Here is a 108525-nt window from a genome sequence, read left to right as displayed (position 1 = left end):
CGAGGGGCGTGTTGCCGATCAGTGCGAGCGCGTTCGGCGTGAGGGGGGCGATGGCCATGGCCGCGGAGATAGCCGAGCCTTTACCAAGGCGGCAAGCAGGCTTCTCTAGCAAGGCCAACAGAGCAACTTCGGGGCGGGCCGACAGAACCCGCCCCGAACGCCTTCAGGCGAAGGCCACGCGGACGCGCTGGCGCCGCATCGCACCGCCGACCAGGCCGAAACCGCCGATCATCATCGCCCAGGTCGCGGGCTCGGGCACCGGCGCGGCAGTGCCGTCGAAGCGGACTTCCGACAGGCCGGTCCAGGTCCACTGGTCGCCATAATTGTTGAGGAGGTCGAGCCGGACGTAACGCGCGGCGCCGTCGAGCGAGACACTCTGCGCCGCGGCCGGCTGGCCGGTTGCCCGGGCAAGCGTGCTCGCCGCCACCTGCGCCCAGTTCACGCCATCCGACGACAGCGAGACGGTGATATCCTTCGCACCCCGGTCGAGGCCGAAATCGACATTATACTGCCAGATCGAAGCCGCCGAGAGATCGTAGGAGGCGCCGAGATCGAAGACGAGCCAGGATGGCACGCCGGTCGTGTCGGTGATCCAGGCATGGTTATAGTCGCCATCGTGCAGGCCGCCCGAAAGGCCGCTGCCGTTGATCAGATTCTGGACGTCATAGGTCCACAGCGTGCTCGACGCGGTGACACCGATCGGGGCAATGGTCGCGGCCGAGGCCGGCGCAACCGCAGCGACGGACGCAGCCGCCGCGAGCAAAAAGGCGCGGGTCATGAAGGATCCTTCCGGAATCGCCGGGCGATGGATGCCGCCCGCCGTGACCGGCGCTTAGCCATTGAGCATGGGACTTTTTTTGCGGGGATATGACTCGTTGATGGCATGACGTCATGACGCCGGCCGACAATCCCCGCCCCGTCGGCGCGCAAGGTGCTCGAAGCCGCCTCTATCGGGGCTTTTCTACGCGATCCGGCCGGGCATCCGCGTCCATGCGCCCGGATAGTGCAACGATCCGACGCATCTGCAACAAAACTCCGACTTGACGGAACGCTGCGCTGCGGCGAGAATCGAGCCCGCCATGCAAAAAACCCCCTTGACCCTCGCGGCCGTCTCGCTGGCGGCCCTCATGTCCCTTGCAGCCTGCAATTCGGAACCCGAAACCGTCTCCGGCGGCCCGGCCGATCCGGATGCGGCGAATGTTGCCGCGGCGCCGCCCGTGACGCTGCCGCCGGCGCTGACCGCCAGCCGCACCTATCGCTGCAAGGACAACAGCCTCGCCTATATCGACTTCTTCGCCGACGGCACCTCTGCTGACGTGCGTGCCGAGAAGACCGGCCCGGCCACCCGCCTCACCGCCCCGACCAAGGGCGAGCCCTTCGTCGCGGCCGGCTACAAGCTCACCGGCGACGGCACGACCGTCACGCTCGAGCAGCCCGGCAAGGGCAGCCAGAGCTGCAAGGCCTGATCCACCCCATCTGATCACCAACGGGGCCGGCGGAGCGATCCGCCGGCCCTTTTTCATTCCGGTTTCAACTCAGGCCGATTCCATCGCCGCCATTCTCCGCTCACATTCCTCGATCGAGACATCCTCGACATGGGTGGCCAGCGTCCATTGATGGCCGAAGGGATCGACCAGGGTTCCCGTCCGGTCGCCATAGAATTGGTCGGCAACCGGCCGCTGCACCGTGCCGCCGGCCGTGATCGCCCGATCGAACGCCGCATCGACATCGGGCACATAGATCATCAGGCCCACCGTGGTGCCGCCGCGCGTCTTCGGCCCACGATAATCCATCTCGGGATATTCGTCGGACAGCATCACGAACGAATCGCCGATCTTGATCTCGGCATGGCCGATCCGGTCGCCATGCGGAAACCGCAGGATCTCGGTCGCGCCGAACGCATTCTTGTAGAATTCCAGCGCAGCGGCCGCGCCGTCGATCATCAGATAGGGCGTGACGCTGTGATACCCCTCGGGAATCGGACTCACCATGATTACCTCCCGTATCGGAACATAAAGCGAACATAAACACGATTCCGTCGCGGAGTCGAATCTGAATCGACCGTCCTGCGTGATTCCGGCGACGGGTGGTTCAAACCGCGCGCGATTTGCTCTAGAGGGCGCGCGCATGAGCGCTATCACCCCCCAGATCGTCGCCGAACACGGCCTGTCCCCCGAAGAATATGAGCGCGTCCTCCACGCGCTCGGCCGCGAGCCCAATCTGACGGAGCTCGGCATCTTCTCGGTGATGTGGTCGGAGCACTGCTCCTACAAGTCGAGCCGCATCCACCTGAAGAAGCTGCCGACCGAGGCGCCCTGGGTAATCTGCGGCCCCGGCGAGAATGCCGGCGTCGTCGACATCGGCGACGGCCAGGCCGCCATCTTCAAGATGGAGAGCCACAACCACCCGTCCTACATCGAACCTTATCAGGGCGCGGCGACCGGCGTCGGCGGCATCCTGCGCGACGTGTTCACCATGGGCGCGCGCCCGATCGCCAACATGAACGCGCTGCGCTTCGGCCGGCCGGATCATCCCAAGATGCGCCACCTGATCGCGGGCGTCGTCCACGGCATCGGCGGCTATGGCAATTGCGTCGGCGTGCCCACCGTGGGTGGCGAGGTCAATTTTCACCGCGCCTATGACGGCAACATACTCGTCAACGCGATGACGGTGGGCGTGGCCGAAACCAACAAGATCTTCTATTCGGCGGCTTCGGGCGTCGGCAATCCGATCGTCTATGTCGGCTCCAAGACCGGCCGCGACGGCATCCACGGCGCCACGATGGCGAGCGCGGATTTCGGCGAGGATGCGGACGAGAAGCGCCCGACCGTGCAGGTTGGCGACCCCTTCACCGAAAAGCTGCTGATCGAGGCCTGCCTGGAACTGATGGCGTCCGACGCGATCGTCGCGATCCAGGATATGGGCGCCGCCGGCCTCACCTCCTCCTCGGTCGAAATGGCGTCCAAGGGCGGCGTCGGCCTGCTGCTCGACATGAACAAGGTGCCCCAGCGCGAAGAGGGCATGACGGCCTATGAGATGATGCTGTCGGAAAGCCAGGAGCGGATGCTCATGGTGCTGAAGCCCGGCAAGGAAGCCTTCGCCGAGGCGATCTTCAAGAAGTGGGAACTGGATTTCGCGGTGATCGGCGAAGTCACCGACACTGGCCGCATGGTCCTCGTCCACAATGGCGAAACCGTCTGCGACATTCCGCTGGCACCACTGGCCGACGAAGCCCCGCTCTACGATCGCCCGGCGCTCAGCCGCGAGGATTATCAGGCCTGGGCGAAGATCGCGCCGCTCGGCGACGTGCCGGCATCCTCCGATCTCGGCGCCGATCTGCTGACCTTGATAGCGTCGCCCGACATCGCCTCGCGCCGCTGGATCTGGGAGCAATATGACCACATGGTCGGCGCCGACACAGTGCAGCGCCCCGGCGGCGACGCCGCGGTGGTGCGCGTCCACGGCACCAGCAAGGGCATCGCGATCTCGACCGATTGCACGCCGCGCTACTGCTATGCCGATCCCTATGAAGGCGGCAAGCAGGCGATCGCCGAATGCTATCGCAACCTTTCGGCGGTGGGTTCGCTCCCGCTCGCCGTCACCAACTGCCTCAACTTCGCCAACCCGCAGCGGCCGGAAATCATGGCGCAGTTCACCGGCTGCCTCGACGGCATGGGCGAAGCCTGCCGCGCACTGGCCTTCCCGATCGTCTCGGGCAATGTCTCGCTCTACAACGAAAGCAAGGCGACCGGCGGTGGCTCGGCGATCCTGCCCACCCCCGCAATCGGCGCGATCGGCCTGCTTTCCGACTGGTCCAAGTCGGCCACGATCGCCTTCAAGGCTGAGGGCGAGGCGATCCTGCTGATCGGCTCGACCGCCGGCCATCTCGGCCAGTCGGTCTGGCTGCGCGAAGTCCATGGTCGTGAGGACGGCACCCCGCCCCCGGTCGATCTCGCCAAGGAAAAGGCGGCAGGCGATTTCGTCCGCAAGCTGATCGCCAGCGGCAAGGTTTCGGCGGTCCACGACATTTCGGACGGCGGCCTGCTGGTCGCGGTCGCGGAAATGGCGCTCGCCGGCAGGATCGGCGCGACGCTCGACGGCATCGACAGCGCTGCGGCCGCCTTCGGCGAAGATCAGGGCGTCTATATCGTCACCACCGCCAACCCCGACGCGATCGTCGCGGCCGGCGTGCCGGTGAAGCGGATCGGCACCACCGGCGGCAGCAGCGTCGCCGGCATCACGCTGGACGATCTGCGCACCGCCCACGAAGGCTTCTTCCCGAAGCTGATGGGCGCAGACGCGGCGCTCGCCTGAACGAACTATTGCGGACTGGCGTCGCCTCGGCACGATGGGGGCGACGCCGAGGACCGTCAACGGATTATTCGTTCGTCACCCCGGACGTGTTCCGGGGTCCACCCTGCCGCGCACACTGCCACAGACGCTCGAGCGCCGGCATCGCATCTACAATCTCGCGGTTTCGCTCAGTACCCGCGCACCCCCGAATCCACCCAATTACTGACTGTCGGGACACGCCGACAAAGGGGCCATTGCAGGACACGCCCCCTCCTTCGTCACCCCGGACTTGTTCCGGGGTCCACTGTGCAGCAAACATCGCCTTTGATGATCGAGCGCCAGCCTTGCGTCTACATTCTCATCAGCGGCCTGAACGGAACGCTTTATGTCGGCGTCACCTCCGATCTTCTTCGCCGCATCGTCCAGCATCGAAGGCGTGTTCGACGGCTTCACGAAGCGATATGGCATCAAGACGCTCGTTTATTGGGAATATGCCGGCTCAATGGAAGCCGCGATCCTGCGCGAGAAGCAGATCAAGCGCTGGCGGCGGGACTGGAAACGGAACCTGATCGAACGGGACAACCCCTCATGGAATGATCTGGCTGTAGCGTTCGGGTTGGAACCTCTGGCCGCGTCGCCCGCGTGACGGTGGACCCCGGAACAAGTCCGGGGTGACGAAGAGCGGATATCCCCTCCCCCCGACATTCCCGCCTATCGGGCGTTGATCGACATATCCCCAAACCTGCCGTTCGTTCAGATCCCAATATGCCCGCGCCTCTACCGGTCGCCCCATCGGCCCAAGGCTTTCAATGTAGGACTTTTTCTGTTCTATCCTGACCGATGAAACAGCACGCCCCACGCCATCTGAAGATCACCGCCCGCCCTGCTTCGTCGCCTGGCTGGAACGCCAGTGATGCATGGGGGAGGCGAACGTGTCGCGCCCTTGGCGCGCAAGTGTCGCGCCCCTGGCGCGCTGGTGTCGCGTTGGCGGCGCGTCAGTGTATCCCCGCTGTCGCTTCGTGGGCGCAGTTGGCAGAAAAAGCATGGCAAATACGCCCTGAGCCCTCAACTTCCTCAACTTCGCCGCCGCGGCTCGCGACGCGATTGACTTTGCATCGACGGCCGCGAACCTCCGGTCGGCGTGAGGGAGAGCAGACATGCTGAAGCCCATCGTCCTGGGAACGCTGATCGCCGGCACGCTCGATCTGCTGTCCGCCTTCGTCTTTGCGGGCATGGCGGGGATGGCGCCCGTGCCGGTGCTGCAATTCGTCGCCAGCGGCCCGTTCGGCGATGCGCCGACGGCCACCGCAGGCTGGGCGGTGGTCGGCACGCTGGTTCATTACGGCATCATGGCCTGCATGGTCGCGGCCTATATGCTGGTAGCGCCGCGCATTCCCGCGCTGTTGCGGCATCCCATCCCCGCCGGGCTCGCTTATGGCGTGCTGCTGTGGCTAATCATGTATTGGTTGGTGCGGCCGATGCGCTGGCCGGACATGCCCTTGCCGCACACGCTCTGGGGGATTTCAAATCAGCTTTTCTCGCACTGTATTCTCGTCGGCCTTCCCATCGCGCTGATTGCCGCGCGCCATTTTGGAAGCCATGCGCGAAGAGGGAGTTGAGACGCTATCCTCAACTCCCTCTGCTTCGGTCAGGCCAGCTTGAAGCCCTCACGATTGGCGGAGCTGGTCAGCGTCTTGTTCTTCTCTTCACTGAGCGCCGCATGGAGCTGCGGGAAGATCTGCTCTTCCTCCTCATGGATATGGGCCTCCAGCGTTTCGCGGAATTCCGACACCTGCAGAAGGAAATCGGGTGAATCCTTGGCCATGCTGTCGAGTGTGTAGAGGAACTGCTTCACATAGCCGTGATCGTGGTTGAGCTTGTCGGCATCGGCCTTGTCGCCCCACTCGCGCAGCGCGGGGTAGATCACATTCTCCTCGGTGAAGGCATGTTTGGCGAGCGCGTGTTTGAGCTGCATCAGCAGGAAACCGCGGCGACGGACCTGAACCTCCTCGGTGGCTTCGATCGCGTCGAACAAAGCGAGCGCGGCCCTGTGCTCGGCCTTGATCGCTTCGAACCAGTCACCGGCGAGCGCGCTGGGCGCCTGCACGGCGACCTTGCGGCCGAGATTGGCGAGCAGGCCGGTGGCGAGGCCAGCGGCGGCTACGCCGAACATTGTCGCCGTGTTGGTCCGGCTTCTGCGTTGCGCTGCCGTGCGCGGGGCGCGGGTGGTCGTCTTGGTGGGATGGGTACGAGTCTCCTGTGCCTTGGTGGCCATGTGACGCTCCTGTTCTGCTGGGATGTTGGGAGGAAAAACCATTGGCAAACCGGCATGTTCCGCGGTTGACCGCATCGTCGGCGCGGCACATGGCAGCGGCGATGCAAGCCTTGTCTCCGCGCCTGATCACGCTCGACGGCCTTCGCGGCCTCGCCGTGATGGGCATATTGCTGATGAATATCGCGGGCTTTGCCCTGCCCGACGCCGCGTATTTCAACCCTTTGGCCTATGGCCCCGGCGACCCAGCGGACCTGCTGCTCTGGGTGGGTGAATTCGTTCTGGTCGATGGCAAGATGCGCGCGCTCTTTTCATTGCTGTTCGGCGCCAGCCTGCTGCTGGTGCTGGACCGCGCCCGCGCCGCCGGGGAGGACAGCGAACGCGCCCATTTCCGCCGCATGGGCTGGCTACTGTTCTTCGGCCTCGTGCATTTCTACCTGATCTGGCATGGCGACATATTGGTGCTTTATGCCGTCATCGGCTGTGCCGCCTGGTTCTTCAGCGAGGCTTCCACGCGCAATCTCCTCCGCTGGGGCATCGCGCTGATCGCGCTGCAGGCGGTCATCCACGGCGCAGCCTTTGCCGGCACGCTTGCCGCGGGGCAGGGCAGCGCCGCTTGGCAGGCCGTGCAGGAGGATTTCGGCATCCCGTCCGCCTCCGCCATTGCCAGGGATCTCGCGCTCCACCGCGGCAGCTATGCCGGCCTCGTCTGGCATCGCGTGTCGGAAAGCGGCTTGATGCCGTTTACGCAGATCTTCCTGTTCGGCGCGGAAACGCTCGGCTTCATGCTGCTGGGCATGGCGGGCCTGCGCAGCGGCTTCCTGACCGGCCAGTGGGATCTTGCGCGTTACCGCCGCTGCCTGGCGATTGGCTATGGCATCGGCCTGCCCTTGTCGCTGCTGCTCGCGGGCGCCTGCTGGTGGAGCGGCTTCGATGCCTGGATGATGTTCGCGGCAGCGCTTCCGCTCGGCGTGCCAGCGCGGCCCTTCCTGCTGCTGGGCCATGTCGCACTCGGATTGCTGTGGCTGACCGGCGGCACGTCGTCGCTGCGGCATCGCGTGGCGGCCGCGGGCCGGGCGGCCTTCACCAACTATCTCGGGGCGAGCCTGCTGATGACCGGACTGTTCTACGGCTATGGCGCCGGCCTGTTCGGCAAGGTCGACCGATTCGGGCTGTTGGCGATCGTGGTCGCTATCTGGGCCTTGATGCTCCTCTGGAGTCCATTCTGGCTCGATCGCTGCCGCTATGGCCCGCTTGAGTGGCTCTGGCGCTCGCTCGCCCGGGGCCAAATCCAGTCGATGCGAAAATAGGTTATTGCGAGGCAGTCTCAGTAGCGCTATCAAAGCCTCGATAAGCGGAGAGGCGTTGATGGTCGTTTGCGTTTGCAATGCGATTCGCGAGAAGGATGTCCGGCAGGCGGCGCGCGCGGGGTATGAATCCCCGTGTCAGGCCTATGCCTCGATGGGACGCCGGGCTCGCTGCGGCCAATGCGTGCCATTCGCACGGGAAATCATCGCCTCTGAACGTGCGAGTGCGTAACGGTCGCATGTAAAAAGTGGCGGATTTCCGCCGTTTTTCAGTGATTTCCCAAGTCATTCCGGCTATAATCGCGTCCGTATAGCCGGAGAATTACCATGAAGGGCGACCCCAAGGTCATCGATTATCTGAACGAGGTGCTCAAGAACGAGCTCACCGCGATCAATCAATATTTCCTCCATTACCGCATGCTCGAACATTGGGGCGTCAAGAAGCTCGCCAAGTTCGAATATGAGGAATCGATCGATGAGATGAAGCACGCCGACAAGCTGGCGGAGCGCATTCTCTTCCTCGATGGCCTTCCCAACTTCCAGCTCCTCGGCCGCCTCAAGATCGGCGAAACCGTCGAGGAAATCCTCAAGGCGGATCTCGATCTCGAGAATGAGGCGATCCCGGTGCTGCGCGATGGCATCGCGCATTGCGAAACGGTGCGCGACTTCGTCACCCGCGATCTGCTGCTACACATCCTCGACAGCGAGGAAGAGCATGTCGATTCGCTCGAAACGCAGATGGAGCTGATCGAACGCATGGGCATCCAGAATTACATCCAGCTTCAGTCTGAGCCGGCCGGCGAAAGCTAAGATACCGAACGAGCCCGCCGGCGATCAGTCGTCGCGGGCTCTTCTCCGGGCCGCCAGCAGTTTGTCGATCTTGCGACCGTCCATGTCGACGATCTCGAAGCGCCAACCGTCCTCGACGAAGGATTCGCCCACCGTGGGCAGATGCTTGAGGACGGACAGCGCAAAGCCCGCGGCGGTCGCATAGTCGCGATCCTCCGGCAGGATCAGGCCCAGCCGCTCGGCCACCATATCGGCCGCCGCCGAACCCGATATCAGCCAGCTTCCGTCCTCGCGCTCGAACAGCGGCGGATCGGTCCCCTCTTCCTGATCGGACGCGAAGACGCCGGCGATCGCGGCGAGCAGGTCGGCCGGCGTCACCACGCCTTCGAAATGACCATATTCGTCATGAACCAGCGCCATCGGTACAGGCGCCTCGCGCAATGTCTCCAGCGCGTTCATCGCGTCCATCTGATCGGGCACGATCGGCGCGGCAAGGGTGAGCGCCCGGATGTCGATGGCGCGGCCGTCGAGCAGCGCGGCAACGATGTCGCGCGCCTGCACCACGCCGAAGATCGCGTCGACCGATCCCTCGGCCACAGGCATGCGGCTGTGCGGCATCTCCAGCAGCCGGGCGCGGATCGTATCGGCATCGGCGGTCGCGTCGATCCATTCGATTTCGGTGCGCGGCGTCATCACCTCGCGCACCGGGCGATCGGCCAGCCGCACGACGCCGGAGATGATGGCGCGCTCGCTTTCCTCGATGACGCCCGCGCTTGATGCCTCGGCGACGATCAGATGCAATTCCTCGGCCGTGACATGATTTTCGGATTCGCGATTGAGCCCGATCAGCCGGAAGATGAGCGCGCTCGACTTGTCGAGCAGCCAGACGATCGGCGCGGTGATCCGCGACAGCCAGAGCATCGGCAGCGCGACGATGACCGCAATCGGCTCAGGCGAGCGGAGCGCGAACTGCTTGGGCACCAGCTCACCGATGATCAGCGAGAGATAGGTGGTGACCGCGATGACAAGGCCGAAGCCGATCTCCTCGGCAGCGTCGGCCGGCACGCCCAGCCAGGCGAGGCGTTCGCCCACCGGGCCGCCCAGGCTCGCGCCCGAATAGGCACCTGCGAGGATGCCGATCAGGGTGATACCGATCTGGACGGTCGACAGGAACTTGCCCGGATCCGATGCCAGATCCAGCGCGCAACGCGCCGTCTTGCGTCCGGCCCGCGCCATCGCCTCCAGCCGCGGCTTGCGCGACGAAACGATGGCGAGCTCCGACATCGCGAAGACGCCATTGAGCGCGACCAGCGCAAGGATGATCGCGCAATCGGCCCAAGGGAATGGATGGAGGGGAATATCCGGCGGCATGGCGCAATTTCCCCATAGAACGGAATCTTGCTGGCCCACAACAGTCACATCAGATTAGGTTCAGCACGGAAGCGGAACAAGCGGCCCTAGCTATCGGTTTTGACGATCAGCAACCAAGGGAAAGGGAATTTATGCGGAGCATGACCAAGTTCACGGGCATGAGCCTCGCGCTCGCGGCGCTGATGACAACGGCCTGCACCACCGATCCGGTGACCGGTGAAAAGAAGATGTCGAAGGCCGGCATCGGTGCACTCGGCGGCGCGGCAGTGGGGCTTGGCCTGGGCGCATTGGTCGGCGGCAGCCATAATCGCACCGAGATGATCGTCGGTGCCGGCATCGGCGCCATCGCCGGCGGCGCGATCGGCTCCTACATGGACAAGCAGGAGCGCGAGCTGCGCGAGAAGACCGCCGGCACCGGCGTCGAGGTCAAGCGCGAAGGCGACGAGATCCTGCTCAACATCCCGTCGGGGATCACCTTCGCCACCAACAGCTATGCGATCGAACCCGGGTTCCGCAGCACATTGGATCAGGTCGCGCAGACCTTGGCGAGCTACAACCAGACGTTCGTCGACGTCTATGGCCACACCGATTCGACCGGCAATGATGGGATCAATATCCCGCTGTCGCAGAACCGCGCAAAGTCGGTGGCCGATTATCTGACGACGCGCGGCGTCACCAGCGCCCGCATCGGCACGCAGGGCTTCGGATCGAGCCAGCCGATCGCGTCGAACGCGACTCCGGAAGGCCGCGCGCAGAACCGCCGTGTGGAAATCAAGATCGTCCCGATCAAGACCACCGAGGGCTGAACGACCTCGGCAAAAAGAAGAGGCGCCTGGATCGCATCCGGGCGCCTTTTCCTTTGTCAGCGGCGCTCGGCGAAAAAGCCCCTGAGCATCCGCGCCGCCTCGACCTCGCCGATCCCCGCATAGACTTCCGGACGGTGATGGCAGGTCGGCTGGTTGAAGAACATCGGGCCGTGGGCGACCGCCCCACCCTTGGGATCGGGCGCGGCGTAATACAGCCGGCGGATGCGCGAAAGCGAGATCGCGCCCGCGCACATGGCACAGGGCTCCAGCGTCACCCACAGATCGCAATCGCCGAGCCGTTCATTGCCGATCGTCGCCGCGGCATTGCGGATCGCCACCATTTCGGCATGAGCGGTAGGATCCTTGTCGATCCGCATGGCATTGGCCGATGTCGCTATGATAACGCCATCGCGCACGATCACCGCGCCGACCGGCACCTCGTCGGCCGCCGCGGCGGCACTGGCGAGATCGAGCGCGACGCGCATCGGTTCCGGTAGGGGGAAGGCCATGCCCGCGCTCTAGCGGGCTGTAAGCGCCGGCGCGAGAGGCTTCAGCTTCGCGCGAGGCGCGGTGCAAGGATGGTGGCGAGGGCGTAGATGACGCCCGGCACGAAAAATAGCAGCGTCAGGCCGACGCAAATCCAGAAGGCGGGGGTGATTCCACGATCAAGGAATACCCCCAAGGGCGGGAGGAAGAGTGCCGCGATAGCTGCGACGACCGGCATGGCACCCGCCTCCCGCACGATTATTCGGCCTTCTTCACGTCGACCGTCGGCAGCTTCACCTCTTCCTTGGTGGTGCCGACTTCGACCTTGGGCACCTCGATGCTGGTATTCTTGGTGCCAACCTCGACGTCCGCGGTCTTCACGTCAAACGCAGGCGCCTGCCCGCCCTGGACGGCGACTTCCGGCAATTTGGTCTCCTTCGTCTGGTTGATATCGATCAGGCCAAAAGCAAAGGCGGCAATGATCGCAACAACCGCGACAATGGCGACAATGATTCCACTACGCATTGTGAAATGCTCCTCGTCCGTGTAACGGGACCATAACGAAGCGATGGCGCGAGGGTTGCATAGTCTGCACCTTGAGCTGCCATGGCGGTTGACGAATCTCTCAGCGGCGGTTATCCGCCCGCACTTTCCGGGCAACCGAACACCTAGGACGAAGCATCATGGCGCGCATCTGCGAACTGACCGGCAAGGGCCGGCAGGTGGGACACAATGTTTCCCACGCGAACAACAAGACCAAGCGGACCTTTCTGCCGAACCTGCAGAATGTGACGCTGATCTCGGACGCGCTGGGCGAAGGCGTCAAGCTGCGCGTCTCGACGCATGGCCTGCGTTCGGTCGAGCATGTCGGCGGCCTCGACAACTGGCTGCTCAAGACCAGCGACGACAAGCTGTCGCTGCGCGCTCGTCGCCTGAAGCGCGAAGTCGCGAAGAAGGCAGCGGCCTGATTGCCGCGCGGGCGGCATGCCGCCCGCGACCTTCTCAATCGAGACGGAAACGTAACAGCAGCGTCCGCTGGGCGCTGCTGAAATTGTCGTCGGATGCGATCCAGAGGATCGTCCGGCCCTTTTCCCGCGTCACCGCGACCGCCTCCATATTGTCGACGGTGAGCGGCGGCGCGAGGCGCGCAATCTCCTGGCCCGATACCGACGCGCCGGCGCGGATGCCGTGCGGATCGATGATCGTCACGATCGCCGATGCGCCATCCAGCGGCGTGAAGCGCCGATGCAGCGCGACAAGCCGGCCATCGGGCAAGGCGCAGATGTCGGTGATGACATAACCTGCGGGCGGACGATAATCGAAGCTGGCGGGTTCGCCGCCTTCCACGGGATCGCCTGGAAAGATCAGCGCGCGATAGCTGCCGGGGCCGCCTGAGCCCTCGGCTTCTTCCGAAAAGACCAGGAAGCGGCCGTCATCGAGCCGCACCATCGCCTCCGCCCCGCCATTGCGCGGCCAATCCCCCATGGCCGGCGGCGCGACATGGCCGGTGGCGCGGCGGACAGCCGCATCATAGCGCCAGATCTGGTCCGCATCCTCGAACCCGACCCACAGGCTGCCGTCGGGCCCGCGGATCGACGATTCGCTATCGCGATCGGCGTGGCCAATGCCGGCCTGCGGGCCATCGGGCAGCAGGCCGATAACATGGCCCACCGGCGGGCGCTGGCCGCGTGGCACGATACGGACAAGGCCGCCGCGATCGCTGACGCCCAGCAAACCGTCGCTGTCGACGGTGAGCGAGGAAAGCCCACCGAAGCGGCGATCACTGCTCGTCAGCACCCAGCCGCCCTGGAAGCTGAGCCGGCCGAGCCGGACGCGGGCGGGATCGCGCGGATCGAGCGCGACGGGCGCGGTGCGGATCAGGGCGCTGCCATCGGCGGGAGGCAGCGCCGGTGCGCTCGTCAGCAATCCAGCAAGCAACGCCAATAAGGTCCGCATGGACATGGCCTAACCCAGCCTCGGGCCGTAGCCAAGCTGAACCGCGGCTAACGACCGCGTTCAGGACCAACTCACGCGAATCACTTCATAAGGGCAGCATCGAACAAGCCGATGCGGGGACTGCTCCCGCTCCCGGCGCCGAACGACAAGGGAGAACGATAATGTTCAAGATGATCGCAGGTGCGGCCGTCGCGGCGCTGGCAGCAGCGACGATGGTTCCCGCAGAGGCAGATGCCCGGCCGCGGGGCGACCGCTATCATGATGGCGGCCGTTATTATCAGGGCGGCCAGCGTTATTATCGCGGAGACCGTTATTACGGAAACCGGGGCTATTATAACGGCAATCGCAGCTATTACGGCAACCGCGGCAATTATTACGGAAATCGCGGCTATAATGGCGGCAAGCACTATCGCTACGGCTGCCGCGACAGCGGCACCGGCGGCACCATCATAGGCGCGATCGCGGGTGGCCTGCTGGGCAACGAGGTTGCCAAGAACGGCTATGGCGACGGCACCACCGGCGCAATTCTGGGCGCTGGCGTCGGCGCGCTCGCCGGCCGGGCGATCGACCGGGATTGCTGACTTAGCTTAACCCTCGGGTCGCGTATCGAGGGCGGGCCGGGCCTCCTTAGCGGAGGTCCGGCCCTATTTTATCTGGGACGCGCCTGGTCTCTCAATGGCTTCGACCTCAACGCTGCTGCAGGTCGAAAAGACCGGCGAGCTGTTCGACCATCGTGCCGCCCAATTGCTCGGCGTCCATGATTGTCACCGCGCGGGCATAATAGCGCGTCACATCATGGCCAATGCCGATCGCCACCAGTTCGACGGGCGAGCGATTCTCGATCCAGGCGATCACCTGGCGGAGGTGCTTTTCGAGATAGGAGCCGCTGTTCACCGACAGCGTCGAATCATCGACCGGGGCGCCGTCCGAGATCACCATCAGGATCTTGCGCTCCTCGACCCGGCCGATCATCCGGTTGTGCGCCCACATCAGCGCCTCGCCGTCGATATTCTCCTTCAGCAGACCTTCGCGCATCATCAGGCCGAGCGACTTGCGCGCGTGCCGCCACGGCTCGTCGGCACGCTTATAGACGATGTGGCGAAGATCATTGAGGCGGCCGGGCGATGGCGGGCGCCCGTGCGACAGCCATTTTTCGCGCGACTGGCCGCCCTTCCACGCCCGCGTGGTGAAACCGAGAATCTCGGTCTTCACGCCACAGCGTTCGAGCGTGCGGGCCATGATGTCCGCCGAGATCGCCGCGATCGAGATCGGCCGACCCCGCATCGAGCCTGAATTGTCGATCAGCAACGTGACCACGGTATCGCGGAAATCGGTCTCGCGCTCGATCTTGTAGGAAAGCGAATGCGCCGGGTTGATGACGACGCGGGCGAGCCGCGCCGCATCGAGCAGCCCTTCCTCCTGATCGAAATCCCAGCTGCGGTTCTGCTGTGCCATCAGCCGCCGCTGCAGCCGGTTGGCGAGTTTGGTGACGGCGCCCTGGAGATGGATGAGCTGTTGATCGAGATAGGCGCGCAGCCGCGTCAGTTCTTCTTCGTCGCACAGCTCGTTCGCGGCGACGACCTCGTCAAACTCTTCCGAATAGGCCTTGTAATCGAATTGCGGGCCGGGATCGGCAGGCGGTCGATTGGGGCGGACGGGCATGGTGCCTTGCTCGCCTTCATCGCCCATATCGCTTTCCATCTCGGAAAGCGCATCCTCGTCCATGTCGACGCTTTCGCCGTCATCCTCGGCGTCTTCGCTGGACTCGGCGCGGGCTTCCATCGGCGCGTCGGACTGGCCGGAACCATCGTCCTGCTGGTCCTCGCCGTCCTCGCCCTGGTCCTGATCGTCGCCCTCGCCTTCCTCGCCCGATTCCTTCTCGTCATCGGGCTGCATCTCGCCGTCGACCAGTTCGAGATCCTCGAGCAGCCGGGTGGCGAGCTTTGCGAAGGCCGACTGGTCGTCGAGCGTGAGGCTGAGCGCATCGAGATCGTGCCCGGCTTTCTCCTCGATCCAGTCGCGGATCAGCGACAAGCCGTTGCGGGCGATCTCCGGCGGGGCATCGCCGGTCAGCCGTTCCCGCACCAGCAGGCCGAGCGCGGAAGATAGCGGCACCTCGTCGCGCGAGCGGGCGCGGGTCAGCGGATCGGACTTGAGCCGGAGATCGAGCGCATGGCCGAGATTGGCGCGCACGCCGGCCATCGCGCGGGCACCCAGCGCCTCGATCCGCGCCTGCTCGATCGCATCGAAGGCGGCGCGAGCGACCGCTTCGGCCGGCGCGTTGCGCTGATGGAGCGCGGCATTGTGGTGGCGGAGCTTCAAGGCCGCACTGTCGGCAAAGCCACGCGCCTCGGCCACCTGATCGGCCGGCAGCGAGCGCGCGGGCATCGGCACCTTGATGGCCTTGCCGAGCGACTGCGGCGTCTCCGCCGCATAACCGACCTCGACCTCCGGCTCGTGCGACAGCGCGCGTGCCGTGCCGCCGAGCACCTGCCGGAAGGCTTCGAGGGGAGTCTGCTGGCTCACAATTCCGGATCCCGGCGATCGACCGCGATCGTCTCGATCTCGGTGCGAACCTCGGTCATCAATTTGTGGATCGGGCATTTGCCCGCAACGCCGACCAGCTTGTCATGCTGTTCGTCACTGAGCGGGCCGCCGAGCGCTATGCGGGTCTTGAGGCGATAGACCCCCTGCCGCTCCTCGCTCGCATCGCGGCTGACGCCGACATGGATGTCCTCGAGCGGGATGCCATTGCGCTGGGCATACCAGAGCATCGTCAGCGCCTTGCAGGCGCCGAGCGCCGCATCATAAAGATCGTGCGGATCCGGCCCTTCGCCTTCGGGCGGCGTCAGATCGGCGACGATCTCGTGCAGGCCGATCGAGATGCGGTGTGCGGTGCCGTCCGGCGCGATGCGTTCGACGACGATCATGAATGCTCCCCTGACGCGGCCGTCCGCGCCGTCACGCCTTCCCCACCACGCTTTCGGGCAGATCCTTGCCGAACACGCGCTGATAATATTCGGCGACCAGCGGCCGCTCCGCCTCATCGCACTTGTTCAGGAACGAAAGGCGGAAGGCGAAGCCGACATCGTTGAAGATGAGCGCATTCTGCGCCCACGAGATCACCGTGCGGGGCGACATGACGGTGGAGATGTCGCCGGCGATGAAGCCCTGGCGGGTCATGTCCGCCACCTTCACCATATTTTCGACCACCTTCTTGCCGTCCGGCTTGTCATATTCGCCCGATTTGGCGAGCACGATCTGCGCCTCGATCGCGGCCGGCAGATAGTTAAGCGTCACGACGATGTTCCAGCGGTCCATCTGGCCCTGATTGATCTGCTGGGTGCCGTGATAGAGGCCGGTCGTGTCGCCCAGGCCCACCGTGTTGGCGGTGGAGAACAAGCGGAACCAGGGATTCGGGCGGATCACCCGGTTCTGATCGAGCAGGGTCAGCTTGCCCTCGGTTTCCAGCACGCGCTGGATCACGAACATCACGTCGGGGCGGCCGGCGTCATATTCGTCGAAGACGAGCGCGGTCGGCGTCTGCAACGCCCAGGGCAGCAGGCCTTCCCGGAATTCGGTGATCTGCTGGCCGTCGCGCAACACGATCGCGTCGCGACCGATCAGGTCGATACGGCTGATATGCGCGTCGAGGTTGATGCGGATGCAGGGCCAGTTGAGGCGCGCCGCCACCTGCTCGATGTGGCTCGACTTGCCGGTGCCGTGATAGCCCTGGATCATCACGCGGCGGTTGTGCGCGAAGCCCGCGGCGATCGCGATCGTCGTCTCCGGATCGAACACATAGGCCGGATCGAGATCGGGCACGCGCTCATCGGCTTCGGAGAAGGCCGGCACTTCCATGTCGCTGTCGATGCCGAACACCTCGCGCACCTTGACCATCTTGTCGGGCGCTTCGAGCACCGTGGCGGTGCGGCTGTCGGGCTGGATGTTCGGCAGGTCGGTCATGGGCTCTACTCTTGAACTGAATCAGGCGAAGGCAGGGGCGGACTTGAGATGCGTATAGGCGCTGATCACGTCCTGCAAAGCCTTCTCATGTGTGCGGTCGCCACCATTGCGGTCAGGATGATAGCGGCGGACGAGTTCCGTATAGCGTTTGCGGATGGTCTTTCGATCCGCATCGGCGGTCAGGCCGAGCGTCCGGAGCGCCTTGCGATCGGCATCAGCGAGCGGCCGGCCATCGGGGCGGACCTGTCGTGCCTCGGCGAAGCGCGCGTTGATTGCGTCCAGCGGATCGACAAAATCGCTCCACCTGGGGCCGGCGCTGCCACCGGCGGTCGAAAAGGCCCGCGTTTCGCGCTCCCAGCCGGCGAAGGGGCGCTGCGCGTCCTGAATCTCATCGGCGGTCATCCCGTCGAAGAAATTATAGCCTGCGTTGAAGGCGCGAATATGATCGAGGCAGAACCAGCGCCACTCGCCCGGGCCGTCGAAGCCGGGGCGACTGACGCCCGGCGCGCGGAACTCGCCCGGCTCCGTACAGCCGGGGTGCGCGCAAAGCTGCTCGCCCGAGCCGATCCGCCCGTGGAAGCGATCCTGCCTGCGCTGTGGGTTGCCGTCCGCCAATTTACGTCTCTGCTGCTTTCCTGATTCGGCTATATAGGGCCGATGAACGACATTCCCAGCAGCCCGACCCTTGGCCCCGTCGCGGCCGAAATCACCCGCCGCCTGACCGCCGCCCTGTCGCCCGAACGGCTCGCCGTGATCGACGACAGCGAGAAGCATCGCGGCCACGCCGGGCACGATGCACGGGGCGAATCGCACTTCACGGTCGAGATCGTCGCCGCCGTGTTCGAGGGCCAGAATCGCGTCGCCCGCCAGCGCGCCGTAAATGCCGCACTGGCTGAACTGCTCCATGAACGGGTCCACGCGCTTGCGATCAAGGCACGCGCTCCGTCGGAAGCGGCGTGAGGGAACTCCGCATCGAGCGATTCGCGCTGCCGACCGGCGTCGAGCTGGACGTCACGCTGGGCGGTGCGGGTGATCCGATCCTTTTCCTCCACGGCTTTCCCGAATCGGCGCGGACCTGGCGGCACCAGATGGCCGACCTTGCGACCGACCATTTCGTCGCCGCAGCCGACCAGCGCGGTTTCGTCCGATCGTCCAAGCCACCGGCGGTGGAGGATTATGCGGTCGAGCATATCGTCGCCGACCTGGTCGCGCTCGCCGACGCGCTGGGCGTCGGCCGCTTCACATTGGTCGGGCATGACTGGGGCGGGGCGGCTGCCTGGGCGGCGGCGCTCAGGCATCCCGATCGGATCGCGCGCCTGGTGATCTGCAACGCGCCGCATCCCTTGATCTTCCAGCGGACTTTGATCGACGATCCCGCCCAGCGCGCCGCATCCCAATATATGCGCGCCTTCCGCGACCCCGGCATGGAGGTGCGGCTGGCGGAAATGGGCCTTGCGACCTTCTTCGCCAAGACCTTCGCAAGCCATCTGCCCGAAGGCGCGATCGGGCCCGGCGAGCGCGAAATCTATCTCGACCAGTGGAGTCAGCCCGGTGCGTTGACGGCCATGCTCAACTGGTATCGCGCGTCGAAGATATTGGTGCCGGCCGTGGACGAAGACGTGGCGCGGCCGGAGTGGATCGACCGCCCCTTCCCCCGCCTCGCCATGCCGACGCTCGTCATCTGGGGGATGCGCGACAAGGCGCTGCTGCCCTGTCAGCTCGACGGGCTGGAGGACGCGGTGCCGGACCTGCGCATCGTGGCCGTAGCGGATGCCGGCCATTTCGTGCCTTGGGAAAAGCCCGCCGCGGTGACGGCGGCGATCCGCGCTTTCCTTGCTGAAGTGGATGGCAGAGGCTGACGGAAGCTACGAAGCGAATGTTGGAATGCGCATGTAGGCCTTACCTGCTGCGCGCGAAAGGTCCGCGATGAGATCTTTGAGTAGGATGTTGGCCGCCTCCGGTTTGCTTCTTGCCCCGATCCACAACGTGGGCGACGCGCATGTTCTCCGTGAATTTCGCCCGCTGAATGCTGACGAAATACGAATGGCCTTAGCGAATCAGACCATCGTTCCGGACGAAAGCACCGATCAGTTGGCACTTGATTTCAGCGAGACCTTTCATGCCGATGGACGCTGGACGTCATCAAGAGCGGAGCGAAGCCTCGTTCAACTCTCCGGACGATGGACCATAACAAACGATCAGGTTTGCGTGGCAATCGATAAGGCCCCGCTGGGCCGGTCGCAGAGCGATTGTCGCAAGGTTTGGCGGAACATTCGGACGGGACAACTGATGATGCCCGATCGCGACCGGATGAGTGACGGGCCTATCGTTTTGCTCGGGAGGCAGGCCGACTAACAGCTCACTCATTCGCCATGCCGCCATTGCGCGCATCTGCCAGCACAAGTAAAGCCGCCCGCGCCATGGCCGAGCCGATCATCATCGCGATTCCGAAAGGGCGCATCCTCGTCGAGACGCTGCCGATGCTGGCGCGCGTCGGTATTGTGCCCGAGGACGCCTTCGCCGACGAGGACAGCCGCGCGCTGCGCTTCGCCACCAACGATCCAAATATCGGGCTGATCCGGGTGCGCGCGTTCGACGTCGCCACCTTCGTCGCGCATGGCGCGGCGCAGATCGGCATCGTCGGATCGGACGTGCTCGACGAGTTCGATTATTCCGAAATCTATGCGCCGGTCGATCTCGACATCGGCCGCTGCCGGCTTTCGGTGGCCGAGCCGGTGGAGATGGCCGCGGGCGACGATCCGCGCGAGTGGAGCCATGTTCGCGTCGCGACCAAATATCCCGGCCTCACTCGCCGCCACTTCGCCGCGCGCGGGGTGCAGGCGGAATGCGTGAAGCTCAATGGCGCGATGGAGATTGCGCCGGTGCTGGGGTTGGCCAGCCGCATCGTCGATCTCGTTTCCTCGGGCCGGACGCTCAAGGAGAATGGCCTGGTCGAGGTGGAGACTATCTGCGAGGTTTCCGCCCGGCTGATCGTCAACCGCGCCGCGTTCAAGACACGCGCTGCCGAGATCGCACCGCTGGTCGATGCGTTCCGCGCGATGGTGGCCGAGGGGGCGAAGGATGCCGCTTAGGCTCGATGCGGGCCATGCCGGCTTCGCCGCTGCGTTCGACGATCTGGTCAATGCCCGGCGCGAGGCGGACGAGGATGTCTCGCGCGCCGTCACCGAAATCCGGACCGATGTCCGCAAGCGGGGCGATGCCGCGCTCAAGGATCTGACCGCGAAGTTCGACGGGCACGATCTGGACGTCACCGGCTGGCAGGTACCGCGCGAGGAGCGCCGCGCGGCGCTCGAGGGGTTGCCCAAGGATCTGCGCGCCGCGCTGGAACTCGCGGCGGAGCGCATCCGCGCTTACCATGCCGCGCAGAAGCCGGCTGACAGCGAGACGGTGGATGCCGCCGGTGTGCGGATGGGCGCGCGCTGGCGGGGCGTGGATGCGGCGGGGCTTTATGTACCGGGTGGACGCGCGGCTTATCCGTCGTCGGTGCTGATGAATGCGATCCCCGCCAAGGTGGCGGGCGTGGGCCGGCTCGCGATGGTGACGCCGACGCCGCGGGGCGAGACTAATGCGCTGGTGCTGGCGGCGGCCGAGATTGCGGGCGTCGACGAGGTGTGGCGGGTCGGCGGGGCGCAGGCGATTGCGGCGCTCGCTTATGGCACCGATCGGATCGCGCCGGTGGATGTGATCGTCGGCCCCGGCAATGCCTGGGTGGCGGAGGCCAAGCGCCAGCTTTACGGCGTGGTCGGGATCGACATGGTGGCGGGGCCGTCCGAGATCGTGGTGGTGGCCGATGGCGCCAACGATCCGGCCTGGATCGCCGCCGATCTGCTGAGCCAGGCCGAGCATGACCCGACCAGCCAGTCGATCCTGTTCACCGACGATGCTGCCTTCGCCGATGCGGTGGCGGCCGAGGTGGAGAGACAGATACAGACGCTTTCCACGGGGGAAACGGCCTCAACCAGTTGGAATGCCAACGGGGCGATCATCCTTGTTGGACAATTGTTGGACACCGCGCCGCTGGTCGACCGGCTCGCGCCCGAGCATCTCGAAATCGCGACCGACGATCCCGAACCGCTGTTCGCAGCCGTGCGGCATGCGGGATCGGTGTTCCTGGGCCGGCATACCCCTGAAGCGGTGGGCGATTATGTCGGCGGGCCGAACCATGTGCTGCCGACGGGGCGCCGCGCGCGCTTTTCGTCCGGCCTGTCGGTACTCGACTTCATGAAGCGGACCAGTTTCCTTGCCTGCGACCCGGCCTCGATCGCCAAGATCGGCCCCGCCGCGGTGGCGCTGGCGCAAGCAGAGGGCTTGCCTGCGCACGCGCGCAGTGTAGCGGTGAGATTATGACCAAGACCAACGAACGCTCCCGCGCGCGATCGGCCGCGCGGCTCTTCGCCGTGCAGGCGCTCTACCAGCACGAGATGGAGAAGACCCCCATCCCCAAGCTGCTGGACGAGTTCCACCAGCACCGGCTGGGCCGCACGATCGAGGAAGTAACCTACGCCCACGCCGAGACCGATTTCTTCGACGATCTGGTGCGTGGCGTCGATGCGCGGCGCGAGGAGATCGACGGCGCGATCACCGCGAAGCTTGCGGCCGGCTGGTCGCTCGACCGGCTCGACAAGCCGATGCGCCAGATATTGCGCGCCGGCACCTATGAGCTGATCGCGCGGATCGACGTGCCGACCGCGACGGTGATCAGCGAATATGTCGACGTGGCCGACGCCTTCTACGAGAAGCGCGAAAAGGGTTTCGTGAACGGCCTGCTCGACGCCGTGGCGAAGGCGGTTCGGGGGTGACAACTCCGCCGTCACCCTGAACTCGTTTCAGGGTCCACCCCTCCACAAGCGCTGCCAGTACGGGCGGTGAGGTGGATGCTGAAACAAGTTCAGCATGACGGTTGAAAACTCGCGATCCGACGCCGTGCGCGCTACACCCGCCAAGTGACCCGCGAATCCGACTTCATCGCCCGTGTGCGCGAGCTGGCGACCCATCCCGCGGCGCGGGCGCTGGCCGATGATGCGGCGGTGCTGGCCGTGGATGGCGAGATCGTGCTGACCCACGACATGCTGGTCGAAGACGTGCATTTCCTGCCCGGCGACCCGCCGGCTGACGTCGCGTGGAAGCTGGTCGCGGTGAACATGTCCGACCTGGCCGCCAAGGGGGCGAGCCCGATCGGCGTGCTGATGGGCTATGGCTTTGGCGCGGATGCCAGCTGGGATGCGGCGTTCGTCGCCGGGCTGGGGCAAGCCCTGGAAGCGATGGACGTGGCGCTGCTGGGCGGCGACACGGTTTCCATGCCCAAGGGCGGCCCGCGCACCCTGGGGCTGACGGCAATCGGCCGCGCGCCGGCGACGGGTGCGCCTTCGCGCGGCGGGGCCAAGCCCGGCGATCGTCTGTGGGTGACGGGCACGATCGGCGATGCCGGGCTGGGCCTTGCCATCGCCCAGGGCGAGCGCAGCGGCCCGGCCACCTTGGCGCAGCGTTATCGGCGCCCTTCCCCCCGCCTCGCCTTCGGTCAGGCGATAGCGCTGTGGGTGCACGCCATGGCCGATATTTCGGATGGGCTGCTGATCGATGCGGCGCGGATGGCGGGCGCAAGCGGGCTGGCCGCAACCATCGACCTCGCCCTGGTGCCGCTTTCGGCCGACCTGCTCTCCATCATGCCCGGCGACCGCGCCACACGCATCGCTGCGGCGACGGCGGGCGACGATTATGAGCTGCTGTTTGCCGCGCCAGCCGAGGCGGAAGAGGCGATCCGCGCTGTATCGACGCGGTGCGGGCTGACGGTGACGATGGTGGGACGCCTTGCAACCGGCGACGGAATTGCCCTGACCGAAAGCGGCAGCGCGGTGCCCTTACCGCAACGACTGGGGTTCGAGCATGGCGCGAGCGGATAATATGTCGGTTCTGAGCCGGGAAATCGCCCGCACCGCCTAATTGCCGAAAATCTGCTTGCTGTAATCCATCGCCGTCCGCTCGACCGCGGGGCCGCGGCCGGGCAGCAACATGCCATGTTCGGCCAGCAGGCGGCGAACCTGGTTCACGGTCATCGGCTTGCCATAATGCCAGCCCTGCCCCTTGTGGCAGCCGATCGCCTTCAACTGTTCGATGATCCCCGCATCCTCAATGCCTTCCGCCGTGATCGGCAGGCTCAGGCTTTCGCCAAGACGCGTGATCGCGTTCACGATCGCCGCACTTTCGGGATTGTCGGTCATCGACAGGACGAAGCTCTTGTCGATCTTGATCCGATCGAAGGGCAAAGCCCGCAAATGCGCGAGTGACGAATAGCCCGTTCCGAAATCGTCGAGCGCCAGGCGGATGCCCTGATTCTTGAGGCTGCCGATGATCGACTGGGCGAGGCCCAGATTTTCGAACAGCGAGCTTTCGGTGATCTCGATCTCGAGACGGCTTGCCGGGAAGCCGGTTTCGACCAGCAGCTTGACGATCTTCTGGGCGAGCCACGGGTCCTTGAGCTGGGTCGGTGAGATGTTGACGGAAATGGAGAGCGACGGGTCCCATCCCTTCGCTTCTTCGAACGCCTGGCGCATCACCGACGTCGATAGATCCCCGATCAGCCCCGATTCCTCGGCGATCGGGATGAAGATGTCGGGGCCGACCACGCCCTGCAGCGGGTGATCCCAGCGGGCCAGCACCTCGAAGCCCTGAATGCGGCCGCTCGCGAGGTCGATCTGCTGTTCGTAATAGGGCACGAACTCGCCGCGCGGAATGCCGTCGCGCAGGCCGGCCTCGATCGCGTTGCGGAGCTGCAGTTCGCGCTCCATCGACGTGTCGAACCAGGCCATGCGATTGCGACCGCCCTTCTTGGCGGCATACATGGCGATGTCGGCACGGCGCATCAGCGCGTCGATCGTGTCGCAATCGGCCTCCGACCGGGCGATGCCGATCGAGGCGGAAACATGGGCACGGGCGCCACCCAGATCGAACGGGGTCGCCAGCCGGCTGACGATGGCGTCGGCGATCGCGTCCACCTCCCCACAGCCGCGCTGATCGACGATGACGGCGCAGGCGAACTCGTCGCCACCCAGGCGCGCGGCGAGCGCATGGGGCGGCAGCATGTCGCGGATGGCGGTGGAACAGGCCTTGAGCAGCCGATCGCCGATACCATGGCCGTGGAGATCGTTGACGGTCTTGAAATGATCGAGGTCGATCATCAGCACGGCGACCGCGCGGCCCCGCCCCTTGGCGCTGCCGATCATGTCGCCGCCGAGTTCGGCCAGCGAACGGCGATTGAGCAGGCCGGTCAAGGGGTCGCTGGCCGCAAGCGTCTGGGCGCGCTCCTCGGCAGCGGTCCGTTCGTTCACCACCTGCTGCAGATCGCGATAGCGGCGCCAGCCGAACAGCAGCAGCGCGACGTTGAGGATGACCGCGGTGGTGAGCACGCGATCGACCCCGCCGCCGCCTTCGGTGACGATCTTGATGAAATTGCTGACGACGGTGCCGCCGGTGCCGGCAAACAGGATGATCGCCGCAACGGTGATGCCACCGGTCACGACGTCGCGGCGCGCCGCGGCCACGGTCAAAGCCCTGCGTTCCTTGCGTTGCCAGATGCGCCAGGCCAAAAGCGGCACTCCCAAAATCATTCGATCCCCTTCTGTGCCGCCCAAGCAGTGCAGAATGTGTTAAAAGCTTTCGATAAAGCCGTCCCGCTTGCCTTGTCGGGCGGGATCGGCTAACCGCCCGCCGTTCGTTCCGCTTTGAACGTGACGCTGAAGCGCCCGAGGGTGCACGCTGGCCGGCGAGGTTTCGCCCGCCGGCGTATTTTGCGTTTTAGGCGGTCGAGTGTGGTTTTGACGGCCGGAGTGTGGCGATGTTCGAAAGTCTGAGCGAGCGGCTTGGCGGCGTATTCGACCGTCTGCGTGGCCGTGGCGCGCTCAACGAAGCAGACGTCCGCGCGGCCATGCGCGAAGTCCGCATCGCGCTGCTCGAAGCCGATGTCGCGCTGCCGGTAGTCCGCGAATTTGTCGACAAGGCGACCGAGCAGGCCGTTGGCCATCAGGTTCTGAAGTCGATCACGCCCGGCCAGCAGGTCGTCAAGATCGTCAATGACGCGCTGGTCGAGATGCTCGGCGCCGAAGCGTCGGAGCTTGAGATCGACGTCACCCCGCCTGCCGTGGTGATGATGGTCGGCCTTCAGGGCTCGGGTAAGACGACCACGACCGCCAAGATCGCCAAGCGCCTGACCGAAAAAGGTCGCAAGAAGGTGCTGATGGCGTCGCTCGACGTCAATCGCCCCGCCGCGCAGGAACAGTTGGCGACGCTCGGCACCCAAGCTTCGGTCGCGACCTTGCCGATCGTCGCCGGCCAGCAGCCGGTCGATATCGCCAAGCGCGCGCTGCAGTCGGCGAAGCTCCAGGGCTTCGACGTCGTCCTGCTCGACACCGCCGGCCGCCTCCATGTCGATCAGGCGCTGATGGAGGAGATGAAGGCGGTCGCCGACGTCTCCCAGCCGCACGAAATCCTCCTCGTCGTCGACTCGCTGACCGGCCAGGACGCCGTCAACGTCGCCAAGAGCTTCTCCGAACAGGTGCCGCTGACCGGCGTCGTGCTGACCCGTATGGACGGCGACGCCCGTGGCGGTGCGGCGCTGTCGATGCGCGCCGTTACCGGCAAGCCGATCAAGTTTGCCGGCACCGGCGAAAAGCTGGATGGGCTGGAGCCGTTCAACCCGTCGCGCGTCGCCGGCCGTATCCTCGGCATGGGCGATGTCGTCAGCCTCGTCGAGAAGGCGGCCGAGACGATCAAGGTCGAGGAGGCGGAAGCGCTCGCGGCCAAGATGGCCAAGGGCCTGTTCGACATGAACGACCTGCGCGCGCAGCTCGCCCAGATGAGCCGCATGGGCGGCCTCGGCGCGCTCGCCGGCATGCTGCCGGGCGTCAAGCAGGTGAAGCAGGCGATGGCCAATGGCGCCGTCGACGACAAGATCCTCGTCCGCATGGACGCGATGATCACGTCGATGACGCCCAAGGAGCGCACCAAGCCTGAAATCATCAACGCCAAGCGCAAGATCCGCATCGCCAAGGGCAGCGGCACGACCGTGCAGGAAGTGAACAAGCTCCTGAAGATGCATCAGGAAATGTCCACGGCGATGAAGAAGATCCGCAAGATGGGCGGCCTCAAGGGCCTCGGTGCGCTGTTCGGCAAGGGCGGCGGTCTCGGCGGTATGCTGGGTGGCGCGGGGGGAATGCCCCAGCTTCCCCCCGGCGGTGGTCTGCCCGGCCTTGGCGGTGGCGGCCTTCCCGGTCTCGGCGGCCTGCCCCCCGGTTTCGACAAGTTCGGCAAGAAATAAGCGTTTTCAACAAGATCAGTAGAAGGAAGAAGTCATGTCCGTTTCCATCCGTCTCGCCCGCGGCGGCGCCAAGAAGCGTCCGTATTACCGCATCGTCGTCGCCAACTCGCGCGCTCCGCGTGATGGCGCCTTCATCGAGAAGATCGGCACCTACAACCCGCTGCTCTCGAAGGAAGATCCGGCCCGCGTGACGCTCAATGTCGAGCGCGCCAAGCATTGGCTGTCCGTCGGCGCGCAGCCGACCGACCGCGTTGCCCGTTTCTTCGACGCCGCCGGCGTGAAGGAGCGCGCTGCCCGCAACAACCCGAACAAGGCCGAGCCGGGCGAGAAGGCCAAGGAGCGCGCCGAGGAGCGTGCGGCCAAGATCGCCGCTGCCGAGGAAGCCGCCAAGGCTCCGGTCGAGGAAGCACCCGCAGAGGAGGCTCCCGCCGCCGAGGAAGCTCCTGCCGCTGAAGCGCCTGCTGAAGAAGCGGCCGAAGGCTGATTGCTGTAATGGCCGGTTGCCCCGCCTGCGTGCGGGTGGGGCACCGGCTGCATTATCGGGGATAGAGCGTTGAGCGACCGTCCGGTTACATTGGCCGCGGTGATCGGCGCGCATGGGGTGCAGGGCGAGGTTCGCCTCAAGCTCTTCACCGATGATCTCTCGCCTTATGCGACGCTCGATGCCGGCGGACGGACGCTGACGCTGAAAAGCGTGCGGCCCGGCCCCAACGGCGCCGTCGCGCGCTTCGCCGAGGTCGCCGATCGCGATGCCGCCGAGGCGTTGCGTGGCACCCCGTTGACCGTCCCCCGTTCGGCCCTGCCGCCGCTGGCGGACGGCGAATATTATCACGCCGATCTGATCGGACTGCCCTGCCTTGCCGATGGCCAACCCATCGGCACCGCGGTCGCGATCGAGAATTTCGGCGCAGGCGACATCGTCGAGATCGAGAAGCCGGACGGCAAGCGCTTCATGGCGCCGATCGCGGCCGCCGTCACCGTCGAGCCGGATCGGCTGCTGATCGATCCGGCCTTCGTGGAATGAAGCTCGCCGTCCTTTCGGACATTCACGGCAATCTGCCGGCACTGGAAGCCGTGATCGCCGATGCCGAGGGGCGGGGCTGCGACAGCTTCGTCAATCTCGGCGACAGCCTCTCGGGACCGCTCTGGCCGCGCGAGACCGCCGACCGGCTGATGGCGCTCGGCTGGCCGACGCTCGCCGGCAATCATGAGCGGCAGTTGCTCACTACGCCGGTCGAACGGATGATCCCGTCCGACAGCTATGCGATCGCTGAACTCGCACCGCATCATCTCGAATGGCTCGCCTCGCTGCCGCAGACGATCGCCTGGTCCGACGATCTGTTCCTCTGTCACGGCACGCCCGACAGCGACATCACCTATTTCCTGGAGGATGTCGGCGAGGAGGGGGCCTATCCGGCGAGCCTTGATGCCATGCGCAAAAGGACCGGAGGGCGGCCAGAGCCGATGATCCTCTGCGGCCACACCCATATCCCGCGCGTCCTGTGGCTCGACGGGCAGATCATCGCCAATCCCGGCAGCGTCGGCCTGCCGGCTTATTCGGACGATCGCCCGCTGCCGCACGTCATGGAAACCGGCACCCCGCACGCCCGCTACGCCATCGTCGAGAACGGCGAGGTCGATCTGATCGAAGTCCTCTATGATTTCGTCGCCGCATCCGAAAAGGCACGCGAGGCCGGCCGCCGCGACTGGGCCTTCGCGCTCCGGACAGGGCGGGCGCAATGACCTTCGCCGCCACCATCCTCACCCTTTATCCCGAGATGTTCCCGGGGCCGCTGGGAACCTCGCTCGCCGGCCGCGCGCTGGCGGAGGGGAAATGGACCTGCGATCCCATCCAGATCCGCGACTTCGCGACCGACAAGCATCGTTCGGTCGATGATACGCCCGCGGGCGGCGGGGCAGGGATGGTGATGCGTGCGGACGTCCTCGCCCGCGCCGTCGATCATGCGCTGGAGAAGCGCCCAGACGCGCCCCTGCTGGCGATGACGCCGCGTGGACGGCCGCTCACGCAGGGCCGCGTGCGGGAATTGGCGGCGGGGCCGGGGGTGACGATCCTCTGCGGCCGCTTTGAGGGGATAGACGAGCGCCTGTTCGAAGCCCGCCCGATCGAGCCGGTCTCGATCGGCGACTATATCCTGTCGGGCGGCGAGATGGCGGCCTTGGTGACGCTCGACGCTTGCATTCGGCTGCTTCCCGGCGTAATGGGCGCCGCTTCCAGCGGGGACGAGGAAAGCTTCGAAAGCGGCCTCCTCGAATATCCGCATTATACCCGACCACCTGAGTGGGAAGGACGCACGATCCCCGAAGTGCTGCGATCTGGGGATCATGCGAAGATCGAGGCATGGCGTAAAGCCATGGCCGAGAATGATACAAGGCTAAGGAGGCCGGACCTTTGGGAGCGCCATGAGGGCGCTCGGGTGCAGTCTCCCTCTGGTGCGCGGCAAAAGAAGAAGGAGCGATGAGCATGAACCTCATCCAGACGCTCGAAGCCGAGCAGATTGCCAAGATCACCGAGAACAAGAAGATTCCCGAATTCCGTCCGGGCGACACGCTTCGCGTCGGCGTGAAGGTCGTCGAAGGCGAGCGCACCCGCGTTCAGGCCTATGAAGGCGTCTGCATCGCGCGCGCCAACAAGGGCATGGGTTCGTCCTTCACCGTCCGCAAGATTTCGTTCGGTGAGGGCGTCGAGCGCGTCTTCCCGCTTTACTCGCCGAACGTCGATTCGATCGAGGTCGTCCGCAAGGGCGTCGTCCGTCGCGCCAAGCTCTATTATCTGCGCGGTCGCCGCGGCAAGTCGGCGCGTATCGCCGAACGTCGCGATCCGCGGGCGACCGCCGAGGCCTGATCGCTTCGACGGTACCGGAATTCAGGGCGTGGATGGGATGCCATCCGCGCCCTTTTTCGTCGCCGGGACGGGCTTGATCGCCGGTCGATTCCTTCCGATAAGCGGCCGATGCTCCGCATTCTCCCCGCCGCGCTGATCGCGGCCGTCGCCCTCGTTCCCAATCCCGCCTTCGCCGAGAAACTGACGCTCGAACGGCTGTTTGCGAGCCCCGCGCTCGCCGGCCCGACGCCGCGCTCGCTGAAGCTCTCGCCCGATGGCAGCCTCGCTACCGTACTCCGCAACAGGCCCGACGATGTCGAGCGTTTCGATCTGTGGGCAATCGACACAAGCAGCGGCAAGGTGCGCATGCTGGTCGATTCCAAGAAGGTCGGCACCGGCGCAGCTTTGTCCGAAGCCGAAAAGATGCAGCGCGAGCGCCTCCGCATCGGCGGCTCCAAGGGCATCGTCGCATATGATTGGGCACCCGACGGCAAGCGCCTGCTGGTGCCGCTCGACGGCGATCTCTACCTCGCCGATCCCGCCGGCGGGGTGAAGCGGCTGACCAACAGCCCGGAGACGGAGCTGGACGCCACCGTCAGCCGCAAGGGCCGCTTCGTCTCCTATGTCCGCGACGGCAACCTGCACGTCATCGACATCGCCGGCGGCGGCGATCGCGCGCTCACCAAGGATGGCGGCGCCGCCATCAGCTGGGGTGTCGCCGAATTCGTCGCCAATGAGGAACTGGAACGCCGCCGCGGCCATTGGTGGGCGCCCGATGACAGCCTGATCGCCGTCGCCCGCGTCGACGAAAGCAAGGTCGAAATCTCCTCGCGCGCCGCGATCGGCGCCGAGAGCACGACGGTGATCGAGCAGCGTTACCCCCGCGCCGGCACGCCCAACGCCGCGATCGAACTGTGGCTGGTCAAGCCCGACGGCAGCGGCCAAGTGAAGGCCGATCTCGGCCCGAACCCGGACATCTACCTCGCCCGCGTCGACTGGTTGCCTGATGCCAGCGGCGTGCTCGTCCAGCGGCTCAATCGCGAACAGACCCGGCTCGATATGCTGCGGATCGACGCGAAGACCGGCGCATCGACGCTGCTATTCAGCGAAGCGGCCGATACCTGGGTCAACCTCCACGACAATCTCCGCGCGCTACGCGACGGCAGCCTGATCTGGTCGTCGGAACGTGACGGCTACAGCCATCTTTATCGCTGGGCGGACGGCAAGTTCAGCCAGATCACCCGTGGCCCATGGGCGGTCGAGCGGCTGGTGGGTGTCGATCAGAAGGCCGGCAAGCTGTTCTTTACCGGCTTTGCCGACAGCACGCTCGAACAGCATCTCTACGCCGTCGACTATCGCAACGGGGGCCAGCCGCAGCGGCTGACGGCGCCCGGCAGCTGGAATGATGTCGTGATGGACGACGGCGCAACCCGCGCACTGATCACGACCACACGGCCCAACCAGCCGCGGCAGGTCTGGCTGGCCGACGCCGCGGGCAAGCGGCTTGCCTGGATCGAGGAGAATGCGGTTGCCGGCAAGCATCCGCTGGCACCGTTCGCGGCTGATCTCGTCAAGCCGAGCTATGGCACGATCAAGGCCGCCGATGGGCGGACCGACCTCGATTATGCGATGCTGACGCCACCCGGCCTCAAGCCCGGCGAAAAGGCACCCGCCTTCGTGTTCGTCTATGGCGGCCCGCACGCCCATACGGTGAAGCGCGATTTCTTCGACCTGCGCATGCAATATCTCGCCCAGCGCGGCTGGGTGGTGTTCATGCTCGACAATCGCGGCATGGGCGATCGCGGCAAGGCGTTCGAGGACCCGATCCACCTGAAGATGGGCGGCCCAGAAGTGGCCGATCAGCTCAAGGGCGTGGAATGGCTGAAGACGCAGCCCTTCGTCGATGCCGGCAAGGTGGCGGTGATGGGCTGGTCCTATGGCGGCTATATGACGCTGAAGCTGCTCGAAGCGGCACCCAATGCCTTTGCCGCAGGTGTGGCGGTCGCCCCGGTGACGCGCTGGGAGTTGTACGACACGGCCTATACCGAGCGTTATCTCGGTAATCCCGCGAAGGACAAGGCGCCCTATGAAGCGTCGAGCGCACTCGCCAACGCCACCAGGATCGCCGATCCGCTGCTGCTGATCCACGGCATGGCGGACGATAATGTGCTGTTCGACAATTCGACGGCGCTGATGGCGAAGCTGCAGGATGCGGCCGTCCCGTTCGAGACGATGGTCTATCCGGGCAAGACGCACAGCATCTCAGGACCGACGACGAGTCTGCATCTGTGGCGGACGATCGAGGCTTTCCTGGACCGCACGGTGAAGGCGCCGCGCTGAGCATGGTGGCATAGCGCCAAGGATGGGCAGAAGGCGCGCCACCTTGCCTTTTGCCCGCCCCTGCCCCACATGAAACGCCTGTAACCGTGGAGTATTTGCCGTGAACGACCGGATGGACATCGCGAACCGCCTTGCCCCCTCCCGCTCCACGGTGATCCATGCCTGCCTTTTTGACCTTCGATTCCGTCGCCGCATCCACGCCTGACCAGCGGCCGCTTTTCCATGATCTGACGCTAGCCGTCGGCGCCGAGCGCGTCGGGCTGGTCGGGCGTAACGGATCGGGCAAGTCCACATTGTTGCGCATCGCCGCGGGCGAGATTGAGCCCGTAGCCGGCAGCATCACGCGCGCCGGCACGTGCGGAATGCTGGTGCAGGACTGGCCCGAGACCCTGACGGTCTCGGACGTGCTAGGCGTGAGCGCGATGCTTGCCCGCCTTGCCCGGATCGAGGCGGGCGAGGGCAGCGAGGAGGATTTCTCCGAGGCCGACTGGACGCTCGAGAGCCGGATCGAGGCGGCGCTGGCGCAAGCCGGGTTGCCGGCCGTTGCGCTCGACCGCCGGATCGCGAGTTTCAGCGGTGGCGAGCGGATGCGGATCGGCGTGGCCCGGCTGTTGATCGACGCGGCCGATCTGCTGTTGCTCGACGAGCCGACCAACAATCTCGACGGTGAGGGCCGCGCGGCGATCGCGGCGCTGATCGCGGGCTGGCGTGGTGGCGTGCTCGTCGCCAGCCATGATCGTGCGCTGCTGGAGGGCATGGACCGGATCGTCGAGCTGACGCCGATGGGGGCGCGGATATTCGGCGGTGGCTGGTCCGAATTTGCGGACGCGCGCGATGCCGCGCGGGCGCGGGCGGAGAGTGAGTTCGACCGCGCCGATCAGGCCAGCCGTGCCGCCGATCGCGCGGTGCAGCGCCAGCGCGAGAGGAAGGCGCGGCGTGACAAGGCCGGACGCGCCTTCGCCGCCAGGGGCTCCGAACCGAAGATATTGCTCGGCGCGATGGCCGAGCGGGCGGAGAATAGTGCCGGGCGCGATCAGCGGCTGGCCGACCGGCTGCGCGACGAGGTGGCCGCGCAACTGGCCGAGGCCCGCGCGCAGGTGGAGGTGGTCACGCCGCTGATGATCGCGCTGCCGAAAAGCGGGCTGCCCGCGAATCGCGAGCTGCTGGCGATGGAGGGTGTGACGTTGCGCGCCGGCGCGCGGACGCTCGGGCCGTGGAGCTTCGACGTGCACGGGCCGGAGCGGATCGCCGTGACCGGCCCCAATGGCGCGGGCAAGACGAGCCTGCTGCGCGTCGCGGTGGGGCTGGCGACGCCCGCGTCGGGCACGGTCCGCCGCGCCGAAGGGCGGATCGCCATGCTCGACCAGCATGTCAGCCTGCTCGATCGGGCCGAGACCATCCTCGCCAATTTCCGTCGGCTGAACCCCGCGCTCGACGAACAGGCCGCCCGCGCCGCCTGCGCCCACTTCGCCTTCCGCAACCGCGACGCGCTAAAAACGGTGGGCGCACTATCCGGCGGCGAGCGGCTGCGTGCTGCGCTCGCCTGCGTATTGGCCGGTGAACGGCCGCCCTGGCTGCTGCTGCTCGACGAGCCGACCAACCATCTCGACATGGCTTCGATCGAAGTGCTGGAAAATGCGCTCGCCGAATATGACGGCGCTTTGCTGGTGGTGAGCCACGACCGCGATTTCCTCGATGCGATCGGGGTGGAGCGGCAAATCGCGGTGAAGGGATGACGCGCCCCATGTGATCCGTGTAAGGCTTGCCCTCACATGGTGGCGACGAAGCATTGTGACCTGGCGATCGCAGGGGGCGGGCTGGCTGGCGCGCTGATCGCGCTGGCGCTGGCCGCGCGCCGGCCGGAACTGCGCGTGCTGCTGGTCGAGGAAGGCGAGACGATCGGCGGCAACCATGTCTGGTCCTTCTTCCATTCGGACGTGGCGGACGAGGATCGCTGGCTGCTCGCCCCGCTCGTCTGCCATGGCTGGCGCGGCTACAACATTGCCTTCCCGCAGCGCCGGCGGCGGCTGGGCACGCCTTATTATTCGATCCTGTCCGAACGGCTGGACGCGGTGGTGCGCCGCACGCTCCGCGACGATCTGGTGATGACGGGCCGGCGGATCGCATCGCTCAACAAGACGACGATCCTGATCGACGGCGGGGACCGGGTGCAGGCCAAGGCAGTGATCGACGCACGGGGGCCGGGCGATCTCGGCCACCTCGATCTCGGCTGGCAGAAATTCCTGGGCCAGGTCGTCCGGCTGGAGGAGCCGCACGGGCTGGAGCGGCCGATCCTGATGGACGCCACCGTCGCCCAGGTCGACGGCTATCGCTTCGTCTATGTGCTGCCGATCGACGAGACGCGCCTGCTCATTGAGGACACTTATTATAGCGACGACACCGACCTCGACCCGGAGGTGATCGCCGATCGCATCCTGGCCTATGCGGAGGGCAAGGGCTGGGAGATCGCCGAGATCGAGCGACAGGAAACGGGCGTGCTGCCGGTGGCGCTGGGCGGGGATTTCGACGCTTATTGGCAATCGGGCGGCAAGGATGTGGCGAAGGCGGGCGTGCGCGCCGGGCTGTTCCACCCGACCACCGGCTATTCGCTGCCCGATGCGGTGCGCACGGCGATGTTCGTCGCCGGCCTCGACAAGCCCGCATCGCGCAGCTTGCATGAAGAAATGCACGATTTTGCGCGGAAGACATGGGAGGAGCGCGGTTTCTATCGCCTGCTCGACCGGATGCTGTTCCGCGCCGCCGATCCCGACGCGCGCTACAAGGTGATGCAGCGTTTCTATGGCCTCGATCGCGACCTGATCGAGCGTTTCTATGCCGCGCAATCGACCAAGGGGGATCGTTTCCGCATCCTCGCCGGCCGGCCGCCCGTTCCGGTTACCCGCGCGATCCGGGTGATGAAGGAAAGACCATTGCGGGCATGAGAAATGCGGCCGTAATCGGCGCCGGCTTCGGCGGGCTGGCGCTTGCCATCCGCCTGCAATCCGCAGGCGTGACGACCACGCTGATCGAAGGGCGCGACCGCGTCGGCGGCCGCGCTTATGTGTGGGAGAAGGACGGCTTCGTGTTCGATGCCGGCCCCACCGTCATCACCGACCCCGATTGCCTGCGCGAGCTTTGGGCGCTCTCCGGCCGGGTGATGGACGAGGACGTGACCCTGGTGCCGGTCAGCCCCTTCTACCGGCTCAACTGGCCCGACGGGACGAGCTTCGACTATTCGAACGACGAGGCGGCGCTGATGCGGGAGATCGCCCGCGTCTCACCCTCGGACGCGGTCGGTTACCAGCAGTTCCTGCAATATTCGGCCGGCGTCTATGCCAAGGGCTATGAAGAGCTCGGCCACGTCGCCTTCCTCGATTTCAAGTCGATGGTGAAGGCGGCGCCGTCGCTGGCGCAATATCAGGCCTGGCGATCGGTCTATTCGATCGTTTCCAAATATGTGAAGGACGAGAAGCTTCGCCAGGCGTTCAGTTTTCACACGCTGCTGGTGGGCGGCAATCCGTTCACGACGAGCGCGATCTATGCGCTGATCCACAAGCTCGAAAAGGATGGCGGCGTCTGGTTCGCCAAGGGCGGCACCAACAAACTGGTCGCCGGCATGGCCACGCATTTCGAGCGGCTGGGCGGGACGATCCGGCTCAATGATCCCGTGGTCGAGATCGAGACGCTCGGCGACGAAGTGACGGGTGTGCGCACCGCGAGCGGCTGGCGCGGGGATTTCGCCGCGGTCGCCACCAATGCCGATGTCGTCCACAGCTATCGCGACCTGCTCGGCGGCAATCTGCGCGGGCAGAAGGCGACGCGCGCGCTGGAGGCCAAGCGCTTCTCGCCCTCCTTGTTCCTCGTGCATTTCGGGGTGAAGGGGACGTGGCCGGGCATTCCGCACCACATGATCCTGTTCGGCCCGCGTTATGAGGATCTGCTGAAAGATATCTACGATCATGGCGTGCTGGCGGAGGATTTCTCGCTCTACCTCCACCACCCGACCGTGACCGATCCGAGCATGGCGCCCGAGGGTTGCTCGACCTTCTACGCGCTCGCCCCCGTGCCGCATCTCGGCAAGCTGCCGATCGACTGGGACGAGGTGGCGCCGATCTATGCCGACCGCATTCTGGGCGAGATCGAGCGGCGGCTGATGCCCGGCCTGCGCGACCGGATCATCACATCCTTCCATTACACCCCGGTGGATTTCGCGACCGACCTCAACGCGCATCTGGGCTCGGCCTTCAGCCTGGAGCCGATCCTGACGCAGAGCGCCTGGTTCCGCACCCACAACCGCGACGACCGCATCCCCAACCTCTATTTCGTCGGCGCGGGCACGCATCCAGGCGCGGGCATCCCCGGCGTGGTGGGCTCCGCCAAGGCGACGGCGGCGTTGATGCTGGAGGATCTGAAGGGATGAAGCGCCTGGCCGTCTATTGCGCGTCCAGCCTGGGGGTGGACCCGATCTTCGCCGATGTCGCGCGCCATGTCGGCCGCACGCTGGCGGCGCGCGGGATCGGCATTGTCTATGGCGGCGGACGGCTCGGCCTGATGGGGCTGGTGGCCGATGCCGCGCTGGATGCGGGCGGCGAGGTGATCGGCGTGATTCCAGAGGTGCTGCGCGATGCCGAGGTCGCGCACCATGGCTGCACCCACCTCCACATCGTCGCCAACATGCACCAGCGCAAGGCGATGATGACCGACCTTGCCGATGGCTTCGTCACCATCCCCGGCGGCATCGGCACGATGGACGAACTGTTCGAGGCGCTGAGCTGGGCGCAGCTCGGCTATCATGCCAAACCGTGCGGGTTGCTGAACGTCGCCGGTTTCTACGATCATCTGACCGCCTTCATGAACGGGATGGTCACGGCCGGATTCCTCCGCCAGGCGCACCGCGCCAATCTGATCGAGGCGGGCACGATCGAGGAATTGCTAGACCAGATGGTCGCGCATCGCACCGCACCCAGCATCATCCAGATGGTCCGCGGCGACCTGTGAGCCGGATCATGGACCGGGCCCAGCTCGTCATCCACGCGCGCGACAGCATCGCCAGGGGATCGAAGAGCTTCCGCGCGGCGAGCCAGCTTTTCGGGCGCGAGACGCGCGAGCGCGCCTGGCTGCTTTATGCCTGGTGCCGGCGCGCGGACGACATCGCCGACGGGCAGGATCATGGCCATGGCATGAGCGCGGTGGCGGATGCCCCTGCCCGCCTGGCCGAGATCGAGCGGCTGACCGCGCTGGCGCTGGTCGGCAAGCCGACCAGCGACCCGGCGTTCGACGCGCTGGGGGTGGTGGTGCGGGAATGCGGCATCCCGCACGATCTGCCGCGCGACGTGGTCCGCGGCTTCGCGCTCGACGCCGATGGCTTCCAGCCGCGCCATGCCGACGATCTCTATCGTTATTGCTATCATGTCGCCGGCGCCGTCGGTGTGATGATGGCGATGGTGATGGGTGTTTCTGCCGGTGACGAGGACACGCTCGACCGCGCCTGCGACCTCGGCATCGCTTTCCAGCTCGCCAATATCGCCCGCGACATCAACGAGGATGACGCGGCCGGCCGCTGCTATCTGCCCGACGACTGGCTGGCCGAGGTGGACGTGCCGCCCGGCGAGACGATGCGCCCGCTTTACCGTTCGCGGATCGCGGTGCTGGCGAAACGGCTGGCCAAGCAGGCCGAGGCACATGAGGCGGCGGCCCGCGGCGGCGCTGCTGCGCTGGGTTTTCGCGATGCCTGGGCGGTGCTGTCCGCCGCCGACATCTATACCGGCATCGCCCGCGAGGTGGCGGCGCAGGGCGATCATGCGTGGGACCATCGCGTTGTCATTGGCCGCGCGCAGAAGCTCGCCTGGGGCGCGAAGGCGGCGATGCTGGCGGCGAACCGCAAGCGCATCCCACGGATCGACCGCACTGGGCTGTGGACGCGGCCGCGCTGACGGCGAATTAACCTGTTGGGATTAGCGAGATCCTCCCCGAGCTTGTCTCGGGGAGGGGGACCATGCGCAGCATGGTGGAGGGGCAATTCTCCACGGTGCCGCAATACCCCTCCACCGCCCTTCGGGCGGTCCCCCTCCCCAAGCAAGCTTGGGGAGGAATTTGGAGAGCCTGATGATCCTCGCCGCCTATCTGCTTGCCGCGACCGCACCCGTTTCCGATTTCGCGCGGAAGCAGGGCTTTGCGGTCCAGCAGATCGCGACCAATGACGCCGCCGCTTTGCTGCGCGATTGGGCCGCACCAGGCCGGGCCGCGCAGTCGCCGGTCGTCGACACCATCGCGCGCGAACAGGTGGTCGACAGCTTCATCGTCTTCACCGGCTGCAAGGGCGATCTGGCGCGCCGCTGCAACGTGACCGCCGATTTCGCGCTGATCGGGCCACAGGGCCAGATCTATGCCGAGCATGAGGGGGCGGACGTGTGGGTGGGCAAAGCCCCGCCCGCCGGCGGCGCGCTCACCTTGTCGGACGCGTCGCTCGGCATCTTCATCGACCCGGAAGACCCGGCGGGGGATTATGTGGTGCGGGCGGATGTCACCGACCATGTGGCGGGCATCACGTTGCGCACGGAGAAGACGCTGAAGTTGGTGGAGGGAGAGTAACGCCTCCTACCTCCCCTCCCTGCAAGGGAGGGGCGGGGGTGGGTTCCGCCGAGGCACTCGGCGGCCATGCCCCGCTTTGGCTCGCGCGATAAGGTCGAAAGGGGCGCGCTGTCGCGCACCTACCCACCCCCAACCCCTCCCTTTCAGGGAGGGGAGAAGAGAAGCGACCATCTTCGAAAGACAAAAATAATGCCGGCTTCCGCCGGCAAAGCGCCCTCATTCGGGGCAGGCCGCCCGCCGGGGCGGCAGGCCGTAGGGTTACGGCCTGTCGCTGGCGAGCCAACCGGTGAGGACGTAGAGGAGGATCATCGGTGCGCCGAACACGCAGAGCGTGAGGAGCAGCGCACCGATGCGCACCAGCAATGTATCGACCCCGGTATAGTTGGCGAAGCCCGAGCACACGCCCATCAGCTTGGCGTTGCTCTTGTCGAGATAATAACGGCTCGTCATTTTCATTTCCCCTTGGGGGATGGAGGGGTCAGTAACGCGGCGCGGAGATCGAAGCGGCCTTGACCGGCGCAACAGCGGCAGTGACGCACGCGGCGCTGAGCATCAGGGCACCAACCAGCGAAACGGCGACGCGCTGGACGTTGGATTTGTCGAACTTGAACATGGTCTTCACTCCCTTGGTTTATCCGGCCGGTATGTTCCGTCCGGTGATGCCAGGAAGGATTGCATAGGCCGTGCCAATTGCCCGGAATGGCGGTGAAGGCCGATTTTTTTCTTTCGAGGCGTTACTGTCCGCCAGTGAACTGCGATGATTTGGCAAATTTCACCAATGATCGGCGCGCACCCCTGTCCGTGAGCGGGCACATCATGACCAATTGTCCATTTCCGGACGGTCGCCTCGCCCGCGCTTTGCCTTGTCATCACCGGCTGCTATGCGGATGTCGGCTCGCAAGGCCTTGGGGACGAACAGCACGGGGATCGGATGCCGAATATCGCGATCGTTGGCACCGGCTTCGTCGCCGATCTCTACATGCCCTCGCTCAAGACCTTTCCCGACATCAGGATCGTGGCGGTGTGGGATCGCGATCCCGCGCGGCTGGCGGCCTTCGCCACGCATTGGGGCCTGACGCCGGCGGGGAGCCTGGACGCGCTGCTGGGCGGAGCGCCCGATCTGGTGCTGAACCTCACCAACCCCGGATCGCATTATGACGTCAGCCGTGCGGCACTGGAGGCCGGTTGCCATGTCTGGTCGGAAAAACCGCTGGCCATGGACATGGCCGACGCCCAGGCGCTGATCGCGCTCGCCGCCGCGCGCGGACTGCATATCGGTTCCGCCCCGTGCAGCGTGCTGAGCGAAGTGGCGCAGACGGCATGGGCGGCGCTGCGCGACGGGCGGATCGGCAAGCCGCGACTCGTTTATGCCGAATTGGACGATGATTTCATCCCCCAGGCCCCTTATGCGAAATGGATCAGCGAAAGCGGCGCGCCCTGGCCTGCGGTCGACGAATTTCAGGTCGGCTGCACGCTGGAACATGCCGGCTATTATCTGACCTGGCTGATGGCGATGTTCGGCCCCGTCGCCACGGTGGTTTCGGCATCGGCCAAATTGCTCGACACCGACGCCATCACCGGCGGGACCAGCGCGCCCGATTATTCATCGGCCAGCCTGTTCTTCGAAAGCGGGATGGTGGCGCGGCTGACCTGCAGCATCATCGCCCCGCACGATCATGCGATGCGGATCTTCGGCGACGAAGGCGTGATCGAGATCGGCGAGTGCTGGAGCAACACCGCGCCGGTGAAGATCCGCAGGCGCCATGTGATCCGGCGCCGGCTGATCAACAGCCCGATCGCGCGGAAGGTGCGGCTGAAATCCGGGCCGACGCATCCCACCGTCGGGCGGCGCGGCGCGGCATCGATGAATTTCGCGCTCGGGCCTGCCGAGATGCTGGACGCGGTCGCCGCCGGCCGATCGCCGCGGCTGGCCGGCGATTTCGCGCTGCACCTGACCGAGGTGTCGCTGGCGATCCAGGCGGCGGGCGAGACAGCGGGAGCGCAGCAGATGACGACACGGTTCGATCCGATCGCGCCGATGGAATGGGCCAGGCTGTGAGCGCGCCCGTCCGCATCGGGGTGATCGGCACCGGCGCCATGGCGCGGCTGATGATGCCAAGCCTGCTCGCCGAGCCAGGGCTGGACGTGGTGGCGGTCGCTTCGCGCGATGCCGGCCGGGCCAGTGCCTTCGCGACAGAGCACGGGCTGGCGGGCCATGGCGACGAGGCGAAGCTGCTGGCCGACCCAAGGATCGACGCGGTCTATATCGTCAACGCCACCGCCGACCATGCGACGAGCAGCATCGCCGCATTGCAGGCCGGCAAGGCGGTGTTGTGCGAAAAGCCGTTCGCCACCGATCCCGACGAGGCAGCGCGGGTGATCGCGGCGGCGGAGGCGGCGCAGCGCCCGTTCCTGGAAGCGATATCGACGCCGTTCCTGCCGGCGATCGACCATATGCTGGCCGAAGCGCGATCGGGGCGGATCGGCACGCTCACTCAATTTTCCGCCGATTTCGGCTATCCGGCGAGCCGCGAGGCGCTGCCGCGCCTGTTCGGCGGGCCGGGGGCCGGCGTGCTGCTCGACCGCGCAGTCTATCCGCTGGCTCTGGCGCTATTGGCGCTGGGGCCGGTCGCGCGGACGCAGGCGAGCGTGCGGCGCGAGGACGGGGTCGACGTCCATGCCGCCATCCTGCTGGACCATGAAGGCGGCGGCCTTTCGCAACTGACGGCATCGCTCACCACATTGCTGGGCAATAGCGCGATATTGAGCGGCACAAGCGGCAGTATCAGCGTCGCGCCGCCTTTGCTCAAGGCCGAAAGCCTGCATATCCATGTCACGTCGGCTTTCGGCGTCGACACGCCCGACCGCGGGATCAAGGCGAAGCTGGCGGCGATGCCGGCGATGCGACGGGCGAAAAATCTCGCGGGAAGCCTGAAGGCGAAGCATTATCCCTATGGCGCGAGCCCCTATGCGCCCGAGCTCGCGCACTTCGTCGCGATGGTGCGGGGCCGCCAGCTCGAAAGCCCGGTGCTGCCGCACGCGACATCGCTCGCCATCCAGCGCGTATTGGCAGAGTGCCGATGAAACTCGCTTATCTGCTCAATTCCTACCCGATGACGAGCACGACCTTCATCCGGCGCGAGATCGCGGCGATCGAAGAGACGGGCGTGCCCGTGACGCGCTACGCTGTCCGCCACTGGGACGGGGCACTGGTCGATCCGCTTGATCTGGCCGAGCAGGAGCGAACCCATTATCTGCTGACGGGAAATACGACCGGGCTGTTCCTGGCCTTTCTGGCGGAGCTTCTCACCCGCCCCCACTGCGTCGCGCGAGCGCTGCCTGCCTGGTTCGGGCTGATCCGCGCCGCCAAGGGCCGGCTGGTCCAGCACGTCGCCTATCTGATGCAGGCGGCGGCGCTGCGGCGCGAAACCGCGAAGGCCGGCATCACCCACCTCCATTGCCATTTCAGTACCAATGCGACGGCGGTGGCGATGTTGAGCCGGCTGATGGGCGGCCCGGCCTACAGCTTCACCGTCCATGGCCCCGACGAGCTGATCGACCTGCCCGGCGGCGGTATTCGCGCCAAGATAGAGAATGCGCACGCCGTGATCGCCATCACCCGATATTGCCGCGGGCGGCTGACCGAGCATGTCGGCGAGAATATCTGGGACCGCATCCACATCGTCCATTGCGGGCTGAAGCTGGAGGATTTCCCCGACCGCGACGACGCGCCCGCGGGATCGACGCTGGTCTGCGTCGGCCGGCTGTGCCCGCAAAAGGGGCAGGTGCATATCCCGGCCGCGGTGGCAGAGGTGCGCAAGACCTTCCCCGACCTGCACGTCACCCTGATCGGCGACGGCGAGAGCCGCGCGGCGGTAGAGGCGGAGATTGCCAAGCACGATGTGGCCGACGCGATCACGCTGGCCGGCTGGCGATCCAATGCCGAGGTCCGCACCGCGATCGAGGGTGCACGCAGCCTGTTGCTGCCAAGCTATGCCGAAGGGCTGCCGATCGTCATCATGGAAGCCTTCGCGATGCGCCGCCCCGCGCTCACCACCACCATCGCCGGCATTCCCGAGCTGGTGGACGCAAGTTGCGGCTGGCTGGTCGCGCCCGGTGACCATGACGCGCTGGTCGCAGCGATGAGTGATGCGATGGCGGCACCACCCGAACGGCTGGCGGCAATGGGCGTCGAGGGCCGCAAGCGGGTGGAGGCGGGGCATGACCTCGCCAGGATCGCGCCGGAGCTGGTGCGGGTCTTCGGGGCTTAGCCCCAACATGCTGCCCGTCATGCCCGCGGAGGCTGGCATCCGGCTTATGCCGAAAGAGCCACGGACCCCAGCCTGCGCTGGAGTGACGTTTGAGGGGATGCGCGAAAGAGACGCGTCGTCCCGCAGCGCGCACGCTATCAACGTCCTCTTCTCGTTGGTTTGGCAGGCAAAGCACAGGAACTGTCGCTTCTGACATCTGACGCGCAGGCGTCGGAGGGCCTATGGGCTGAATGGCGCGATCAAGGGAGCATCTGATGACCAAGGCATTCGGCTTCGCATCCACGACAGACGAGGTGCTGGAGGGCGTCGACCTTGCCGGCAAGCGGGCGCTCGTCACCGGCGTATCTGCGGGGCTCGGCGTCGAGACCGCGCGGGCGCTGGCGGCGCATGGCGCCACGGTGGTCGGCACGGCGCGCGATCTCGCCAAGGCGCGGGCAGCGACCGCCGCGATTGCGGGGATCGAGCTTGTCGAACTCGACCTCGCCTCGCTCGCCAGTGCGCGGCAGGCGGCGGACGCGCTCATCGCCAAGGGGGATCGCTTCGATCTCGTCATCGCCAATGCAGGCGTCATGGCCTGTCCGCAGGGCAAGACGGCGGACGGGTTCGAGACGCAGTTCGGCACCAACCATCTCGGCCACTTCCTGTTCGTCAACCGGATCGCGCCGCTGATGAATCCCGGCGCGCGGCTGGTGGTGCTCTCCTCCTCCGGCCATCACTACTCGAACGTCGATCTCGACGATCCCAATTTTGAGCGGACGGCCTATGATCCGTTCATTGCCTATGGTCGCGCCAAGACCGCGAATGCGCTGTTCGCGGTCGAGTTCGACCGGCGCCACCGCGATCGCGGCATCCGGGCGGCATCGGTCCATCCCGGCGGCATCCATACCGAGCTTGGCCGCCACATGACGCCCGAGATCGTCAAGGATCTGGTCGCCGCGATCGAGGCGAGCCAGGCCGAGGGGGCACCGGCCTTCGCCTGGAAGACGATCCCGCAGGGTGCGGCCACCTCCGTCTGGGCCGCTGTCGTCGCCCCGGCCGATGCGGTCGGCGGCCGCTTCTGCGAGGATTGCCATGTCGCCGAGGTAATCCACGGCGATGGCCTCGGCCGCGGTGGCGTGCGGCCCTATGCGCTCGACCCGGACAATGCCCGCGCGCTGTGGGCGAAGAGCGAGGAGATGGTCGGCGAGCGCTTCTGATTTCGACATTTTTTGCAACTCGTCGTCGCCGGCACACGGCACGTCGCGCGCCCCGATCCCGTTGCCTTCCGTTCAGGCGCGGCCGGCCAAGCAAGGGCCGTCCGAACCATAGAAACGATCGCAAAGGGATAAAATCATGCGGAAATTCATGCTCGCGCTGGGCGCCGTCTCGCTCACCATTCCGGTTGCGATGGCGCTGCCGATCGAAGGCGCCGAGGCGCGCAAGCATCACCGCTACAAGGAATGGCGCGGCCGCGACGGGCGGATGTATTGCCGCAAGTCGAACGGCACGACCGGCCTGATCATCGGCGGCGCCGGCGGCGCACTGCTCGGCCGCGCGGTCGACACGCATGGCGATCGCACCACCGGCACGGTGATCGGCGCGGCCGCTGGCGCACTGCTCGGCAAGGAAGTCGACAGCAAGCGCCGCTGCGGGTGATTGGGGCGTAACCACCACGCCTTCCCTCCCCCGTTTGTATCGAGCAGCATCGAGCGAAGCCGAGATGCGGCAGTCGAGATACAGCCCCAAGCGATGCGCTCGCGGAAAGGATGTCTCGACTACGTTCTCGGCTTCGCTCGAACTCCGCTCGACACAAACGGAAGATTGGGCGGAAAGTTAGATTTCAAGCCGGCGGGGCGAGTTCCGGCGGCGCGTTGTGAAAATAGCTTTTCTGTTCGCGCCGCTCGGCGATCCGCCAGCCTTTCTCGGTGCGGACGAGCTTGTCGCAATACCAGAGCCCGACGAAGAACACCTTGTCATTGCCCTTGGGCTCGCTGCCGTCGGGAAACATGATCATCGGGTTGAACAGGATCGTCCGGCTCGTCGCCTTGTCGCCGTCGAGCTTCAATTCGGTCGTCGCGACCATGTGCTGGAAGCCCTTGAAGGCCTTCATCGCCTCCCCCAGCCAGGCCTGCATCTCGCGGAAGGGCAGGCGCGGGCCGCCGACTTCGCTGTAATCGATGATCGCATCCTCGGTGAACACTTCGTCGAGGCCCGCCCAGTTGCGATCGTCGATCGCGAAGGAGTAGCGGGCGAAAAGGTCCTGTATTTCGAGGCGGTCGGAAATCTCCTGCAGGCTGAGCATCGGCACCCTCACTTTTCTGTTTCCGGCCTAGAGACATAGAACGCCCCGCAGGGAGGGGCTATCGCTCGCAATGTGGCCGCGCGGACGCGCAGGCGGAAATGGAGACAGAGATGCTGATCCGCCCCGGCGTGGCGCGCACCCCCGACGATCGTTTCGTAGGCCTGCCCGACTTCCCCTTCGCGCCGCATTATCTGGAGGTGACCGACGAAGCGCTCGGGCGCTTGCGGATGCATTATCTGGACGAAGGCCCGCGTGACGCGCCGGTGATGCTGTTGCTCCATGGCGAGCCGAGTTGGTGCTTCCTCTATCGCAAGATGATCGGCCCGCTGGTGGCGGCCGGCTATCGCGTCGTCGCCCCAGATCACATCGGCTTCGGTCGATCCGACAAGCCCACCGAACGGGCGAGCTACAGCTATGGCAAGCTGGTAGGCTGGCTGGCGGAGTTCGTCCGCGCGCTGGACCTGACGCGGATCACCCTTGTCTGCCAGGATTGGGGCGGGCCGATCGGGCTGCGCGTGCTTTCGGAAATGCCCGATCGCTTCGCCGCGGTGGCGGTCGCCAACACCTTGCTGCCGACCTGCGAGGGGCCACCGAAGGGCGTCGCCGACTGGCCGGGGCCGATCATCGAGGCATGGGCCGAGACCTGCCGGACAAGCGACGACCTGCCCATCAGCGAGATCATCGCCGCGGTCTGCGTCGAGCGGCCCGCGCCTGCGGTACTGTCGGCTTATGACGCGCCCTTCCCCGACGCCGGATACAAGGCAGGGACGTTGCAGATCACCTGCTGCATCCCGCTCGACGACAGCTATCCGGGCGTGACCGAGAACAAGGCCGCGTGGAAGGTGCTGGAACGGTTCGACCGGCCGTTCATCACTTTGTTCAGCGATTCCGACCCGTCGACGATCGCGTGGGAGGCGGTGTTCCAGGGCCGCGTGCCGGGCGCCGCCGGCCAGCCGCATGCGCGGATCGAGTGGGCCGGCCATTTCCTTCAGGAAGAACAAGGCGCGGCGATGGCGGCGCGGATCGTCGATTGGCGGGGGGTGGCAGGGTAAACCGCCCGGCCGCCATCCGGCGCAGGCCGGCTTCTCCCTTCGAAGCGGAACAAAGCCCTCTCCCGCTTGTCAACGCGACCTTTACGATTTTGCGGCAATGCAGTCCCCGTGGAAGCCGTCAGGCAAGGGGAATGGGCAAGTGACCAGTGAAACTGGAGCTTTGGTCGACTGGAGCGTGTTCTCCCGCGCGCGCACCGAGCTGGGCGCGGGTTTTGTCCGCATTCTCGGCTATTTCCGCGAAGACGGCGTGAAGTCGATCAACGCGATCGAGGAAGCGATGCGCGCCCGCAACGCGACCGCATTGGTGATCCCGGCGCACACGCTGAAGGGCGAATCGCTGCAGTTCGGCGCCGAGCATCTCGCGGCGCTTGCCGAACATATCGAGAAGGTTGCCCGCCGCTGCGTCGAAACCCGCAGCGATCCCGACGAGTTGATCCCCGATGTCGTCCGCCTGCGCCCGATGTTCGAACAGACGCTGGAACAGATCGACCGCGAGGCAAGCCCGCTGATGCAGCGCCGGGCCGCCGGCGGCTTCGGCCGCCGTTCACCGACAAGCTTCGGCCAGGCCTGAATCGTCCCGCGGGGTCAGCACCCCGCGAGGATTTCCCCCACCAGATCGGCCTCCGCTGCATCGTTATAGATGTGGAAGGAAAGCCGCAGCACCGGCCCGCGCCGATCGACCTGGCAGCCGCCTGCGCGCAGCGCCGTTTCGACGTCGGCGTCGGCGGTGATGCACAATGTCCCGCCGAAACCGCTGCGATCGGGCGCGAACCAGCGGTCGCCGGTCCGCTCCACCACCCGCGCAATCAGCCGCCGGTTGTGCGCCAGCACCTTCTGTGCGCCGACGCCGGCGATGGTGGTGATCCCGCCCGTCGCCAACGCATAGGGCGCGATCGAAGGCGTGCCGCCCCAGAAGCGCCGCGCGTCAGGCGCGTAGCGGAAATCGCGAATGTCGAAGGCGAAGGGCTCGGCATGGCTGAACCAGCCCACCTCGATCGGCTGCGCACGCGCGGTAAGTGCCGGATCGGCCCACAGCCAGCCCGCGCCGGGGCCGCCGCACAGCCATTTCAGGCAGGACCCGATCGCCGCATCCACACCCCAGGCCGGCAGGTTGACCGGCAGTATACCGGCCGACTGGGCGACGTCGGCAATGGCGATCGCGCCCGCACCATGGGCCAGCGCGACGATGTCGGCGATGGGGGACACCGCGCCGCTGTTGGAATGGACATGCATCGCCACCACCGCGGCGACATCGGGGCCGATCGCCGCCCCCCAGGTCTCGACGTTCGCCGGATCGCCGGTCAGCAGGTCCAGCCGATAGCCGAGCCGATCGAGCGCGCCCATCGCGAAGCCGATCGACGGAAAGCTCTGCTCCGACGCCACCAGCCGGTTGCGGCCCGGCTCCGGCGGCAGGGCCGAAAGCAGCCGGAACAGCGCCGCGCTATTATTGGCCTGCGGGCAATAATCCGCCGCCTGCCCGCCGAGTAGCCCGGCCAGCGAGGCACGGAAATCGTCGATCGCGCCCAGCCAGTCTTCCCACGCGTCCGATCCCTTTATGCCCCAGGGGCCGAGCACCGTCGCTTCCAGCCGGGCGCGGGTCGCCAGCGGCAGCGCGCCGGCCGAATGGGCAAGGAGATAGGGGCCACCTTCGGGAAGCTGGAACAGCGTCCGCGCGCCCGTCACGCGGCGCCCCCCTGCGCCGACAGGCTGTCGCGGACGCGGCCATAATCGCCGCCCCAGGCATCGGTCATCGCGACGCGGACATCCCACAGCTCGGGGAAGAAGCGGTGCTTGGCGCCCGCCTGCAGCAGATCGACCGACCGCCCCTTCAGCGAGGCCGATCCCATACCGATCGACCGGTGGATCAGGAACAAATGATGCCAGCGGAACTTGCCGAACAGCTCGTCGAACTCGATCAGCGCCTCGGCCACGACATAGGCCGCGTCATGCGCATAGCCATCGTCGTAGATCGACCGCACGGTGCGCCCCTCCGGCTCCAGATAGGCGGCGACGAAGCTGGTCCACAGATGCGGCGGCATCTTCAGAAGCGTGCGGAAGCCCGGCGATTCCTGGCCGCTGCCATTGCCGAGCTGCAGCCGGATCTGTTGATATTCCTTGGGCGACATGGTTTCGAGCAGATCTAGTTGATCGGTCATCAACTTCATCAGCCGATGCGCCCGGCCCATCAGCGTGACGACGCGGTGCGTTTCCTTCGCCTGCAGATATTCGTCGACGTCGAGCAGGGTGTAGGCGATCAGCTTCATCCACAGCTCTTCGACCTGGTGGACGATCTGGAACTGCAGCTCGTCGCGATTGGCGAAGGCGTCGAATGGCTTCTGACAGGCCAGCAGCGCGCCGGTGTTGATATAGAGCTCGTAATCGAGCTCCGCGGGCGCATTCATCATCGCGTAGAAGGCCTGACGGTCCATCGCATCCTCAAATCTGATTGAATGGTGAGATTAGCAGGGGGCCGGGCGAACATTGTTCGCGATACGCTGGCTGCGTGGGCAATTCGCAAGCAATCGTTTCATGCGATAGCAATAATCATGGTATTCGTGCTATTTTTTGCCAACAAGGGAGATCGAATGGACCGGATCGACCATAAGCTGCTCAGTCTGCTCGAGGGCGACGCACGCCTCTCCTTTGCCGATCTGGCTGAACGTACCGGGCTCACCAAGACGCCCTGCTGGAAACGCGTGCAGGCACTCGAGCAAATGGGGGCGATTCGTGGCTATCGCGCGATCGTCGATCCGCCGGCGCTCGGCCTCGCCACCAGCGCCTTTGTCCGGGTGACGATCGCGTTCGACAAGCATGATGCGTTCGAAGCGGCCGTGATCCGCCACCCGCTGATCCTGTCCGCCCACGCGACGGTCGGCGACAGCGATTATCTGCTGCATGTGCTGGCGCGGGATCTCACCGCGCTCGACGATTTCCTGCGCGGTCAGTTGTGGCGCTTGCCGGGCGTCGAGCGCTTCTCGACAACGATCGCCACACGCGAGATCAAGACCGACGGTTCGGTGACCGCCTGCGCCGACGGCTGATTCAGCCCACCAGACGCAGGTTGATCTGCGCAAGATAGGCCCGCGCCGTAGCCTCGTCCTGATGCTCGCAGCCGATCGCGTCGCGTAGCCCGTCGAGATAGGGGCGCACGCTCGCGCCGCGGCCACCGCGGGCCAGCGTGTCGCCCAGCCCTGCGGCAAGGCGGCTCACCGGTTCGAGCTGATGATCGCGCGCCACCTGGCGGATGGCCTCGACCCGGCGGCACAACTCGCCGATCGAAAGCAGGCGGAAATCCCGGTCGAGCTGCGCGAGACGCGCGCAAAGCTCGTCGCGGATGGTGGGATCGAGGGGCGATTCGATTCGGGCGGCACTGGCCATAAGCATTCTCCTCAGCGCCATCTTGCGCCTTTCATATTAGCGCCAGATTAAGCGCCCGCGGCCGAACTGCGTCATTTTCCGCGCTTCGGCTTGACTTTCGGGTCGGCCTGCCCCAATGCCCCCGCGGATGGAATCGGGCGGCGGTCACGTCGCCTTATTTTTTCGTGGCACCCAGCTTCGGCTGGCGCCCGCAGCAGCAGAATTCGAAGGATCAAGGGTCATGGCCAAGCCGACCACCGTCAAGATCAAGCTCGTCAGCACGGCCGACACCGGCTTCTTCTACGTCACGAAGAAGAATCCGCGGACCCTGACCGAGAAGCTGAACTTCCGTAAATATGACCCCGTCGTGCGCAAGCATGTCGAGTTCAAGGAAGCCAAGATCAAGTAAGCGCTGGCGGGCCGCTGGCTCGCCACTGCCTGATCGGCAAAAGCGGTCGCCGCGCTGGGGTTCCAGGGCGGCGGCTTTCTTTTGCCTGCTATCCGGGGAGTATCGAGCGCGCGTCAGAGCAGCGCTTCGACCACCTCGACAAAACGCATCACCGAAATCGGCTTGGAAACATAGGCCTCCGCGCCCGCGGCGCGGATGCGTTCCTCGTCGCCTTTGCCGGTATAGGCCGTCACCGCCATGATCGGGATGGCGCGCAGCGTCTCGTCCACCTTGAGCTGTTCGATCAGGTCGATGCCGCTGACATGCGGAAGCTGGATGTCCATGATGATCAGGTCGGGCATGAAGGCGCGCGCGGCATCCACGGCATCGCGGCCATCGCGAACCGCCTCCGCTTCGAAGTCATGAGCCCGCAAAAGATCGCAGAATAACTTCAGGTTGAGTTCGTTGTCCTCGACAACGAGCACTTTCTTGGACACAGGCTGCCCCACACACGCTACAAAGACGGCTTGTAGACGATGCCCCGCTTAGAAACAAACCGAGACCCCGCCGCGATTGCCTTGCGCGCACTCGTCTGGACGCTGGACGAGCCCGGCCGGGCGGATCGCCTGTTGACGCTGACCGGCATCGGCCCGGAAGACCTGCGCGAACGGATCGGCGATCCCGCGCTGCTCGCCGCCACCCTCGCCTTCCTCGAAGCCCATGAGCCCGATCTGATCGCCTGCGCCGCCGCGCTCGATCTCGAACCCCAGGCGCTCGTCCGCGCCCGAATGGAAATGGAAGCATGAACCGTCCGCTGCTGATCACCGATTGCGATGAAGTCCTCCTCCACATGGTTTCGCACTTCGCCGCCTGGCTGGGCGAGGCGCACGAAATCAACTTCGCGCTCGATCGCCATGATTTCGTCGGCGCACTCACCGCGCGGGCCGATGGTGCGCCGGTGCCGCCCGAAAAAGTATGGCCGCTGCTCGACGGCTTCTTCGATACCGAGATGCATCGCCAGACTTTGGTGCCCCATGCGCGCGAGGCGCTGGCCGCTATCGGCGCCGTCGCCGATATCGTCGTCCTCACCAATCTCGGCGATCATCGTCAGCCCGGCCGCGTCGCCCAGCTCGACGCGCATGGCATCCGCCACCGCGTCGTCTGCAACCAGGGCGGCAAGGGCCGGCCGGTGGCGAAGCTGATCGAGGAATTCACCCCCAGCGTCGCCGTCTTCGTCGACGATCTGCCCCAGCATCACGAATCGGTGGCGAAGCACGCGCCCGATGTCTGGCGGCTCCACATGGTCGCCGAGCCGCTGATGGCGCCGCACATCAGCGCTGCGCCCCACGCCCATGTCCGCATCGACGATTGGGCCGTCGCGCAAACCTGGGTACTCGATCGCTTCGCCATGCGCGCGGTCGCCTGAGCCGGCTCAGGCCGGCTGCTCGCCCGACCAGCGCTTCAGCCGCGCGCGCAGGCGGAAGGCGAGGAAGATGAACGCCACGCCCAGCACGATCGCATAGGCGCCGATCCACCAGGTCAGCACCAGCGCGCCCGTCATCGGCGCGATCAGCAGCAACGCGCCATAAGCGAGCGAGGCCACGCCGCCGAGTATCAGCCACCAGCGGCCATGATCGGCATCCACCTTGGCCGCGGCGGCCAGCATGAAAGCGCCCGAAACCAGCGCCCAGACCGCGATCAGCAGCACGAACACCACCACCGTCAGCCCCGGCCACAGGAAAGCGACGATGCCCGCGCCGATATCGACCACGCCGCCCAAGGCCAGCGATCCCCATTGCTCGCCCGCGCGGGCCGATCGCACCGCGCCGATGATCGCGAAGATCCCGTCGGCGATCGCATAGGCGCCGAACAGCCAGACGATCGACAGCATCGTCGCGCCCGGAAAGGTCAGCGCCACCACGCCGAACAGCACGCCCAGCAGGCCGCGAACGGCGAAGGCCCACCAGTTCCTCGCAAGCACTCCGAGCATAAGCATGGCTCCCGAACAGGATGATCGCGCTCAAGCTAGGTGGGGCGGCTGACGATCACTATCGGATAAAACCCCGACGCCGGTTGCGGATTCCCCCGATAGGGCCTGCTCGCCTTACATCCCACGCCAGCAACCGCGCCCCTACCAGATACGCACGCGGTCCGCGGGAGCGAGGTAGAGACGATCGCCCGGCTTCACGCCGAACGCATGGTACCAGGCGTCTATGTTTCGGACGACGCCATTCACCCTGAACCTTGATGGGCTGTGGGGGTTCGATGCGAGATCGCCCCTGAGCGCCGCATCCCTGATATTCTCCCGGTAGGTCTGGGCCCACGAAAGAAAGACGCGCTGGTCGCCCGTCGTGCCGTTCAGAATGAGCGCAGGCTTGCCACGGAGCGCGATACGATAGGCCTCCAGCGCGATGTTGAGGCCGCCAAGATCGCCGATATTCTCGCCGAGCGTCGTCTCGCCATTCACGTGACTGCCCGGGATCGGCTCATAATGCGAATATTGCCCGGCCAGGCGAGAGCCCATGGTCTTGAACCGGGCGGCGTCGGGCTTGTCCCACCAATCGCGCTGGGCGCCTCTTGCATCGGTCTTTGCGCCCTGATCGTCGAAGGCGTGGCTCATCTCGTGGCCGATAACGCCCCCGATGCCGCCGTAATTCACTGCTGGATCGGCCGCGGGATCGAAATAAGGCGGCTGCAGAATCGCGGCGGGAAAGACGATCTCATTGAAGAAGCTGTTGGAGTAGGCGTTGACGTTCTGCGGGGTCATTCCCCACTCGTCGCGATCGGTCGGTTGCCCCAGGCGCGCGATCCGGCGCTCCCAGTCCCACAACAAAGCGCGCTTTCGGTTGCCGACGGGATCGCCGGCGCGAACCTCCAGCGCCGTATAGTCGCGCCAACTGTCGGGATAGCCCACCTTCACGCGGATCGCCGCAAGCTTTGTGAGTGCAGCCTGCTTCGTATCGGTAGACATCCAGTCGAGCCGCTCAATCCGAATGCGGAACGCGGCCCGCAGATTCTCGACGAGCGCCGTGATCTGGGCCTTGGCTTCCGGCGTGAAATGGCGCTGGATATAGAGCTGGCCGACCGCCTCGCCGAGCGCCGCGTTGAGCGCGACGGTGGCGCGTTTCCAGCGCTCGCGCTTCTGCGGCTGGCCGGAAAGCACGCGCCCGTTGAAGTCGAACGCCAGGTCGTCGAAGGCCGCGGGAAGCACATCGGCCATGCCGTTCAGATAACGGAACGTCATATAGGCACGCCACGTCTCGACCGGCGTGTCGCGGAACAGCCTGGTCAGGTCCCGGACCGCGCTGTCCTCCTTGACGACGTAAAAATCGTGGCGGGGTATCCCGAGCGCGGCGAGCGCCGCGTCCCACGGATAATCCGGTGCGAAGGCCTTGAGCTCGGCGCGGGATTTGGGGTGATAGGTCAGGTCGCGATCGGCGCGTTTCTCGCGCGTCCAATGCGCTTGCGCGATCGCCGTCTCCAGCGCCACCACTGCGTCGGCCGCTGCCTCCGGGTTCGGATAATGCCCAAGTCCCAGCATCGCCGCGACATAGGATCGGAACTTGGCCCGCACTTCGACGAACCGTGCGTCGCTGTTCAGATAATAAGTCCGGTCGGGAAGGCTGAGGCCCGACTGGACGATGTTGATCGCATAGCGATCGGGGTTCGCGGCGTCCGGCCAGACGGAGAGCGACAAGGGGCCGCCGAGCCCAAGTTCGGGATGCCCCATCAGCCGCGCGACATCCTTGTGCGATCGGGCGGCGGCAATCAGCGCAAGGTCCGCGCCAACCGGCGCCAGCCCCGCCGCCTCGATCGCCTTGGTGTCGAGATAGGCGTTGTAGGTATCGGCGATCTTGCGCTCGATCGATCCGGCCGGCTGCGGCCGTCCGGCAATGTCATCGACGATCGCCTTGACGTCGCCCTCCGCCTTGGCGCGGAGCATCAGGAAGGGACTCCAGGCGCTGCGGTCCGGCGGGATCGGATTGGCCTGCTTCCAGGCACCGCTGCTATATCGGTCAAAATCATCGCCCGGCTTTACCGACCGGTCCATCCCGCCAAGATCGAATCCCCATGGCGGGATCACCGGCGAGGCGGCGATGAGCATCAGGCCGAGCAGCGTTACAGTGATAAGACGGACGCTTGCGCGACGTTGGGTCACGCCCATGGAAACACCGGGCGTTCATATCGGGCAGCAGCCCGAAAGATGCGCGCGACGACGCACTGGCCATTGATGTGATTGGTAAACACAACGATCCCGGTCTGCGATGGAGGATGTAGATCCTGGCATGAATAGCACCCCCGGATCGTCGGTCCATCACACGGGGGCCATAGCGATTGGACCGACCGAGTTTAGGCCGCGCGGAGATTAGCCATCGTGGGGTTTCGGGAGACCGTACGGGGCGGCGGGATGTCGGCTGTGTCGGGGGGAGTGGACGTTAGCGCCTCTTCCTCCCCTCCCTGGAAGGGAGGGGCTGGGGGTGGGTTCCGCCGAGGCACTCGGCGGTCTTTGCAAGGATTGCCTCAGCCACACCGTCGGGATTGGCGAGAACCTCGCCGTTCCGGAAGCGAATGACGGTCCAGCCATTGTCCGCCAGGAATTGGGAGCGCCGCGCATCATAGTCCTCGGCGCCGAGGTGCTGGCTACCGTCGAACTCGACCGCCAGTTTTACCGATCGGCAGGCGAGGTCGAGAATGTAGGGGCCAACCACCAATTGCCGGGTGAAGCGCGGTCGAAAACGTGACAGCCGTCGCCAGATCATGCGCTCGGCTTCGGTTTGGCCGTTGCGCAGGGCACGCGCATTGGCTGTCATATGCTCGGGCACCCGCGACATGACGCAAGGTTAGTAAGGCGCGCTCCGCACGCCAACCCACCCCCAACCCCTCCCTTTCAGGGAGGGGAGTAGAAGGTCCGCAATGTCAGCGTGTCCTGACAGTCAGCAATTCAGCAGATAACGCGGATAACAGCCTGGCAACGGCAGACGGAATTTGTCCACGCGGCCTAGCCCCCGGCCACTCCCATCGCTACGCCAACCCCATGACAAAGCAGCCGAACACCGCCCGCGCTTATGCCATGCTGGCCTTCGTCATGCTGTTCTGGGCGGGCAATTCGATCGTCGGGCGGGCGGTGCGCGATGATATTCCGCCCTTCACGCTCGCCTTCGTCCGCTGGGCGGTGGCGCTGCTGATCCTGCTGCCCTTTGCCTGGGCCGATCTGCGGCGCGACCTGCCGGCGCTGCGGGCAGGGTGGAAGCCGGTGCTGTTGCTGGGGCTGGTCGGCGTCGCCGGCTTCAACGGCTTTCTCTATTGGGGGCTGGGCTACACCACCGCCACCAACGGCCTGTTGCTGCAAGCCGCGATCCCCGCGCTGGTGCTGGGTTTCAACGCGATCTTCTTCCGCGATCGCGCCGGGCCGTGGCAGATTGCCGGCGTCATCCTGTCGACGGCCGGCGTCCTCCTCGTCATCGTCCGCGCGGACCTCCATGTGCTGGCCGGGTTGCGGCTGGGCTATGGCGATCTCCTCATCTCCTGCGGGGTGCTTGCCTGGGCCTGCTACACTAGCCTGCTGCGCATCCGCCCCGCGGTGCGGCCGTTCAGTTTCCTCGTCGCCACCTTCCTGATCGCTGCGCTGGCGATGCTGCCGCTCAGCATCGGTGAGGCGGAGCGGATCGCCGCGATCGACTGGCGGCCGGGGGTGGTGCTTGCCTTCGCTTATGTCGCCATCTTCCCGTCGGTGATCGCGTATTTCCTGTTCAATTCGGCGGTCGACGCGATCGGTGCGGCGCGCGCCGGCCAGACGATCAGCCTGATGCCCTTGTTCGGCGCGGGGCTGGCGGCGGCGCTGCTGGGCGAGCCGCTGCACAGCTATCATCTCGTCGGCATGGGGCTGATTCTGGCGGGCATCCTGATAGCCGCGCTGCTCCATCGCGCGCCTGCCGCCCCTTGACGCATCCGGCCCGGCGGCAGAAGAGAACGGCCATGAGCATCGAAGCACGCATCGCCGAACTCGGCCTCACCCTTCCCCAGCCCGCCGCCCCCGTCGCCGCTTATGTGCCGGCGGTCGAAGCCAACGGGCTGCTCCACATCTCGGGCCAGCTCCCCTTCCGGCAGGATGGATCACTGATCACCGGCCGGCTGGGTCAGGATGTCGACGTCGATGCCGGTCGCGCCGCGGCCGAACGCTGCGGCATCATGCTGATCGCGCAGATCAAGGCGGCGCTGGGTGGTAATCTCGACCGCGTGGAGCGCGTCGTGAAGCTCGGCGCCTTCATCTCGTCGACTGTGGATTTCACCGATCAGCCCAAGGTCGCCAATGGCGCCTCCGAACTGATGGTCGCCGTGTTCGGCGATGCTGGCCGCCACGCCCGCTCGGCGGTGGGCGTGCCGGTGCTGCCGCTGGGCGCGGCGGTCGAGGTTGATGCGATCATTGCCGTCCGGCCGGCCTGATAGCCGCGCCGCCTTCCTGAAGGGCCGGCGCTACGCGCACCGCGGGTTGCATGGGGCCGGCTTGGTCGAAAACAGCCAGGCCGCGTTCCGCGCCGCGATCGCCAATGGCGACGGCATCGAGCTCGACGTCCAGGAAAGCCGCGACGGGCAGGCGATCGTCTTCCACGATTACACGCTCCACCGCCTGACCGCCGAGACCGGCCCGCTGGCCGATCGCACCGCGGCCGAGCTCGCGCAAATCCAACTTTCCAACACCGCCGAAGGGCTTTCCAGTCTAAACCAGACTCTCAACCTCATCGCCGGCCGCGCCCCCCTCCTCATCGAGATCAAGAGCAGAGAGCGCACCCCCGCCCGCCTCTGCGCCGCAGTGCGCGATGCGCTCGCCGATTATGCCGGTCCGGTCGCGGTGATGTCGTTCAACCCCCAGGCCGCCCGCTGGTTCGCCACCCACGCCCCGCACATCGTCCGCGGGCTGGTCGTTACCGAGGAAGGCAAGAAGTCCTTCCGAGGATGGTGGGAGCGCCACCTTGCACTCTGGCGGGCGAGACCCGATTTTCTGGCCTATGACGTCCGCGACCTGCCCTCGCGCTTCGCCGCCGCCGCCCGCGCCGCCGGCCTGCCCGTGCTGAGCTGGACGGTGCGCAGCCCCGCCGACGAGGCGACCGTCGCGCTCCACGCCGACGCCCCCATCTATGAGCGCACGCTTGGCTGAGCGCGACATCCTCGCCCGCATGGCCGAAGGCGTCTGCGCGGTTCCCGCCGCGGATTGGGATGCCTGCGCCGGCGATGGCAATCCCTTCGTTGCCCACGCCTTCCTGTCCGCGCTGGAGGAATCGGGAAGCGCCACCGCCCAGCGCGGCTGGCAGCCGCTGCCGATCCTGATCGACGGCGCCGACGGCCGCCCCGCCGCGATCGCACCAGCTTATGCCAAGAGCCACAGCCAGGGCGAATATGTCTTCGATCATGCCTGGGCCGATGCCTGGGAGCGGGCCGGCGGGCGCTATTATCCCAAGCTCCAGATCGCGTCGCCGTTCAGCCCGGTCCCCGGCCCGCGGCTGCTGTTGCGCGATGAGGCGCTGGCGCCCGCGCTGATCGGTGCGCTCGAAACGGTGGTGCGCCAGAACGGCCTGTCCTCCGCCCACGCAACCTTCGTCGATCCCGAGCAGGTGCCGCTGTTCGAAGCCGCCGGCTGGCTGATCCGCAGCGACCGCCAGTTCCACTGGGCCAATCACGGCTATGCCTGCTTCGACGACTTCCTGAGCGCCCTCGCCAGCCGCAAGCGCAAGGCGATCCGCAAGGAACGCGCCGCCGCGGTCGAGGGGCTGGAGATCGCACACGTCTCCGGCAGCGACCTGACCGAGGCGTATTGGGATGCCTTCTGGCATTTCTATCAGGATACGGGATCGCGCAAATGGGGCCGGCCCTATCTGACGCGGCAATTCTTCTCGTTGCTGAGCGAGCGGATGTCGGACAAGGTGCTGCTGATCCTCGCTCTGCGCGACGGCCAGCCGATCGCCGGCGCGCTCAACCTGATCGGCATGGACACGCTCTACGGTCGCTATTGGGGCGCGGTGGAGGAGGTGCCCTTCCTCCATTTCGAGCTTTGCTATTATCAGGCGATCGACGCTGCCATCGCCCGTGGCCTCGCCCGCGTCGAAGCCGGCGCGCAGGGTGAACACAAGCTCGCGCGCGGCTATGAGCCGGTGGCCACCTGGTCCGCCCATTTCATTCCCGATCCGGGCTTTCGCCGGGCAGTTGCCGACTATCTGGAAAGCGAGCGCCGCGCCATCGCGAACGAGATCGATGTGCTCGCCGAAATGGGACCGTTCAAGCGCGGCGGCTGATCGTCAGACGGTGAAGCTCTCGCCGCAGCCGCAGGCACCCTTGGCGTTGGGGTTCTGAAAGACGAAGCCGGCGGTGAAATCGTCCTCGACCCACTCCACCGTCGATCCGATCAGATAGAGGATCGAGCCGCCATCGACATAGAAATCGCCGCCGGGGGTGGTGATCTTCTCGTCGAACGGATCGACTTCGGTGACGTAATCGACCGAATAAGCGAGGCCCGAACAACCGCGGCGCGGGGTCGACAGCTTGACGCCCACTGCACCTTCCGGGGCGCGCGCCATCAGGTCCGCAATCCGCTGTTCGGCGGATGGCGTCAGGATCAGCGCGGCAGGGCGGGCGCGGGTCGTCGTGGTCATCACAGCATTCCCAGTTCGAGCTTGGCCTCATCGGACATCTTCTGCGGATCCCATGGCGGATCCCAGACGAGATTGACTTCGGCGACGCCGACGCCCGGCACCGATCCGACACGCAGTTCCACCTCGCCTGGCATGGATTCGGCGACCGGGCAATGCGGCGTCGTCAGCGTCATGGTGACAAGCACATGGTTGTCGCCATCGACATCGACGCCGTAGATCAGCCCGAGATCGTAGATGTTCACCGGAATCTCGGGATCGTAGATTTCCTTGAGAGCGGCGATCACGCCTTCATAGACATCGCCCCCGGGCTCGCCCACACCCTGCTCCACGGGCTTCTGCGACAAGAAGCCCTCGAGATAGTCGCGCGGGCGTTCTTCCACCGCATCCTCCACGCGGGCGCGCGGCGGCGTCGCTACGGCGCTGACCTCTTCGGTCTGGATCTTGGTCTCTTCGTTCATCCGAAAATTCTCGTCACCCGTTCGATCCCCTTGGCCAGCGCATCCACGTCGGCCTGCGAATTATAGACACCGAAGCTCGCCCGCGCGGTGGCAGGCACGCCCAGATGCTCCATCAGCGGCTGCGCGCAATGGTGGCCAGCGCGGATCGCCACATGCGCCTCATCCAATATGGTGCCGATATCGTGGGGATGAACCCCCTCGATCGCAAAGCTGACGATACCAGCCGAATCTTCCGGCCCGAACAGGCGGACACTGTTGATGCCGGACAGCGCATCGCGCGCCGCGCGGACCAGCGCCGTCTCATGCGCATGGATCGCATCGAGGCCGATCGCATCGACATAGTCGATCGCGGCATGGAGGCCGACGACCCCCACGACATGCGGCGTCCCCGCCTCGAACCGCGCCGGCGGCGGCGCATAAGTGGTGCGCTCGAAACTCACCTTGTCGATCATCGATCCGCCGCCATGCCAGGGCGGCATGGATTCGAGCAGTTCCGGTCGCGCCCAGAGCACGCCCAGACCGGTGGGGCCATAAAGCTTGTGGCCAGAGAAGACATAGAAGTCGCAGCCGAGCGCCGCCACGTCGACGCCTAGCCGCGGCACCGCCTGGCAGCCATCGACCAGCAATCGCGCCCCGACAGCATGGGCAAGCTCCGCCGCGCGCCGCACGTCGAGCACTGAGCCCAGCACGTTGGAGACATGGGCGAGCGCGACCAGCTTGTGCGCCGGCGTCAGCATCGCCTCTACCGCATCCAGATCGATCCGGCCGTCAGCGGTCAGCGGCGCGACGTCGATCTCCACACCCACGCGATCGCGCAGCAGCTGCCAGGGGACGATATTCGAATGATGCTCCAGCATCGAGAGCAGGATGCGGTCGCCGGCCTTGAGGTGGGTGTTGCCCCAGCTATTGGCGACAAGGTTGATGCCCTCAGTCGCGCCACGGACGAAGACGATCTCGTCGGCCGAGCCCGCGCCGATGAAGCGCGCGACGCGTTGGCGCGAGGCTTCGAACGCCACCGTCATATCGGCCGAGCGCTGGTAGACGCCGCGGTGGACCGTGGCATAGGTCTCGCCATAGGCCCGCGCGATCGCGTCGATCACCACCTGCGGCTTCTGCGCCGTCGCGGCGGTATCGAGATAGGCCCAGCCTTCGGGGATCGCCGGGAAGTCGGCCAGCCAGTCGAGCGGGCGGGTCTGGGTCATGAGGTTCACAGCAACGCCTCCAGCGCGGCGAGCGCCTTCGCTTCCAGCGTCTCCCGCGCGGCATCGTCGGAAAGTTCAACGAAAGCACCGGCGACGAATGCCTGCAGCAGTAGCGCCTTGGCCTCTGCCGGCGGCAGCCCGCGGCTTTCGAGGTAGAACAGCGCCTGCTTGTCGAGTTCGCCGACGGTCGCGCCATGCGCGCACTTCACGTCGTCGGCGAAAATCTCCAGTTCGGGCTTGGCGTTGGCGGTCGCCGTGCGATCGAGCAGCATCGCCTTCACCGACTGCGCCGCATCCGTCTTCTGTGCATCGCGCGCAACCGCAACCTTGCCGAGGAAGCTGCCGGTCGCCGTCCCCGCCAGCACCGACCGCACGACCTGGTTGCTGGTGGCATTGGGCTCGACATGATTGACGGTGGTCAAGATTTCCAGCGTCTGCCCCGATCCGCCGACGATCGCGCCGCCCAGCTCGAAATGGGCGCCGTCGTGCAGGGTCACGTCGATGGTGACGCGGCCGAGCTTGCCGCCGATGTTCAGCACAAAGAATTCGCACCGTCCCCCAGCCGCGATGTCGACAACATAGTCCTCGATCACCACGGCGTTCGCATCTGCCTGCTGGGCGATGATGCGGGTGACGCTCTCGCCGGCCGCAACGCGGATCGCCTGCGGCGCCCGCACCGGCCACACGCTGGCGACGGCGTCGAGGTCGCTATAGCGCCACGCTTCCAGCTTTGCGGTGGGAAGGGGGAGGCTGGTCACGCCGCGATCGCTCCGTATCCCTCGCGCTCCAGCTCGTGCGCGAGTTCGGGGCCCCCGGAGCGAACGATCCGGCCATTTGCCAGCACATGGACGAAGTCCGGCTTCACATAATCGAGCAGGCGCTGATAGTGGGTGATGAGAAGCACCGCCTTGTCAGGCTTGCGCATGATCGTGTTGATGCCCGCGCCGATCACGCGCAGCGCATCGATGTCGAGGCCGGAGTCCGTCTCGTCGAGGATCGCCATGCGGGGGTCGATGATCCCCATCTGCACCATCTCGTTGCGCTTCTTCTCGCCGCCCGAAAAGCCGACATTCACCGGGCGCTTCAGCATATCCATATTGAGGCCGAGCCCATCGGCCTGGGTGCGCGCGATCTTCAGGAACTCGCCGCCCGAAAGTGCTGCTTCGCCACGACCCTTGCGCTGGGCGTTGAGCGCCTCGCGCAGGAACTGGAGGTTGGAAACGCCCGGAATCTCGACGGGATATTGGAAGCCCAGAAACAGGCCGGCGGCGGCACGCTCGTGCGGTGCCTTGTCGAGCAGATCATCACCATCGAGCGTGGCCGAACCTTCGGTCACCTCATAGCCCGGCCGCCCCGCAAGCACGTAGCTCAGCGTCGACTTGCCCGCGCCGTTAGGCCCCATGATCGCATGGATCTCACCCGCATTTATCGTGAGCGAGAGCCCCTTGAGGATCGGCTTGCCGTCGACTTCGGCGTGGAGGTTATGGATCTTCAACATCTTAAATCGTCATTCCCGCGAAGGCGGGAATCCATATTCCCTGCCGTTGGAGTTTATGGATCCCCGCCTGCGCGGGGATGACGAAAAGGGTCTCAACCAACGCTGCCCTCCAGCGAAATGCCCAGCAGCTTCTGCGCTTCGACGGCGAACTCCATCGGCAACTGCTGCAGCACTTCCTTGGCGAAGCCGTTGACGATCAGCGCCACGGCGCTTTCCTGATCCAGCCCGCGCGACATCGCGTAGAATAGCTGGTCGTCAGAAATCTTGCTGGTGGTTGCCTCATGCTCGATCTGGGCGGAGGGGTTGCGGACCTCGATATAGGGCACGGTGTGCGCCCCACATTTGTCGCCCAACAGCAATGAATCGCACTGGGTGAAGTTGCGCACGCCCTCGGCCGTCGGCCCCACGCGGACGAGGCCGCGATAGGTGTTGTTCGACTTGCCGGCCGAAATGCCTTTCGACACGATCGTCGAGCGGCTACCTTTCCCCAGATGGATCATCTTGGTGCCTGTATCGGCCTGCTGATAATTGTTGGTGACAGCGACCGAGTAGAATTCGCCTACGCTATTCTCGCCCGCCAGCACGCAGCTCGGATATTTCCAGGTGATCGCCGATCCGGTTTCCACCTGCGTCCAGCTCACCTTGCTATTCTTGCCCTGGCACAGCGCGCGCTTGGTGACGAAATTATAGATGCCACCCTTGCCGTTCGCGTCGCCCGGATACCAGTTCTGGACGGTCGAATATTTGATCTCGGCATCATCGAGCGCAACCAGCTCCACCACCGCGGCGTGAAGCTGGTTCTCGTCACGCATCGGCGCGGTGCAGCCTTCGAGATAGGAGACATAGCTCCCTTTGTCGGCGACGATCAAAGTGCGTTCGAACTGGCCGGTATTCTCCGCATTGATGCGGAAATAGGTCGAAAGCTCCATCGGGCAACGGACGCCCTCGGGGATGTAGACGAAGGTGCCGTCCGAAAAGACCGCACAGTTCAAAGTGGCGAAGTAGTTGTCGTGCATCGGCACGACCTTGCCGAGCCACTTCTTCACCATCTCGGGATATTCGCGGATCGCCTCCGAGATGGAGAGGAAGATGACACCCGCGCGCTTCAGCTCCTCGCGGAAGGTGGTGGCAACGGAGACGCTGTCGAACACCGCATCGACGGCCACCTTGCGGCTGCCCTCGACGCCGGCGAGCACCTTCTGTTCCTCGATCGGGATGCCGAGCTTCTCATAGACCTTGAGGATCTCGGGATCGACCTCGTCCAATGAGCCGAGCTTGGGCTTTGCCTTGGGCGCGGCGTAATAATAAGCGTCCTGGTAGTCGATCGGCGGCACGTTGAGCTTCGCCCAGTCGGGCGGCGTCATCGTCTGCCACAGGCGGAAGGCCTTCAGCCGCCAGTCGAGCATCCATTGCGGCTCATTCTTCTTGGCCGAGATGAAGCGGACGGTATCCTCATTGAGGCCTTTGGGTGCGAAATCCTGCTCGACATCGCTGGTGAAGCCCCATTCGTAGGTCGACGCCTTCTGCGCCGCCTCGAACGCTTCGCGGTTGCGGACTTCACTCATGCGGGCACTCCTGCAAGACTGGCGAGGCTGACGCCGCCGAGCGCGCCCTTTACCGCGCCGTTCACCGCCGTCCAGTGCGGACGGACGCGGCAATCGGCTTCGAACCCGCAATCATGGCGGCCATGCTCGGTGCAGGCCGTCATCGCGATCGGACCTTCGACCGCCTCAATGATTTCGGCGAGGTTGATTTCGGCCGGATCACGCGCGAGGCGGAAGCCGCCACCGGTGCCGCGGGCGGAGGTCAACAACCCCGCCCCCGCAAGCCGCCCCATCAACTTCTGCGCGGTCGGCAGCGGCACCCCGGTCTCTTCCGAGAGCAGGGTCGCCGACAGCCGGGTCTCCGCATCGCTGTGACGCGCGGCGGCAGTCAACATCACGACCGCATAATCGGCGAGGCTCGAAAGGCGCATGGTCTCCAATCGGACTGATTCGTTCCGATTGGCAATTGGGGGCGCGGCGCGCCTACGTCAAGGGATGAAACCTATCAGCTAAGCAAGGTCAGCCGCGGCATATCGATAAGTTCGCGCCGGCGCAGCGTCAGCCGCGTCACCGGCGTCGGCGCGCGCTGGAACTGGAGCGGCGTGTGGCCGGTAAAGCGCTTGAATTCGCGAATGAAGTGCGACTGATCATAAAAGGCGTCGCCCGCAGCCTCCGCCCAACCGGTGCCAGCCGCTGCGAAGCGCGCGGCAGCGCGGAGTGCGCGATATTTGCGGGCGAGCAGCTTGGGCGGCGCGCCATAAATGCGCCGCGCCAGCCTTTCCACCTGCCGCGCCGACACGCCGGATTCGCTCACCAGGGCGTCGATCGACGGCGACGGCGCATCGGTCAGCCAGTGATCGGTCAGACGGGTGAACCAGTAAGGCGCATCCACCGCATCGGCGAGCAGGCCCCGCATCACTGCATCGATCACCGCGATCATGCGCGAGGCCCGGCCGTCGAAGCGCATAGCGTCCAGCGCGTCTTCCAGCAGCCCGCCGAAGACATCCACAGCATCGACCACCGAATCGGAAAAGAGGCTGGCATCCTCTTCCACCAGCGCCGCCCATCCGGTCGGCAATATGCCGACGCCGAAGACGAGGACGGGGCCGGTGACGTCGAAACGGCTGGCGGCCGTGGTGGGACCGAGCAGCGATACTTCGGGCGTTTCGATGCGGCGCCCGTCTACGAACTGATAGCGGCCAGTGCCCGAAACCATGAAGCGCAATTGCGCGACATCGGCGCGAACCACGTCCGACATCTGCGCCACGTCGGCGCGAAAAATATAATAGGATGAGAGATGTCGGCGCAAATCCGGAGCCGGCGCAAAATAGCGCAGGCCAACGGCAGCCCCGTCCCCCGAATATCCAGTCCCCACGTCCGTCCAACTCCCCACGTCGTCCGTACAGAACGCTCGGTCGCACCATCGGCCGCGGAAGTCACGTGCAAAAAAGAGGCCCGGCCGGAAAAATCCGGCCGGGCCATAGGAAAAGGTCTCTCCATCCAAGGATGGTGAGCCCTTCGGGTCGCAGAAATCCCCTAGCGCACAATTGTTTACAATAATTGGATGGAATCGACTCGATCCTTGCTCAAAAGATCAACCTGCCTTGCGTGATGCTATCCATGCGTCGACCTGCTCTTCGAGCACGTCGAGCGGGACAGGGCCACTTTTCAACACGGTATCATGGAAGCCGCGAACATCGAATCGGTCGCCAAGCTGCTTTTGAGCCTTGTCGCGCAACTCGCTGATCTTGAGACGACCGACCAGATAGGCGGTCGCCTGCCCCGGATAGACGATGTAGCGCTCGATCGCCTTGACGATTCCCCCCGGCGCATCGGCCGAATTGTCCTCGACATATTTGATCGCCTGCTCGCGCGTCCAACGCTTGTGATGCAGCCCCGAATCGACGACGAGCCGGATCGCGCGGTGGAGTTCGAGCTGGAGTCGCCCGAAATCGCGATAGGGATCGGTATATAGCCCCATGTCCTTGGCGAGCTTTTCGGAATACAGGCCCCACCCCTCCGAATAGACCGTGACGCCGCCGAACTGACGGAACGGCGGCACGTCCTTCAGCTCGGTCTGGATCGTCCGCTGCAGGTGATGGCCCGGCAGGCCTTCATGGTAGAACAAGGCCTCGACCTCGAAGAGCGGCATGTCAGCCATGTCATAGAGGTTGGCATAATAGGTGCCGGGGCGAGAACCGTCAGGGGCCGGGCTCTGGTAGAAGGCCTTGCCGGCGGACTTCTCACGGAACGGCTCGACCCGCTTCACCACGAGCGGCGCCTGCGGCAGCACGCCGAACCATTGCGGCAGCTTGGCGGTCACCCACTGCTTCGCCTTCTCGGTCTCCGCCAGGTAGAGCGCGCGGCCCTCGTCGGTGTTGGCTGCATAGAATTGCTTGTCGGTGCGCATGAACTGGAAGAAGGCCTGCAGGTCGCCCTTGAAGCCGGTCTTGTCCATGATCGCCTTCATCTCGCCGTGGATGCGAGCGACATTATCGAGACCGATCTGGTGGATCTGATCGGGCGTCAGCGCGGTCGTCGTGTAATTGGACAGCCGCTCGGCATAATAAGCCGCGCCGTCCTTGAACCGCCACACGCCGTCGTCGGTGCCGGCCTTCGTCTCCTGCGCGGCCATCTCGGCCATCAGCCGCTCATAAGCGGGCTTCACCGAGGTGGTGAGCGCCCTGGCGCCGGCCGCGATCAGCGCGTCCTTTTCGGCCTGCGGAATTTCGAGCTTGGCGACCTTGGCCTTGAGGTCCGCATAAAGCGGCGCATCCTCGCCGGCATCGAAGGGCGCGCCCTTGATGACATTCTTCGCGTCGGAGATGACGTAGGGATAGACCCACTTGGGCGGCATCAGCCCCTTGCCGGCCCGTGCCCCGGATTCGACCACGACCTGATCGATCGCCGTGCCCAAGCCCTGGAGGCGGCTGACATAGGCTTCGGCATCACCCTTGGTCGTAACGCGGTGGATGTTGATCAGGAAGGCGGGCAACTGGCTCTGCGCGCCGTTCATCTGGTCGAAGGCATATTCATAGTCGCGATAGGGGAAGGCCCGGTCGCGGCGCTCGATCATCTTTTCGAACAGGTGAAAGGACAGGCGGTTATTTTCGTCCAGCCTGGCCAGATCGAAGCGCTTGCGCATTTCGGCGAGCGCCGCCTTTTCGGCCTGGTGCTGGCGCACTTCGGCCGCGTCGGAGAAATCGTTCCATTTGCCATAATCGCCGTCGCGGATGCCGCGATAGGCCTTGCTCATCGGCGCGCGGGCGAGCTCGCCCTTGTCGAAATCGACGAAGAACTGCTGGATGGCAGCATTCTGATCGGCCGTGGCGGCCGCCGGTGCTGCCGGCGTCTGCGCGAACGCCGGCGCCGCCGTGGCCGCGACCAGCACGGTCGAGGCGAGAAGAAGCGTGCGGAACATGGGAACTCCCTGAACGGATGTTTGCGTTTCTCTGGTCTGGGAGTGTGTTAGCGCGCTCAAACGCCGCGTCAAATGGACAGATGACGCAAGGACCGCGAAGCGCTAGGCGGCGCGGCATGGCCCTTTATCCGCTGCTCCGCCCGCTGGTGTTCCGCCTGGACGCCGAGACCGCCCATCGCGCGACGATCAGCGCGCTGCGCCTGAAGCCGTCGAGCGGGCGGCCCACGCCCGATCCGCGGCTGGAAGTGAAGTTGGCGGGGCTCCGCTTCCCCAATCCCGTCGGCCTCGCCGCCGGCTTCGACAAGGACGCGCAGGTGCCCGATGCGATGCTGTCGCTCGGCTTCGGCTTTGTCGAGGTGGGCACCCTCACGCCCTTCCCGCAGGACGGCAATCCGCGGCCCCGGCTGTTCCGGCTGGCCGAGGACCGCGCGGTCATCAACCGCATGGGCTTCAACAATGGCGGGCAGGCCGCCGCGCTGGAACGGTTGCTGAAGCGCGGCCATCGCCCGGGCATCGTTGGGGTCAACATAGGTGCAAACAAGGATGCGGTGGATCGCATCGCCGATTATGCCAAGGGCGTGACGGTGATGAAGGATGTGGCGGATTATCTGACCGTCAATATCTCGTCCCCCAACACGCCGGGCCTGCGTGCGCTCCAATCGCGGGCATCGCTCGACGAACTGCTGGCAGGGGTGATGGAAGCGCGCGGCGCCGCGCGGCCGCCGGTGTTCCTTAAGGTCGCACCCGATCTGGAGCCGGCAGACATCGACGACATCGCGGCCGTGGCGCACGACCGCAAGCTCGACGCGCTGATCGTAGCCAACACCACGATCACCCGGCCGCCGCTGCAATCGCGCCATGCAGCCGAAACCGGCGGCCTATCGGGCGCGCCGCTGCACGATCTCGCCGCGCAACGGCTCAGGGATTTCCGGAGCGCGACGGGCGGCGCGATCCCGCTGATTGCCGCGGGCGGCATCGCCAGCGCCGAGCAAGCCTATGCCCGCATCCGCGCGGGCGCGAGCCTGGTCCAGCTCTACAGCGCGATGGCCTATGAAGGGCCGGGCCTTGCCGCGCGCATCGTCCGCGGCCTGCCGGCGCTGCTGGCGCGCGACGGCTTCGAGCGGATCGAGCAGGCGATCGGCGCGGATTGATCGATCAGAGCGATCATTCTCAATGGAATGATCGGCTTGATCTTATTGCGAGCGATTCGCATATTGACGGCGAAGGGAATGCCGCCATGCCGCTCGAATATATCAAGACGCTGACTTATCTCGCGATTCACCTGACGGTGGGGTTCACGGTCGCCTATCTGCTCACCGGATCGGTCCAGATCGCCGGCGGCATCGCGCTGATCGAACCTTGCTTGAACGCGGTCGCCTTCTTCTTCCATGAACGCGCTTGGGCGGGGCGGCTGCGCCTGCCGGGCTTCGGCGGACCGGCGGCCGCCTGAATCATTTTCCAGCGCCGTAAAGCGCATCCAGCCGCTCGCCATAGGTCTTGCGGATTACATGGCGGCGGATCTTGAGCGACGGGGTCAGCATCTCGTTCTCGATCGTGAAGGCCTCGTCTGCGATCAGGATACGGCGCACCTTCTCGATCACCGACAGGCTGGTGTTCACCCGATCGACCGCCGCCATCAGCGCCTTCTGCAATCGGGGATCGGCCCGCAACGTCGCGGGGTCAAGGTCCAGCCCTTCACCTCTTGCCCATTCGCGTACCCATTCGGGATCGGGGACGATCAGGCCGACGAGATGCGGCCGGCGGTCCCCCGCAACCATCGCCTGAAGAATCTCCGGCTCCAGGGTCAGCATCCCTTCGACCTTCTGGGGCGCGACATTGTCGCCCTTGTCGTTGACGATGATGTCCTTCTTGCGATCGGTGATGACGATCCGGCCGCGATCGTCGATATGGCCGACGTCGCCGGTGTGGAGCCATCCATCCTTCAGGACGCGCGCCGTCTCCTCCTCATTACGCCAATAGCCGTGCATGACGAGTTCGCCGCGCACGAGTATCTCCCCGTCCTCGGCGATGCGCACCTCGACATCTTTCAGCGGGGGGCCGACCGTATCCATCTTGATGCCTGCCGACGGACGATTGCACGAGATCACCGGTGCCGCTTCCGTCTGGCCATAGCCCTGGAGGAAGGTGAGCCCGAGCGAATGGAAGAAGAGGCCGACTTCGGGTGTGAGCGGCGCGCCGCCCGACACCATCGCCTTCATCCGCCCGCCGAAACGCTTGCCGACCTTGGGCTTGATCGTGCGGCGCAGAATCAGTTCCATCGGCCAGTCAATCAGGCTCATGCGGCCGTCATAATCCTTCTCGCCGATCGCAAGCGCGCGGCGCATCAGATATTGCGCGACCTTGCCCTGTTTCTCGACCGACTTGAGCACACGGGCGCGCAGCACCTCGAACAGACGGGGGACGACGACCATGATCGTCGGCCGAACTTCCTCGATGTTCGAAGCCAGCTTCTCCAACCCTTCGGAATAATAGATCTGCGCCCCCAGCCCGATCGGGAAGTGCTGGCCACCGCTATGCTCATAGGCATGGGAGAGCGGGAGGAAGGACAGGAAGACTTCGTCGTCCCAGCCGAAATCCTCCGAGATGACGGTGGTGCAGCCGGCGACATTGTGGAGGATCGCCCCATGATGCTGCCGCACGCCGCGCGGAGCGCCGCCCGTGCCCGATGTGTAGATGATGCAGGCGAGATCCTCGCGCGTGAAATCGGCGACCGCCTCTGCTGCTGCGACGTCCGCAGGATGAGCATCGATCAGCGCACGCCAGTCGTGGAAGCAGGCGTCGCCTGACTGCCCGATCCGCAGCGATTCTATGCCGATGACGTGACGGCAGCCCGACGAACGCATCACCGCCGGCATCAATGCCTTGGCGAGCTTGGCGGTCGAGACGATCACAGCACGCGCGCCGCTATTTTCCAGAATATGGGCGTGATCGCGCTCGGTATTGGTAGTGTAGGTCGGCACCGTCACCAACCCGGCCGCCATGATCGCGAGATCGGCGATGCACCATTCGGGGCGGTTCTCGGACACCAGCATCACGCGGTCGCCGCGCTGCAACCCCAGCGCCTTGAGCGCGACGGAAAGCGACGCAACCTGCACCGCCGCCTCAGCCCAGCTCGTCGATACCCAGGCGCCTTCGCGCTTGGCCCAGAGAAATGGCAGATCGCCCTTCTCGCGGGCGCGGGTGAAGAACATCGTCACGAGGTTGGGAAAGTGCTCAAGCGTGCGCATGCCGGTTCTGGGCCTCTCCGGGGCTTGTCTTTGGCTCACTTGTAACCGGGTTTATGCGTCGGTCCAGCTACGGAACGTTCGGTTTTTCACATATTCAACCGATCGGTTGACTCTTCGCAGCGCGTCGCAATATTAAACCATATGGTTGAGAATCACGTGGAGCTCGATGCGACCTTCCTGGCGCTGGCCGATCCCACCCGGCGGGCGATGCTGGCGAGCCTCGCCGGTGGCGAACGATCGGTCGGCGAACTTGCCGCCCCGCACGCGATGAGCCTGGCCGGCGCATCCAAGCATGTGCGGATGCTGGAGCGCGCCGGACTGGTCGAGCGCCGCAAGCTCGGCCGCAGCCAGCTTTGCCGGTTACGCGCCGGGCCGCTCAAGGAAGCCGATCGCTGGCTCAAGCATTATGAGCGCTTCTGGCTGGCGCGGCTCGACGCGCTGGAAGCTCTGATCGAGGCGGAAAATGCCGCCCGCGACCGAGGAGAGGATTGAACCATGTCGACCGGCACCCCCGTGCTCCTCAAAGTCTCCCGCTTCTATCGCACGACGCCCGAGGCGCTGTTCGATGCCTGGCTCGATCCCGAACGCGCCCGCCACTTCCTGTTCGCGACCGACGATGGCGAGATGCAGACCGTGGAGATCGATGCCCGCGTCGGCGGCGGCTTCCATATCGTCGAGCGGCGCCCTTCCGGCGATGCGGCGCATCATGGGCGATTTGTCGCGATCGATCGCCCGCGCTGGCTGGAATTCCTGTTCCTCGACGGGCCCGATGCCGAGACGGGCGATCGCGTGACGGTAGCGATCGTGCCGGAAGGCGACGGTGCGCGGCTGACGCTTACCCACGCGATGCGTGCGGACATGGTCGAATATGAGGATCGCACCCGCACGGGCTGGACGACGATCCTCGACAAGCTGGCCCCGGTCGCCGAGCCCGAGGACGATCATGGCCGCGAGATCGCGCCGGAGACATTGCGCTTCGAACGGCTTCTGCCCGCCTCGGTCGATCGCGTCTGGCGCTGGCTGATCGAGGATGAAAGGCGCAGCCAGTGGTTCGCCGCGGGGACGATCGAGCCGCAGCCGGGCGGTGCGGTCCGCCTCGTTTTCGATCATGACAATCTTTCGACCGAGGATGTGCCCTATCCGGTGCGATTTCTGGAAACCAAGGGCTTCATTGCGCCCGGCGAGGTGATCGAGTGCGATCCGCCACGCATGATCGCCTTCCATTGGGGCGGCGGGGACGATCTGACGCGATTCGAACTGGAAGATGCCGGATCGGGCCAGACCCGGCTGATCCTCACCCATACACGGCTCAAGAGCCGCCAGGATCGTGTCGGCACCGCGGCGGGCTGGCACGCGCATCTCGCGGTGCTGGCGGCGAAGCTCGCGGATGGCGGCATCCGCGACTTCTGGGCAATCCACGAACAGGCCGAGCGCGATTATGAGCGGTTGCTGAGCTGAGCCTATTCCGCCAGCGCCACGCCTTCGGTGCGCGGATCGGCGACGCCGCGCCAGCCATCACCGACCCGCTCGATTGCGTTCAGCTTGGATGTCACATCGGCCGCGGTGACGGGCTGGCCGAGCTTCTCCAGTTCGGGACGCATCGCATCCAGGCTGGTGCCCTTTTCGACCAGCAGCGATCCGCCGCCGAAATAGAGGTTGGGGAGCGCAACAGCGTCAGCCGCCGAAAGCTTCCAGTCGAGCACGCCGACCAGCGCCTTCATCACATGCATGATGATCCGCTTGCCGCCCGCCGAACCGACCGCCAGCACGACCTTGCCGTCCGGCCCATAGACGATCGTCGGCGACATCGAGGAGAGCGGCCGCTTGCCGGGCTCGACGCGGTTGGCGACGGGCGCGCCATTCTGTTCGGGCGCGAAGGTGAAGTCGGTAAGCTCATTATTGAGCATCGTACCGCTGACGAGGATCTGGCTGCCGAACGGGCCTTCGACGGTCGACGTCATCGACACGACATCGCCATTGCCGTCGACCGCGACGAAATGGGTGGTGCCCGAAACCTCGCCGGAAATCGCCGCGGTACGCGCTTCGGCGCCGGGAGGCGTGCCCGCCTCATAAGCGGCAAGCGCGCGGACGGGTGAAATCAGCGCCGAACGTCGGGTGAGATAATCGCGGTTCACCAGCCCCGCGACGGGCACGGACACGAAATCGGCGTCGGCGAGATATTTCTCGCGATCGGCATAAGCGAGTTGCATCGCCTCGCCGATCAGGTGCCAGGCCTCGGGGCTGTCCTTGCCGAGCTTGCCGATGTCGAACCGCTCGATCATCCCCAGCATCTGCAGGATGGTCACTGCGCCGGACGACGGCGGCCCCATGCCGCAGACGCGATACTGACGATATTCGCCGCACAGCGCCGGCCGTTCCTTGGCCTGATAGGCGGCGAGATCGGCAAGCGTCATCGGCACCGGGTTGCGCGGGGCCTTGCTGACGGCCGCCGCGATCGCGGCGGCATGCGGGCCCTTGTAGAAGGCGTCCGGTCCTTGCTTGGCGATATCCTTGAGCAGCTTGGCCAGCGCCGGGTTGCGGATGATCGTGCCGACCGGCGCGGCCTTGCCGTCGCGCATGTAGAGCGCCGCGGTCTCGGGGAAATCCTTCCAGACCGGCGTCACATAACCCATGAAGGTGTTGAGCCGCGGGCTGACGGCGAAGCCACCTTCCGCCAGCCGGATCGCGGGATCGAACAGTTTCGCCCAGGGGAGCTTGCCCCATTTGGCGTGCGCCTCCGCCATCAGCCGGATATTGCCGGGCACGCCCACCGATTTCCCGCCCGGCACCGCATCGCGATATGACATGGGCTGGCCGCCCGCCATGAAGCGATCGGGTGTCGCGGCGGCAGGCGCTGTCTCCCGCCCGTCGATCGTGCTGATGGCATTGGTCTTGCCGTCATGATGGACCAGGAAGCCGCCGCCGCCGATGCCCGAGGATTGCGGCTCGACCACGGTGAGCGCGAGCATGATCGCCAGTGCGGCGTCACTGGCGCTGCCGCCGGCGCGGAGCATTTCCTGCCCCGCCGCGGCTGCGCGCGGGTCCGCCGCACTCACGACGCCGCCGGCGGCGTTGGCGCAGATCGGGGTGAGGAGAAGGGCGAGGAGGAAGCAGAGGCGCGCGATCATGCTGCCTGCCTTAGAGCAGGCAATAGCCGATTGGGAACCCGTCGCCCGCGGATCAGGCTTCCAGCTCGATGTCCCAATAAAGCCAGTCGCGCCAGCTCTGGTGGAGATAGTTGGGCGGGAAGGCGCGGCCATTTTCCTGAAGCTGCCAGCTCGTCGGGCGGATCGGTTCCTCGGCCAGCTTCATATGTGCCTGCTTCGGCGTGCGGCCGCCTTTCTTGAGGTTGCAGGGCGCGCAAGCGGTGGCGACATTCTCCCATGTCGTGCGGCCGCCCTGGGCGCGCGGGATGACATGATCGAAGGTCAGATCCCTGGGTGTGCCGCAATATTGGCACACGAAGCGATCGCGCAGGAACAGGTTGAACCGCGTGAAAGCCGGATGCTCGGACGGGCGCACATATTGCCGGAGCGCGATCACTGAAGGCAGTTGCATCGCGAAATTGGGGCTATGCACCTCGCGCTGATAATGGGCGACGATATCGACGCGTTCGAGGAACACCGCCTTGATCGCAGTCTGCCAGGACCACAGGCTGAGTGGATAATAGCTGAGCGGCGTGTAATCGGCATTGAGCACAAGCGCCGGACAACTGTCCGGATGTCGCAGGAGATCAGGATGGTACATGGAACGGACGGTCCTCCCTGTGGTGGAAGACCACCCGGCGGCTTCGGTCCCGTCGCACTCGGGACGCGTGGGCCGAACCGGCTCGCGTCTCCCGACGTCGCGCTTCTACCTCAAGAAGCGTGACGGGGGCATGACAGCATTGTTCCCGACTCGCGGTCAAGAGCCAGTTTTCGCATGAGCGAGATCATTTCGCGCTTTGCGCCTAGCCCCACCGGGCAGCTTCACCTCGGCCACGCCTTTTCGGCGATCCGCGCGTATGATCTGGCGAGGACGAACAATGGCCGTTTTCTGCTGCGGATCGAGGATATCGACCCCGGCCGGACGCGGGAGGAGCATGTCGCGGGCATCCTGGCCGACCTCGAATGGCTGGGCCTGGGCTGGGACGGCGAAGTGGTGCGCCAATCGGACCGGCTGCACCTTTATGCCGCCGCGCTGGAGCGGCTGAAGGTTGAGAGGCTGGTTTATACATGTTTTTGCACCCGTGCCGAGATCGCCGCGAGCGCAGCGGCGCCGCATGGGGATGAAAATCCTATCTATCCAGGTACTTGCCGACACATTGATCCAACAAGGCGGGCGGAGCGCATGACAACCGAGCCCTATGCCTGGCGGATCGACATGGCGGCGGCGACCCAGCAGGCGAGGCCGCTCGACTGGTGGGACGAGACGGCGGGAAGCGTGCGCGCGGTGCCCGAGCGGCAGGGCGACGTGGTGCTGGCGCGCAAGGATGCGCCGGTTTCCTATCACCTCGCCGTCACCATCGATGACGCCGCGCAGGGCGTGACCGACGTCGTGCGCGGCGAAGATCTGTTCGCCGCCACCCACATCCATCGTCTGCTGCAGGCGCTGCTCGGACTGCCGACACCGCTTTATCACCACCACCCGCTGCTGATGGGGCCGGACGGCAAGCGGCTCGCCAAGCGGGACGGGGCACCGGCGCTGGCGGAGCTGCGCGCGCAAGGGGCGGACGGCCTCGCGATTGCGCAAGAGCTGCGCCAAGGCATAATCCCTGCTGGATTTTCCGCGGGAAAGGCATAGACTGGAACGATTATGGCGACCTTCCTCACCATCCTTCTCGTGCTGGCAATGATCGCGACCGTGATCGCGCTCAGCCGCGGCGTCATCACCTTCGCGAAGACCCCGCGGTCCGACACGGCGGACGAAGCGACGATGCTCTCGTCCGGCGAGAAGCAGAACAAGATGATGCAGGCGCGCATCGGCTTCCAGGCGGCCGCCATCATCGTCGTCATCCTGATCCTGCTGATGGCCCGCGGCGGCAGCTAAGCCCGCAAAGCGGGGGCCTCCATAATATGGTGAAAATCAACAAGATATACACGCGCACCGGTGACGCCGGCACGACCGGCCTTGTCGACGGATCGCGCGTGTCCAAGGCCGATCCGCGCATGGCGGCGATCGGCGACGTGGACGAGGCCAATTCGGCCATCGGCGTCGCGATCCAGCAAGTAACCGATCCCGCGCACGCCGCCTTGCTGGGCCGCATCCAGAACGAATTGTTCGATCTCGGCGCCGATCTCGCGACACCAGGCGAAGATTTCACGCCCGGCGAAATGACGCTGCGCATCACCGCTTCGCAGGTCGAACGGCTGGAACGCGAGATCGACATGCTGAACGAGGGGCTGACCCCGCTGCGCAGCTTCATATTGCCGGCCGGGCCGGGCGCGGTGGCGCCGCTCCATCTGGCGCGATCGATCGTGCGCCGGGCGGAGCGTTCGGCGGTCGCCGCCGCACTAGAGGTTTCGCTTAACCCGCAGGCACTTGCCTATATCAACCGACTATCGGATCATCTGTTCGTGCTGGCCCGCCTGACCGCATCCCGCGGGGCCGGCGACGTGCTGTGGCAGCCCGGAGCGACGCGCTAAGCTAGCCCGCCCGTGCAACCATGGCGCGCCTGATCCGTTGGGGCGACCATGGGGTTCCGGCCATGCTGAGCGACGCGGCACACCGCACCCGGGCGCAAGACGACCTTGCGACCCGCTTCATGGCAACCCGCACGCTGAGCGTTTCGCTCACCGCCCCGCTGTCCGATGCGGACGCCACGGTGCAATCCATGCCCGATGCGTCCCCAGCGAAATGGCACCTGGCGCACACCACCTGGTTCTTCGAAAGCTTCGTGCTGCGCGATCATGTGCCGACCTATCGCCTGCACGACGAACGCTGGGCGCATCTGTTCAACAGCTATTATGAAGCCGAAGGCCCGCGCCATCCGCGCCCGCAACGCGGGCTGCTGACGCGGCCGACACTCAACGAGATACTCGGCTGGCGCGCCGAGGTGGATTATGCCGTGACCGCGGCGCTGCCCACGCTGGGCGAGGCGGGCCGCGCGCTGGTCGAGCTCGGCATCCAGCATGAGCAGCAGCATCAGGAATTGCTGCTGACCGATATCCTCCATCTCTTCTCCGCCAATCCGCTGGCCCCGGCGCTGTGGGAGGCACAGGTCCACCCGCCAGCGCCGCCGCCCGGCCCGATCGACTGGATCGAAGGGCGTCACGGCATCGTCGAGATCGGTGCGGGCAGCGACGGCTTCGCCTTCGATTGCGAAGGGCCGCGCCATCCGGTGATGGTGGCGCGCCATGCGCTGGCCGACCGGCTCGCCACCAATGGCGAATGGCGGCAGTTCATCGCCGACGGCGGCTATGCCCGGCCCGAGCTGTGGCTGTCGGACGGTTGGGCCTGGGTGCAGGCCGAAGGGGTCGAGGCCCCGCTCTACTGGCGACGGGAGCGGGATGACTGGGCTGCCTTCGGGCTCGACGGTTTGCGCGCGGTCGAGGACGCAGCGCCCGTCACCCATGTCAGTTTTTATGAGGCCGATGCCTTCGCCCGCTGGAGCGGCGCGCGCCTGCCGACCGAGCCGGAGTGGGAAAGCGCGGCCCAGGCGTTCGATCCGCTGTCGGGCAACCAGCTCGACCGGCCAGGCCCCGCCCAGCCGGCACCCGCGCCCGACGGGCCGGGGCTGCACCAGATGTTCGGCGATGTGTGGGAATGGACTGCCAGCGCCTATCTGGCTTTTCCGGGCTTTCGCCCCGCCGCCGGCGCGGTCGGCGAATATAATGGCAAGTTCATGTCCGGCCAGTTCGTGCTGAAGGGCGGGAGCTGCGTCACGCCGCGCGGCCATGTCCGCGCATCCTATCGCAACTTCTTCTACCCACATCAGCGCTGGCAGTTCACCGGCGTGCGACTGGCACAGGATCGCTGACATGGCCGACGCCCCGACAATCGAACGTCCCAGGAACGCGCTGCAACAAGCCTTTTATCGCGAGGTGCTGGCTGGCCTCTCCGCCCGCCCCCGCGCCATCCCGGCGCGCTGGTTCTATGATCGCCGCGGGTCCGAATTGTTCGAGGCGATCACCGACTTGCCCGAATATTATCCCACCCGCACCGAAACCGCGCTGCTGGCCGCCCATTCCCGCGAAATCGGCACCGTCATCGGGCCGGGCCGCGCGGTGATCGAATTCGGCTCTGGATCGTCGACCAAGACGCCGCATGTGCTGGGCGCGATCGACCCTGCGGCCTATGTGCCGATCGACATCTCCGGGGATTTCCTGCGCCATTCGGCGGAGCAGCTTTCAGAGCGCTTCCCCGAGCTGCCGATCCTGCCGGTGGAGGCGGATTTTCTGAATCCGGTGGAGCTGCCGGCGGGCGTCCGGGGACTGCCCAAGCTGGGTTTCTTTCCAGGTTCGACGATCGGCAATATGAGCGCGCCGGCAGCGGTGGATTTCCTGCGCACCATCCATGCCGAGTTGGGCGAAGGGGCGATGCTGCTGATCGGCATGGACCGGGTGAAATCGACCGAAATCCTGATCCCCGCTTATAATGACGCGGCGGGCGTGACGGCCGCCTTCAACCTCAACCTGCTCCACCGCATCAACCGCGAGCTCGACGGCGATATTCCGGTTGCGGCCTTCCGCCACAATGCGATCTGGAACGATGATGCGGCGCGGATCGAGATGCATCTGGAGGCGATCGTCGACGTCCGCTTCACGGTTGCCGGCCACAGCTTCGCGATGGCGGCGGGCGAGACGATCCATACCGAGAACAGCCACAAATATGGCCCGCGCGGCGCGCGGCTGATGCTGGCCGCGGGCAACTGGACGCCGATCCGCGAATGGATCGACCCGGATGGCCTGTTCGCTTTGCTACTGGCCGAGGCGCGGGCGCCGGAGACTGCACCCTGAGGACAGGTTCGCACCAGCGAATGGCGGCTTTCGGAAACGTCTCGACCGCGGCGAATGGCAGCAATGTCGGAGGAAGCGGACGCCCCTTCTTCGTCACCCCGGACTTGTTCCGGGGTCCACCGTCACGCAGGCGACACGGCCAGCAGCTCCACCGAACGACACAGCCAAGTCATTCCAAGATGGATTGTCCCGCTCGATCAAATTGCGTTTCCAATCCCGACGCCACCGTTTGATCTGCTTCTCGCGCAGGATCGCCGCTTCCATTGAGCCGGCATATTCCCAACGAGCGTCTTGATGCCATATCGCATCGTGAAGCCGTCGAACATGCCTTCACGATGCTGGACAACGCGGCGAAGAAGGTCGGAGGTGACGCCAACATACAGCGTTCCGTTCAAGCAGCTGGCGAGAATGTAGACGCAAGGCTGGCGCTCGATCATTAATCGCGATGTGTGCTGCACAGTGGACCCCGGAACAAGTCCGGGGTGACGGCAGGACGGCCGGCGCCTAGCGCTCGCGCGAGCTTTTCTTCCCCTTGATCCTCCCCTATCGGCGGTCGCAACTGAAGCCGGAAGGGAATGGACATGGACAGCATCGGCGTGATCGGCGCGGGACAGATGGGAGCGGGGATCGCCCAGGTGGCGGCACAGGCGGGTTACAAGGTCTTTCTGTCCGACGTGTCCGTCGAGATCGCCGAAAAGGGCAAGGCCGGCATCGCCAAGATCCTGGGCAAGCAGGTGGAGAAGGGCAAGCTTGCCCAGGCCGACGCGGACGCCGCGGTCGCCCGTATCGAGGCTATCGGCGATCTCGCGCCCATGTCTGCCGCGGGCCTCGTGATCGAGGCGGCGACCGAGCGCGAGGACATCAAGCGCATTATCTTCCAGAATGTCGGCAAGGTTCTGGGGCCGGATGCGGTGCTCGCGTCCAACACCTCGTCCATCTCGATCACGCGCCTCGCCCAGGCTTCGGTCGATCCGACGCGCTTTATCGGCATGCACTTCTTCAACCCGGTGCCGCTGATGCCGCTGATGGAGGTGATCCGCGGCCTTGCGACGTCGGACGCGACCGTCGCGGTGGCGGAAGCTTTCGCCAAGAAGGTGGGCAAGGAAACGGTGATCGCGCAGGATTCGCCCTGCTTCGTCGTCAACCGCATCCTGCTGCCGCTGCTCAACGAAGCCTTTTTCGCCGTCGGTGAAGGCGTCGGTTCGATCGTCGATATCGACAAGGGCGTGAAGCTGGGCCTCGGCCATCCGATGGGGCCGCTGACGCTCGCCGACATGATCGGCCTCGACACCATCCTGCTCATCCTCCGCGTGCTGCAGGAGGATTTCGGCGATCCCAAATATCGCCCGGCGCCGCTGCTGGTGAAATATGTCGAGGCCGGCTGGCTCGGCCGCAAGACCGGCCGGGGCTTCTATGATTATTCGGGGCCGGAGCCGGTTCCCACCCGCTGATCCTGTGATGCGTCGTGCGGCGTGGTGAGGTTGAGGCCCACCGCGCCGGCGACGATCAGCGCCACGCATCCCCATTGCGTGATACTCAGGGGCTGGCGGAACACGGCCAGCCCGATCAGCGCGATCACGACGATGCCGACGCCCGACCAGATGGCATAAGCGACACCCATCGGGATGCGGGTGAGCGTGAAGGACAGAAGCCAGAAGCAGGCCGAATAGAGCGCGATCGCGGCAAGGCCGTAAGCGGGCCGGGCAAAGCCTTCGGACGCCTTGAGCAGGGATGTCGCGGCGATCTCCAGCAGGATCGATCCGCCGAGCATGGCCCAAGGGTTCATCGTCTGCCCCCTATTCGTCGTCGTAGATCGCGATTTCGGGCGGGGCATCGTGCGTCGCCATGCCGCGATACATGCCGGGCGTGTTGAACGCCCAGCCACCCGAGCCGTCGGCGGAAACGACGATTACGCCGCCCTTGCCGCCCATTTCGCCAAGTTCGTGGATCAGTTCGTCCGATGCTTCCTCGATGCTCTCGCCGGCAAGGCGGACGCGCGCGGTGATCTCGTGCGCGAGGCCGAGGCGGATGAAATATTCGCCCGATCCGGTGCAGGACACCGCACAGGCGCGATCATCGGCATAGGTGCCCGCTCCGATCAGCGGGGAATCGCCGACGCGGCCCCATTTCTTGCCGGTGAGGCCGCCGGTCGAGGTGGCGGCGGCGATATGGCCGTCCATGTCGACCGCGACCGCGCCGACGGTGCCATATTTCATCCCCGAATCGAACGCGCCATCGGGCCGGGCGAGAATCTCCTCGAGCTGGCGGCGGCGTTCAGGCGTCTCGAACCATTCAGGCTCAGCGGCTTCGATGTCATGCGCGCGGGCGAAGCCGTCCGCACCTGCGCCGGCGAGGAAGACGTGCGGGCTCTGCTCCATCACCGCACGGGCGAGCGTGATCGGGTTGCGGGTGGTGCGCACGCCGGCGACCGCGCCGGCATCGAGGGTGGCGCCGTCCATGATCGCGGCGTCGCATTCGATCCGCCCCTCGGCGGTGAAGACCGATCCGCGGCCGGCGTTGAACAGGGGATCGTCCTCGAGGATGCGCACCGCCGCCTCGACCGCGTCGAGCGCGGAGCCATGGGCAGAGAGGATCGCCGCGCCAGCGTCGAGTGCGGCCTTCAGCCCGGCGCGCCCGCCCGCATCCTCGGCCTCGGGCAATACGCCGCGGCGCATCGATCCCGATCCGCCATGGATGACAAGGGTCCAGCGCGACGGGTTGGCGGTGGTCATAGGAGGCTCCGGATGGGTGGTTGCGGCCTCACTACACGCTCCCGCCCGTCAAGGCGACGGGGCAGGCCGATCAGCGGACGGAGCGGGCCGATGCGGCGGCCGCCTTCGTAGAATAGCCAGCAGCCGATGGCGGTGCCGACGATGAGGATGATGAATTCCGCCGCCGCGCCCCAATGATGGCGGACGAGCCACCAGCCGATCAGCACGATCAGGGTCTGGTGGATCAGGTAGACCGGAAACACCGCCTGCGTGAGCGGGCCTCGCCAGCGATGATCGTGGTTCCACCAGCGATTGGCGGCGCCCAGCAGCAGCAGGATTGCGCCCCATCCCATCAGCGACGCCGGGCCGAGCTCGACCCGATGATCGGGCAGCAGCCAGGCGGCGCCGGGATGCCCCGCCAGCCGCCAGGCGAGCAACGCATAGCCGACCACGACAAGCCCCAGCGCCGGCCGCCAACTTCGCGCGATATCGGGCCAGAGGCTGGGCGCACGCGCCAGTGCGAAGCCGAACAGGAAGGCGGGGAGATAGATGGCGTGGCCCGCCAGATCGTCGAGCACGCGGTTGGTCGGCATCGCACCCGGCATCAGGACGAGGCGGACGAGGAGGAGCCAGGCGACGGGCAGGATGAGAAGTCGCCAGCCGCTCATCGCGCGCTCGAACAGGCGCTGGCAGCGCGCTTTGGCGCTGGCAGGGAGCAAAGCGGCGGCCGCCGCCACCAGCATCGAATAAACCCAGATATAGGCCACGAACCAGAGGTGGAAGAAGCCGAAGGCGTGATAATCCTTCGTCCCCCAGCCGAAATAATCATGCCGCCAGAAATATAGGAGGCCGTGGGCGTAACTGAGCTTCTGCTGGATTTCGACCCAGGGCTGGGGAACGACGATGACGCAGGCGCCAAAGGCGAGCGGTATCAGCAACCGGGCGGCGCGGGACCGTGCGAAATCCGCGATGGTCGGCGCGCGGGCCAGTACCGCGCGGGCGGCATAGCCCGAGACGAGGAACAGCAGCAGCATCCGCCACGGGTTCATCGCGACGAGCAGATAGACGATTCCGTCGACCGGATGCTCCGCATTCACGTGCCAGTCCCAGGGCGAGAGCATCAGCCCGACATGATAGACGATGAGGAGCGCGAACGCGGCGATGCGCAGCCAATCCAGGCCGTAATGCCGCGCGGGCAATGCATTTACGGTGATGATCCTGTCCTTTTGCGACCGTGTTTCTTTGAGTCGTCAACGCCAGCCGCTATAGGCGGGTCCATGTCCATTCGCCCATGGCGCGATATCGCGCGCAGAGAATCCCGTCAGATCATGGTCGGCAAGGTGCCGGTAGGCGGCGGCGCGCCCGTCACCGTCCAGACGATGACCAATACGCCGACATCCGACGCGAAGGCGACGATCGACCAGATCCGCCGCTGCGAGGAAGCCGGCGCGGACATCATCCGCGTCTCCTGCCCCGACGTGGAATCGACCGCGGCCTTCCGCGAGATCACCCGCGCCGCGAAGGTACCGATCGTCGCCGACATCCATTTCCACTATAAGCGCGCGCTGGAAGCGGCGGACGCGGGCGCAGCGTGCCTGCGGATCAACCCCGGCAATATCGGATCGAACGAGCGCGTCGCCGAAGTGGTGCGCGCCGCCAAGGCCAATGGCTGCGCGATCCGCATCGGCGTGAATGCCGGCAGCCTCGAACGCGACCTGCTCGAAAAATATGGCGAGCCCTGCCCCGAGGCTCTGGTCGAAAGCGCGCTCGACCATATCAAGCTGCTGCAGGACCATGATTTCCACGATTACAAGGTGGCGGTGAAGGCGTCGGACGTCTTCCTCGCGGTTGCAGCCTATATGCAGCTCGCCGACGCGGTGGATTGCCCGCTGCATCTGGGCATCACCGAAGCCGGCGGACTGATCGGCGGTACGGTGAAGTCCGCCATCGGCATCGGCAATTTGCTGTGGGCAGGGATCGGAGACACCATCCGCGTCTCGCTTTCGGCCGAGCCTGAAGAGGAAGTGCGGGTCGGTTACGAGATATTGAAGTCGCTCGGCATCCGCACCCGCGGCGTCCGCGTCGTTTCCTGCCCGAGCTGCGCGCGGCAGGGTTTCGATGTGATCCGTACCGTCGAGAAGCTGGAGGAGCGGCTCAAGCATATCTCAACGCCAATGTCGCTTTCGGTGCTGGGCTGCGTCGTCAACGGCCCCGGCGAGGCGCGCGAGACCGATATCGGCATCACCGGCGGCGGCAATGGCAAGCACATGGTCTATCTGTCCGGCGTCACCGACCATCATGTCGAGGATGCGGGCATGATCGAGCATATCGTCAAGCTGGTCGAGGCGAAGGCCGCCGAGATCCAGGCCGCGAACGCCGAAGCCGAGACGGCGGCCCAGGCGGCCGAATGAGCGACTGCTGCTCCGCCAAGGGCTGCGAGCTCGAAAAGCTTGCCCAACAGGCGGAGCAACGCCGCGTGCTGATCGCGGTGCTGGCGATCAACCTCGTCATGTTCGTGGTCGAGTTCGGCGCCGGCTTCATCGCCGGATCGGCCGCCCTGATGGCGGATTCGGTCGACATGCTGGGCGACGCTCTGGTCTATGGCGTCAGCCTCTATGCGCTCGACCGGAGCCTCCGCTGGCGCGCGGGCGCAGCCCTGTTCAAGGGCGGCTTCATCCTGCTGCTCGGCGTCGGCGTGCTCATCCAGATCGGCACGCGGCTGACGACCGGGGTGCCGCCGGCATCGGGGCTGATGCTGGTTTTCGGCGCGCTGGCGCTGGTCGCCAACCTCGTCTGCCTGCGCCTGCTGTGGCGATTCCGCAGCCATGACGTCAACATGGCAAGCACCTTCGAATGCTCGCGCAACGATGTGATCGCCAATGTCGGCGTGCTGGTGGCGGCCGCCGGCGTGGCGGCCTTCGCGTCGCCCTGGCCGGACATCATCGTGGCATCGGCCATCGCGATCATCTTCCTGCGTTCGGCCATCCGCATCCTCATGAGCGGCAGCCGCGAGTTCCGCGCCGCGGGCACGCCGCAGGCGGCGGAGTGACCCGCCCGACAGCGCCGGGCATCGCCTTTGCCGTGGCGACGCTGGGGATCGCCGTATTTTCGTGCATGGACGCGCTGATGAAGGGGCTGACGATCGAGATCGGCGCCTACAACACGATGCTGTGGCGGTCCTTTGCAGGGACGGCGATCGGCGCGGCCGTGCATTTCGCGCGGCGGCCGAGCCGGCCGGCGGGATCGACGCTGCGGCTTCATTTTCAGCGTGGGCTGGTCGCGACGATCATGGCGATCACCTTCTTCTGGGGGCTGGCGCGGGTGCCGATGGCACAGGCGATCGCGCTCACCTTCATCGCGCCTTTGATCGCGATCTTTCTGGCGGGGTTGCTGCTCAAGGAGAGGATCGACCGTAGCGCGATCGTCGCGTCGCTGATCGCCTTCCTGGGCGTGCTGCTGATCCTGGCGGGGCAGGCGCGCGCGGAGTTGGGGCATGAGGCGTTTCTGGGGGCGATTGCCATTCTCTTTTCGGCGGTCTGCTACGCCTACAACATCATCCTGATGCGGCGTCAGGCGCAGGTGGCAGACGGACGCGAGGTCGCCTTCTACCAGAATATGACGGTCGCCATTTTCCTCTCGCTGGCGGCGCCGGTGCTGGCGATCGTGCCCGACACCGAACATGCGCCCGCGCTGGTGGGCGCGGCGGCGCTGGCAACGGCGTCGCTGTTCCTGCTCACCTGGGCCTATGGCCGGGCCGAGGCGAGCTATCTGGCGCCGGTGGAATATACCGCCTTCATCTGGGCGAGCATCCTTGGCTATCTGGTCTTCGACGAGCGGGTCGGCGTCCTCACCGTCGCCGGAGCAGCCCTGATCGCCGGCGGCTGCCTGATGGCCGCGCGCCGCAAGCCCGTGCCGATGGGCAATCTGGAAGGAGCAACGTGAGCACAACTGTCCGCCTCGCCATTCCCGGCGACGCCCCAGAGATTCTGCGCATGATCCGCGCGCTCGCCACTTATGAGCGCGAGCCGGATGCGGTGAAGGCGACCGTCGCTTCGCTCGACGAGATGCTGTTCGGCCCCGATCCCAAGGTGTTCGCGCATATCGCCGAAGTGGATGGCAGGCCCGCGGGGCTGGCCGTCTGGTTCCTCAATTTCTCCACCTGGACGGGCCGGCACGGCATCTATCTGGAGGACCTGTTCGTCGACCCGCAAGTGCGCCGCGCGGGTGTGGCCGGCGCGCTGTTCCGCGCGCTGGCGGCCGAGGCCAAGGCACGCGGCTGCGCGCGGATCGACTGGGCGGTGCTCGACTGGAACGAGGATGCCAAGCGCTTCTACCGCACGCTTGGCGGCTATCATTCTACAGGCTGGGAGCCGTGGCGGCTGGATGGCGAGGGGCTGGAAGCGCTGCAGGACTGAAGACACGTTTCTCCCCTCCCTTTCAGGGAGGGGTTGGGGGTGGGTCAGCGCGCGAAGCGCGCGTTCTTCAACCTCACCTCAAGAACTAAAGTCGGAAGGTCGCCGAGTGCCTCGGCGAACCCACCCCTCGCATCAGGTGAAACAGCCCCCGGCTGTTTCAGATCGTCCGGGGAACGATCGGCCTGAAGCGCCCCTCCCTTCCAGGGAGGGGAGATATTGCGGTTAGCCGCCCAGCACATTGATGCTGAAGGCCAGCACGCCGATGTTGAAGAAGAAGGCGGCGATGCCGTGGACCAACACGGTGCGGCGCATCGAGCGATCGGAAATTTCGACGTCCGACGTCTGGAACGTCATGCCCAAGGTGAAAGCGAAATAGGCGAAGTCCCAATAATCGGGCTCCTCCATCCGCGGGAAGCCGAGGCCGCCCATGTCACCCCCGCCCGGCGCCTCGGTGTAGAACATATGGGCATAGTGCATCGCATAGACGAAGTTGCTGAACAGCCATGCGATCACCAATGTCGCGACGATCAGCACGATCATCGCCCCCGATTCATCGCCTAGTCGCAATTCAGCACCGACCGCGACCAGGATCACCGCCATGACCAGGCCGGTTATGACGAGCAGCCCGACACGGTTTGCGTCATTTTCCTTCGCGGCGCGGCGCATGTCGTCGGCCTCGCGATAGAAGAGCGGCAGGCAACTCAGCAGGAAAACGATCGCCGCGCCGTCAAAGCCCAGCATCACCGCCATGCGCCAATCGTCACCCAGCGACGCTGCGAAATAGCCGCCACCCAGCGCAAAGAGGATGAACGCCAGGAAGCGCGGCGGCGCCACCCTGTTGCCGATGCCGGATTTGCCCTTTGCGCCCCCGCCTGCCATGGCCGCAGACATTATCGCAGGTCGCGGGGATGGTGGAGTAAAATCAATGGCGTGGTTCTGGCTGATCCTGGGCGGCGCATTCGAAGTCGGGTTCACGACCTCGCTGCGTTTCGTCGACGGATTCAAGAATTTGCCATGGACGCTCGCCTTCCTCGTCTCGGTCACGCTGTCGATGGGCCTCCTGGAACTGGCGTCGCGTTCAATCCCGATGGGCACCGCTTATGCCGTATGGGGCGGCATCGGCGCGCTCGGCACCGTCATCGTCGGCATGATATGGTTCGGCGAACCGATCAATGCGCTGCGGCTCGGGCTGATCGTCGCGCTGGTCAGCTGCATCGCGGGCCTCAAGCTGGCACATTGAGATGAGTGGCCTTCTCGCCTGGATCGAGGAAGCACTGGCGCCGCTGGGTACGGTGACCAGTCGGGCGATGATGGGCGGGCGCGTGCTTTATTGCGACGGCACGATCTTCGCGATTCTCGGCGACGAGGAACTGTGGTTCAAGGCCGACGCCGAGAGCGATGCGATATGGGACGAAGCCGGTTGCGATCGCTTCACCTATCAGATGCGAGATCGGCTAGAATCGATGAACTATCGTCGGGCGCCCGGCGATGTGCATGACGATCCGGACGAGATGCGGCGCTGGGCGGAGATCGCCATCGCCGCGGGCGTTCGCGGCCAGGCGAAGAAGAAACCCCGAAAGAAGGTGAAGCAGCCATGAGCGCAGACCTGCCCGTCACCTTCATCGACATCGCGACCGCCGTTTCGCGGATCGAGGGGCATGTCCATCATACCCCGGTGATGCGGTCGCACCGGCTGGACGACATCCTGAAGGCAAAGATCGCGTTCAAGTGCGAGAATTTCCAGCGGATCGGCGCCTTCAAGGCCCGCGGCGCGCACAATGCGGTGCTGGCGCTGGACGAAACGGCGGCCGAACGCGGCGTCGTCACCCATTCGTCGGGCAATCATGCCGCGGCGCTGAGCCTCGCCGCCGCGACGCGGGGCATCCCGGCTTTCATCGTGATGCCGGAAAATGCCCCCCAGGCGAAGGTCGATTCCGTGCGACGGCTGGGCGGGCAGATCGAGTTCTGCGCGCCGACCATCACGGCCCGCGAAGCCGCCGCCGACGCGATCGCCGCCAGCCGCGGCGCGACGCTCGTCCACCCTTATGACGATCCGCTGGTGATTGCGGGCCAGGGGACGGCGGCGCTGGAACTGCTGGAAGAAGTGGGGCCGCTCGACGCGATCGTCGCGCCGGTCGGTGGCGGTGGGCTGATGTCCGGCACGGCGGTGGTCGCCCGGCACATGCAGCCCGGCATCCGTATCATCGCGACCGAACCCGAGCAGGCTGACGATGCCTTTCGTTCGTGGAAAACGGGCGAGCGCACCGCCGGCGATCCGCCGAACACCATCGCGGACGGGTTGCGCACGACGCTTGGCGTCAATGGCTTCCATATTCTGACGGTGTTGCTCGACGATTTCGTCACCGTCAGCGAGGCCGCGATCGTCGATGCGATGCGGCTGGTGTGGGAAGTGATGAAGATCGTCATCGAGCCCAGCGCCGCGGTGCCGGTGGCGGCGCTGCTGGAAGGAAAGGTCGACCTCAAGGACGCGCGGGTGGGCGTGATTCTGTCCGGCGGGAATGTCGATCTCGATCGGCTGCCCTGGCAATAAATTTGACCGTCATCCCAGCGAAAGCTGGGATCTCAGCAGGCAAGGACGACATATTTGCCGCACGAGATCCCAGCTTTCGCTGGGATGACGGCAGCTACGCAAACACCCATTTGCGGTTGAGCCAGAAGACCGCAAGCGGCGTCGCCGTCACCATCAGCGGCATCGGCCACCAGGTCTGGCCGCCCAGATATTCCACCAGCAGCCACACCCAGAAGCTGTTGAGCGCGAGGCCCACGAGATTGACCGCGACGAAGCGCCCGCCCGTCCGCGCGAGGTTGCCGCGCCGGCCATGGCCGCGAAAGCTCCAGCGGCTGTGGATCATGTAGCCGACGATCAGCGCAATGACGAAGCCGATGACGTTCGAGACCAGGGGCGCGATATGAGCCAGCTCAGCCAGCGACCAGTAAAGGCCGAGATGGACCATCGACGAGAGGCCACCGCTGATCGCGTAGCGGACGAGTTGCCCGAACAATTCCCGATGATGCGCCCAGCGGCCGCCTGTGATGTTCATCTTGATCCGCTTGCCCTTTGGCAATGAGCCACTAATGGCGGAAGACGACTATGGGAAGCGCGCAAGACGATCTGCTGGGACGCCACTGGCTGCGGTGGCTACTGCTGTTCTGGGCCGTCACGGCCTTCATGCTGATCGCGATGAAATGGGGTGCGATCCACTGGTTCGCGCTGGGCGACACCGACGATAATCTGCGCATGGCCGAAGTACGCGCCTGGCTGCAGGGCCAGGGCTGGTTCGACCTGCGCCAATATAAGCTCGATCCGCCGGGCGGCGCGAATATCCACTGGTCGCGGCTGGTCGATATTCCGATCGCGGGGCTGATCCTGGCGATCAAGCCCTTCTTCGGCGGCGTTCTCGCGGAAAAATGGGCGGCGGCGATCGCGCCGCTGCTGGCGCTGGGTGGAGCGATGGTCGCGCTGTCGCTCGCCGTGCGGCGGCTGATCGCGCCGTCGGCCTATCCGCTCGCCATCCTGATCCTTGTCTGCACGACACAGACGATGGGCATGTTCACGCCGCTGCGCATCGACCATCATGGCTGGCAGCTTGCCTGCCTGGCGCTGGCGGTCGCAGGAATCGCCGATCCGGCGCGGGCGCGCGGCGGCGTGACGCTGGGCATCGCAACCGCATTGTCGCTGACCATCGGCATGGAGCTTTTCCCCTATTTCGCGCTCGCGGCCGGCATCACCGGCTTACGCTGGGTGATCGACGGCGCGGAAGGTACGCGGCTGCGGGCCTATGGCGCGGCATTGGCGGCAGGGTGCACCCTGGGCTATCTGCTCTTCGCGTCCTACGCCAATCGCGCGCCGGTCTGCGATGCGCTGTCGCCGGTGTGGCTTTCCGCGGCGCTGGGCGGCGGGGCACTGGTCGTCGGCCTGTCCTTCATCCCCGCGAAGAACTGGCCGGTCCGCATGGCGCTGGCGGTCGTGGCGGCGGGCCTGATCCTCGGCTGTTTCGCACTTGCCTGGCCGCATTGCCTGTCGCGCCCCGAAGGCGTGTCGCCCGAGCTCGAAGAACTGTGGCTGAGCCATGTCCGTGAGGCGCGGCCGATCTACCGCCATGACTGGCGGATCGCGGTGCCGCTGGCGACACTGCCGATCATCGGCCTGATCGGGGCGGGCTGGAGCCTGTGGAAGACGCGCGGCACGGAGCGGTTCATTCCCTGGCTCGGCGTCGGGCTGATGGCGCTGAGCGCGGCGGTCCTGCTGCTGTGGCAGTTGCGCGCCGGCGCGGCCGCGCAGATGCTCGCCATACCCGGCGCCACGGCGATCGGCTGGGTGCTGTTGCCGATGGTGCGGCGGAGCACGAACGTCCTCATGCGCGTGGCCGTGCCCGCGCTGATCCTGCTCGTCATCACCGGATCGGCCGTCCGCATGACGGTGGATGCGATACCCACGGCCAAGCCAGGCAAATATCGCAAGGCGGTGAGCAATGCGAACCGCAAATGCCCGACGCTGCCGGCGCTGCGGCCGATCGCGCTGATCCCGCCGGCGACGATCCTGACCTTCGTCGATTTCGGGCCGCGCCTGATCAACGTGACCAAGCATCGCGCGATCGCCGGCCCCTATCACCGCAATGGCGAGGCGATCCTGGATGTGCAGCACGCCTTCCGCGGAACCGCGGACAATGCCCACGCCATCGTCCGCAAGCATGGCGTGACCATGGTGCTGATCTGCCCCGGCATGTCCGAATCCACCGTCTATGCGGCGGAAGCCAAGAACGGCTTCTACGTCCAGCTTCGCGACGGCAAGGTTCCCGCCTGGCTGGAGCCCGTGGCGCTGCCCAAGGAGTCTCCGTTCAAGCTGTGGCGCGTGCGGAGCTAGGTTCAGCCGAAAGAGCCGTGGATACCGTTGATCACGAACTGCGCGGCGAGCGCCGCGAGGATCACGCCCAATAGCCGCGTCACCACCGTTTCGACATTCTGACCGACCAGCCGCATCAGCGGGCCGGCGGCGAGCAAAGCGGCCAGCGTGAGTGCCAGGATCGCGGCCATCGCGCCGAGCACGACCGCACCTTCCGCAAAGCCTTCCGTCTTGCCGATCGCGAGCATGATGCTGGCAATCGATCCCGGCCCCGCGATCATCGGGATCGCCATGGGGAAGATCGACACATCCTCCACATGTTCCTGTTTCACCTTCTCGGCCCGGTCCTCACGCCGCTGGGTGCGCTTTTCGAACACCATTTCCAGCGCGATCAGGAACAGCATGATGCCGCCGGCGATGCGGAAGGCATCGAGGCTGACGCCGAGCGCGCGGAGGAAATCCTCCCCGAACAAGGCGAAGACGATCAGGATGCTCGCGGCGACCAAGACGGCGCGGATCGCCATCGCCCGGCGATGCGCGGGCGCGGCACCAGCGGTGAGGCTGGCGAAGATCGGCGCGCAGCCAGGCGGATCGATCACCACGAAGAAGGTGACGAAGGCGGAGACGAAGAGTTCGATCACAGGCCGGCGGGCGCGGGCAGGCCGGCGCGGCGATAGGCCGCGACCACGGTGTTGCGGAGCAGGACCGCGATCGTCATCGGCCCGACGCCGCCCGGCACCGGCGTGATCGCCGAAGCGACTTCGGCGGCGCTGGCATAATCGACGTCGCCGACCAGCTTCGTCTTGCCTTCTTCCGATCCCGGCACGCGATTGATGCCGACATCGATCACCACCGCGCCCGGCTTCAGCCAGTCGCCCTTCACCATCTCCGGCCGGCCGACGGCGGCGACGACGATATCCGCGCGGCGGACGACGCCAGGCAGATCCTGGGTGCGGGAATGCGCGATGGTGACGGTGCAATTCTCGCCCAGCAGCAATTGCGCCATCGGCTTGCCGACGATGTTGGAACGGCCGATCACCACCGCTTCCTTGCCGGACAGATTGCCGAGCTTGTCCTTGAGCAGCATCAGGCAGCCGAGCGGCGTGCAGGGCACGAAGCCTTCCTGCCCTACGGCCAGCCGGCCGGCATTGGCGATGTGGAAGCCATCGACATCCTTGTCCGGATCGATCGCGGCGATCACGCGCTGCTCGTCGATCTGCTTCGGCAGCGGCAACTGGACCAGGATGCCATCGACCGCATCGTCGCGGTTCAGCCGATCGACGACGGCCAGCAGATCGGCTTCGGACGTGTCGATCGGCAGCTTGTGCTCGAAGCTCTCCATGCCGGCCTCGATCGTCGCCTTGCCCTTGGAGCGGACATAGACGGCGCTTGCCGGATCTTCGCCGACCAGCACGACGGCGAGGCCCGGCACCCGGCCGGTCGCCGTCTTGAAGCCGGGCACTGCCGCCGCCAGCCGATCCCGCAAGCCGGCCGCAAATGCCTTGCCGTCGATCCGATCCGCGCTCATTCCGCCTGTTCCATCTCTGCAAGTTTCGCCGTCAAGGCTGCCGGATCGCCCGTCAGCCGAAATCTCTTTTCCCGCGCCGTCGCCCCGTGGACCAGTTCGACCGCCCCGCGCGCCAGCCCCAGCCGCTTCGCCAGCAGCGCCCTTACCGCATCATTGGCGGCGCCGTCGGCCGGCGCCGCGGCCACCTTCACGCCCAGATAGCATCGGCCCGCAGCATCGCGCCACAGCCCCGTCAGCGCATCGCGACCCCCGCGCGGCGTGACCCGGACAGCGAGTTCGATACCGCCGTCGACGGGCTTCCAGGCGCCTGGCCCTTCCGTGGAGATCAGCCTGCGTAGATTTGCATCGCCAGGCCGGCGAGCACGCGCTGGAGGATGACAAGGCCCAAAATCAGCACCATCGGCGAGAAATCGAGCCCGCCCAGATCAGGCATGAAGCGGCGGATCGGCCGCAAGAGCGGCTCCGTCACGCGATCCAGCGCATACATCAGCCGGCGAACGAATTCGTTGTAGGTGTTGATCACGTTGAACGCGACCAGCAGCGACAGCACCATCTGGACGATGAAGATCGCAACCAGAATGTTGATGAGGAGGTCGATGACGCTGAGCAGCGCCCCTACGAGATACATCAGGTCGTTTCCTTGCGCCCGCTGGTGGATGCCCCGATTAGCGGGGCAAGGCCTTGCGGGCAACATATGGCGCGGTCAGCCGAACGGAAGAGGCGCGAATCAACCATATTCCTGCCGGCTCGACCTCCGAGCCACACGCGCCTGCCAGAGCATCAGCAGTGGGACAACGCCCAATTCCATCACCAGCCCGAAGCGATGGCCCGCCCCCGGCCAGCCGACAATGCCGAGCGAGAGTAGACGGGCAAGACCACCGGCGACGACCATCGCGCCCAACAAGCGAAAGCGCGGGCCGCGCGCCTCGATCGCCGGGACGCAGCTCGCAAAGCCCAGCCCAAGCGCGAGGAAGATACCGGAGAGATAGCGGAAATGGCTGTCGAAGCTTGCGCTGACGGCAAGGCCGCGGGCGATCGCCGACGGTCCAAGCGCCACGCTCGCTGCGCCGATCGTCAGGGGGACGAGGCAGGCGATGGCGACGGCAAGCTGCAACAGCCGCCGTTCGGCTGCGGGCGTCATCGCCGCCAGCTACGGCGATTGGTGCGCTGTTCGAGCAATTCCTCGCGCACGCGGATCGTGGTGAGCGCGACGCGCACCTCGATCAGGAACAGGCCGAGCCCCGAAATCAGCAGCAGCATCGCGATCACGAAACCAACCGCCATCGTCCGCGCGAAGCCCAGGCTGGCCAGATCGGCGATGAACAGGCCGGCGACGACCGCGCAGATCAAGGCCGCGCTCGCCGTGCAGAGGAAGATCGCCCAGTTGGCGAGCATGATCCGCTTGTCGAGCAGACGCAGTTCATGGACCTGCGCTTCATGATCGGGATGATCGTTGGGCGTAAATTCGCGCGCCAACTGGCGGGAACGGTCGACGACGCGGGCCAGTCGCCCGGCCAGCACGTTCAGGATGCTGCCAATGCCGGCCAGCAGGAAGACCGGCGCAACCGCAAGCTGGATGGTATGGGCGATGTCGGCAATGGCGACAGTGGATGGCGGCAGCATGGCGCGGAGGATTGCGGGCGCCGCCCGATGGCGTCAAGCGCCGCCGCCCCGAAAAAGGCGGCGGCGCAGAGAGACGGTGGTTCAGGCCACCGCAGGATAGTCGATATAGCCTTCCGCCCCCTGGCTGTACCACGTCCGCGGATCGTCCTTCTGCAGCGGCAGGCCGTTGGCGAGACGATGCGGCAGATCGGGATTGGCGAGGAAGGTGCGGCCGAAGCTCACCGCGTCGGCGATGCCGGCATCAAGCAGCGCCTGCGCCGTCTGGCCGACATAATCGGAATTGAGCACCAGCGTGCCGGTGAAGGCCTTGCGGATCAGCGGCGCCACCGGCGGTCGATCGGATGCGCCGAACGTGCCGTCGGGGCCGGGCTCACGCAGTTCGAGGAAGGCGAGGCCGAAAGCGTCGAGCGCCTTCGCGGCGGCGGTGAACAGGGCTTCCTGATCGCTGTCGTCGACGCCCTGGATCTCGCCATTGGGCGACAGGCGTACGGCCACGCGATCCGCGCCCACAGCATCGACCAGCGTTTCGACCACTTCGGTCAGCAGGCGGATACGGTTGGCGATCGGGCCGCCATAGGCGTCGTCACGATGGTTGGAGCCATCGCGCAGGAACTGATCGATCAGATAGCCATTGGCGGCGTGAAGCTGGACGCCGTCGAAGCCGGCGGCAATCGCGTTGCGCGCGGCGCGGGCATAATCTTCCAGCAGACGCGGAATCTCGTCGAGGCGGAGCGCGCGTGCCTCCCCATAAGGCTGCTTGCCTTCATAGGTGTGCGCCTTGCCCGGCGCGGTCGTCGCCGAGGCGGAGACGGACGGCTCACCATCGAGGAAACTCGGATGGACGACGCGGCCCATATGCCAGAGCTGCGCGAAGATGCGGCCGCCGGCCTTGTGGACGGCATTGGTCACCGGCTTCCACGCTTCGACCTGCTCGTCGCTCCACAGGCCCGGCGCATGGGGCCAGCCCGTGCCTTCCTGGCTGATGCCGGTCGCTTCGGACAGGATCAGCCCGGCGCTGGCGCGTTGCGCATAATATTCGGCCATGATCGGGGTCGGCACATGATCGCGGGTGGCGCGCGCACGGGTGAGCGGTGCCATGAGAATGCGGTTGTGGGCTTCGACGGCGCCGAGACGGATCGGATCGAACAGCGACGATCTGGTGGGGGAAGGCATAGATCAGTTCCCTTTTGCAACTGGACTGGCGGGAGATAGGGAGCCAGATGGCAGGATGCACGACTCGCCCAGCCCAAAAATAACTTCATCCGCCGATAGCCACGAGCGCAGGACGACCGCGCTCGCCTTCGCGGCGATGGTGGCGGCGAATATCGCGCTGGCCTTCGGTGCCTGGTTCGTGCGGCTGGCCGATGTCGGGCCGGTGGCGGCCGGCTTCTGGCGGCTCGCCATTGCGGCACCGCTGCTGCTGATCCTGTGCCAACTCGCCCGCCAGCCGGTGACGGCGATGCCGCGCCGAATGTGGACGGTGCTGGCACTGGGCGGCCTGTTCTTCGCGGCGGACCTCGCCGCATGGCATGTCGGCATCCTCCACACGACGCTCGCCAACGCCACCCTGTTCGGCAACATCACCAGCCTGACTTTCCCGATCTATGGCTTCATCATCGCCCGCGCGCTGCCGGGGCGGATGCAGGCCTTCGCGCTCGCGCTGGCGGCGGCGGGGGCGGTGCTGCTGATGGGGCGGTCCTACCAGCTCTCGCCGGAGAATTTGATCGGCGATCTGCTCTGCATCCTCGCCGGCATCCTCTACACCTTCTACCTGGTCGCGGTGGGCAGCGCGCGCGGACGGCTGCAGCCGCTGCCGACGATCGCGCTGGCGACGGTCTTCGGCACGCTGCCATTATTGCTGTTCGCTTTTGCCATGGGTGAGACGGTGTGGCCGGGGGCGTGGACGCCGCTATTGCTGCTCGCGATCGGCAGCCAGGTGATCGGCCAGGGGCTGATCGTCTATGCGATCGGCCATTTGCCGCCGCTGGTGATCGGCATCGGCCTGCTGATCCAGCCGGTGGTCGCCGCCGCGGTGGGCTGGTCCGTCTATGACGAGAGGCTGGGCACCGTGGACGCGATCGGCGCCGTGGCGATCGCAGTGGCCCTGGTGCTGGTAAGGCGGCCGGATCGCCGCTGACGGACGATCCGGCCGGACTAAGCTTTATAGACCGCCCAGCGCGCCCTGCGTCACCATGCAATAGAGCATGGGGATCGAAAGCAGCGTGTTGGTGCGCGAGAAGATCATCGCCGTCGTCGCCGACTTCGCCTTCACCGCATCCTCCGCGGGGACGATGCCCAGCGCCCGCTTCTGGTTCGGCCAGATCAGGAACCAGACGTTGAACGCCATGATCAGCGCCAGCCACATGCCGAGGCCGATCAGCCGGAAGCCGGGCTGGAACGCCAGCGCTTCATGAACATAGCCATTCAGCCAAGCGACGAGCAGGCCGGTGATGACCGTGAACAAGGCCGCGTAACGGAACCAGAACAGGGCTTCGGGCGCGATATATTTGGATACGCCCGGCTTCAGTTCGGCTGGAACCTTGGGCATGGTCGGGATCTGCACGAAGTTGAAATAATAGAGCAACCCGATCCACATGATGCCGAACAGCACATGGAGGAAGCGGAAGAAGCCGTTATAATAAGCCGCCGGGTTGCCATAGGCCCCGTGCGCCCAGAACGCGACAATCACCAGAAGTGCGACACTGACGGCGAGAACCGCCCACAAGTTGCTGAAAAATTTCGCCAAATTGGCCTCCCCTATATATCGCGGAGCAGGCCAACGCCCCGCGGTCAGCGAGTCTATACGTGGTCGTTTCGGCTGTCACGGATATTGGCCTCTGGCGACCCGCGGCCTATGGTGGGCGGATGACCGACACCGTGCCCGATCTGACGCTCGACGAGTTGCGCACCGCGCTCGGCCCCCGCATCCCCCGCCATGCCGCCTTTGACGGCTGGGGCACGGCGGCGCTCGACGCAGCCGGCGCGGAAATCGGCCTGCCGCCGGGGCGCGCGGCGCTCGCCTTTCCCGGTGGCGCGGTCGACATGATCGACGCCTGGTTCGCGCATATCGACACGGCGATGCTCGAAGCGCTGCCCAAGGAGCGGCTGGCGGCGATGAAGATCCGCGAGCGGATCACCGCGCTCATCGCGATGCGGCTCGAACTGGTGGACGCCGACCGGGAGGCGCTGCGCCGCGCACTGACCATCCTCGCCAAGCCATCCAACGCCGCGCGGGGTATCCAGTTCGGCTGGCGCGCGGCGGACACGATGTGGCGCGCGGCCGGCGATGTCTCGACCGATTTCGCCCATTATACCAAGCGGACGACATTGGCCGCCGTCTATGCCGCGACGTTGATGGTGTTCCTCGACGATGAGAGCGACGACTTCGCCGCCACGCGTGGCTTCCTGGCGCGGCGCATCGACAATGTGATGCGGTTCGAGAAGCTGAAGGCGCAGATGAAACCCGATGCCGACCGCTATTTCAGCCCCGCCCGTTTCTTCGGCCGGCTACGCTATCCGGCGCGCTGACGATCGTGCTGGCCTTTTGCTGATCCTATTGATAATCACTTGCAGAGCATTTTCTGTCGGGTGACATCCTTGCGTCTTGATGATCTGCCGCTGCGGCGGAACGCCGTGGTTTCCGCAATCGACTGGGAAGATATCGGCCCGGCCGAAGCCAAGCGCCTGCGCGAATTCGGTTTCGATGAGGGCGTGATCGTCCAGAAACTCCACAACGGCCCGATCGGCCGCGATCCCGTGGCCTGCCGCGTGGGCCGGATGACGGTGGCGCTCCGCCGCCGCGTGGCGCTTGCGATTCGCGTCGCCGAACACGCCACCGACCATAAGGCATGAACCAGGCCCCGCTCGTCGCGCTGGTCGGCAATCCCAATGCCGGCAAAAGCGCCCTTTTCAACGCGCTGACCGGCGCGCGGCAGAAGGTCGGCAATTATCCCGGCGTCACCGTCGAACGGAAATCGGGGCGCTTCGCGCTCGACGACGGCCGACCGGTCGAACTGGTCGACCTGCCCGGCACCTACAGCCTTGACCCGGGCAGCCCCGACGAGGCGGTGACACGCGACGTCGTTACCGGCCACCAGACGGGTGAGCGACCGCCGGCGGCCATCGTGATCGTCGTCGATGCCGGCAATCTCGACAATCATCTGCGCTTCGCGCTTCAGCTCATCCAGCTCGGCCTGCCGACGGTGATGGCGCTCAACATGATCGACATGGCCGAGCGCGACGGGTTGAAGGTCGACCCGGAAGCGCTGTCGCGCGAGCTCGGCATTCCCGTCATCCCGACGGTCGCCGTGCGCCGCCGCGGGCTCGAGGAATTGCGCGCCGCCCTGGGTGCCGCGATCGGCTCCGCCGTACCCGCACCACATGACGCGGCGGCGCATCAGGATCTCAGTGCCCTCCAGCGGCGCGCCCGCGCGATCGCCCACGCTGTGACGATCCGCCCGGACGTGCATCACAGCATCGAGGAGCGGATCGACCGCGTCCTGCTCCACCCGGTTGCCGGCCTCGCTATTCTGCTGACCCTGCTGTTCGTGATGTTCCAGGCGGTGTTCGCCTGGTCCGAAGCGCCGATCGGCTGGATCGAGGACGGCTTTGCGGCATTGCAGGGCGGCATCGCCGACCGGCTCGCGCCGGGGTTGCTGCGGTCATTGCTGGTTGATGGATTGATCGCGGGCGTCGGATCGGTGGTGGTGTTCCTGCCGCAGATCCTGATCCTGTTCCTGTTCATCCTCGTGCTGGAAGCGTCGGGCTATATGGTCCGGGCAGCATTCCTGATGGACAAGTTGATGGCGGGCGTCGGGCTTTCCGGCCGCGCCTTCATTCCGCTCCTCTCCTCCTTCGCCTGCGCGATTCCCGGCATCATGGCGACGCGGACGATCGACGATCCCAAGGACCGTCTGACAACGATCCTGATCGCACCGTTGATGACCTGTTCGGCGCGCCTGCCGGTCTATGCCGTGATCATCGGCGCCTTCATCCCTGCGCGCGACGTGGGTTATGGCATCGGCCTCCAAGGGCTGGTGCTGTTCGGTCTCTATATCGTCGGTATCGTCGGTGCGATGCTCGCCGCCTTCCTGCTGCGCCGCACGGTGACGCGGGGTGCGGCCGGCACGTTCATGATGGAATTGCCGCGGTACCAGTGGCCGGACCCGCGGGACATCGCCATCGGCCTCGTCCAGCGCGCCTGGATCTTCCTTCGCCGCGCCGGCACGCTGATTCTCGCCGCATCTTTGCTGCTGTGGGTGCTGTTGAGTTTCCCGCAGGCGCCCGAAGGCCAGAGTCAGGTGGAGCATTCGGCCGCCGGCCGAATCGCCTCCGTGCTCGAACCCGTAGTCCGTCCGATCGGCTTCAATCACGAGATTGCGCTGGCGATCATCCCCGCCATGGCCGCGCGCGAAGTGGCTGTCGCCGCGCTCGGCACGGTATATTCGATCGAGGAAGGCGATGAGGCGGCGCTGGAGCAATCGGTGACCGAGCGGCTGCGTGGCCGCTGGCCACTGCCGACCGCGCTCGCTTTCCTGATGTGGTTCGTCTTCGCGCCGCAATGCCTGTCGACGATCGCGGTGATCAAGCGTGAGACCAATGGCTGGCGCTGGCCGCTGTTCGCGCTCAGCTATCTCTTCGTGCTGGCTTATATTGCGGCGGGCGCGACCTTCTGGGCGGCGACCGCGCTGGGGCTGAGTTAGTCCATTGCCGTCATCCCAGCGAAAGCTGGGATCGCGCGCGGCTGGGCTGCTACTTCATTTCACGAGATCCCAGCCTTCGCTGGGATGACGGTTGTGCCTACGCCTTCTCGAGCGTGCATTGCAGCGGGTGCTGGTTCTGCCGGGCGAAGTCGATCACCTGGCTGACCTTCGTCTCCGCCACCTCATAGCTGAAGACACCACACACGCCGACGCCCTTCTGGTGGACGTGCAGCATGACCCGCGTCGCATCCTCGATGCTCATGCGGAAGAAGCGCTGCAGGCACAGCACGACGAACTCCATCGGCGTATAATCGTCGTTGAGCATCAGCACCTTGTAGGGCTGCGGCTTTTTGGTGCGCGTGCGGGTACGGGTGGCGACGCCGAGTCCGGTGCCGTTCTCTTCGTCCTTGCCCGCCATCGCACGGATAGTGTTACGCACGCCTGCGTTCATCGCCTCGCCTATCATGTCGCCAAGCCCAGAATATGGCATCGCGGGGCGGAAGGGCAAGGGCGGGACATGGTATCCAGCCTTGTAATCGGCACAGAAAAACGGCCGCTCCGGGGGAAACCGGAGCGGCCGTCATTCGCCTTACATTGGCGAAAGATCAGAAGGCGGCAGACTTCAGCTTTTCGGCCGCGACCGCATAGCGGTTGGAAAGCGGCTGGAACACGTCGCCGGCCAGCTTCATCCAGGTTTCGCTGAGCTTCGAGGCTTCGGCGACGGCGTTGTCGAACGACGACTTGGCGAATTCGCTCTGAAGCTGGAACAGCTCGGTCGGGCTCTTCACCGCGGTCATGCTCTTGAAGGTGGTCGAGGCATGCTCGAAGCTCTTCTTGCCGAACTCGGCGGCTTCCTGAGTCAGCGTCTCGGCGCCCTTGGCGGCAAGCTTGCCCGACTCGACGAACGCTTCGACATTGCCCTTGGTGAGCGCAGCGAATTCTTCGCCGAACTTCGTGCTCTTCTCGAACGCGGCCTTCGCCTTCTCGCTGGCGTCGGCAAAGAAGGCCTGCGCCTTTTCAGTGGCCTGCTTGGTGGTCTCGGTGGGATTCAGCATATTCAAATATCCTTTCTGCGCCGCCGCGGCTCGGGGGGCGGGAGCGGCAATGACCTTGGTCTTGTTGGGCAATGTCTTCACGACCGCCTTGGCCGGCGCCGTCCGCTTGGTTGAAACCGGACGGGTCCGACGGGGTGCGGCGACCGGAAGCGGAGCCGCTGGCTTGTCGACGGCTTTCGCCTTCGACTTGCGCGCGACGGCCTTTGCCTTGCGCGCAGGGATGGCCACCACCGGGGCGGGGGCCGGTTCGGGCTCGACGATCACCGGCGCTTCGGGCGCAGGCTCAGCATCGAGAACCGGTTCGGCGGACACCGCAACCGCGGGCTCCACCGGAACTTCGACATCGGGCGTCGCCGTCGCTTCCACGGCAGCCGGGACTTCCGCGGCGACGATTTCGACCACGGGCTCGATCGCGGCTTCAGGCACTGAGATGGCCTTGGCTGGACGACCTTGCTTCTTGGTGACTGGCGTATCCGACATCAGGTAGTTCCCCGTCGATGTTGCGATGCACAATACGCAACCGCAGCGGGGAAATCAAGGTCATTGTGCAGTGCAGCAAACTTGCAATCAAGTAGCTGCATTGCACCGGAAAATGCGGTTTTGGATGGGCTAGAGCGTCACTCGATCAGGCGTCGCCAAGCATCGGTTCAACGCAATCGCACATAGCGGCCGGGCGCATCCTCGATCGCTTTCAGGCGCCCCTTGCCGGGGATTCGCGCCGTCGCCGCCTTCACCTCGGCCGAGTCGAGACCGCGCAGCCAGCCGATCCAGTCGGGCCACCAACTCCCCTTCGTCTCGGTCGCCCCGGCGATGAATTCCTCCAGCGTGGCCGCCTTCGCCGGGTTGGTCCAATACTGATATTTGCCGGATGACGGCGGGTTGACGACGCCGGCGATGTGGCCCGATCCCGCCAGCACGAAGCGCAACGGCCCGGTGAAATGTTCGGTCACCTTCCACACGCTATGCGGCGGCGCGATATGATCCTCGCGCCCGGCCTGGACATAGGATGGCGTCGCCACCGTGCCGAGGTCGATCGGCACGCCCCCGACCGAGATCGCGCCGGGCTGGACCAGCTTGTTGTCGCGATACAGGTCTTCCAGATAGGCGCGGTGCCAGGCGTGCGGCAGGTTGGTGGTGTCGCCATTCCAGTAGAGCAGGTCGAACGGCGGATAATCCTGCCCGAGCAGATAATTGTTCACGACATAGGACCAGATCAGATCCCGGCCGCGCAGCATGTTGAAGGTGAGCGCCATATAACGCCCGTCGAGATAGCCCTTGCTGCCGGCGAGCTGGCCGATCAGATCCATCTGGCTGTCGTCGACGAAGAGCTGGAGATCGCCGGAGCGGCTGAAATCGACCTGCGCGGTGAAGAAGGTTGCGCTCGCCACCTTGGCCGCCTGATCGGTCGCGGCCAGATAAGCGAGCAAAGCCGCGAGATTGGTGCCGGCCACGCAATAGCCGATGGTGTGGACGCTATCGACGTTGAGCGCGCCGCGCACCGTATCGACCGCATCGAGCATGCCACCCAGCACATAATCATCCATCGTCGTGCCGGCGAGGCTTTCGTCGGCGGACTTCCACGATACGACGAAGACGGTGACTCCCTGTTCGACCGCCCAGCGAATGAAGCTTTTCTCCGGGTTGAGATCGAGGATGTAGAAGCGGTTGATCCATGGCGGGAAGATGAGGAGCGGCGTCTTGAGCACCGTCGCCGTCGTCGGCGTATATTGGATCAGCTGGTAGAGCGGGGTTTCGTGGATGACCTTGCCGGGCGTGGCGGCGATGTTGCGGCCAACCTCGAACGCGTCGCGATCGGTATGGGTCAGTTGCCCCTTGTCGAGATCGGCCAGCATATGTTCGAGCCCGCGGAGCAGGCTCGCGCCCTTGGTCTCGACCGCTTTCTCGATCACCTCGGGATTGGTGAAGGGGAAATTGGACGGGCTCATCGCGTCGACGAAGGTCTGGGTGGCGAAGCGGAGCTGCTCGCGCTGGCGCGGCTCCAGCCCGTCGAAGGCATCGACCGCCTTCAGCATGTGATCCGCAACCAGCAGATAGGATTGGCGGATCAGATCGAACACCGGATTGTCGCGCCATTGCGCGGCGGTAAAGCGGCGATCGCGGTCGGCAGCCGAAGGGGTGGCAACGGTGGGCGGCAGCAGGAAACGCTGCCAAAGATCGAGGCTCTGGCTCCAGAAATCCGCCTGCACCCCACTCAATCGCGTGGGATCGCGCAGCGGCGTCGGCGCGGCAGCGACCGCTTCGCCACTCGCCTGCGCGGCCGTCATCGCCTCGCTCAATTGTTCGAGCATCATCTGCTGGGCGCGGCCGATCACCCCGGTCCAATGCTGCATGTCTTCCAGGCTGGACGGGAAGGGAAGCGTGCCATTCGGCCCTTCGGCCTCATGCTTGGTCATGACAACGCATCCTTTCTTTTGGTCGCGCCCCATCCGGCCTATAGGCCGTGAAGGCGATAGTGGGCGATCCCCGCCCTGCCGCCAATAGAGGAAGTCATGTCCGAGGAATTTTACCGCATCAAACGCCTGCCGCCTTATGTGATCGCTGAAGTGAACGCGATGCGGGCAGCGGCGCGAGCGCGGGGCGAGGACATTATCGACCTCGGCATGGGCAACCCCGATCTGCCGCCCCCGCAGCATGTTATCGACAAGCTGTGCGAAGTGGCGCGCAATCCCGGCGCCCATGGCTATTCGGCGTCAAAGGGCATTCCGGGGCTGCGCAAGGCACAGGCCAATTATTATGGCCGGCGTTTCGGCGTTGACCTCGACCCCGATTCGGAAGTGGTGGTGACCCTGGGCTCCAAGGAGGGCCTCGCCAACCTCGCCCAGGCGATCACCGCGCCGGGCGACGTGATCCTGGCGCCCAACCCGTCCTACCCGATCCACACCTTCGGCTTCATCATCGCCGGGGCGACGATCCGTTCGGTGCCGACGACGCCCGACGAACGCTATTGGGAAGCGCTCGATCGCGCGGTGAAGTTCACCGTGCCGCGGCCTTCGGTGCTGGTGGTCGGCTATCCGTCGAACCCGACGGCCGAGGTGGTCGATCTCGCTTTCTACGAGCGGCTCGTCGCCTGGGCGAAGGAGCATAAGGTCTGGGTGCTGTCCGACCTCGCTTATTCCGAGCTTTATTATGACGGCAAGCCGACGCCCTCGATCCTGCAGGTGCCGGGGGCGAAGGATATCGCGGTGGAATTCACCAGCGTGTCGAAGACCTATTCGATGGCGGGCTGGCGGATCGGCTTCGCGGTCGGCAACAAGACGCTGATCGCGGCGCTGACGCGGGTGAAATCCTATCTCGATTATGGTGCCTTCACGCCGATCCAGGCGGCGGCTGTGGCGGCGATCAACGGCCCGCAGGATATCGTCGAGAAGAATCGCGAGCTCTACAGACGACGCCGCGATGTGCTGGTCGAAAGCTTCGGCCGCGCCGGCTGGGAAATCCCCACGCCGCGTGCGTCGATGTTCGCCTGGGCGCCGCTGCCGCCAGCACTGGCGCATCTCGGCAGCCTGGAATTTTCCAAACAGCTCCTCACCCATGCCGGCGTCGCCGTGGCAGCGGGCGTCGGCTATGGCGAGGAAGGCGAAGGCCATGTCCGCATAGCCATGGTCGAGAATGAGCAGCGCATCCGTCAGGCGGCGCGCAACGTGAAGCGTTACCTGCAGAGCATGGGCGTCAATGCCACGGCAAAAGCCGGCGGCTGAATCCGTTCATCGCAAAAGGTGACGTTAACGTAAACGTTCATGTCGCATTAACCGCCAAATATGATATAGGCCCCGCATGCTTGGCCCTGCGGGGCCTTTTTTTGTGGGGTTGTTGCATGGCGTTCAACATGATTCGGCGCGCGGCGGTGCTCGCGTGCGGTGTGGTTGCTGTTGCCGGCGCGGGAAGCGCGCAGGCCGCGCTCATCAATGTGACGGACTATAACGCGTTCGTGCTGGGCAGCTATACCGGCCTCAACAGCGACGTTCAGGGCCGCATCGCGGCCGGCGGCAGCGTCAGCCTCAACAATTATGGCGTCGGCTCCTCGCTCGGCACCGCGGCCAACGGCACCAATACCCTGGTCGTCGGCGGCGCGTTTTCGGGGAACAACGGCCAGCTCTTCAAAGGCAATGCCGTCGTCGGTGGCGCTTCGGCCACCAATGGCTTCACTATCGCCAACGGATCGCTGACGAAGAATACGACCGTGCCGATCGACTTCGCGGCGGAGGGCGTGTTCCTGAATGCGCTGGCCGATACGCTGGGCGCGATGTCTGCCACGGGCGGCTCGCAGTTCCAGTATGGCACGATGAAGCTGACGGGCGCCAACAGCGGCCTCAACATCTTCACCGTCTCGGCCGCGGACCTCAGCAAGGCGAACAATTTCCAGATCTTCGTGCCGAAGGGCGCGCAGGTGCTGGTCAACGTCAAGGGCGCCGACGCCAGCATGCAGAACATGGGCTTCGGCCTGAACGGGCTGGACGCCACCAACGTGCTCCTCAACTTCTATGAGGCGACCGACGTGAAGCTTGGCGGCATCGGCATCTATGGATCGGTGCTCGCTCCGGGCGCGGCGGTGAAGTTCAACAACGGCCAGCTCAACGGCTTGCTCGTCGCGGCGAGCTTCCACGGCACCGGCGAACTGCACAATGTCGGCTACAAGGGCGGCCTGCTCGACGCGCCCAAGACTGCGGTGCCCGAACCGGCCACCTGGGCGATGATGATTGCCGGCTTCGGCCTGGTCGGCGGCGCGATGCGTCGCTCGCGCGCCGCGAAAGCCGTGATCGCCTGAACCAATCCTCGCGGCGGGCGCCTGTCAGCGGGCGCCCGTCGGAGCTTCCAGGCTGAGATCCAGATTCTTGGCATTCTGCGGCACGTCCAGCACGGCGCCGTTGAATTCGACCGACTGGCCCGGCTGCAGCCGCGCGATCGGCCGCGCGATCGTCCAGGCGAAGACGACACGATCCTGCGAATCGAGCAGGTTGGCGCGAATATCCGGCACCGACTGCACCTGATCGGTCGGATTGGTGATCCGCCCCGTAACCGAGAACAGCTCATTCCCGCTCGCCATGGGCCGCCGTTCGGGCGTGCGGGTGGATTCGATGATCAGCGGGATTCCCGCTGGGCGGGCAAAGCCCAGCCGCTGTGCGATATCCGGCGGCCCGAACGCGATCAGCGCACCGGCCGCCCCTAGCATCACCACTGCGGCGATGACGGCGAGCAAAGTCCACAGCTTGGCCGGATTGCGCCGTGGCGCGAAGGGCGGTTCATGCGCGAAGGCATCGAACTGCCCGTCCTCGACAGCGTCTTCCTGACCGTAAAAGCTGGTCGGTTCGCTGTCGGCATCAACGGGCGTCTCGATCGGCGCAGCGCGGGTCGGAGCGGATTCCGAAAAGGGCGGCGGTGCCACATCGGGCGCTTCTGGAACGGCAGGCGCTTCGCTGGCGGACCCAGCTGCGGCAGCGCTGGCCGGTGCGATCTCGGCAGCGGCAAGCACCGGCGGCTCCTGGAACCAGCTGTGCCGGCACGCGGCGCACCGCACCTGACGGCCTTCGGGGCCGACCGCCGTGTCCGGAACCAGATAGCGGGTCTTGCAGGCGGGGCAGATCAGGATCATCGGTTCGGGGCGCTTGCCTTGTGGTTAAGCCACGCCCGACTAGACACGCGCGCGGCGTCGCTGGCAAGCACTTAGCCAAGCAATTCCCAATACTCTTGTGGATGGTTTGAACAGAAGGCCGTTGCGGAACGACCCTTTTTCTATCGCCCCTGGCTGCGCCAACGCTTGATGACGCGGGTGAGTATCTGATCCTCGCCGCCGACATGGGTCCACAGTTCCGAAAACAACGGATCGGTCGAGGCCGGCCGCTTCTCGGGCTCGAGATCGTCGAACGCCACGCGGATCGGGATGGCGACGCCTTCGCCGCAGACGATCGCCTCGCGATTGCGCAACGCCGGGATGGAATCGAGGAATCCGCGCGCGCCTTCGGGCATCGCCGATTTCACATAGGCCTGGTCGCGATCATTGTTGAGGCGCATCGCGATGATCGTGCCGCACTGGGAAAGCACGCCTTCGGCAAGGTCGGACGGACGCTGGGTGATAAGCCCGAGCGCAACGCCATATTTACGGCCTTCCTTGGCGATGCGTTCGAGGATCTTGCGGACCGAGGCGTTGGTCGTCACCCGATCGGACGGGATGTAGCGGTGCGCCTCTTCGCAGACGAGCAGGATCGGCCGCTGCGCTTCCCCGCGCGACCAGATCGCATAGTCGAACACCGTGCGCGCCAGCACGGCGACCACAGTCGAGGTGATTTCGTTTGGCACGCCCGACACGTCGATGATCGAGATCGGCTTGCCATAGCCCGGCAGGCGGAAAATCTTGGCCAGGAACTGCGCCATCGTGTCGGCGACGAGCATCCCGGAGAACATGAAGGCGTAGCGGGGATCGACCTTGATCTCCTCGATCTTGGACTTCAGCCGCAGATAGGGCGCCGTACCGCCCGCTTTGTCCATCTTACCCATCTCGTTCTGCAAGATGTTGAGCAGATCGGAGAGGAGATAGGGGATCGGGCTGTCGACGGTCAGCTTGCCGATGCCTTCGGCCGCGCGGTTCTTGGCGCGGGCGGCGAGCAGGCATTTGGCGAGGATGTCGCAATCCATCTGCCGGTCGGCGCCGGTGGAGGTGACGAAGACTTCGGCATGCTCCTCGAAATTCATCATCCAATAGGGCATGGCGAGATTGCCGACGTCGAAAATCTCGCCCGTGCCCTTGAACGCCGCCGAATATTCGCCGTGCGGATCGATCATCACGACATGCCCCTCGGGCGCGGCGCGGCAGATGCGGTGAAGGATCAAGGCGGCGGAGGTCGACTTGCCGGTGCCGGTCGATCCCAGCAGCGCGAAATGCTTGCCGATGAGCGCGTCGACATAGAGCGCGCCGCGAATATCATCGGTCGGATAGATCGTGCCGATCTCGATATGCGCGCGCTCGTCGGCGGCGTACATCTGCTTCATGTCGGCGCTGGAAACCGGATGCACGCGGCTGCCCGGCGTCGGATAACGGGTGACGCCGCGCCGGAAATTCAGCAGGCGCCCGGTGAAGCGGTCCTCCTCGCCTTCGCCCAGAAAGTCGATCTGGCCCAGGATCAGGTCGCTTTCCGCATCCGCCAGCCGCAGCGCGCGGACGTTGGCGATCAGCCAGCGCTTGCCGACGCGAATCTTGACCTGGCTGCCCACCTGACCCGACATCGCAATGCTGGGATCGTCGTCATTGGCGAGCGACGACAGCATCTGGCCATCCAGGCTGATCTGCGAGGTCGATCCGGCGATCTCCATCAGCCGGCCGATTTCGAGCTTCGTCGCATCCACGCTTTTCTCGACGGCTTGAAAACTCGACATATCGTTCATCTGGCGCGGCCGCTCCTGTGGCAAACGCGCTAGTGTAGGAACAAAAAGATTAATGAAATGCGGTCTTGGCCGCGTCAGAACTTGCGGAACGCAGCCCCTGCCGCCCAGCCCAGCGCGAGCGAAATGGCGACGGCGGCCAAGCCGTAGGTGAAAGCCCATCGATTGGCGACGGTCGCCACGAACCGCTCGAATCCGGACTTGTCGATCTCGATATCGCGCACCGCCGCGGCAACGACGCGGCCGTCCTGGATGAGGAAAGTCTCGGCCGTATAGCTGCCCACGGGTACGCGCGCGGGGATGGCGATCCGCGCATGATAGAGCACGTCCTGGTTGACCTCGACCCCGCCCGGCACCTCGGCATAAAGGCCGCCACGCTGCTTGAGATCGACCAGCCCGGCCTCGAACCGGCGCTGGGCCTCCGGCGCCGCGCCGCTGGAGGGCGACAATTGGATATTCTGGAGGCCGAGTTCGTAGATCGCGGCCGTGCGATCGTCGACGATGCCCTTCAACGGCCGCGTCGAGGCGACGGCGTAGAAGGCGGGCACCGAACGGAAGCGGGCATTTTCCGCGTTCATCCAGACGCCGGCGATCTTCTTCTTCTCACGCAGGATGATGGGTTCGGTCGGCCCTTTCAGCACAACCACCACATCCGCGGCCTTCTCCGGCGCGCGCCCACCCGGATAGACGATCGCGCCGAACAACAGCAGTTCTGCGCCGGTGAAGCTGTAGATGATGTCGATCCGCCGCTGCGACAGTTCGGGCACCAATGCCGGCTTGGCGGCACCACCCAACAGCAACCCCATCAGCAGAAGCGAGACCAGGCGCATCATAGCGGCTGGACCGTGAAGATCTCGTCGGGCCGCCAGCCGAGACCCAGCGCCATGCGGAGCGCCACCGCGAGCACGATCCCGGCGAGCGCGAGGCGCAGCCATTCGGGGCGCACCTTCATGGCGAAGCGGGTGCCGATCTGCGCGCCGACGACGCTGCCCGTCAGCAGCAGCACCGCGAGCACGATATCGACCGCCTTGGTGGTGGTGGCGTGGACGAGGGTCGTCGCCGCCGTCACGAACAGGATTTGGAAGGAAGAGGTGCCGACGACCACACGGGTCGACATGCCGAGGATGTAGATCAAGGCGGGGACGAGCACGAAGCCGCCGCCGACGCCCAGCAGCACCGTCAGCAGGCCGGTGCCGAAGCCCAATACAAGGGGTGCCAGCGGCGAGATGTAGAGCCCCGAGCGGTAGAAGCGGTAGCGCATCGGCAGCGCGGCGATCAGCGGATGGTGGCGACGCGGCGGCGGCGGCGGCGGTGCCTTGCCCCACATCACCGCGATGCTCTGCGCGGCTTCCTTCGCCATCAGCAGGCCGATGCCGCCGAGCAGCAGCACATAGAGCACGTTGACGACGGTATCGATCTGCCCGCTGTCCTGCAGCGCGCGGAAGGCGTAGCCGCCCGCGATCGACCCCATCGCCCCACCGGCGACGAGCACCGCGCCCATCTGCACATCGACGCCCTGGCGACGGTGATGTGCGATCACTGCGGACACACTGGTGCCGGTGATCTGCGTCGTCGCCGAC

Annotated in this window: 124 protein-coding genes and 2 pseudogenes (2 of these 126 cut by a window edge); 69 read left to right on the top strand and 57 right to left on the bottom strand. The window is 65.7% G+C overall.

The genetic code is table 11. The features are described from left to right. Both ACFB49_RS22320 and ACFB49_RS22315 read right to left on the bottom strand, forming a co-directional pair. On the bottom strand, positions 1 to 58 hold the 5' portion of the coding sequence (locus tag ACFB49_RS22320; RefSeq protein WP_380873882.1) for a cysteine synthase A. The gene continues 941 nt to the left of window position 1, outside the view; the window shows 58 of its 999 coding nt (coding positions 1-58); its start codon is at positions 56 to 58; its stop codon lies beyond the left edge, outside the window. 105 nt (positions 59 to 163) lie between these two features. After that, the gene (locus ACFB49_RS22315) at positions 164 to 778 is read right to left on the bottom strand and encodes a PEPxxWA-CTERM sorting domain-containing protein (protein ID WP_380873880.1); all 615 of its coding nucleotides are present in this window, start codon (positions 776 to 778) and stop codon (positions 164 to 166) included. 301 nt (positions 779 to 1079) lie between these two features. Between ACFB49_RS22315 and ACFB49_RS22310 the strand changes: the two genes are divergently transcribed. Next, a complete protein-coding gene (locus tag ACFB49_RS22310; protein WP_380873879.1) occupies positions 1080 to 1466 on the top strand; it encodes a hypothetical protein in 387 nt (128 codons plus the stop codon). A gap of 69 nt (positions 1467 to 1535) precedes the next feature. On the opposite strand, the gene ACFB49_RS22305 is transcribed toward ACFB49_RS22310, so the two are convergent. Continuing rightward, complete coding sequence (locus tag ACFB49_RS22305) at positions 1536 to 1991, bottom strand: VOC family protein (protein WP_380873878.1); 456 nt, start codon at positions 1989 to 1991, stop codon at positions 1536 to 1538. Positions 1992 to 2127: 136 nt separating this feature from the next. On the opposite strand from ACFB49_RS22305, the gene purL reads away from it, so the two are divergent. The 3 genes and pseudogenes from purL to ACFB49_RS22290 all read left to right on the top strand — a co-directional run bounded on the left by purL (position 2128) and on the right by ACFB49_RS22290 (position 5912). Continuing rightward, the gene (gene purL, locus ACFB49_RS22300; protein ID WP_380873876.1) at positions 2128 to 4314 is read left to right on the top strand and encodes a phosphoribosylformylglycinamidine synthase subunit PurL; all 2187 of its coding nucleotides are present in this window, start codon (positions 2128 to 2130) and stop codon (positions 4312 to 4314) included. A gap of 306 nt (positions 4315 to 4620) precedes the next feature. Beyond that, a pseudogene (locus ACFB49_RS22295) lies at positions 4621 to 4939 on the top strand (GIY-YIG nuclease family protein). Between the two features lie 511 nt (positions 4940 to 5450). Next, entirely contained in the window at positions 5451 to 5912 is a 462-nt protein-coding gene (locus ACFB49_RS22290) for a hypothetical protein (RefSeq protein ID WP_380873875.1), read from the top strand. A 29-nt stretch (positions 5913 to 5941) separates the two neighbouring features. Here the strand turns inward: ACFB49_RS22290 and ACFB49_RS22285 are convergent, their stop codons facing one another. Continuing rightward, the gene (locus ACFB49_RS22285) at positions 5942 to 6568 is read right to left on the bottom strand and encodes a hemerythrin domain-containing protein (RefSeq protein WP_380873874.1); all 627 of its coding nucleotides are present in this window, start codon (positions 6566 to 6568) and stop codon (positions 5942 to 5944) included. A gap of 41 nt (positions 6569 to 6609) precedes the next feature. Between ACFB49_RS22285 and ACFB49_RS22280 the strand changes: the two genes are divergently transcribed. The 3 genes from ACFB49_RS22280 (at position 6610) to bfr (ending at position 8682) form a co-directional block, all read left to right on the top strand. Continuing rightward, positions 6610 to 7875: a DUF418 domain-containing protein gene (locus ACFB49_RS22280; protein WP_380873873.1), complete on the top strand. Its 1266-nt coding sequence runs from the start codon at positions 6610 to 6612 to the stop codon at positions 7873 to 7875. A 58-nt stretch (positions 7876 to 7933) separates the two neighbouring features. Further along, a complete protein-coding gene (locus ACFB49_RS22275) occupies positions 7934 to 8104 on the top strand; it encodes a bacterioferritin-associated ferredoxin (protein WP_380873872.1) in 171 nt (56 codons plus the stop codon). Positions 8105 to 8199: 95 nt separating this feature from the next. Further along, positions 8200 to 8682 (top strand): bacterioferritin, encoded by a 483-nt coding sequence (gene bfr, locus ACFB49_RS22270; RefSeq protein ID WP_380873871.1) that lies wholly within the window; start codon positions 8200 to 8202, stop codon positions 8680 to 8682. 24 nt (positions 8683 to 8706) lie between these two features. Here the strand turns inward: bfr and ACFB49_RS22265 are convergent, their stop codons facing one another. Continuing rightward, complete coding sequence (locus ACFB49_RS22265) at positions 8707 to 10032, bottom strand: hemolysin family protein (protein WP_380873869.1); 1326 nt, start codon at positions 10030 to 10032, stop codon at positions 8707 to 8709. A gap of 131 nt (positions 10033 to 10163) precedes the next feature. Between ACFB49_RS22265 and ACFB49_RS22260 the strand changes: the two genes are divergently transcribed. Then, a complete protein-coding gene (locus tag ACFB49_RS22260) occupies positions 10164 to 10838 on the top strand; it encodes an OmpA family protein (protein WP_380873867.1) in 675 nt (224 codons plus the stop codon). A gap of 56 nt (positions 10839 to 10894) precedes the next feature. Here the strand turns inward: ACFB49_RS22260 and ACFB49_RS22255 are convergent, their stop codons facing one another. From ACFB49_RS22255 to ACFB49_RS22245, 3 genes are read right to left on the bottom strand one after another with little or no spacing between them, the layout of a single operon-like run. Beyond that, a complete protein-coding gene (locus tag ACFB49_RS22255) occupies positions 10895 to 11347 on the bottom strand; it encodes a nucleoside deaminase (RefSeq protein WP_380873865.1) in 453 nt (150 codons plus the stop codon). A 41-nt stretch (positions 11348 to 11388) separates the two neighbouring features. Next, positions 11389 to 11562, bottom strand: a complete 174-nt coding sequence (locus ACFB49_RS22250) for a YqaE/Pmp3 family membrane protein (protein ID WP_380873863.1) — start codon at positions 11560 to 11562, stop codon at positions 11389 to 11391. Positions 11563 to 11582: 20 nt separating this feature from the next. Beyond that, on the bottom strand, positions 11583 to 11849 hold the full coding sequence (locus tag ACFB49_RS22245; RefSeq protein ID WP_380873862.1) for a hypothetical protein: 267 nt from the start codon (positions 11847 to 11849) through the stop codon (positions 11583 to 11585). A gap of 158 nt (positions 11850 to 12007) precedes the next feature. On the opposite strand from ACFB49_RS22245, the gene rpmB reads away from it, so the two are divergent. Beyond that, positions 12008 to 12292 carry a 50S ribosomal protein L28 gene (gene rpmB / locus ACFB49_RS22240; RefSeq protein ID WP_380873860.1) on the top strand — a complete coding sequence of 95 codons (285 nt, stop codon included), beginning with the start codon at positions 12008 to 12010 and terminating at the stop codon, positions 12290 to 12292. Between the two features lie 34 nt (positions 12293 to 12326). On the opposite strand, the gene ACFB49_RS22235 is transcribed toward rpmB, so the two are convergent. Then, a complete protein-coding gene (locus ACFB49_RS22235; RefSeq protein ID WP_380873858.1) occupies positions 12327 to 13280 on the bottom strand; it encodes an esterase-like activity of phytase family protein in 954 nt (317 codons plus the stop codon). A 161-nt stretch (positions 13281 to 13441) separates the two neighbouring features. Here ACFB49_RS22235 and ACFB49_RS22230 point away from each other — a divergent pair, with 161 nt between their 5' ends. After that, positions 13442 to 13861, top strand: a complete 420-nt coding sequence (locus ACFB49_RS22230) for a glycine zipper 2TM domain-containing protein (RefSeq protein WP_380873856.1) — start codon at positions 13442 to 13444, stop codon at positions 13859 to 13861. Between the two features lie 106 nt (positions 13862 to 13967). Here the strand turns inward: ACFB49_RS22230 and cobT are convergent, their stop codons facing one another. From cobT to ACFB49_RS22210, 4 genes are read right to left on the bottom strand one after another with little or no spacing between them, the layout of a single operon-like run. Continuing rightward, positions 13968 to 15806, bottom strand: coding sequence for a cobaltochelatase subunit CobT (cobT, locus tag ACFB49_RS22225; RefSeq protein WP_380873855.1), 1839 nt, complete (start codon positions 15804 to 15806; stop codon positions 13968 to 13970). After that, a complete protein-coding gene (locus ACFB49_RS22220) occupies positions 15803 to 16210 on the bottom strand; it encodes an OsmC family protein (protein ID WP_380873853.1) in 408 nt (135 codons plus the stop codon). The genes cobT and ACFB49_RS22220 overlap by 4 nt, the downstream gene beginning before the upstream one ends. 31 nt (positions 16211 to 16241) lie before the next feature. After that, positions 16242 to 17246, bottom strand: coding sequence for a cobaltochelatase subunit CobS (gene cobS, locus ACFB49_RS22215; RefSeq protein WP_380873851.1), 1005 nt, complete (start codon positions 17244 to 17246; stop codon positions 16242 to 16244). Positions 17247 to 17267: 21 nt separating this feature from the next. Then, a complete protein-coding gene (locus tag ACFB49_RS22210) occupies positions 17268 to 17861 on the bottom strand; it encodes a J domain-containing protein (RefSeq protein WP_380873849.1) in 594 nt (197 codons plus the stop codon). Positions 17862 to 17903: 42 nt separating this feature from the next. Here ACFB49_RS22210 and ACFB49_RS22205 point away from each other — a divergent pair, with 42 nt between their 5' ends. From ACFB49_RS22205 to thiL, 7 genes are all read left to right on the top strand, one after another. Beyond that, positions 17904 to 18206, top strand: a complete 303-nt coding sequence (locus ACFB49_RS22205; protein WP_380873847.1) for a BolA family protein — start codon at positions 17904 to 17906, stop codon at positions 18204 to 18206. Beyond that, on the top strand, positions 18203 to 19105 hold the full coding sequence (locus ACFB49_RS22200) for an alpha/beta fold hydrolase (RefSeq protein WP_380873846.1): 903 nt from the start codon (positions 18203 to 18205) through the stop codon (positions 19103 to 19105). The genes ACFB49_RS22205 and ACFB49_RS22200 overlap by 4 nt, the downstream gene beginning before the upstream one ends. 85 nt (positions 19106 to 19190) lie before the next feature. Further along, complete coding sequence (locus ACFB49_RS22195) at positions 19191 to 19601, top strand: hypothetical protein (RefSeq protein WP_380873844.1); 411 nt, start codon at positions 19191 to 19193, stop codon at positions 19599 to 19601. A 65-nt stretch (positions 19602 to 19666) separates the two neighbouring features. Next, a complete protein-coding gene (gene hisG, locus ACFB49_RS22190) occupies positions 19667 to 20338 on the top strand; it encodes an ATP phosphoribosyltransferase (protein WP_380873842.1) in 672 nt (223 codons plus the stop codon). Then, on the top strand, positions 20328 to 21614 hold the full coding sequence (hisD, locus tag ACFB49_RS22185) for a histidinol dehydrogenase (RefSeq protein WP_380873841.1): 1287 nt from the start codon (positions 20328 to 20330) through the stop codon (positions 21612 to 21614). Before hisG ends, hisD begins: the two co-directional genes overlap by 11 nt. Beyond that, positions 21611 to 22066 (top strand): transcription antitermination factor NusB, encoded by a 456-nt coding sequence (gene nusB / locus ACFB49_RS22180; protein ID WP_380873840.1) that lies wholly within the window; start codon positions 21611 to 21613, stop codon positions 22064 to 22066. Before hisD ends, nusB begins: the two co-directional genes overlap by 4 nt. A gap of 144 nt (positions 22067 to 22210) precedes the next feature. Then, positions 22211 to 23167 carry a thiamine-phosphate kinase gene (thiL, locus tag ACFB49_RS22175; protein WP_380873839.1) on the top strand — a complete coding sequence of 319 codons (957 nt, stop codon included), beginning with the start codon at positions 22211 to 22213 and terminating at the stop codon, positions 23165 to 23167. Between the two features lie 36 nt (positions 23168 to 23203). On the opposite strand, the gene ACFB49_RS22170 is transcribed toward thiL, so the two are convergent. Further along, positions 23204 to 24871: a putative bifunctional diguanylate cyclase/phosphodiesterase gene (locus tag ACFB49_RS22170; protein ID WP_380873837.1), complete on the bottom strand. Its 1668-nt coding sequence runs from the start codon at positions 24869 to 24871 to the stop codon at positions 23204 to 23206. Positions 24872 to 25098: 227 nt separating this feature from the next. Here ACFB49_RS22170 and ffh point away from each other — a divergent pair, with 227 nt between their 5' ends. The 13 genes from ffh (at position 25099) to ACFB49_RS22105 (ending at position 38350) form a co-directional block, all read left to right on the top strand. After that, entirely contained in the window at positions 25099 to 26577 is a 1479-nt protein-coding gene (gene ffh / locus ACFB49_RS22165; RefSeq protein ID WP_380873836.1) for a signal recognition particle protein, read from the top strand. Between the two features lie 34 nt (positions 26578 to 26611). Continuing rightward, entirely contained in the window at positions 26612 to 27061 is a 450-nt protein-coding gene (gene rpsP, locus ACFB49_RS22160) for a 30S ribosomal protein S16 (protein WP_380873835.1), read from the top strand. 69 nt (positions 27062 to 27130) lie between these two features. Next, on the top strand, positions 27131 to 27601 hold the full coding sequence (gene rimM / locus ACFB49_RS22155; RefSeq protein WP_380873833.1) for a ribosome maturation factor RimM: 471 nt from the start codon (positions 27131 to 27133) through the stop codon (positions 27599 to 27601). Beyond that, on the top strand, positions 27598 to 28320 hold the full coding sequence (locus ACFB49_RS22150; RefSeq protein WP_380873831.1) for a metallophosphoesterase family protein: 723 nt from the start codon (positions 27598 to 27600) through the stop codon (positions 28318 to 28320). The genes rimM and ACFB49_RS22150 overlap by 4 nt, the downstream gene beginning before the upstream one ends. Next, positions 28317 to 29057: a tRNA (guanosine(37)-N1)-methyltransferase TrmD gene (trmD, locus tag ACFB49_RS22145; protein WP_380873829.1), complete on the top strand. Its 741-nt coding sequence runs from the start codon at positions 28317 to 28319 to the stop codon at positions 29055 to 29057. Before ACFB49_RS22150 ends, trmD begins: the two co-directional genes overlap by 4 nt. A 2-nt stretch (positions 29058 to 29059) precedes the next feature. Continuing rightward, positions 29060 to 29440, top strand: a complete 381-nt coding sequence (rplS, locus tag ACFB49_RS22140; protein ID WP_380873827.1) for a 50S ribosomal protein L19 — start codon at positions 29060 to 29062, stop codon at positions 29438 to 29440. A gap of 108 nt (positions 29441 to 29548) precedes the next feature. Continuing rightward, complete coding sequence (locus ACFB49_RS22135; protein ID WP_380873826.1) at positions 29549 to 31759, top strand: alpha/beta fold hydrolase; 2211 nt, start codon at positions 29549 to 29551, stop codon at positions 31757 to 31759. Positions 31760 to 31917: 158 nt separating this feature from the next. Beyond that, positions 31918 to 33495, top strand: a complete 1578-nt coding sequence (locus ACFB49_RS22130) for an ABC-F family ATP-binding cassette domain-containing protein (protein ID WP_380873824.1) — start codon at positions 31918 to 31920, stop codon at positions 33493 to 33495. Between the two features lie 36 nt (positions 33496 to 33531). Beyond that, positions 33532 to 34701, top strand: coding sequence for a lycopene beta-cyclase CrtY (gene crtY, locus ACFB49_RS22125; protein WP_380873822.1), 1170 nt, complete (start codon positions 33532 to 33534; stop codon positions 34699 to 34701). Beyond that, the gene (locus tag ACFB49_RS22120) at positions 34698 to 36179 is read left to right on the top strand and encodes a phytoene desaturase (protein WP_380873820.1); all 1482 of its coding nucleotides are present in this window, start codon (positions 34698 to 34700) and stop codon (positions 36177 to 36179) included. Before crtY ends, ACFB49_RS22120 begins: the two co-directional genes overlap by 4 nt. Further along, positions 36176 to 36757 (top strand): TIGR00730 family Rossman fold protein, encoded by a 582-nt coding sequence (locus ACFB49_RS22115; protein WP_380873818.1) that lies wholly within the window; start codon positions 36176 to 36178, stop codon positions 36755 to 36757. Before ACFB49_RS22120 ends, ACFB49_RS22115 begins: the two co-directional genes overlap by 4 nt. A gap of 8 nt (positions 36758 to 36765) precedes the next feature. Further along, the gene (locus tag ACFB49_RS22110; RefSeq protein WP_380873817.1) at positions 36766 to 37692 is read left to right on the top strand and encodes a phytoene/squalene synthase family protein; all 927 of its coding nucleotides are present in this window, start codon (positions 36766 to 36768) and stop codon (positions 37690 to 37692) included. 172 nt (positions 37693 to 37864) lie between these two features. Continuing rightward, positions 37865 to 38350 carry a hypothetical protein gene (locus ACFB49_RS22105; protein ID WP_380873815.1) on the top strand — a complete coding sequence of 162 codons (486 nt, stop codon included), beginning with the start codon at positions 37865 to 37867 and terminating at the stop codon, positions 38348 to 38350. Between the two features lie 258 nt (positions 38351 to 38608). Here the strand turns inward: ACFB49_RS22105 and ACFB49_RS22100 are convergent, their stop codons facing one another. Both ACFB49_RS22100 and ACFB49_RS22095 read right to left on the bottom strand, forming a co-directional pair. Further along, on the bottom strand, positions 38609 to 38800 hold the full coding sequence (locus ACFB49_RS22100; protein WP_380873813.1) for a PspC domain-containing protein: 192 nt from the start codon (positions 38798 to 38800) through the stop codon (positions 38609 to 38611). 28 nt (positions 38801 to 38828) lie between these two features. Further along, positions 38829 to 38963, bottom strand: a complete 135-nt coding sequence (locus ACFB49_RS22095; RefSeq protein ID WP_380873811.1) for a hypothetical protein — start codon at positions 38961 to 38963, stop codon at positions 38829 to 38831. A gap of 318 nt (positions 38964 to 39281) precedes the next feature. Between ACFB49_RS22095 and ACFB49_RS22090 the strand changes: the two genes are divergently transcribed. The 5 genes from ACFB49_RS22090 to ACFB49_RS22070 all read left to right on the top strand — a co-directional run bounded on the left by ACFB49_RS22090 (position 39282) and on the right by ACFB49_RS22070 (position 44256). Further along, complete coding sequence (locus ACFB49_RS22090) at positions 39282 to 40409, top strand: Gfo/Idh/MocA family protein (protein WP_380873809.1); 1128 nt, start codon at positions 39282 to 39284, stop codon at positions 40407 to 40409. After that, positions 40406 to 41434 carry a Gfo/Idh/MocA family protein gene (locus ACFB49_RS22085; RefSeq protein WP_380873807.1) on the top strand — a complete coding sequence of 343 codons (1029 nt, stop codon included), beginning with the start codon at positions 40406 to 40408 and terminating at the stop codon, positions 41432 to 41434. The genes ACFB49_RS22090 and ACFB49_RS22085 overlap by 4 nt, the downstream gene beginning before the upstream one ends. Then, positions 41431 to 42621: a glycosyltransferase family 4 protein gene (locus ACFB49_RS22080; protein ID WP_380873805.1), complete on the top strand. Its 1191-nt coding sequence runs from the start codon at positions 41431 to 41433 to the stop codon at positions 42619 to 42621. Before ACFB49_RS22085 ends, ACFB49_RS22080 begins: the two co-directional genes overlap by 4 nt. Positions 42622 to 42875: 254 nt before the next feature. Further along, on the top strand, positions 42876 to 43817 hold the full coding sequence (locus ACFB49_RS22075; RefSeq protein WP_380873804.1) for an SDR family NAD(P)-dependent oxidoreductase: 942 nt from the start codon (positions 42876 to 42878) through the stop codon (positions 43815 to 43817). Between the two features lie 136 nt (positions 43818 to 43953). After that, entirely contained in the window at positions 43954 to 44256 is a 303-nt protein-coding gene (locus ACFB49_RS22070) for a glycine zipper 2TM domain-containing protein (protein ID WP_380873802.1), read from the top strand. Between the two features lie 184 nt (positions 44257 to 44440). Here the strand turns inward: ACFB49_RS22070 and ACFB49_RS22065 are convergent, their stop codons facing one another. After that, on the bottom strand, positions 44441 to 44902 hold the full coding sequence (locus ACFB49_RS22065; protein ID WP_380873801.1) for a nuclear transport factor 2 family protein: 462 nt from the start codon (positions 44900 to 44902) through the stop codon (positions 44441 to 44443). 110 nt (positions 44903 to 45012) lie between these two features. On the opposite strand from ACFB49_RS22065, the gene ACFB49_RS22060 reads away from it, so the two are divergent. Further along, entirely contained in the window at positions 45013 to 45954 is a 942-nt protein-coding gene (locus ACFB49_RS22060) for a haloalkane dehalogenase (protein WP_380873799.1), read from the top strand. A gap of 139 nt (positions 45955 to 46093) precedes the next feature. Further along, positions 46094 to 46525 carry an Hpt domain-containing protein gene (locus tag ACFB49_RS22055; protein WP_380873797.1) on the top strand — a complete coding sequence of 144 codons (432 nt, stop codon included), beginning with the start codon at positions 46094 to 46096 and terminating at the stop codon, positions 46523 to 46525. 14 nt (positions 46526 to 46539) lie between these two features. On the opposite strand, the gene ACFB49_RS22050 is transcribed toward ACFB49_RS22055, so the two are convergent. Both ACFB49_RS22050 and ACFB49_RS22045 read right to left on the bottom strand, forming a co-directional pair. After that, positions 46540 to 47637, bottom strand: a complete 1098-nt coding sequence (locus ACFB49_RS22050) for an aminotransferase class V-fold PLP-dependent enzyme (RefSeq protein WP_380873795.1) — start codon at positions 47635 to 47637, stop codon at positions 46540 to 46542. After that, a complete protein-coding gene (locus ACFB49_RS22045) occupies positions 47634 to 48383 on the bottom strand; it encodes a tryptophan 2,3-dioxygenase family protein (protein ID WP_380873794.1) in 750 nt (249 codons plus the stop codon). The genes ACFB49_RS22050 and ACFB49_RS22045 overlap by 4 nt, the downstream gene beginning before the upstream one ends. Before the next feature lie 156 nt (positions 48384 to 48539). On the opposite strand from ACFB49_RS22045, the gene ACFB49_RS22040 reads away from it, so the two are divergent. After that, complete coding sequence (locus ACFB49_RS22040; protein ID WP_380873792.1) at positions 48540 to 48995, top strand: Lrp/AsnC family transcriptional regulator; 456 nt, start codon at positions 48540 to 48542, stop codon at positions 48993 to 48995. A gap of 1 nt (position 48996) precedes the next feature. Here ACFB49_RS22040 and ACFB49_RS22035 read toward each other — a convergent pair whose 3' ends face one another. Beyond that, complete coding sequence (locus ACFB49_RS22035; protein WP_380873791.1) at positions 48997 to 49332, bottom strand: hypothetical protein; 336 nt, start codon at positions 49330 to 49332, stop codon at positions 48997 to 48999. Between the two features lie 220 nt (positions 49333 to 49552). On the opposite strand from ACFB49_RS22035, the gene rpmG reads away from it, so the two are divergent. Further along, positions 49553 to 49720: a 50S ribosomal protein L33 gene (gene rpmG / locus ACFB49_RS22030; RefSeq protein ID WP_380873789.1), complete on the top strand. Its 168-nt coding sequence runs from the start codon at positions 49553 to 49555 to the stop codon at positions 49718 to 49720. A gap of 113 nt (positions 49721 to 49833) precedes the next feature. On the opposite strand, the gene ACFB49_RS22025 is transcribed toward rpmG, so the two are convergent. Further along, positions 49834 to 50196, bottom strand: coding sequence for a response regulator (locus tag ACFB49_RS22025; RefSeq protein WP_380873788.1), 363 nt, complete (start codon positions 50194 to 50196; stop codon positions 49834 to 49836). A 39-nt stretch (positions 50197 to 50235) separates the two neighbouring features. Between ACFB49_RS22025 and ACFB49_RS22020 the strand changes: the two genes are divergently transcribed. Both ACFB49_RS22020 and ACFB49_RS22015 read left to right on the top strand, forming a co-directional pair. Beyond that, entirely contained in the window at positions 50236 to 50505 is a 270-nt protein-coding gene (locus ACFB49_RS22020; protein ID WP_380873786.1) for a DUF3572 family protein, read from the top strand. Then, positions 50502 to 51125, top strand: a complete 624-nt coding sequence (locus ACFB49_RS22015) for an HAD family hydrolase (RefSeq protein ID WP_380873785.1) — start codon at positions 50502 to 50504, stop codon at positions 51123 to 51125. The genes ACFB49_RS22020 and ACFB49_RS22015 overlap by 4 nt, the downstream gene beginning before the upstream one ends. Positions 51126 to 51131: 6 nt before the next feature. Here ACFB49_RS22015 and ACFB49_RS22010 read toward each other — a convergent pair whose 3' ends face one another. From ACFB49_RS22010 to ACFB49_RS22000, 3 genes are all read right to left on the bottom strand, one after another. Further along, positions 51132 to 51689, bottom strand: a complete 558-nt coding sequence (locus tag ACFB49_RS22010) for an HdeD family acid-resistance protein (protein ID WP_380873783.1) — start codon at positions 51687 to 51689, stop codon at positions 51132 to 51134. Between the two features lie 141 nt (positions 51690 to 51830). Next, positions 51831 to 53864 (bottom strand): M13 family metallopeptidase, encoded by a 2034-nt coding sequence (locus tag ACFB49_RS22005; RefSeq protein ID WP_380873782.1) that lies wholly within the window; start codon positions 53862 to 53864, stop codon positions 51831 to 51833. A 271-nt stretch (positions 53865 to 54135) separates the two neighbouring features. Continuing rightward, entirely contained in the window at positions 54136 to 54531 is a 396-nt protein-coding gene (locus ACFB49_RS22000) for an endonuclease domain-containing protein (protein ID WP_380873780.1), read from the bottom strand. A 203-nt stretch (positions 54532 to 54734) separates the two neighbouring features. Here ACFB49_RS22000 and ACFB49_RS21995 point away from each other — a divergent pair, with 203 nt between their 5' ends. Genes ACFB49_RS21995 through ACFB49_RS21980 form a run of 4 tightly spaced genes read left to right on the top strand, consistent with a single transcriptional unit; the run spans position 54735 to position 57987 of the window. Continuing rightward, positions 54735 to 55643 (top strand): DMT family transporter, encoded by a 909-nt coding sequence (locus ACFB49_RS21995; protein ID WP_380873779.1) that lies wholly within the window; start codon positions 54735 to 54737, stop codon positions 55641 to 55643. A gap of 32 nt (positions 55644 to 55675) precedes the next feature. Next, positions 55676 to 56143, top strand: a complete 468-nt coding sequence (locus tag ACFB49_RS21990) for a RidA family protein (protein WP_380873777.1) — start codon at positions 55676 to 55678, stop codon at positions 56141 to 56143. Beyond that, positions 56115 to 56855 (top strand): glycerophosphodiester phosphodiesterase family protein, encoded by a 741-nt coding sequence (locus ACFB49_RS21985; RefSeq protein ID WP_380873775.1) that lies wholly within the window; start codon positions 56115 to 56117, stop codon positions 56853 to 56855. Before ACFB49_RS21990 ends, ACFB49_RS21985 begins: the two co-directional genes overlap by 29 nt. Beyond that, entirely contained in the window at positions 56836 to 57987 is a 1152-nt protein-coding gene (locus tag ACFB49_RS21980) for a GNAT family N-acetyltransferase (protein WP_380873773.1), read from the top strand. Before ACFB49_RS21985 ends, ACFB49_RS21980 begins: the two co-directional genes overlap by 20 nt. A 3-nt stretch (positions 57988 to 57990) precedes the next feature. Here ACFB49_RS21980 and ACFB49_RS21975 read toward each other — a convergent pair whose 3' ends face one another. From ACFB49_RS21975 to ACFB49_RS21935, 9 genes are all read right to left on the bottom strand, one after another. After that, the gene (locus ACFB49_RS21975) at positions 57991 to 58344 is read right to left on the bottom strand and encodes a HesB/IscA family protein (protein ID WP_380873771.1); all 354 of its coding nucleotides are present in this window, start codon (positions 58342 to 58344) and stop codon (positions 57991 to 57993) included. Continuing rightward, the gene (locus ACFB49_RS21970; protein WP_380873769.1) at positions 58344 to 58802 is read right to left on the bottom strand and encodes an SUF system Fe-S cluster assembly protein; all 459 of its coding nucleotides are present in this window, start codon (positions 58800 to 58802) and stop codon (positions 58344 to 58346) included. The genes ACFB49_RS21975 and ACFB49_RS21970 overlap by 1 nt, the downstream gene beginning before the upstream one ends. After that, complete coding sequence (locus ACFB49_RS21965) at positions 58799 to 60004, bottom strand: cysteine desulfurase (protein WP_380880080.1); 1206 nt, start codon at positions 60002 to 60004, stop codon at positions 58799 to 58801. The genes ACFB49_RS21970 and ACFB49_RS21965 overlap by 4 nt, the downstream gene beginning before the upstream one ends. Before the next feature lie 5 nt (positions 60005 to 60009). Continuing rightward, on the bottom strand, positions 60010 to 60762 hold the full coding sequence (locus tag ACFB49_RS21960) for a SufD family Fe-S cluster assembly protein (RefSeq protein WP_380873767.1): 753 nt from the start codon (positions 60760 to 60762) through the stop codon (positions 60010 to 60012). Beyond that, positions 60759 to 61502, bottom strand: a complete 744-nt coding sequence (gene sufC, locus ACFB49_RS21955; protein ID WP_380873765.1) for a Fe-S cluster assembly ATPase SufC — start codon at positions 61500 to 61502, stop codon at positions 60759 to 60761. The genes ACFB49_RS21960 and sufC overlap by 4 nt, the downstream gene beginning before the upstream one ends. A gap of 92 nt (positions 61503 to 61594) precedes the next feature. Then, entirely contained in the window at positions 61595 to 63067 is a 1473-nt protein-coding gene (gene sufB / locus ACFB49_RS21950) for a Fe-S cluster assembly protein SufB (protein WP_380873763.1), read from the bottom strand. After that, positions 63064 to 63477, bottom strand: coding sequence for an SUF system Fe-S cluster assembly regulator (locus tag ACFB49_RS21945; RefSeq protein WP_380873761.1), 414 nt, complete (start codon positions 63475 to 63477; stop codon positions 63064 to 63066). The genes sufB and ACFB49_RS21945 overlap by 4 nt, the downstream gene beginning before the upstream one ends. A gap of 74 nt (positions 63478 to 63551) precedes the next feature. Next, positions 63552 to 64421 carry a helix-turn-helix domain-containing protein gene (locus tag ACFB49_RS21940; protein ID WP_380873759.1) on the bottom strand — a complete coding sequence of 290 codons (870 nt, stop codon included), beginning with the start codon at positions 64419 to 64421 and terminating at the stop codon, positions 63552 to 63554. A 219-nt stretch (positions 64422 to 64640) separates the two neighbouring features. Then, complete coding sequence (locus ACFB49_RS21935; RefSeq protein ID WP_380873758.1) at positions 64641 to 66467, bottom strand: DUF885 domain-containing protein; 1827 nt, start codon at positions 66465 to 66467, stop codon at positions 64641 to 64643. A gap of 116 nt (positions 66468 to 66583) precedes the next feature. Between ACFB49_RS21935 and ACFB49_RS21930 the strand changes: the two genes are divergently transcribed. Next, positions 66584 to 67618, top strand: a complete 1035-nt coding sequence (locus ACFB49_RS21930; RefSeq protein WP_380873756.1) for a quinone-dependent dihydroorotate dehydrogenase — start codon at positions 66584 to 66586, stop codon at positions 67616 to 67618. 86 nt (positions 67619 to 67704) lie between these two features. Then, positions 67705 to 67917, top strand: coding sequence for a DUF2061 domain-containing protein (locus tag ACFB49_RS21925; protein ID WP_380873754.1), 213 nt, complete (start codon positions 67705 to 67707; stop codon positions 67915 to 67917). Between the two features lies 1 nt (position 67918). Here ACFB49_RS21925 and ACFB49_RS21920 read toward each other — a convergent pair whose 3' ends face one another. Continuing rightward, the gene (locus tag ACFB49_RS21920) at positions 67919 to 69715 is read right to left on the bottom strand and encodes an AMP-dependent synthetase/ligase (protein WP_380873753.1); all 1797 of its coding nucleotides are present in this window, start codon (positions 69713 to 69715) and stop codon (positions 67919 to 67921) included. A gap of 156 nt (positions 69716 to 69871) precedes the next feature. On the opposite strand from ACFB49_RS21920, the gene ACFB49_RS21915 reads away from it, so the two are divergent. Together ACFB49_RS21915 and ACFB49_RS21910 are read left to right on the top strand one after the other, a co-directional pair. Further along, positions 69872 to 70207 (top strand): ArsR/SmtB family transcription factor, encoded by a 336-nt coding sequence (locus ACFB49_RS21915; RefSeq protein WP_380873751.1) that lies wholly within the window; start codon positions 69872 to 69874, stop codon positions 70205 to 70207. A 3-nt stretch (positions 70208 to 70210) separates the two neighbouring features. After that, positions 70211 to 71173 carry an SRPBCC domain-containing protein gene (locus ACFB49_RS21910; protein ID WP_380873749.1) on the top strand — a complete coding sequence of 321 codons (963 nt, stop codon included), beginning with the start codon at positions 70211 to 70213 and terminating at the stop codon, positions 71171 to 71173. Between the two features lie 2 nt (positions 71174 to 71175). On the opposite strand, the gene ggt is transcribed toward ACFB49_RS21910, so the two are convergent. Then, on the bottom strand, positions 71176 to 72843 hold the full coding sequence (gene ggt / locus ACFB49_RS21905; protein ID WP_380873747.1) for a gamma-glutamyltransferase: 1668 nt from the start codon (positions 72841 to 72843) through the stop codon (positions 71176 to 71178). A gap of 52 nt (positions 72844 to 72895) precedes the next feature. Next, a complete protein-coding gene (locus ACFB49_RS21900; RefSeq protein ID WP_380873746.1) occupies positions 72896 to 73462 on the bottom strand; it encodes an HNH endonuclease in 567 nt (188 codons plus the stop codon). Positions 73463 to 73636: 174 nt separating this feature from the next. On the opposite strand from ACFB49_RS21900, the gene gluQRS reads away from it, so the two are divergent. The 5 genes from gluQRS to egtD all read left to right on the top strand — a co-directional run bounded on the left by gluQRS (position 73637) and on the right by egtD (position 77652). Further along, positions 73637 to 74497, top strand: a complete 861-nt coding sequence (gene gluQRS, locus ACFB49_RS21895; RefSeq protein WP_380873744.1) for a tRNA glutamyl-Q(34) synthetase GluQRS — start codon at positions 73637 to 73639, stop codon at positions 74495 to 74497. A gap of 12 nt (positions 74498 to 74509) precedes the next feature. Further along, positions 74510 to 74743, top strand: a complete 234-nt coding sequence (locus ACFB49_RS21890; RefSeq protein ID WP_380873742.1) for a twin transmembrane helix small protein — start codon at positions 74510 to 74512, stop codon at positions 74741 to 74743. Between the two features lie 26 nt (positions 74744 to 74769). Beyond that, positions 74770 to 75339 (top strand): cob(I)yrinic acid a,c-diamide adenosyltransferase, encoded by a 570-nt coding sequence (locus tag ACFB49_RS21885; protein ID WP_380873741.1) that lies wholly within the window; start codon positions 74770 to 74772, stop codon positions 75337 to 75339. Positions 75340 to 75401: 62 nt separating this feature from the next. Then, the gene (gene egtB, locus ACFB49_RS21880; protein ID WP_380873740.1) at positions 75402 to 76673 is read left to right on the top strand and encodes an ergothioneine biosynthesis protein EgtB; all 1272 of its coding nucleotides are present in this window, start codon (positions 75402 to 75404) and stop codon (positions 76671 to 76673) included. A gap of 1 nt (position 76674) precedes the next feature. Further along, a complete protein-coding gene (egtD, locus tag ACFB49_RS21875) occupies positions 76675 to 77652 on the top strand; it encodes an L-histidine N(alpha)-methyltransferase (RefSeq protein WP_380873739.1) in 978 nt (325 codons plus the stop codon). A gap of 93 nt (positions 77653 to 77745) precedes the next feature. Here egtD and ACFB49_RS21870 read toward each other — a convergent pair. Further along, positions 77746 to 78089: pseudogene (locus ACFB49_RS21870) on the bottom strand (GIY-YIG nuclease family protein). Between the two features lie 144 nt (positions 78090 to 78233). Here ACFB49_RS21870 and ACFB49_RS21865 point away from each other — a divergent pair. Beyond that, the gene (locus tag ACFB49_RS21865) at positions 78234 to 79103 is read left to right on the top strand and encodes a 3-hydroxyacyl-CoA dehydrogenase NAD-binding domain-containing protein (protein WP_380873738.1); all 870 of its coding nucleotides are present in this window, start codon (positions 78234 to 78236) and stop codon (positions 79101 to 79103) included. On the opposite strand, the gene ACFB49_RS21860 is transcribed toward ACFB49_RS21865, so the two are convergent. The 3 genes from ACFB49_RS21860 to ACFB49_RS21850 are packed head-to-tail and all read right to left on the bottom strand — an operon-like array spanning position 79070 to position 81562. Next, the gene (locus ACFB49_RS21860; RefSeq protein WP_380873737.1) at positions 79070 to 79438 is read right to left on the bottom strand and encodes a DMT family transporter; all 369 of its coding nucleotides are present in this window, start codon (positions 79436 to 79438) and stop codon (positions 79070 to 79072) included. The genes ACFB49_RS21865 and ACFB49_RS21860 overlap by 34 nt on opposite strands. A 10-nt stretch (positions 79439 to 79448) precedes the next feature. Beyond that, positions 79449 to 80384: an isoaspartyl peptidase/L-asparaginase family protein gene (locus ACFB49_RS21855; RefSeq protein ID WP_380873736.1), complete on the bottom strand. Its 936-nt coding sequence runs from the start codon at positions 80382 to 80384 to the stop codon at positions 79449 to 79451. Beyond that, positions 80381 to 81562 (bottom strand): acyltransferase family protein, encoded by a 1182-nt coding sequence (locus tag ACFB49_RS21850; RefSeq protein WP_380873735.1) that lies wholly within the window; start codon positions 81560 to 81562, stop codon positions 80381 to 80383. The genes ACFB49_RS21855 and ACFB49_RS21850 overlap by 4 nt, the downstream gene beginning before the upstream one ends. Positions 81563 to 81640: 78 nt before the next feature. Between ACFB49_RS21850 and ispG the strand changes: the two genes are divergently transcribed. Genes ispG through ACFB49_RS21830 form a run of 4 tightly spaced genes read left to right on the top strand, consistent with a single transcriptional unit; the run spans position 81641 to position 84778 of the window. After that, positions 81641 to 82774, top strand: a complete 1134-nt coding sequence (gene ispG, locus ACFB49_RS21845) for a flavodoxin-dependent (E)-4-hydroxy-3-methylbut-2-enyl-diphosphate synthase (protein WP_380873734.1) — start codon at positions 81641 to 81643, stop codon at positions 82772 to 82774. Beyond that, complete coding sequence (locus tag ACFB49_RS21840) at positions 82771 to 83412, top strand: cation transporter (protein WP_380873732.1); 642 nt, start codon at positions 82771 to 82773, stop codon at positions 83410 to 83412. Before ispG ends, ACFB49_RS21840 begins: the two co-directional genes overlap by 4 nt. Next, a complete protein-coding gene (locus ACFB49_RS21835; protein ID WP_380873730.1) occupies positions 83409 to 84305 on the top strand; it encodes a DMT family transporter in 897 nt (298 codons plus the stop codon). Before ACFB49_RS21840 ends, ACFB49_RS21835 begins: the two co-directional genes overlap by 4 nt. Next, positions 84302 to 84778 carry a GNAT family N-acetyltransferase gene (locus ACFB49_RS21830; protein WP_380873729.1) on the top strand — a complete coding sequence of 159 codons (477 nt, stop codon included), beginning with the start codon at positions 84302 to 84304 and terminating at the stop codon, positions 84776 to 84778. The genes ACFB49_RS21835 and ACFB49_RS21830 overlap by 4 nt, the downstream gene beginning before the upstream one ends. A gap of 222 nt (positions 84779 to 85000) precedes the next feature. On the opposite strand, the gene ACFB49_RS21825 is transcribed toward ACFB49_RS21830, so the two are convergent. Then, entirely contained in the window at positions 85001 to 85657 is a 657-nt protein-coding gene (locus ACFB49_RS21825; RefSeq protein WP_380873727.1) for a DUF1345 domain-containing protein, read from the bottom strand. 46 nt (positions 85658 to 85703) lie between these two features. Here ACFB49_RS21825 and ACFB49_RS21820 point away from each other — a divergent pair, with 46 nt between their 5' ends. From ACFB49_RS21820 to ACFB49_RS21810, 3 genes are read left to right on the top strand one after another with little or no spacing between them, the layout of a single operon-like run. Next, the gene (locus tag ACFB49_RS21820; RefSeq protein ID WP_380873725.1) at positions 85704 to 86018 is read left to right on the top strand and encodes a DMT family transporter; all 315 of its coding nucleotides are present in this window, start codon (positions 85704 to 85706) and stop codon (positions 86016 to 86018) included. A 1-nt stretch (position 86019) separates the two neighbouring features. Further along, entirely contained in the window at positions 86020 to 86376 is a 357-nt protein-coding gene (locus tag ACFB49_RS21815) for a TfoX/Sxy family protein (RefSeq protein ID WP_380873723.1), read from the top strand. Continuing rightward, on the top strand, positions 86373 to 87329 hold the full coding sequence (locus tag ACFB49_RS21810; protein ID WP_380873722.1) for a threonine/serine dehydratase: 957 nt from the start codon (positions 86373 to 86375) through the stop codon (positions 87327 to 87329). The genes ACFB49_RS21815 and ACFB49_RS21810 overlap by 4 nt, the downstream gene beginning before the upstream one ends. 94 nt (positions 87330 to 87423) lie before the next feature. On the opposite strand, the gene ACFB49_RS21805 is transcribed toward ACFB49_RS21810, so the two are convergent. Continuing rightward, complete coding sequence (locus tag ACFB49_RS21805) at positions 87424 to 87840, bottom strand: GtrA family protein (RefSeq protein ID WP_380873720.1); 417 nt, start codon at positions 87838 to 87840, stop codon at positions 87424 to 87426. 50 nt (positions 87841 to 87890) lie between these two features. On the opposite strand from ACFB49_RS21805, the gene ACFB49_RS21800 reads away from it, so the two are divergent. Then, entirely contained in the window at positions 87891 to 89663 is a 1773-nt protein-coding gene (locus tag ACFB49_RS21800) for an AcrB/AcrD/AcrF family protein (RefSeq protein WP_380873719.1), read from the top strand. Positions 89664 to 89665: 2 nt separating this feature from the next. Here ACFB49_RS21800 and ACFB49_RS21795 read toward each other — a convergent pair whose 3' ends face one another. The 7 genes from ACFB49_RS21795 to ACFB49_RS21765 all read right to left on the bottom strand — a co-directional run bounded on the left by ACFB49_RS21795 (position 89666) and on the right by ACFB49_RS21765 (position 93966). Beyond that, positions 89666 to 90283 carry a MarC family protein gene (locus ACFB49_RS21795; protein ID WP_380873717.1) on the bottom strand — a complete coding sequence of 206 codons (618 nt, stop codon included), beginning with the start codon at positions 90281 to 90283 and terminating at the stop codon, positions 89666 to 89668. Then, the gene (gene folD, locus ACFB49_RS21790; RefSeq protein ID WP_380873715.1) at positions 90280 to 91170 is read right to left on the bottom strand and encodes a bifunctional methylenetetrahydrofolate dehydrogenase/methenyltetrahydrofolate cyclohydrolase FolD; all 891 of its coding nucleotides are present in this window, start codon (positions 91168 to 91170) and stop codon (positions 90280 to 90282) included. The genes ACFB49_RS21795 and folD overlap by 4 nt, the downstream gene beginning before the upstream one ends. Continuing rightward, positions 91167 to 91451 carry a DUF167 family protein gene (locus ACFB49_RS21785; protein ID WP_380880078.1) on the bottom strand — a complete coding sequence of 95 codons (285 nt, stop codon included), beginning with the start codon at positions 91449 to 91451 and terminating at the stop codon, positions 91167 to 91169. Before ACFB49_RS21785 ends, folD begins: the two co-directional genes overlap by 4 nt. A gap of 44 nt (positions 91452 to 91495) precedes the next feature. Continuing rightward, positions 91496 to 91798 (bottom strand): YggT family protein, encoded by a 303-nt coding sequence (locus ACFB49_RS21780; RefSeq protein ID WP_380873713.1) that lies wholly within the window; start codon positions 91796 to 91798, stop codon positions 91496 to 91498. Between the two features lie 99 nt (positions 91799 to 91897). Next, a complete protein-coding gene (locus tag ACFB49_RS21775; RefSeq protein WP_380873711.1) occupies positions 91898 to 92311 on the bottom strand; it encodes a DUF4345 domain-containing protein in 414 nt (137 codons plus the stop codon). Then, positions 92308 to 92793 (bottom strand): DUF2721 domain-containing protein, encoded by a 486-nt coding sequence (locus tag ACFB49_RS21770; RefSeq protein WP_380873709.1) that lies wholly within the window; start codon positions 92791 to 92793, stop codon positions 92308 to 92310. The genes ACFB49_RS21775 and ACFB49_RS21770 overlap by 4 nt, the downstream gene beginning before the upstream one ends. An 81-nt stretch (positions 92794 to 92874) precedes the next feature. Next, positions 92875 to 93966: an alkene reductase gene (locus ACFB49_RS21765; protein ID WP_380873708.1), complete on the bottom strand. Its 1092-nt coding sequence runs from the start codon at positions 93964 to 93966 to the stop codon at positions 92875 to 92877. A 55-nt stretch (positions 93967 to 94021) separates the two neighbouring features. Between ACFB49_RS21765 and ACFB49_RS21760 the strand changes: the two genes are divergently transcribed. Further along, positions 94022 to 94930: a DMT family transporter gene (locus ACFB49_RS21760; RefSeq protein ID WP_380873706.1), complete on the top strand. Its 909-nt coding sequence runs from the start codon at positions 94022 to 94024 to the stop codon at positions 94928 to 94930. Positions 94931 to 94954: 24 nt separating this feature from the next. Here the strand turns inward: ACFB49_RS21760 and ACFB49_RS21755 are convergent, their stop codons facing one another. After that, complete coding sequence (locus tag ACFB49_RS21755) at positions 94955 to 95479, bottom strand: urate hydroxylase PuuD (RefSeq protein ID WP_380880076.1); 525 nt, start codon at positions 95477 to 95479, stop codon at positions 94955 to 94957. Between the two features lie 179 nt (positions 95480 to 95658). Between ACFB49_RS21755 and ACFB49_RS21750 the strand changes: the two genes are divergently transcribed. The 3 genes from ACFB49_RS21750 (at position 95659) to feoB (ending at position 98495) form a co-directional block, all read left to right on the top strand. Then, entirely contained in the window at positions 95659 to 96321 is a 663-nt protein-coding gene (locus ACFB49_RS21750; RefSeq protein WP_380873704.1) for a COQ9 family protein, read from the top strand. Between the two features lie 69 nt (positions 96322 to 96390). Next, entirely contained in the window at positions 96391 to 96645 is a 255-nt protein-coding gene (locus ACFB49_RS21745) for a ferrous iron transport protein A (protein WP_380873702.1), read from the top strand. Next, positions 96642 to 98495 (top strand): ferrous iron transport protein B, encoded by a 1854-nt coding sequence (feoB, locus tag ACFB49_RS21740; RefSeq protein WP_380873700.1) that lies wholly within the window; start codon positions 96642 to 96644, stop codon positions 98493 to 98495. The genes ACFB49_RS21745 and feoB overlap by 4 nt, the downstream gene beginning before the upstream one ends. A 97-nt stretch (positions 98496 to 98592) precedes the next feature. Here the strand turns inward: feoB and clpS are convergent, their stop codons facing one another. From clpS to ACFB49_RS21725, 3 genes are all read right to left on the bottom strand, one after another. Further along, positions 98593 to 98946, bottom strand: a complete 354-nt coding sequence (gene clpS, locus ACFB49_RS21735) for an ATP-dependent Clp protease adapter ClpS (RefSeq protein WP_380873699.1) — start codon at positions 98944 to 98946, stop codon at positions 98593 to 98595. A 154-nt stretch (positions 98947 to 99100) separates the two neighbouring features. Further along, the gene (gene phaP / locus ACFB49_RS21730) at positions 99101 to 100030 is read right to left on the bottom strand and encodes a TIGR01841 family phasin (protein ID WP_380873697.1); all 930 of its coding nucleotides are present in this window, start codon (positions 100028 to 100030) and stop codon (positions 99101 to 99103) included. Positions 100031 to 100197: 167 nt separating this feature from the next. After that, positions 100198 to 101964, bottom strand: a complete 1767-nt coding sequence (locus ACFB49_RS21725) for a PHA/PHB synthase family protein (protein ID WP_380873695.1) — start codon at positions 101962 to 101964, stop codon at positions 100198 to 100200. A 96-nt stretch (positions 101965 to 102060) separates the two neighbouring features. Here ACFB49_RS21725 and ACFB49_RS21720 point away from each other — a divergent pair, with 96 nt between their 5' ends. Both ACFB49_RS21720 and ACFB49_RS21715 read left to right on the top strand, forming a co-directional pair. Beyond that, complete coding sequence (locus ACFB49_RS21720; protein ID WP_380873694.1) at positions 102061 to 103269, top strand: LL-diaminopimelate aminotransferase; 1209 nt, start codon at positions 102061 to 102063, stop codon at positions 103267 to 103269. A gap of 116 nt (positions 103270 to 103385) precedes the next feature. Further along, positions 103386 to 104336, top strand: coding sequence for a collagen-binding domain-containing protein (locus ACFB49_RS21715; protein WP_380873693.1), 951 nt, complete (start codon positions 103386 to 103388; stop codon positions 104334 to 104336). A 24-nt stretch (positions 104337 to 104360) separates the two neighbouring features. On the opposite strand, the gene ACFB49_RS21710 is transcribed toward ACFB49_RS21715, so the two are convergent. The 4 genes from ACFB49_RS21710 to ACFB49_RS21695 all read right to left on the bottom strand — a co-directional run. Then, positions 104361 to 105161, bottom strand: coding sequence for a zinc-ribbon domain-containing protein (locus ACFB49_RS21710; protein WP_380873691.1), 801 nt, complete (start codon positions 105159 to 105161; stop codon positions 104361 to 104363). A gap of 140 nt (positions 105162 to 105301) precedes the next feature. Continuing rightward, positions 105302 to 106948, bottom strand: a complete 1647-nt coding sequence (locus ACFB49_RS21705; protein WP_380873690.1) for an ATP-binding protein — start codon at positions 106946 to 106948, stop codon at positions 105302 to 105304. 74 nt (positions 106949 to 107022) lie between these two features. Continuing rightward, entirely contained in the window at positions 107023 to 107778 is a 756-nt protein-coding gene (locus ACFB49_RS21700; RefSeq protein ID WP_380873688.1) for a TIGR02186 family protein, read from the bottom strand. Next, positions 107775 to 108525, bottom strand: the 3' portion of a protein-coding gene (locus ACFB49_RS21695; protein WP_380873686.1) for a sulfite exporter TauE/SafE family protein. 164 nt of this gene lie beyond the right edge of the window; 751 of the gene's 915 nt are visible here — the last part of the coding sequence; its start codon lies off the right edge, out of view — the gene reads right to left on this strand; the stop codon is at positions 107775 to 107777. Before ACFB49_RS21695 ends, ACFB49_RS21700 begins: the two co-directional genes overlap by 4 nt.

The organism is Sphingomonas sp. DBB INV C78 (assembly GCF_042693015.1).
In the GTDB taxonomy this organism is placed as follows: Bacteria; Pseudomonadota; Alphaproteobacteria; order Sphingomonadales; family Sphingomonadaceae; genus Sphingomonas_E.
Note: the sequence above shows the minus strand (reverse complement) of the source record. Positions and strands in the feature narration are given on the sequence as shown.

Bases quoted from the DNA above. Each gene is read 5' to 3' on its own strand.
- purL (WP_380873876.1), top strand. From the start codon at position 2,128: ATGAGCGCTATCACCCCCCAGATCGTCGCCGAACACGGCCTGTCCCCC.
- rplS (WP_380873827.1), top strand. From the start codon at position 29,060: ATGAACCTCATCCAGACGCTCGAAGCCGAGCAGATTGCCAAGATCACC.
- ACFB49_RS21935 (WP_380873758.1), bottom strand. From the start codon at position 66,467: ATGTTCCGCACGCTTCTTCTCGCCTCGACCGTGCTGGTCGCGGCCACG.
- trmD (WP_380873829.1), top strand. From the start codon at position 28,317: ATGACCTTCGCCGCCACCATCCTCACCCTTTATCCCGAGATGTTCCCG.
- ACFB49_RS21975 (WP_380873771.1), bottom strand. From the start codon at position 58,344: ATGACCACGACGACCCGCGCCCGCCCTGCCGCGCTGATCCTGACGCCA.
- ACFB49_RS22090 (WP_380873809.1), top strand. From the start codon at position 39,282: ATGCCGAATATCGCGATCGTTGGCACCGGCTTCGTCGCCGATCTCTAC.
- ACFB49_RS21800 (WP_380873719.1), top strand. From the start codon at position 87,891: ATGGGAAGCGCGCAAGACGATCTGCTGGGACGCCACTGGCTGCGGTGG.
- ACFB49_RS21885 (WP_380873741.1), top strand. From the start codon at position 74,770: ATGGTGAAAATCAACAAGATATACACGCGCACCGGTGACGCCGGCACG.
- ACFB49_RS21910 (WP_380873749.1), top strand. From the start codon at position 70,211: ATGTCGACCGGCACCCCCGTGCTCCTCAAAGTCTCCCGCTTCTATCGC.
- ACFB49_RS21810 (WP_380873722.1), top strand. From the start codon at position 86,373: ATGAGCGCAGACCTGCCCGTCACCTTCATCGACATCGCGACCGCCGTT.
- rpsP (WP_380873835.1), top strand. From the start codon at position 26,612: ATGTCCGTTTCCATCCGTCTCGCCCGCGGCGGCGCCAAGAAGCGTCCG.
- gluQRS (WP_380873744.1), top strand. From the start codon at position 73,637: ATGAGCGAGATCATTTCGCGCTTTGCGCCTAGCCCCACCGGGCAGCTT.
- ACFB49_RS22285 (WP_380873874.1), bottom strand. From the start codon at position 6,568: ATGGCCACCAAGGCACAGGAGACTCGTACCCATCCCACCAAGACGACC.
- ACFB49_RS21705 (WP_380873690.1), bottom strand. From the start codon at position 106,948: ATGAACGATATGTCGAGTTTTCAAGCCGTCGAGAAAAGCGTGGATGCG.
- ACFB49_RS21720 (WP_380873694.1), top strand. From the start codon at position 102,061: ATGTCCGAGGAATTTTACCGCATCAAACGCCTGCCGCCTTATGTGATC.
- hisG (WP_380873842.1), top strand. From the start codon at position 19,667: ATGGCCGAGCCGATCATCATCGCGATTCCGAAAGGGCGCATCCTCGTC.
- ACFB49_RS22230 (WP_380873856.1), top strand. From the start codon at position 13,442: ATGTTCAAGATGATCGCAGGTGCGGCCGTCGCGGCGCTGGCAGCAGCG.
- ACFB49_RS22060 (WP_380873799.1), top strand. From the start codon at position 45,013: ATGCTGATCCGCCCCGGCGTGGCGCGCACCCCCGACGATCGTTTCGTA.
- ACFB49_RS22075 (WP_380873804.1), top strand. From the start codon at position 42,876: ATGACCAAGGCATTCGGCTTCGCATCCACGACAGACGAGGTGCTGGAG.
- ACFB49_RS22110 (WP_380873817.1), top strand. From the start codon at position 36,766: ATGGACCGGGCCCAGCTCGTCATCCACGCGCGCGACAGCATCGCCAGG.
- ACFB49_RS21930 (WP_380873756.1), top strand. From the start codon at position 66,584: ATGGCCCTTTATCCGCTGCTCCGCCCGCTGGTGTTCCGCCTGGACGCC.
- ACFB49_RS22250 (WP_380873863.1), bottom strand. From the start codon at position 11,562: ATGCCGGTCGTCGCAGCTATCGCGGCACTCTTCCTCCCGCCCTTGGGG.
- clpS (WP_380873699.1), bottom strand. From the start codon at position 98,946: ATGAACGCAGGCGTGCGTAACACTATCCGTGCGATGGCGGGCAAGGAC.
- ACFB49_RS21775 (WP_380873711.1), bottom strand. From the start codon at position 92,311: ATGACGCCCGCAGCCGAACGGCGGCTGTTGCAGCTTGCCGTCGCCATC.
- ACFB49_RS22205 (WP_380873847.1), top strand. From the start codon at position 17,904: ATGAACGACATTCCCAGCAGCCCGACCCTTGGCCCCGTCGCGGCCGAA.
- ACFB49_RS22015 (WP_380873785.1), top strand. From the start codon at position 50,502: ATGAACCGTCCGCTGCTGATCACCGATTGCGATGAAGTCCTCCTCCAC.
- ACFB49_RS21900 (WP_380873746.1), bottom strand. From the start codon at position 73,462: ATGTACCATCCTGATCTCCTGCGACATCCGGACAGTTGTCCGGCGCTT.
- ACFB49_RS21995 (WP_380873779.1), top strand. From the start codon at position 54,735: ATGACAAAGCAGCCGAACACCGCCCGCGCTTATGCCATGCTGGCCTTC.
- ffh (WP_380873836.1), top strand. From the start codon at position 25,099: ATGTTCGAAAGTCTGAGCGAGCGGCTTGGCGGCGTATTCGACCGTCTG.
- ACFB49_RS21760 (WP_380873706.1), top strand. From the start codon at position 94,022: ATGCACGACTCGCCCAGCCCAAAAATAACTTCATCCGCCGATAGCCAC.
- ACFB49_RS21945 (WP_380873761.1), bottom strand. From the start codon at position 63,477: ATGCGCCTTTCGAGCCTCGCCGATTATGCGGTCGTGATGTTGACTGCC.
- ACFB49_RS22010 (WP_380873783.1), bottom strand. From the start codon at position 51,689: ATGCTCGGAGTGCTTGCGAGGAACTGGTGGGCCTTCGCCGTTCGCGGC.
- ACFB49_RS22115 (WP_380873818.1), top strand. From the start codon at position 36,176: ATGAAGCGCCTGGCCGTCTATTGCGCGTCCAGCCTGGGGGTGGACCCG.
- ACFB49_RS21710 (WP_380873691.1), bottom strand. From the start codon at position 105,161: ATGATCCTGATCTGCCCCGCCTGCAAGACCCGCTATCTGGTTCCGGAC.
- ACFB49_RS21855 (WP_380873736.1), bottom strand. From the start codon at position 80,384: ATGACCACCGCCAACCCGTCGCGCTGGACCCTTGTCATCCATGGCGGA.
- ACFB49_RS22035 (WP_380873791.1), bottom strand. From the start codon at position 49,332: ATGGCCAGTGCCGCCCGAATCGAATCGCCCCTCGATCCCACCATCCGC.
- ACFB49_RS22290 (WP_380873875.1), top strand. From the start codon at position 5,451: ATGCTGAAGCCCATCGTCCTGGGAACGCTGATCGCCGGCACGCTCGAT.
- ACFB49_RS21700 (WP_380873688.1), bottom strand. From the start codon at position 107,778: ATGATGCGCCTGGTCTCGCTTCTGCTGATGGGGTTGCTGTTGGGTGGT.
- ACFB49_RS21815 (WP_380873723.1), top strand. From the start codon at position 86,020: ATGAGTGGCCTTCTCGCCTGGATCGAGGAAGCACTGGCGCCGCTGGGT.
- ACFB49_RS21765 (WP_380873708.1), bottom strand. From the start codon at position 93,966: ATGCCTTCCCCCACCAGATCGTCGCTGTTCGATCCGATCCGTCTCGGC.
- ACFB49_RS22245 (WP_380873862.1), bottom strand. From the start codon at position 11,849: ATGCGTAGTGGAATCATTGTCGCCATTGTCGCGGTTGTTGCGATCATT.
- ACFB49_RS22000 (WP_380873780.1), bottom strand. From the start codon at position 54,531: ATGTCGCGGGTGCCCGAGCATATGACAGCCAATGCGCGTGCCCTGCGC.
- ACFB49_RS22065 (WP_380873801.1), bottom strand. From the start codon at position 44,902: ATGCTCAGCCTGCAGGAGATTTCCGACCGCCTCGAAATACAGGACCTT.
- ACFB49_RS22130 (WP_380873824.1), top strand. From the start codon at position 31,918: ATGCCTGCCTTTTTGACCTTCGATTCCGTCGCCGCATCCACGCCTGAC.
- ACFB49_RS22105 (WP_380873815.1), top strand. From the start codon at position 37,865: ATGATCCTCGCCGCCTATCTGCTTGCCGCGACCGCACCCGTTTCCGAT.
- ACFB49_RS22305 (WP_380873878.1), bottom strand. From the start codon at position 1,991: ATGGTGAGTCCGATTCCCGAGGGGTATCACAGCGTCACGCCCTATCTG.
- ACFB49_RS21840 (WP_380873732.1), top strand. From the start codon at position 82,771: ATGAGCGACTGCTGCTCCGCCAAGGGCTGCGAGCTCGAAAAGCTTGCC.
- ACFB49_RS21925 (WP_380873754.1), top strand. From the start codon at position 67,705: ATGCCGCTCGAATATATCAAGACGCTGACTTATCTCGCGATTCACCTG.
- bfr (WP_380873871.1), top strand. From the start codon at position 8,200: ATGAAGGGCGACCCCAAGGTCATCGATTATCTGAACGAGGTGCTCAAG.
- ACFB49_RS22135 (WP_380873826.1), top strand. From the start codon at position 29,549: ATGCTCCGCATTCTCCCCGCCGCGCTGATCGCGGCCGTCGCCCTCGTT.
- ggt (WP_380873747.1), bottom strand. From the start codon at position 72,843: ATGATCGCGCGCCTCTGCTTCCTCCTCGCCCTTCTCCTCACCCCGATC.
- ACFB49_RS22045 (WP_380873794.1), bottom strand. From the start codon at position 48,383: ATGGACCGTCAGGCCTTCTACGCGATGATGAATGCGCCCGCGGAGCTC.
- ACFB49_RS22265 (WP_380873869.1), bottom strand. From the start codon at position 10,032: ATGCCGCCGGATATTCCCCTCCATCCATTCCCTTGGGCCGATTGCGCG.
- ACFB49_RS22095 (WP_380873811.1), bottom strand. From the start codon at position 38,963: ATGTTCAAGTTCGACAAATCCAACGTCCAGCGCGTCGCCGTTTCGCTG.
- ACFB49_RS22070 (WP_380873802.1), top strand. From the start codon at position 43,954: ATGCGGAAATTCATGCTCGCGCTGGGCGCCGTCTCGCTCACCATTCCG.
- egtD (WP_380873739.1), top strand. From the start codon at position 76,675: ATGGCCGACGCCCCGACAATCGAACGTCCCAGGAACGCGCTGCAACAA.
- ACFB49_RS22275 (WP_380873872.1), top strand. From the start codon at position 7,934: ATGGTCGTTTGCGTTTGCAATGCGATTCGCGAGAAGGATGTCCGGCAG.
- ACFB49_RS22120 (WP_380873820.1), top strand. From the start codon at position 34,698: ATGAGAAATGCGGCCGTAATCGGCGCCGGCTTCGGCGGGCTGGCGCTT.
- ACFB49_RS21715 (WP_380873693.1), top strand. From the start codon at position 103,386: ATGGCGTTCAACATGATTCGGCGCGCGGCGGTGCTCGCGTGCGGTGTG.
- ispG (WP_380873734.1), top strand. From the start codon at position 81,641: ATGTCCATTCGCCCATGGCGCGATATCGCGCGCAGAGAATCCCGTCAG.
- ACFB49_RS22235 (WP_380873858.1), bottom strand. From the start codon at position 13,280: ATGCGGACCTTATTGGCGTTGCTTGCTGGATTGCTGACGAGCGCACCG.
- ACFB49_RS22195 (WP_380873844.1), top strand. From the start codon at position 19,191: ATGTTGGCCGCCTCCGGTTTGCTTCTTGCCCCGATCCACAACGTGGGC.
- ACFB49_RS22005 (WP_380873782.1), bottom strand. From the start codon at position 53,864: ATGGGCGTGACCCAACGTCGCGCAAGCGTCCGTCTTATCACTGTAACG.
- phaP (WP_380873697.1), bottom strand. From the start codon at position 100,030: ATGTCGGATACGCCAGTCACCAAGAAGCAAGGTCGTCCAGCCAAGGCC.
- nusB (WP_380873840.1), top strand. From the start codon at position 21,611: ATGACCAAGACCAACGAACGCTCCCGCGCGCGATCGGCCGCGCGGCTC.
- ACFB49_RS21865 (WP_380873738.1), top strand. From the start codon at position 78,234: ATGGACAGCATCGGCGTGATCGGCGCGGGACAGATGGGAGCGGGGATC.
- crtY (WP_380873822.1), top strand. From the start codon at position 33,532: ATGGTGGCGACGAAGCATTGTGACCTGGCGATCGCAGGGGGCGGGCTG.
- ACFB49_RS22150 (WP_380873831.1), top strand. From the start codon at position 27,598: ATGAAGCTCGCCGTCCTTTCGGACATTCACGGCAATCTGCCGGCACTG.
- ACFB49_RS21920 (WP_380873753.1), bottom strand. From the start codon at position 69,715: ATGCGCACGCTTGAGCACTTTCCCAACCTCGTGACGATGTTCTTCACC.
- hisD (WP_380873841.1), top strand. From the start codon at position 20,328: ATGCCGCTTAGGCTCGATGCGGGCCATGCCGGCTTCGCCGCTGCGTTC.
- ACFB49_RS21825 (WP_380873727.1), bottom strand. From the start codon at position 85,657: ATGGCAGGCGGGGGCGCAAAGGGCAAATCCGGCATCGGCAACAGGGTG.
- ACFB49_RS21990 (WP_380873777.1), top strand. From the start codon at position 55,676: ATGAGCATCGAAGCACGCATCGCCGAACTCGGCCTCACCCTTCCCCAG.
- ACFB49_RS22260 (WP_380873867.1), top strand. From the start codon at position 10,164: ATGCGGAGCATGACCAAGTTCACGGGCATGAGCCTCGCGCTCGCGGCG.
- ACFB49_RS21965 (WP_380880080.1), bottom strand. From the start codon at position 60,004: ATGACCCAGACCCGCCCGCTCGACTGGCTGGCCGACTTCCCGGCGATC.
- ACFB49_RS22170 (WP_380873837.1), bottom strand. From the start codon at position 24,871: ATGATTTTGGGAGTGCCGCTTTTGGCCTGGCGCATCTGGCAACGCAAG.
- ACFB49_RS21750 (WP_380873704.1), top strand. From the start codon at position 95,659: ATGACCGACACCGTGCCCGATCTGACGCTCGACGAGTTGCGCACCGCG.
- ACFB49_RS22255 (WP_380873865.1), bottom strand. From the start codon at position 11,347: ATGGCCTTCCCCCTACCGGAACCGATGCGCGTCGCGCTCGATCTCGCC.
- ACFB49_RS21985 (WP_380873775.1), top strand. From the start codon at position 56,115: ATGCGATCATTGCCGTCCGGCCGGCCTGATAGCCGCGCCGCCTTCCTG.
- ACFB49_RS21970 (WP_380873769.1), bottom strand. From the start codon at position 58,802: ATGAACGAAGAGACCAAGATCCAGACCGAAGAGGTCAGCGCCGTAGCG.
- folD (WP_380873715.1), bottom strand. From the start codon at position 91,170: ATGAGCGCGGATCGGATCGACGGCAAGGCATTTGCGGCCGGCTTGCGG.
- ACFB49_RS21770 (WP_380873709.1), bottom strand. From the start codon at position 92,793: ATGCTGCCGCCATCCACTGTCGCCATTGCCGACATCGCCCATACCATC.
- sufC (WP_380873765.1), bottom strand. From the start codon at position 61,502: ATGTTGAAGATCCATAACCTCCACGCCGAAGTCGACGGCAAGCCGATC.
- ACFB49_RS22020 (WP_380873786.1), top strand. From the start codon at position 50,236: ATGCCCCGCTTAGAAACAAACCGAGACCCCGCCGCGATTGCCTTGCGC.
- rpmB (WP_380873860.1), top strand. From the start codon at position 12,008: ATGGCGCGCATCTGCGAACTGACCGGCAAGGGCCGGCAGGTGGGACAC.
- rpmG (WP_380873789.1), top strand. From the start codon at position 49,553: ATGGCCAAGCCGACCACCGTCAAGATCAAGCTCGTCAGCACGGCCGAC.
- ACFB49_RS21860 (WP_380873737.1), bottom strand. From the start codon at position 79,438: ATGAACCCTTGGGCCATGCTCGGCGGATCGATCCTGCTGGAGATCGCC.
- ACFB49_RS21890 (WP_380873742.1), top strand. From the start codon at position 74,510: ATGGCGACCTTCCTCACCATCCTTCTCGTGCTGGCAATGATCGCGACC.
- ACFB49_RS21980 (WP_380873773.1), top strand. From the start codon at position 56,836: ATGAGCGCACGCTTGGCTGAGCGCGACATCCTCGCCCGCATGGCCGAA.
- egtB (WP_380873740.1), top strand. From the start codon at position 75,402: ATGCTGAGCGACGCGGCACACCGCACCCGGGCGCAAGACGACCTTGCG.
- ACFB49_RS21725 (WP_380873695.1), bottom strand. From the start codon at position 101,964: ATGACCAAGCATGAGGCCGAAGGGCCGAATGGCACGCTTCCCTTCCCG.
- ACFB49_RS22315 (WP_380873880.1), bottom strand. From the start codon at position 778: ATGACCCGCGCCTTTTTGCTCGCGGCGGCTGCGTCCGTCGCTGCGGTT.
- sufB (WP_380873763.1), bottom strand. From the start codon at position 63,067: ATGAGTGAAGTCCGCAACCGCGAAGCGTTCGAGGCGGCGCAGAAGGCG.
- ACFB49_RS22100 (WP_380873813.1), bottom strand. From the start codon at position 38,800: ATGACGAGCCGTTATTATCTCGACAAGAGCAACGCCAAGCTGATGGGC.
- ACFB49_RS21780 (WP_380873713.1), bottom strand. From the start codon at position 91,798: ATGTATCTCGTAGGGGCGCTGCTCAGCGTCATCGACCTCCTCATCAAC.
- ACFB49_RS22040 (WP_380873792.1), top strand. From the start codon at position 48,540: ATGGACCGGATCGACCATAAGCTGCTCAGTCTGCTCGAGGGCGACGCA.
- cobS (WP_380873851.1), bottom strand. From the start codon at position 17,246: ATGACCGACCTGCCGAACATCCAGCCCGACAGCCGCACCGCCACGGTG.
- feoB (WP_380873700.1), top strand. From the start codon at position 96,642: ATGAACCAGGCCCCGCTCGTCGCGCTGGTCGGCAATCCCAATGCCGGC.
- ACFB49_RS22220 (WP_380873853.1), bottom strand. From the start codon at position 16,210: ATGATCGTCGTCGAACGCATCGCGCCGGACGGCACCGCACACCGCATC.
- ACFB49_RS21820 (WP_380873725.1), top strand. From the start codon at position 85,704: ATGGCGTGGTTCTGGCTGATCCTGGGCGGCGCATTCGAAGTCGGGTTC.
- ACFB49_RS22080 (WP_380873805.1), top strand. From the start codon at position 41,431: ATGAAACTCGCTTATCTGCTCAATTCCTACCCGATGACGAGCACGACC.
- ACFB49_RS21805 (WP_380873720.1), bottom strand. From the start codon at position 87,840: ATGAACATCACAGGCGGCCGCTGGGCGCATCATCGGGAATTGTTCGGG.
- ACFB49_RS22310 (WP_380873879.1), top strand. From the start codon at position 1,080: ATGCAAAAAACCCCCTTGACCCTCGCGGCCGTCTCGCTGGCGGCCCTC.